This is a genomic window from Achromobacter pulmonis (assembly GCF_902859765.1).
In the GTDB taxonomy this organism is placed as follows: Bacteria; Pseudomonadota; Gammaproteobacteria; order Burkholderiales; family Burkholderiaceae_B; genus Achromobacter; species Achromobacter pulmonis.
In genome coordinates, this window is record NZ_CADIJV010000017.1 from 1 (window position 1) to 107,271 (window position 107,271).

Annotated in this window: 107 protein-coding genes; 52 read left to right on the forward strand and 55 right to left on the reverse strand. The window is 68.5% G+C overall.

Annotated features, from left to right (window positions below):
• Nucleotides 1-1,436: MFS transporter (locus tag HV701_RS15265; protein WP_175133886.1), on the reverse strand; the 1,436-nt coding region annotated here is incomplete at its 3' end.
• Between the two features lie 157 nt (nucleotides 1,437-1,593).
• Here HV701_RS15265 and HV701_RS15270 point away from each other — a divergent pair.
• Nucleotides 1,594-2,253: a TetR/AcrR family transcriptional regulator gene (locus HV701_RS15270; RefSeq protein ID WP_236756255.1), complete on the forward strand. Its 660-nt coding sequence runs from the start codon at nucleotides 1,594-1,596 to the stop codon at nucleotides 2,251-2,253.
• Nucleotides 2,254-2,295: 42 nt separating this feature from the next.
• On the opposite strand, the gene HV701_RS15275 is transcribed toward HV701_RS15270, so the two are convergent.
• Nucleotides 2,296-3,246, reverse strand: coding sequence for an adenosine deaminase (locus tag HV701_RS15275; RefSeq protein WP_175133888.1), 951 nt, complete (start codon nucleotides 3,244-3,246; stop codon nucleotides 2,296-2,298).
• A gap of 343 nt (nucleotides 3,247-3,589) precedes the next feature.
• On the opposite strand from HV701_RS15275, the gene HV701_RS15280 reads away from it, so the two are divergent.
• From HV701_RS15280 to HV701_RS15305, 6 genes are all read left to right on the forward strand, one after another.
• Entirely contained in the window at nucleotides 3,590-4,288 is a 699-nt protein-coding gene (locus HV701_RS15280; RefSeq protein ID WP_175133889.1) for a hypothetical protein, read from the forward strand.
• Entirely contained in the window at nucleotides 4,285-5,649 is a 1,365-nt protein-coding gene (locus HV701_RS15285; RefSeq protein WP_175133890.1) for an MATE family efflux transporter, read from the forward strand. Before HV701_RS15280 ends, HV701_RS15285 begins: the two co-directional genes overlap by 4 nt.
• Nucleotides 5,650-5,755: 106 nt before the next feature.
• Nucleotides 5,756-7,240 carry a lytic murein transglycosylase gene (locus HV701_RS15290; protein ID WP_175133891.1) on the forward strand — a complete coding sequence of 495 codons (1,485 nt, stop codon included), beginning with the start codon at nucleotides 5,756-5,758 and terminating at the stop codon, nucleotides 7,238-7,240.
• Nucleotides 7,237-7,866 (forward strand): class I SAM-dependent methyltransferase, encoded by a 630-nt coding sequence (locus HV701_RS15295; protein ID WP_175133892.1) that lies wholly within the window; start codon nucleotides 7,237-7,239, stop codon nucleotides 7,864-7,866. Before HV701_RS15290 ends, HV701_RS15295 begins: the two co-directional genes overlap by 4 nt.
• 91 nt (nucleotides 7,867-7,957) lie before the next feature.
• Nucleotides 7,958-8,533 carry a GNAT family N-acetyltransferase gene (locus HV701_RS15300; RefSeq protein ID WP_175133893.1) on the forward strand — a complete coding sequence of 192 codons (576 nt, stop codon included), beginning with the start codon at nucleotides 7,958-7,960 and terminating at the stop codon, nucleotides 8,531-8,533.
• Nucleotides 8,530-8,736, forward strand: coding sequence for an oxidoreductase-like domain-containing protein (locus HV701_RS15305; RefSeq protein WP_175133894.1), 207 nt, complete (start codon nucleotides 8,530-8,532; stop codon nucleotides 8,734-8,736). The genes HV701_RS15300 and HV701_RS15305 overlap by 4 nt, the downstream gene beginning before the upstream one ends.
• A 52-nt stretch (nucleotides 8,737-8,788) precedes the next feature.
• Here HV701_RS15305 and HV701_RS15310 read toward each other — a convergent pair whose 3' ends face one another.
• The 3 genes from HV701_RS15310 to HV701_RS15320 form a co-directional block, all read right to left on the reverse strand.
• Complete coding sequence (locus HV701_RS15310) at nucleotides 8,789-11,215, reverse strand: TonB-dependent receptor (protein ID WP_175133895.1); 2,427 nt, start codon at nucleotides 11,213-11,215, stop codon at nucleotides 8,789-8,791.
• A 244-nt stretch (nucleotides 11,216-11,459) separates the two neighbouring features.
• Nucleotides 11,460-12,524: a FecR domain-containing protein gene (locus HV701_RS15315; protein ID WP_236756259.1), complete on the reverse strand. Its 1,065-nt coding sequence runs from the start codon at nucleotides 12,522-12,524 to the stop codon at nucleotides 11,460-11,462.
• Nucleotides 12,517-13,044, reverse strand: a complete 528-nt coding sequence (locus HV701_RS15320) for a sigma-70 family RNA polymerase sigma factor (RefSeq protein WP_175133896.1) — start codon at nucleotides 13,042-13,044, stop codon at nucleotides 12,517-12,519. The genes HV701_RS15315 and HV701_RS15320 overlap by 8 nt, the downstream gene beginning before the upstream one ends.
• A 243-nt stretch (nucleotides 13,045-13,287) precedes the next feature.
• Between HV701_RS15320 and HV701_RS15325 the strand changes: the two genes are divergently transcribed.
• Together HV701_RS15325 and HV701_RS15330 are read left to right on the forward strand one after the other, a co-directional pair.
• Nucleotides 13,288-13,554: a CopG family ribbon-helix-helix protein gene (locus HV701_RS15325; protein WP_175133897.1), complete on the forward strand. Its 267-nt coding sequence runs from the start codon at nucleotides 13,288-13,290 to the stop codon at nucleotides 13,552-13,554.
• Nucleotides 13,555-13,559: 5 nt separating this feature from the next.
• Nucleotides 13,560-13,829: a type II toxin-antitoxin system RelE/ParE family toxin gene (locus HV701_RS15330; protein WP_223203203.1), complete on the forward strand. Its 270-nt coding sequence runs from the start codon at nucleotides 13,560-13,562 to the stop codon at nucleotides 13,827-13,829.
• A gap of 5 nt (nucleotides 13,830-13,834) precedes the next feature.
• Here HV701_RS15330 and HV701_RS15335 read toward each other — a convergent pair whose 3' ends face one another.
• From HV701_RS15335 to HV701_RS15370, 8 genes are all read right to left on the reverse strand, one after another.
• Nucleotides 13,835-14,272 carry an acetyltransferase gene (locus HV701_RS15335; RefSeq protein WP_006385010.1) on the reverse strand — a complete coding sequence of 146 codons (438 nt, stop codon included), beginning with the start codon at nucleotides 14,270-14,272 and terminating at the stop codon, nucleotides 13,835-13,837.
• A 12-nt stretch (nucleotides 14,273-14,284) separates the two neighbouring features.
• Nucleotides 14,285-16,024, reverse strand: a complete 1,740-nt coding sequence (locus HV701_RS15340; protein ID WP_175133898.1) for a M14 family metallopeptidase — start codon at nucleotides 16,022-16,024, stop codon at nucleotides 14,285-14,287.
• Nucleotides 16,025-16,081: 57 nt separating this feature from the next.
• The gene (locus HV701_RS15345; RefSeq protein ID WP_175133899.1) at nucleotides 16,082-16,948 is read right to left on the reverse strand and encodes an ABC transporter permease; all 867 of its coding nucleotides are present in this window, start codon (nucleotides 16,946-16,948) and stop codon (nucleotides 16,082-16,084) included.
• 5 nt (nucleotides 16,949-16,953) lie between these two features.
• The gene (locus HV701_RS15350) at nucleotides 16,954-17,877 is read right to left on the reverse strand and encodes an ABC transporter permease (protein WP_175133900.1); all 924 of its coding nucleotides are present in this window, start codon (nucleotides 17,875-17,877) and stop codon (nucleotides 16,954-16,956) included.
• 175 nt (nucleotides 17,878-18,052) lie between these two features.
• A complete protein-coding gene (locus HV701_RS15355) occupies nucleotides 18,053-19,585 on the reverse strand; it encodes an ABC transporter substrate-binding protein (protein WP_175133901.1) in 1,533 nt (510 codons plus the stop codon).
• Between the two features lie 54 nt (nucleotides 19,586-19,639).
• A complete protein-coding gene (locus tag HV701_RS15360) occupies nucleotides 19,640-21,493 on the reverse strand; it encodes an ABC transporter ATP-binding protein (protein WP_338077768.1) in 1,854 nt (617 codons plus the stop codon).
• Between the two features lie 9 nt (nucleotides 21,494-21,502).
• Nucleotides 21,503-22,015 carry a winged helix DNA-binding protein gene (locus HV701_RS15365; protein WP_175133902.1) on the reverse strand — a complete coding sequence of 171 codons (513 nt, stop codon included), beginning with the start codon at nucleotides 22,013-22,015 and terminating at the stop codon, nucleotides 21,503-21,505.
• Between the two features lie 172 nt (nucleotides 22,016-22,187).
• The gene (locus tag HV701_RS15370) at nucleotides 22,188-22,670 is read right to left on the reverse strand and encodes an Lrp/AsnC family transcriptional regulator (protein ID WP_217467967.1); all 483 of its coding nucleotides are present in this window, start codon (nucleotides 22,668-22,670) and stop codon (nucleotides 22,188-22,190) included.
• A 122-nt stretch (nucleotides 22,671-22,792) separates the two neighbouring features.
• On the opposite strand from HV701_RS15370, the gene HV701_RS15375 reads away from it, so the two are divergent.
• Entirely contained in the window at nucleotides 22,793-24,271 is a 1,479-nt protein-coding gene (locus HV701_RS15375; protein WP_175133903.1) for an aminotransferase class V-fold PLP-dependent enzyme, read from the forward strand.
• A gap of 51 nt (nucleotides 24,272-24,322) precedes the next feature.
• Here the strand turns inward: HV701_RS15375 and HV701_RS15380 are convergent, their stop codons facing one another.
• Nucleotides 24,323-24,688, reverse strand: coding sequence for a hypothetical protein (locus HV701_RS15380; protein WP_175133904.1), 366 nt, complete (start codon nucleotides 24,686-24,688; stop codon nucleotides 24,323-24,325).
• Between the two features lie 129 nt (nucleotides 24,689-24,817).
• Between HV701_RS15380 and HV701_RS15385 the strand changes: the two genes are divergently transcribed.
• From HV701_RS15385 to HV701_RS15395, 3 genes are all read left to right on the forward strand, one after another.
• On the forward strand, nucleotides 24,818-25,426 hold the full coding sequence (locus tag HV701_RS15385; protein ID WP_175133905.1) for a class I SAM-dependent methyltransferase: 609 nt from the start codon (nucleotides 24,818-24,820) through the stop codon (nucleotides 25,424-25,426).
• Between the two features lie 201 nt (nucleotides 25,427-25,627).
• Nucleotides 25,628-26,857: a formamidase gene (gene fmdA / locus HV701_RS15390; protein ID WP_175133906.1), complete on the forward strand. Its 1,230-nt coding sequence runs from the start codon at nucleotides 25,628-25,630 to the stop codon at nucleotides 26,855-26,857.
• 22 nt (nucleotides 26,858-26,879) lie between these two features.
• Nucleotides 26,880-27,212: a zinc ribbon domain-containing protein gene (locus HV701_RS15395; RefSeq protein WP_175133907.1), complete on the forward strand. Its 333-nt coding sequence runs from the start codon at nucleotides 26,880-26,882 to the stop codon at nucleotides 27,210-27,212.
• Between the two features lie 150 nt (nucleotides 27,213-27,362).
• Here HV701_RS15395 and HV701_RS15400 read toward each other — a convergent pair whose 3' ends face one another.
• The 11 genes from HV701_RS15400 to HV701_RS15450 form a co-directional block, all read right to left on the reverse strand.
• Nucleotides 27,363-28,109: an ABC transporter substrate-binding protein gene (locus HV701_RS15400; protein WP_175133908.1), complete on the reverse strand. Its 747-nt coding sequence runs from the start codon at nucleotides 28,107-28,109 to the stop codon at nucleotides 27,363-27,365.
• Between the two features lie 112 nt (nucleotides 28,110-28,221).
• Nucleotides 28,222-28,641, reverse strand: coding sequence for a copper resistance protein NlpE (locus tag HV701_RS15405; protein WP_175133909.1), 420 nt, complete (start codon nucleotides 28,639-28,641; stop codon nucleotides 28,222-28,224).
• A gap of 142 nt (nucleotides 28,642-28,783) precedes the next feature.
• Nucleotides 28,784-29,701: an SMP-30/gluconolactonase/LRE family protein gene (locus HV701_RS15410; RefSeq protein ID WP_175133910.1), complete on the reverse strand. Its 918-nt coding sequence runs from the start codon at nucleotides 29,699-29,701 to the stop codon at nucleotides 28,784-28,786.
• A 16-nt stretch (nucleotides 29,702-29,717) separates the two neighbouring features.
• Nucleotides 29,718-30,716, reverse strand: a complete 999-nt coding sequence (locus HV701_RS15415; protein WP_175133911.1) for a Bug family tripartite tricarboxylate transporter substrate binding protein — start codon at nucleotides 30,714-30,716, stop codon at nucleotides 29,718-29,720.
• 33 nt (nucleotides 30,717-30,749) lie between these two features.
• Complete coding sequence (locus tag HV701_RS15420) at nucleotides 30,750-31,712, reverse strand: Bug family tripartite tricarboxylate transporter substrate binding protein (protein WP_175133912.1); 963 nt, start codon at nucleotides 31,710-31,712, stop codon at nucleotides 30,750-30,752.
• A gap of 316 nt (nucleotides 31,713-32,028) precedes the next feature.
• Nucleotides 32,029-33,099, reverse strand: coding sequence for a cyclase family protein (locus tag HV701_RS15425; protein WP_175133913.1), 1,071 nt, complete (start codon nucleotides 33,097-33,099; stop codon nucleotides 32,029-32,031).
• 11 nt (nucleotides 33,100-33,110) lie between these two features.
• On the reverse strand, nucleotides 33,111-34,058 hold the full coding sequence (locus tag HV701_RS15430; protein ID WP_420867817.1) for an NAD(P)-dependent oxidoreductase: 948 nt from the start codon (nucleotides 34,056-34,058) through the stop codon (nucleotides 33,111-33,113).
• On the reverse strand, nucleotides 34,055-34,738 hold the full coding sequence (locus HV701_RS15435) for an RraA family protein (RefSeq protein WP_175133914.1): 684 nt from the start codon (nucleotides 34,736-34,738) through the stop codon (nucleotides 34,055-34,057). The genes HV701_RS15430 and HV701_RS15435 overlap by 4 nt, the downstream gene beginning before the upstream one ends.
• A 38-nt stretch (nucleotides 34,739-34,776) precedes the next feature.
• The gene (locus HV701_RS15440; protein ID WP_420867818.1) at nucleotides 34,777-35,802 is read right to left on the reverse strand and encodes a Bug family tripartite tricarboxylate transporter substrate binding protein; all 1,026 of its coding nucleotides are present in this window, start codon (nucleotides 35,800-35,802) and stop codon (nucleotides 34,777-34,779) included.
• Nucleotides 35,799-36,665, reverse strand: coding sequence for an amidohydrolase family protein (locus tag HV701_RS15445; RefSeq protein ID WP_175133916.1), 867 nt, complete (start codon nucleotides 36,663-36,665; stop codon nucleotides 35,799-35,801). The genes HV701_RS15440 and HV701_RS15445 overlap by 4 nt, the downstream gene beginning before the upstream one ends.
• A gap of 7 nt (nucleotides 36,666-36,672) precedes the next feature.
• Nucleotides 36,673-37,641 (reverse strand): Bug family tripartite tricarboxylate transporter substrate binding protein, encoded by a 969-nt coding sequence (locus HV701_RS15450; RefSeq protein ID WP_175133917.1) that lies wholly within the window; start codon nucleotides 37,639-37,641, stop codon nucleotides 36,673-36,675.
• 107 nt (nucleotides 37,642-37,748) lie between these two features.
• On the opposite strand from HV701_RS15450, the gene HV701_RS15455 reads away from it, so the two are divergent.
• The 7 genes from HV701_RS15455 to HV701_RS15485 all read left to right on the forward strand — a co-directional run bounded on the left by HV701_RS15455 (nucleotide 37,749) and on the right by HV701_RS15485 (nucleotide 41,679).
• Nucleotides 37,749-38,474, forward strand: a complete 726-nt coding sequence (locus HV701_RS15455; RefSeq protein WP_175133918.1) for an IclR family transcriptional regulator — start codon at nucleotides 37,749-37,751, stop codon at nucleotides 38,472-38,474.
• An 88-nt stretch (nucleotides 38,475-38,562) separates the two neighbouring features.
• The gene (locus HV701_RS15460; RefSeq protein ID WP_175133982.1) at nucleotides 38,563-39,036 is read left to right on the forward strand and encodes an OsmC family protein; all 474 of its coding nucleotides are present in this window, start codon (nucleotides 38,563-38,565) and stop codon (nucleotides 39,034-39,036) included.
• A gap of 24 nt (nucleotides 39,037-39,060) precedes the next feature.
• Complete coding sequence (locus HV701_RS15465; RefSeq protein ID WP_175133919.1) at nucleotides 39,061-39,708, forward strand: glutathione S-transferase family protein; 648 nt, start codon at nucleotides 39,061-39,063, stop codon at nucleotides 39,706-39,708.
• Between the two features lie 75 nt (nucleotides 39,709-39,783).
• Nucleotides 39,784-40,359, forward strand: a complete 576-nt coding sequence (locus HV701_RS15470) for a GNAT family N-acetyltransferase (protein ID WP_175133920.1) — start codon at nucleotides 39,784-39,786, stop codon at nucleotides 40,357-40,359.
• A gap of 61 nt (nucleotides 40,360-40,420) precedes the next feature.
• Entirely contained in the window at nucleotides 40,421-40,966 is a 546-nt protein-coding gene (locus tag HV701_RS15475; RefSeq protein WP_175133921.1) for a cysteine hydrolase family protein, read from the forward strand.
• A 6-nt stretch (nucleotides 40,967-40,972) separates the two neighbouring features.
• Nucleotides 40,973-41,197, forward strand: coding sequence for a DUF3820 family protein (locus HV701_RS15480; protein ID WP_175133922.1), 225 nt, complete (start codon nucleotides 40,973-40,975; stop codon nucleotides 41,195-41,197).
• Between the two features lie 146 nt (nucleotides 41,198-41,343).
• Entirely contained in the window at nucleotides 41,344-41,679 is a 336-nt protein-coding gene (locus tag HV701_RS15485; protein ID WP_175133923.1) for a hypothetical protein, read from the forward strand.
• A gap of 40 nt (nucleotides 41,680-41,719) precedes the next feature.
• On the opposite strand, the gene HV701_RS15490 is transcribed toward HV701_RS15485, so the two are convergent.
• Nucleotides 41,720-42,946 carry an MFS transporter gene (locus HV701_RS15490; RefSeq protein ID WP_175133924.1) on the reverse strand — a complete coding sequence of 409 codons (1,227 nt, stop codon included), beginning with the start codon at nucleotides 42,944-42,946 and terminating at the stop codon, nucleotides 41,720-41,722.
• A 96-nt stretch (nucleotides 42,947-43,042) separates the two neighbouring features.
• On the opposite strand from HV701_RS15490, the gene HV701_RS15495 reads away from it, so the two are divergent.
• From HV701_RS15495 to HV701_RS15535, 9 genes are all read left to right on the forward strand, one after another.
• Nucleotides 43,043-44,008, forward strand: coding sequence for a GlxA family transcriptional regulator (locus HV701_RS15495; RefSeq protein WP_175133925.1), 966 nt, complete (start codon nucleotides 43,043-43,045; stop codon nucleotides 44,006-44,008).
• 66 nt (nucleotides 44,009-44,074) lie between these two features.
• Nucleotides 44,075-44,959 (forward strand): helix-turn-helix transcriptional regulator, encoded by an 885-nt coding sequence (locus tag HV701_RS15500; protein WP_254595181.1) that lies wholly within the window; start codon nucleotides 44,075-44,077, stop codon nucleotides 44,957-44,959.
• Between the two features lie 147 nt (nucleotides 44,960-45,106).
• Nucleotides 45,107-47,242, forward strand: a complete 2,136-nt coding sequence (locus HV701_RS15505) for a TonB-dependent siderophore receptor (protein ID WP_175133926.1) — start codon at nucleotides 45,107-45,109, stop codon at nucleotides 47,240-47,242.
• A gap of 288 nt (nucleotides 47,243-47,530) precedes the next feature.
• Nucleotides 47,531-49,558: a TonB-dependent siderophore receptor gene (locus tag HV701_RS15510; RefSeq protein ID WP_276529851.1), complete on the forward strand. Its 2,028-nt coding sequence runs from the start codon at nucleotides 47,531-47,533 to the stop codon at nucleotides 49,556-49,558.
• A 64-nt stretch (nucleotides 49,559-49,622) separates the two neighbouring features.
• Nucleotides 49,623-50,030, forward strand: coding sequence for a cupin domain-containing protein (locus HV701_RS15515; protein ID WP_254595182.1), 408 nt, complete (start codon nucleotides 49,623-49,625; stop codon nucleotides 50,028-50,030).
• A 44-nt stretch (nucleotides 50,031-50,074) separates the two neighbouring features.
• The gene (locus HV701_RS15520) at nucleotides 50,075-51,247 is read left to right on the forward strand and encodes a RhtX/FptX family siderophore transporter (protein WP_175133985.1); all 1,173 of its coding nucleotides are present in this window, start codon (nucleotides 50,075-50,077) and stop codon (nucleotides 51,245-51,247) included.
• 65 nt (nucleotides 51,248-51,312) lie between these two features.
• Complete coding sequence (locus tag HV701_RS15525) at nucleotides 51,313-52,566, forward strand: Hsp70 family protein (protein ID WP_175133928.1); 1,254 nt, start codon at nucleotides 51,313-51,315, stop codon at nucleotides 52,564-52,566.
• A gap of 151 nt (nucleotides 52,567-52,717) precedes the next feature.
• Nucleotides 52,718-53,305 carry an NUDIX domain-containing protein gene (locus HV701_RS15530; protein ID WP_175133986.1) on the forward strand — a complete coding sequence of 196 codons (588 nt, stop codon included), beginning with the start codon at nucleotides 52,718-52,720 and terminating at the stop codon, nucleotides 53,303-53,305.
• Nucleotides 53,306-53,384: 79 nt separating this feature from the next.
• Nucleotides 53,385-53,720 (forward strand): 2Fe-2S iron-sulfur cluster-binding protein, encoded by a 336-nt coding sequence (locus HV701_RS15535; protein WP_175133929.1) that lies wholly within the window; start codon nucleotides 53,385-53,387, stop codon nucleotides 53,718-53,720.
• 12 nt (nucleotides 53,721-53,732) lie between these two features.
• Here HV701_RS15535 and HV701_RS15540 read toward each other — a convergent pair whose 3' ends face one another.
• The 3 genes from HV701_RS15540 to HV701_RS15550 all read right to left on the reverse strand — a co-directional run bounded on the left by HV701_RS15540 (nucleotide 53,733) and on the right by HV701_RS15550 (nucleotide 56,222).
• Nucleotides 53,733-54,920 carry a hypothetical protein gene (locus HV701_RS15540; RefSeq protein WP_175133930.1) on the reverse strand — a complete coding sequence of 396 codons (1,188 nt, stop codon included), beginning with the start codon at nucleotides 54,918-54,920 and terminating at the stop codon, nucleotides 53,733-53,735.
• A gap of 14 nt (nucleotides 54,921-54,934) precedes the next feature.
• Nucleotides 54,935-55,663 (reverse strand): helix-turn-helix domain-containing protein, encoded by a 729-nt coding sequence (locus tag HV701_RS15545; RefSeq protein WP_175133931.1) that lies wholly within the window; start codon nucleotides 55,661-55,663, stop codon nucleotides 54,935-54,937.
• A gap of 88 nt (nucleotides 55,664-55,751) precedes the next feature.
• Nucleotides 55,752-56,222: a gamma-glutamylcyclotransferase family protein gene (locus HV701_RS15550; protein ID WP_175133932.1), complete on the reverse strand. Its 471-nt coding sequence runs from the start codon at nucleotides 56,220-56,222 to the stop codon at nucleotides 55,752-55,754.
• A 175-nt stretch (nucleotides 56,223-56,397) separates the two neighbouring features.
• Between HV701_RS15550 and clpB the strand changes: the two genes are divergently transcribed.
• On the forward strand, nucleotides 56,398-59,004 hold the full coding sequence (clpB, locus tag HV701_RS15555) for an ATP-dependent chaperone ClpB (RefSeq protein ID WP_175133933.1): 2,607 nt from the start codon (nucleotides 56,398-56,400) through the stop codon (nucleotides 59,002-59,004).
• Between the two features lie 96 nt (nucleotides 59,005-59,100).
• Here clpB and HV701_RS15560 read toward each other — a convergent pair whose 3' ends face one another.
• Nucleotides 59,101-60,738 carry a CehA/McbA family metallohydrolase domain-containing protein gene (locus HV701_RS15560; protein WP_175133934.1) on the reverse strand — a complete coding sequence of 546 codons (1,638 nt, stop codon included), beginning with the start codon at nucleotides 60,736-60,738 and terminating at the stop codon, nucleotides 59,101-59,103.
• A gap of 112 nt (nucleotides 60,739-60,850) precedes the next feature.
• Entirely contained in the window at nucleotides 60,851-61,516 is a 666-nt protein-coding gene (locus tag HV701_RS15565) for a TetR/AcrR family transcriptional regulator (RefSeq protein ID WP_236757022.1), read from the reverse strand.
• A 155-nt stretch (nucleotides 61,517-61,671) separates the two neighbouring features.
• On the opposite strand from HV701_RS15565, the gene HV701_RS15570 reads away from it, so the two are divergent.
• From HV701_RS15570 to HV701_RS15580, 3 genes are read left to right on the forward strand one after another with little or no spacing between them, the layout of a single operon-like run.
• On the forward strand, nucleotides 61,672-62,883 hold the full coding sequence (locus HV701_RS15570) for a Tm-1-like ATP-binding domain-containing protein (protein WP_175133936.1): 1,212 nt from the start codon (nucleotides 61,672-61,674) through the stop codon (nucleotides 62,881-62,883).
• A gap of 11 nt (nucleotides 62,884-62,894) precedes the next feature.
• The gene (locus HV701_RS15575; RefSeq protein WP_175133937.1) at nucleotides 62,895-63,725 is read left to right on the forward strand and encodes a phosphoenolpyruvate hydrolase family protein; all 831 of its coding nucleotides are present in this window, start codon (nucleotides 62,895-62,897) and stop codon (nucleotides 63,723-63,725) included.
• Between the two features lie 12 nt (nucleotides 63,726-63,737).
• Nucleotides 63,738-64,181 carry an SRPBCC family protein gene (locus tag HV701_RS15580; protein ID WP_175133938.1) on the forward strand — a complete coding sequence of 148 codons (444 nt, stop codon included), beginning with the start codon at nucleotides 63,738-63,740 and terminating at the stop codon, nucleotides 64,179-64,181.
• Nucleotides 64,182-64,242: 61 nt separating this feature from the next.
• On the opposite strand, the gene HV701_RS15585 is transcribed toward HV701_RS15580, so the two are convergent.
• Nucleotides 64,243-65,211 carry a LysR family transcriptional regulator gene (locus HV701_RS15585; RefSeq protein ID WP_175133939.1) on the reverse strand — a complete coding sequence of 323 codons (969 nt, stop codon included), beginning with the start codon at nucleotides 65,209-65,211 and terminating at the stop codon, nucleotides 64,243-64,245.
• A gap of 149 nt (nucleotides 65,212-65,360) precedes the next feature.
• Here HV701_RS15585 and HV701_RS15590 point away from each other — a divergent pair, with 149 nt between their 5' ends.
• The 4 genes from HV701_RS15590 (at nucleotide 65,361) to crcB (ending at nucleotide 68,899) form a co-directional block, all read left to right on the forward strand.
• Entirely contained in the window at nucleotides 65,361-66,827 is a 1,467-nt protein-coding gene (locus HV701_RS15590; protein ID WP_175133940.1) for an N-acyl-D-glutamate deacylase, read from the forward strand.
• A 33-nt stretch (nucleotides 66,828-66,860) separates the two neighbouring features.
• On the forward strand, nucleotides 66,861-67,820 hold the full coding sequence (locus HV701_RS15595; protein ID WP_175133941.1) for a tripartite tricarboxylate transporter substrate binding protein BugE: 960 nt from the start codon (nucleotides 66,861-66,863) through the stop codon (nucleotides 67,818-67,820).
• 127 nt (nucleotides 67,821-67,947) lie between these two features.
• The gene (locus tag HV701_RS15600; RefSeq protein WP_175133942.1) at nucleotides 67,948-68,502 is read left to right on the forward strand and encodes an HdeD family acid-resistance protein; all 555 of its coding nucleotides are present in this window, start codon (nucleotides 67,948-67,950) and stop codon (nucleotides 68,500-68,502) included.
• A gap of 4 nt (nucleotides 68,503-68,506) precedes the next feature.
• Nucleotides 68,507-68,899, forward strand: coding sequence for a fluoride efflux transporter CrcB (crcB, locus tag HV701_RS15605; protein ID WP_175133943.1), 393 nt, complete (start codon nucleotides 68,507-68,509; stop codon nucleotides 68,897-68,899).
• 45 nt (nucleotides 68,900-68,944) lie between these two features.
• On the opposite strand, the gene hpnE is transcribed toward crcB, so the two are convergent.
• The 3 genes from hpnE to hpnC are packed head-to-tail and all read right to left on the reverse strand — an operon-like array spanning nucleotide 68,945 to nucleotide 71,980.
• Nucleotides 68,945-70,270, reverse strand: a complete 1,326-nt coding sequence (hpnE, locus tag HV701_RS15610) for a hydroxysqualene dehydroxylase HpnE (RefSeq protein WP_175133987.1) — start codon at nucleotides 70,268-70,270, stop codon at nucleotides 68,945-68,947.
• The gene (hpnD, locus tag HV701_RS15615; RefSeq protein WP_175133944.1) at nucleotides 70,267-71,130 is read right to left on the reverse strand and encodes a presqualene diphosphate synthase HpnD; all 864 of its coding nucleotides are present in this window, start codon (nucleotides 71,128-71,130) and stop codon (nucleotides 70,267-70,269) included. The genes hpnE and hpnD overlap by 4 nt, the downstream gene beginning before the upstream one ends.
• Before the next feature lie 19 nt (nucleotides 71,131-71,149).
• Nucleotides 71,150-71,980, reverse strand: a complete 831-nt coding sequence (gene hpnC / locus HV701_RS15620) for a squalene synthase HpnC (RefSeq protein WP_175133945.1) — start codon at nucleotides 71,978-71,980, stop codon at nucleotides 71,150-71,152.
• A gap of 133 nt (nucleotides 71,981-72,113) precedes the next feature.
• On the opposite strand from hpnC, the gene alr reads away from it, so the two are divergent.
• Nucleotides 72,114-73,244 carry an alanine racemase gene (gene alr / locus HV701_RS15625; protein ID WP_175133946.1) on the forward strand — a complete coding sequence of 377 codons (1,131 nt, stop codon included), beginning with the start codon at nucleotides 72,114-72,116 and terminating at the stop codon, nucleotides 73,242-73,244.
• A 227-nt stretch (nucleotides 73,245-73,471) separates the two neighbouring features.
• Nucleotides 73,472-74,191, forward strand: coding sequence for an SDR family oxidoreductase (locus HV701_RS15630; RefSeq protein WP_175133947.1), 720 nt, complete (start codon nucleotides 73,472-73,474; stop codon nucleotides 74,189-74,191).
• Between the two features lie 100 nt (nucleotides 74,192-74,291).
• Here HV701_RS15630 and hpaI read toward each other — a convergent pair whose 3' ends face one another.
• Genes hpaI through HV701_RS15650 form a run of 4 tightly spaced genes read right to left on the reverse strand, consistent with a single transcriptional unit; the run spans nucleotide 74,292 to nucleotide 77,734 of the window.
• Nucleotides 74,292-75,092 (reverse strand): 4-hydroxy-2-oxoheptanedioate aldolase, encoded by an 801-nt coding sequence (gene hpaI / locus HV701_RS15635; protein ID WP_175133948.1) that lies wholly within the window; start codon nucleotides 75,090-75,092, stop codon nucleotides 74,292-74,294.
• 14 nt (nucleotides 75,093-75,106) lie between these two features.
• A complete protein-coding gene (gene hpaH, locus HV701_RS15640; RefSeq protein ID WP_175133949.1) occupies nucleotides 75,107-75,910 on the reverse strand; it encodes a 2-oxo-hept-4-ene-1,7-dioate hydratase in 804 nt (267 codons plus the stop codon).
• A 25-nt stretch (nucleotides 75,911-75,935) separates the two neighbouring features.
• Nucleotides 75,936-76,685, reverse strand: coding sequence for a fumarylacetoacetate hydrolase family protein (locus tag HV701_RS15645; protein WP_175133950.1), 750 nt, complete (start codon nucleotides 76,683-76,685; stop codon nucleotides 75,936-75,938).
• Between the two features lie 20 nt (nucleotides 76,686-76,705).
• The gene (locus HV701_RS15650) at nucleotides 76,706-77,734 is read right to left on the reverse strand and encodes a fumarylacetoacetate hydrolase family protein (RefSeq protein WP_175133951.1); all 1,029 of its coding nucleotides are present in this window, start codon (nucleotides 77,732-77,734) and stop codon (nucleotides 76,706-76,708) included.
• 224 nt (nucleotides 77,735-77,958) lie between these two features.
• Between HV701_RS15650 and hpaE the strand changes: the two genes are divergently transcribed.
• Both hpaE and hpaD read left to right on the forward strand, forming a co-directional pair.
• Nucleotides 77,959-79,425, forward strand: a complete 1,467-nt coding sequence (gene hpaE, locus HV701_RS15655; protein ID WP_175133952.1) for a 5-carboxymethyl-2-hydroxymuconate semialdehyde dehydrogenase — start codon at nucleotides 77,959-77,961, stop codon at nucleotides 79,423-79,425.
• A 35-nt stretch (nucleotides 79,426-79,460) separates the two neighbouring features.
• Nucleotides 79,461-80,312: a 3,4-dihydroxyphenylacetate 2,3-dioxygenase gene (gene hpaD / locus HV701_RS15660; RefSeq protein WP_175133953.1), complete on the forward strand. Its 852-nt coding sequence runs from the start codon at nucleotides 79,461-79,463 to the stop codon at nucleotides 80,310-80,312.
• Between the two features lies 1 nt (nucleotide 80,313).
• On the opposite strand, the gene hpaR is transcribed toward hpaD, so the two are convergent.
• Together hpaR and HV701_RS15670 are read right to left on the reverse strand one after the other, a co-directional pair.
• A complete protein-coding gene (gene hpaR, locus HV701_RS15665) occupies nucleotides 80,314-80,760 on the reverse strand; it encodes a homoprotocatechuate degradation operon regulator HpaR (protein ID WP_175133954.1) in 447 nt (148 codons plus the stop codon).
• 115 nt (nucleotides 80,761-80,875) lie between these two features.
• Entirely contained in the window at nucleotides 80,876-81,505 is a 630-nt protein-coding gene (locus HV701_RS15670) for a hypothetical protein (protein WP_175133955.1), read from the reverse strand.
• 425 nt (nucleotides 81,506-81,930) lie between these two features.
• Here HV701_RS15670 and radA point away from each other — a divergent pair, with 425 nt between their 5' ends.
• The 3 genes from radA (at nucleotide 81,931) to HV701_RS15685 (ending at nucleotide 84,524) form a co-directional block, all read left to right on the forward strand.
• Nucleotides 81,931-83,295, forward strand: coding sequence for a DNA repair protein RadA (gene radA, locus HV701_RS15675; RefSeq protein WP_175133956.1), 1,365 nt, complete (start codon nucleotides 81,931-81,933; stop codon nucleotides 83,293-83,295).
• A 12-nt stretch (nucleotides 83,296-83,307) separates the two neighbouring features.
• On the forward strand, nucleotides 83,308-84,084 hold the full coding sequence (locus tag HV701_RS15680) for a sulfite exporter TauE/SafE family protein (RefSeq protein ID WP_175133957.1): 777 nt from the start codon (nucleotides 83,308-83,310) through the stop codon (nucleotides 84,082-84,084).
• A gap of 200 nt (nucleotides 84,085-84,284) precedes the next feature.
• Nucleotides 84,285-84,524: a hypothetical protein gene (locus HV701_RS15685; RefSeq protein WP_175133958.1), complete on the forward strand. Its 240-nt coding sequence runs from the start codon at nucleotides 84,285-84,287 to the stop codon at nucleotides 84,522-84,524.
• A gap of 128 nt (nucleotides 84,525-84,652) precedes the next feature.
• On the opposite strand, the gene HV701_RS15690 is transcribed toward HV701_RS15685, so the two are convergent.
• The 3 genes from HV701_RS15690 to HV701_RS15700 all read right to left on the reverse strand — a co-directional run bounded on the left by HV701_RS15690 (nucleotide 84,653) and on the right by HV701_RS15700 (nucleotide 87,758).
• Nucleotides 84,653-85,609, reverse strand: a complete 957-nt coding sequence (locus HV701_RS15690; protein ID WP_175133959.1) for a 2-hydroxyacid dehydrogenase — start codon at nucleotides 85,607-85,609, stop codon at nucleotides 84,653-84,655.
• Nucleotides 85,610-85,711: 102 nt separating this feature from the next.
• Nucleotides 85,712-86,683 carry a Bug family tripartite tricarboxylate transporter substrate binding protein gene (locus tag HV701_RS15695; protein WP_175133960.1) on the reverse strand — a complete coding sequence of 324 codons (972 nt, stop codon included), beginning with the start codon at nucleotides 86,681-86,683 and terminating at the stop codon, nucleotides 85,712-85,714.
• A gap of 73 nt (nucleotides 86,684-86,756) precedes the next feature.
• The gene (locus HV701_RS15700) at nucleotides 86,757-87,758 is read right to left on the reverse strand and encodes a tripartite tricarboxylate transporter substrate binding protein (RefSeq protein ID WP_175133961.1); all 1,002 of its coding nucleotides are present in this window, start codon (nucleotides 87,756-87,758) and stop codon (nucleotides 86,757-86,759) included.
• Between the two features lie 233 nt (nucleotides 87,759-87,991).
• Here HV701_RS15700 and HV701_RS15705 point away from each other — a divergent pair, with 233 nt between their 5' ends.
• The 5 genes from HV701_RS15705 to garL all read left to right on the forward strand — a co-directional run bounded on the left by HV701_RS15705 (nucleotide 87,992) and on the right by garL (nucleotide 92,863).
• Nucleotides 87,992-88,921, forward strand: a complete 930-nt coding sequence (locus HV701_RS15705) for a dihydrodipicolinate synthase family protein (protein ID WP_175133962.1) — start codon at nucleotides 87,992-87,994, stop codon at nucleotides 88,919-88,921.
• Nucleotides 88,922-89,041: 120 nt separating this feature from the next.
• The gene (locus HV701_RS15710; RefSeq protein WP_175133988.1) at nucleotides 89,042-89,755 is read left to right on the forward strand and encodes a FadR/GntR family transcriptional regulator; all 714 of its coding nucleotides are present in this window, start codon (nucleotides 89,042-89,044) and stop codon (nucleotides 89,753-89,755) included.
• 53 nt (nucleotides 89,756-89,808) lie between these two features.
• Nucleotides 89,809-90,915 carry an Ldh family oxidoreductase gene (locus HV701_RS15715; protein ID WP_217467968.1) on the forward strand — a complete coding sequence of 369 codons (1,107 nt, stop codon included), beginning with the start codon at nucleotides 89,809-89,811 and terminating at the stop codon, nucleotides 90,913-90,915.
• 115 nt (nucleotides 90,916-91,030) lie between these two features.
• Nucleotides 91,031-92,026 (forward strand): Bug family tripartite tricarboxylate transporter substrate binding protein, encoded by a 996-nt coding sequence (locus HV701_RS15720; protein ID WP_175133963.1) that lies wholly within the window; start codon nucleotides 91,031-91,033, stop codon nucleotides 92,024-92,026.
• A 69-nt stretch (nucleotides 92,027-92,095) separates the two neighbouring features.
• The gene (gene garL / locus HV701_RS15725; protein WP_175133964.1) at nucleotides 92,096-92,863 is read left to right on the forward strand and encodes a 2-dehydro-3-deoxyglucarate aldolase; all 768 of its coding nucleotides are present in this window, start codon (nucleotides 92,096-92,098) and stop codon (nucleotides 92,861-92,863) included.
• A gap of 51 nt (nucleotides 92,864-92,914) precedes the next feature.
• On the opposite strand, the gene lysA is transcribed toward garL, so the two are convergent.
• Entirely contained in the window at nucleotides 92,915-94,144 is a 1,230-nt protein-coding gene (gene lysA / locus HV701_RS15730) for a diaminopimelate decarboxylase (RefSeq protein WP_175133965.1), read from the reverse strand.
• Nucleotides 94,145-94,271: 127 nt separating this feature from the next.
• Between lysA and HV701_RS15735 the strand changes: the two genes are divergently transcribed.
• Complete coding sequence (locus HV701_RS15735) at nucleotides 94,272-95,186, forward strand: LysR family transcriptional regulator (RefSeq protein ID WP_175133966.1); 915 nt, start codon at nucleotides 94,272-94,274, stop codon at nucleotides 95,184-95,186.
• Between the two features lie 137 nt (nucleotides 95,187-95,323).
• On the opposite strand, the gene rpsT is transcribed toward HV701_RS15735, so the two are convergent.
• The 7 genes from rpsT to HV701_RS15770 form a co-directional block, all read right to left on the reverse strand.
• Nucleotides 95,324-95,587: a 30S ribosomal protein S20 gene (gene rpsT, locus HV701_RS15740; protein WP_006396042.1), complete on the reverse strand. Its 264-nt coding sequence runs from the start codon at nucleotides 95,585-95,587 to the stop codon at nucleotides 95,324-95,326.
• Between the two features lie 327 nt (nucleotides 95,588-95,914).
• Entirely contained in the window at nucleotides 95,915-96,886 is a 972-nt protein-coding gene (locus HV701_RS15745) for a FecR domain-containing protein (protein ID WP_175133967.1), read from the reverse strand.
• Between the two features lie 197 nt (nucleotides 96,887-97,083).
• Nucleotides 97,084-98,643 (reverse strand): murein biosynthesis integral membrane protein MurJ, encoded by a 1,560-nt coding sequence (gene murJ / locus HV701_RS15750; RefSeq protein ID WP_175133968.1) that lies wholly within the window; start codon nucleotides 98,641-98,643, stop codon nucleotides 97,084-97,086.
• A gap of 111 nt (nucleotides 98,644-98,754) precedes the next feature.
• On the reverse strand, nucleotides 98,755-99,513 hold the full coding sequence (locus tag HV701_RS15755) for a 3-hydroxyacyl-CoA dehydrogenase (RefSeq protein ID WP_175133969.1): 759 nt from the start codon (nucleotides 99,511-99,513) through the stop codon (nucleotides 98,755-98,757).
• A 133-nt stretch (nucleotides 99,514-99,646) separates the two neighbouring features.
• Nucleotides 99,647-100,303 carry an adenylate kinase gene (gene adk, locus HV701_RS15760; protein ID WP_175133970.1) on the reverse strand — a complete coding sequence of 219 codons (657 nt, stop codon included), beginning with the start codon at nucleotides 100,301-100,303 and terminating at the stop codon, nucleotides 99,647-99,649.
• Between the two features lie 92 nt (nucleotides 100,304-100,395).
• Nucleotides 100,396-101,160, reverse strand: coding sequence for a 3-deoxy-manno-octulosonate cytidylyltransferase (kdsB, locus tag HV701_RS15765; RefSeq protein WP_175133971.1), 765 nt, complete (start codon nucleotides 101,158-101,160; stop codon nucleotides 100,396-100,398).
• An 11-nt stretch (nucleotides 101,161-101,171) separates the two neighbouring features.
• Nucleotides 101,172-101,360, reverse strand: coding sequence for a Trm112 family protein (locus tag HV701_RS15770; protein WP_175133972.1), 189 nt, complete (start codon nucleotides 101,358-101,360; stop codon nucleotides 101,172-101,174).
• 210 nt (nucleotides 101,361-101,570) lie between these two features.
• Between HV701_RS15770 and HV701_RS15775 the strand changes: the two genes are divergently transcribed.
• Nucleotides 101,571-103,817, forward strand: a complete 2,247-nt coding sequence (locus HV701_RS15775) for an IgaA/UmoB family intracellular growth attenuator (RefSeq protein ID WP_175133973.1) — start codon at nucleotides 101,571-101,573, stop codon at nucleotides 103,815-103,817.
• On the opposite strand, the gene lpxK is transcribed toward HV701_RS15775, so the two are convergent.
• Genes lpxK through HV701_RS15790 form a run of 3 tightly spaced genes read right to left on the reverse strand, consistent with a single transcriptional unit; the run spans nucleotide 103,814 to nucleotide 105,881 of the window.
• The gene (gene lpxK / locus HV701_RS15780; protein ID WP_175133974.1) at nucleotides 103,814-104,857 is read right to left on the reverse strand and encodes a tetraacyldisaccharide 4'-kinase; all 1,044 of its coding nucleotides are present in this window, start codon (nucleotides 104,855-104,857) and stop codon (nucleotides 103,814-103,816) included. The genes HV701_RS15775 and lpxK overlap by 4 nt on opposite strands.
• Entirely contained in the window at nucleotides 104,854-105,267 is a 414-nt protein-coding gene (locus tag HV701_RS15785; protein WP_175133975.1) for an ExbD/TolR family protein, read from the reverse strand. Before HV701_RS15785 ends, lpxK begins: the two co-directional genes overlap by 4 nt.
• Nucleotides 105,264-105,881 (reverse strand): MotA/TolQ/ExbB proton channel family protein, encoded by a 618-nt coding sequence (locus HV701_RS15790; RefSeq protein WP_175133976.1) that lies wholly within the window; start codon nucleotides 105,879-105,881, stop codon nucleotides 105,264-105,266. The genes HV701_RS15785 and HV701_RS15790 overlap by 4 nt, the downstream gene beginning before the upstream one ends.
• A 343-nt stretch (nucleotides 105,882-106,224) precedes the next feature.
• Between HV701_RS15790 and xseA the strand changes: the two genes are divergently transcribed.
• Nucleotides 106,225-107,271 (forward strand): exodeoxyribonuclease VII large subunit (gene xseA, locus HV701_RS15795; RefSeq protein ID WP_175133977.1); only part of this gene is annotated, 1,047 nt, incomplete at its 3' end.

Consider the following 107,271-nt stretch of genomic DNA (forward strand, 5'->3'; position numbering starts at 1 on the left):
GCCAGCAGCGAGGCCACGCCGGCGCCGGCCATGGCGGCGTGGAAGCCGTCGGCCAGCGCGGCGGCGAACAACGCCGCCACGCCGTCGGGTTGCGCCGGCAGCACGTGCCGGGTCACCGCGACGCGCGCCACCGCCTGCGCATCCGCCTGGCCCAACCGCGTCAGCGCCGCGGCCAGGTGGTCGACGGCGCGGCTGCTCATCAGCGCGCCCAACAGCGCGATGCCGATGGTCATGCCGGTCTGGCGCAGCGCGTTCATGGTGGCCGAAGCCATGCCCGAGCGCTCGCGCGGCACGGTCGCCATCACCGCCATGCTGGTGGCCGGCACCGCCAGCCCCATGCCCAGGCCCAGCAGCACCATCAGTGATCCGGACAGGGCATAGGGCGTGTGCGCATCGAAGCTCAGCATGCCCAGCATGGCTACGCCGACCATGCCGTAGCCGGCGATCATCAGCCGCGGCAGGCCGAAGCGCGGGTTCAGGCGGCCGAACACCGTCGACACGACGCCGGTGGCCACGAATTGCGGCGCCAGTTGCCAGCCGGCTTCCAGCGGCGACAGACCGCGCACGTGCTGCAGGTAGAGCGAGAAGAAGAACAGGCTGCTGTAGGCGCCGAAGCCCATCACGAACGAAGCGAAGTTGGTGCTGGCGAAGCCCGGGTCGCGGAACAGGCCCAGCGGCAGGATAGGGCGCGCCACGGTGCGCTCGACCCACAGGAAGGCGAGCAGCCCGATGGCGGCCACGGCCAGCGCGGCGAGGGCGGCCGGCGCGTGCCAGCCATGCTCGCCGGCGGTGATCAGGCCATAAGTCAGCGCGCCCAGCCAGATCACGCTCAGGGCCTGGCCGGCCGGATCGAACGCCGCATGTTCGGGATGCGCGCTTTCCTGGATGCCCCAGGCGCCCAGCGCGAGCGCCAGCGCGCCCACCGGCAGGTTGATCAGGAAAATGCTCTGCCAGCTGAAGTGCGCCACCAGCAAGCCCCCCAGCATCGGCCCCACGATCAGCGAGATGGCATTGCACGAGGCCCACAGGCCGATGGCGCGGGCGCGCTCGGCCGGATCGGGAAAGGCCTGCGTCAGCAACGACATGGCGCCGGGGATCAGCAGCGCGCCAGCCACGCCCTGCACCGCGCGGCCGGCCAGCAGCAGCGGCAGGTTGTCGGCCAGCCCGCAGAAGGCCGACCCCAGCGTGAACAGCGCCACGCCCGCGAGCCACGAGCGCTTGCGGCCATAGCGGTCCCCCAGCGGCCCGGCCGAGAGCATGAAGGCCGACAGGAACAGCGCGTAGGCGTCCACCACCCATTGCAGGCCGGCCATGTCGATGCGCAGCGCGGCCTGCATGGTGGGCAGGGCGACGTTGACGATGCTGATATCCAGGATGGTGATGAAGCTGCCCAGGTTGACGGCGAACACCAGGGCGCGGCGGCGGGAGGCATGCATGCGAAAGGGCCGGGAAGCAAATGTGAAACCGTATTCTAGTAATCGACTGACCGTCGGTCAATATATAAAAAGACGCATTCCCAATGGCTTCCGGACGCTGCGCCGGGCGCCTCCTCTACACTGGGAATCATTGAGAATGATGGAACCCCCGCTCGCGATGGCCCCCGTTTCCGCCAAGTCCGCCGCCCGATCCTCAGCCCGGCCCGACCCGCAGGCCTGCGCCGCCCCGCCACCGCGTACCAAGCCGGCGCCGGTGCGCCTGGACGAACTCATGGCCGCCGCCGAAGACCTGTTCGTGCGCCAGGGCGTCGAAGCCACCACCATCGACCAGATCGTGGCGCAGGCCGGCGTGGCCAAGGGCACCTTCTATCACTACTTCTCGTCCAAGGCGGAGGTGCTGGCGGCGCTGCGCGCCAAGTTCTCGCAGGGCTTCCTGGACCGCATCGACGCGGCCATGGCGGCCTGCGCGCCGGACGACGGCGTGGCGCGGCTGCGGGCCTGGACGCATGCCGGCGTGCAGGCTTATTTCGACGGTTATGCGCTGCACGATGTGGTGTTCCACGACGTCAACCACCCCCATCGCGGCGCCGCCGAGCGCGCGGCGGTGCTGGCACAGGCCGAGGCGATGTTGCGCGCCGGCCAGCAGGCCGGCTGCTGGCAACTGGCGCAGCCGGCGTTGACCGCGATCCTGCTGTACCACGGCATGCACGGCGCGGTCGATGACGCCATCGCGCGCGGCGCGGCCGACGCCGACGCGCTGGCCGCCAGCCTGATCCCGCCGTTCCTGCGCTTGGTGGGCGCGCCCGGCGCGGCCTGATTCCCAGTTTCTCGATGAGCGGACCCGGCGCGCCCGGCCGGCCTACTTCAGGATGCGCGCATCCATGCTGTTGTCGGCCAGCGCCTGCGCCTGGGCCTGGGTCATGCCCAGGTGCTCGTACAGCGCGTGGAAGTTCTCGGTGACGTAGCCGCCGAAATAGGCCGGGTCGTCGGAATTGACCGTGACCTTCACGCCGGCGTCCAGCAGCGACAGAATGTTGTGCTGCGACATGTGCTCGAATACCCGCAGGCGCGTGTTCGACAGCGGACAGACGGTCAACGGGATCTGCTCATCGATCAGGCGCGCCATCAGGCGCGGGTCCTCGGCGGCGCGCACGCCGTGGTCGATGCGCCGCACCTTGAGCAGGTCCAGCGCTTCCCAGATGTACTCGGGCGGGCCTTCCTCGCCGGCATGGGCCACGGCCGGCAGGCCCTCGGCGCGGGCGCGGTCGAAGACGCGCTGGAACAGGCGCGGCGGAAAGCCTTTTTCGCTGCTGTCCAGGCCGACGGCGATGAAGGCGTCGCGGTAGGGCAGCGCCTCGTCCAGCGTGCGCATGGCCTGTTCCTCGGGCAGATGGCGCAGGAAGCTGAGGATCAGGCCGCTGCTGATGCCGAGCTTCTCGCGGCCGTCCGCCAGCGCCTGGCTGATGCCGTCCAGCACCACCTTGAACGGCACGCCGCGGTCGGTGTGGGTCTGGGGATCGAAAAACGGCTCGGTGTGCACCACGTTCTGCTCGTGGCATTTGACCAGGTAGTCCCAGGTCAGGTCGTAGAAGTCCTGCTCGGTGCGCAGCACGTCGGCGCCGCGGTAGTACAGGTCGAGGAATTCCTGCAGGTTGTTGTAGTCGTAGGCGGCGCGCAGGGCATCCATGTCGGGCCACGGCAGCGCCACGCCGTTGCGGTGGGCCAGCCGGAACAGCAGCTCGGGTTCGAGCGTGCCTTCCAGGTGCAGGTGCAGTTCCGCCTTGGGCAAGGTGTTGAGCCAGTCGTACATGGGCGCTCCTAAGTAGGGGTATTGATGGCCTGCGCCAGCCTGGCGGCGAATGCCCGGCGGCCTCCACAGGCTGGGTCCGGCCGTCAGCATTCCGCGGCCGAATGCCTGCGGCAGGGCGCCGATCATATCCGGAATCGGCGGACCCTCGCGTCGCCGTGGCATTTCCCGTTCACCACGGAAGCGGCTGCCTTTGCCGGTGCCGGATGCGGCATTTTCCTCTGAAGGGCGCCATGGCGGGCGCGGCAGCGGCGATGCGCCGATTATTGTCCCGCGCCGGGCCCTTGGCAACGCGCATCGGGGTTTCGGTATAGTTCGTCGCCAGGGAGGCGGGCGTGCGATGCGCATGAGGACAACACAGCAGGGCGGGGGGGCGGTGGCCGCGCGACGGTGGGCATTGGCGGGGCTGCTGCTGGCGGCGCTGGCCGGCTGCGGCGTGTCCACCGTGGACGAGGTGCGCGTGACCTGGCCGCCGTTCAAGGACGGCACGGCGCTGGTGCTGCCATCCGATCCGGCGCAATGCCCGGACCTGGCCGGCACCTATCGCGTCGCCGGCCAGGCGCGCGCGGGCGAGGCCGCCGCCGGCGTGGCTGATCTGCGCCGCTTCCTGGCCTACACCCTGGACCTGCCGGACCTGCGGGATACGGCGCAACTTGCCTGGCGCCCCACGCCGGCCGCCCGCGTCACCTTCAAGGCCGCGCCGCAGGGTTGGCAGGTCCTGGCCGATGACGGACAGGGCGGCCGCTTTACCGGCCTGTTGCCGCTGCGCGACGTCACGGCCGGCTCGGTCCGTCCAGCGCATGGACCGCTGGCCGACATCCAGCACTTCGGCGGCTGCACCCAGGGCCGCTATTGGATCAGCGCCCGGCGTGACTGGCGCCAGTACGAATCCATGGGCGTGTTCCGCACCGTGGCGCTGCTGCGGCCCCAGGCGGGCGGGCTGCTGGTGAGCGTGCAGCGCGAGTCGCACAGCATCGGCCTGCTGCCATGGTATTCGTCGGATGAAACGCGGTCGCAGTTCTGGTTCGGGCCGGCCGGGCCATGACGGCCGTTGCCGCGGTGCCCGCCCGTTTCGTCTCCGGGCCGTTGCGAAGCCATGTGCTTGAAATGGTGTTGACGGGCTGGGCCAGCATGCTGGCCGTGTTCGCCATCGAATTCCTGACGCTGCTTTACCTGGGCACGCTGCGCGACGAGGCCGTGCTGGCGGCGGTGGGATTCGGTTCAATGGCGCTCTTCACGGTCACGTCGATCTGCATCGGCGTGACCGTCGGCGGCGCGGCGCAGGTGTCACGTGCGCTGGGGCAGGGGGATGCGCCGCGCGCACGGCGGCTGGCGGCGGCCTCGCTGCTCCTGATGATGGCGGCCGCGTTGTTGTCCGCCGCGGGGTTCCTGCTGGCGATCGGGCCGTTCACCCGGATGATTGGGTTGGCGCCGGACGTGCGGGCGCTGGTGCTGTCCTATGTCGCCATTACCGCGCCGTTCTCGGTGGTGATGGGCGTGGGCATGATGCTGTCGAACCTGCTGCGCGCCGCCGGTCAGGGCCGCCAGTCGATGTGGGTGCTGTTGGCCGGCACCGCCACGGTGGCGATTCTGGATCCGCTGGTCATCTTCGTGTTCGACGGGGGCATGCAGGGTGTGGCGTGGGCCGGCGGGGCGGGGCGGTTGGCAACGGTCATGCTCGGGGCCTGGCTGGTATTCGGGCGCTACCGGTTGGTGGCGCGGCCGGTGCGATCGGAGCTGTGCGCGGATCTGGCCGCGGTCGGCGCCATTGCCCTGCCGGCCGCGTTGAGCGCCCTGGCAACGCCTGCGGCGGTGGTTTTCACTGCCTCCGTTTATGCCGGGTTCGGCCCCAGCATCATGGCGGGCGCGACCGTGGTGGACCGGGTGCTTCAGCTGTCGTATTCCTTGTTCTTCGTGTTGCCAGGCGCCATCGGCCCGATCCTGGGTCAGAACCTCGGCGCGGGCCAGTGGGAGCGGGTCCGGCGGACCGTGCGCATCACCGCCGGCCTGGCCCTGGCGTATGGGGTCGGCGTGGCGGTGTTGCTGGCCTTGCTGGCGCCCTGGATTGCCGATCTTTTCCGGGTTACCGGCCCCGGGCGCGAGCTGGTCTTGGCCTTCTGCCGTTACGCCAGCTTCATGTGGGCGCTGAACAGCCTTTTCTTCGTCTCGGTGGCGGTATTCAACAACCTGGGCCATGCCACCTATGCGACCGCGGTCGGCTGGTTGCGCGCGACCGTGGGCACGCTGCCGTTCGTCTGGCTGGGCGCCCGGTATGGCGGAGCCGAAGGCGTGTTGCTGGGGCAGACCCTGGGCTTTGCCTTGTCGAGCCTGATGGCGCTCGCGCTTTGCCTGCGCGTGTTGCGGCGCCCGCCGCCACGGCTTGCGGCGGCAGGCGCCGCAGCGTGAGGCTTGGCCGCGGCCGGACAGCCGGCTGCGGGCAGCGCGCCGTCGGTTCGATTTCGGCGCCCGCTCGCGGTACGATCCGGGCTGACCTCGATTTTTCAGGATTACCATGCGACAGAACGCGCTTCGCACCCGAATCGATCCCCTGGCGCGCGCGGTCCTGGCCGCTGCGCTGAGCCTCGCCGCCTTGGGCGCCGCCCAGGCCCAGTCGCCGGCTTCCGCCACCGGCACGCGCAATTCCGGGGCCCAGCCTGCCTCGTCCGGGCCGGTGTTGACGCCCAAGCGCAGCTTCGACGAACTTGCCACGCCCGCCGCCGCCCCTGCGCCTGCCGCTGCCCCAGCGGCGGCGCCGGCCGCTGCGCCCGTGGCGGCGCCGGCCCAGGCTCCCGCGGCGACCGCGGCCCCCGCTGCGCCCACGGTCATCGTCCCGACCGAACTCGACACCAAGGCGTGTATCGCCAAGCTGCGCAAGGGCGCCACCGCCAATGGCCTGACCGTGGCCGACTGGGACAAGTACACCGCCAAGGCCAAGCTGCTGCCCACCACCGTCGCGTCCGCCCAGGGCCAGCCCGAGGGCCGCGAAACCTGGTGGGACTACATCGCCAAGACCGTCGACGACGAGCGCGTCGCCGACGGCCGCGCGGTGATGGCCAAGTACGGCCCGCAACTCGATGCCATCGGCCAGCAGTACCAGGTGGACCCGGCCACACTGGTTGCCATCTTCGGCATCGAGACCAACTATGGCCGTCAGGTCGGCAAGACCGACGTGCTTAATGCCTGGCTGACCCGCGCCTGCACCGAGAACAAGACGCTGTGGGAAAAGAACGCCTACGCCTCGGTGCGCCTGCTGCGCGACGGCGTGGTGCCGGCCGACAATTTCGTCGGTTCCTGGAGCGGCGCCTTTGGCATGACGCAGTTCATTCCCACCTCGTTCTACGAGTTGGCGGCGGACGGCGACGGCGATGGCAAGATCGACCTGTACAACTCGCTGCCGGACGCGCTGGCCTCGACCGCCAACCACCTGCGCAAGCGCCGCGCCAAATGGACTCACGGCCTGCCGGCGGTGGTGGAAGTGCGCGTGCCGGCCGACGTGGCCGCCGCCATCCCGCCCGCGCCCGACGCCGAGTATGTCGGCTCGCAGGACCGCCGCAGCATCGCGCAATGGGCCCAGGCCGGCCTCAAGCAGGCGGATGGTTCGGCGCTCAAGCTGGCCTCCGGCAATGACCAGCAGGCCTACCTGTTCGCGCCCACTGGCGCCAAGGGGCCGGTGTTCCTGGCCACCGTCAATTTCGACGCGATCCTGCACTACAACCAGTCGCGCCGCTACGGGCTGGCGGTGTCGCTGTTGCTGAACCGCCTGCAGGGCGGCCCGGCGCTGGCCACGCCCTGGCCGACGGACGACCCCGGCCTGTCGCGCGCGCAGATCAAGCAAGTGCAGGAGATGCTCAACGCCCGCGGCTACGACGTCGGCACCGCCGACGGCATTCCCGGCGCCAAGACCCGCGACGCGGTGCGCGCCGAACAGGAAAAGCGCAACCTGCCGCAGGATGGCCGCGTCGGCAAGCGCATCTACGACGCGCTCAAGGCCAAATGAGCGCGGACGCGCTTGCGCCCGGGACGGGCGCGGTGGTGGTGCCGGGCACCCAGGGCTACGGCGAAAACGCCGCGGCCCTGGCCGAGCAGTACGAAAGCATCGCCTTTGCCGACGTGCATCGCGACGTGGCGCACCTGATCCCGGCCACGCCCGCGCGCATCGCCGACATCGGCGCCGGCTCGGGCCGCGATGCCGCCGCGCTGGCGCGCATGGGCCACCAGGTGGTGGCGGCCGAGCCCACGCCCGAATTGCGGCGCGAGGGCCAGCGCCGCCACGCGCTGCCCAACCTGGAATGGGTCGATGACGCCTTGCCTGAACTTGCGGGCCTGCAAGGGCGCGAGTTCGATGTGATCATGCTGACCGCCGTCTGGATGCACCTGGACGCGGACGAGCGCGCCCGCGGCATGGCGGCGCTGGCGGCCCTGCTGGCGCCCGGCGGACAACTCCTGATGTCGCTGCGCCACGGCCCCGTGCCGCCTGGCCGCCGCATGTTCGACGTCTCGGCCGAAGAAACCATCGCGCTGGCGGCAAGGCATGGCCTGTCGGGGCATCACCTCGTCACGCGCGAGGACATGCTGGATCGCGCCGACGTGCACTGGAGCTTTCTGGGCTTGCGGCGCGGCTAGCAGGGTGTGTCCACGGTGCGAAAGTGCGATGGCATGCAGGGGCGGGCATGGATATGATGCAAGGCACCGTGTGTGTCCATGCTTCGAGATCATGCCGTCCGCCCCGCTGCCCGAATCCTTCGTCACCCGGCGCCTGCGCGCCGAGCGCATGTCGTCGACCCATCTGCCCTTCATCACCGCGATGCACGCCGACGCTGCCCTGATGGCCACCATGGGCGGCACGCGCGACGCCACCGCGAGCCGGCGCTACGTCGAGCACAACATGCTGCATTGGGCCGAACATGGCTACGGCATGTATGTGCTGAGCGAGCGCGATAGCGGCGCGCTGGCCGGCCGCGCCGGCCTCAAGCTGGCGCTGTCGGGCAAGATCGAGCGGGTCGAGATCGCCTACGCGTTCATGCCCACCTGTTGGGGCCGGGGCTACGCCTCGGAAATCACCCGCGCCCTGCTGGCGCTGGGATTCGAACGCCTGCCGGTGGACGCGCTGAGCGCCGTGGCCATACAGGCCAACGCCGCGTCCCTGCGCGTCATGGAAAAATGCGGGATGCGCTGGATCGAGACCACTGGCGAAGGGGAGGCGCGCAAGCTGCGCTACGAGATCCGGCGCCAGCAATGGCGGGCGCTGGCGGACGAAGCGGCGCCGATCGGCGCTAACATGCGGCCATGAGTCCCGCGAATACCCCCGATACCCCGAACACCGCTCCGCCCGTCGACGACGATCCGCCGCCCGTGCCGCCCGAGGCCCCCGCGCCCGAGGAATGCTGCAACAGCGGCTGTATCCCCTGCGTCTACGATACCTACAACGAAGCCATGGACGAATACCGCGCCGCGCTCAAGGCGTGGCGGGTGCGGCACGGCGAGGCGGGGTAGGGGGCAAGGGCTGCCTGAGTGCGCAGTCGCATGTCATGCGATGGGCCGCAAGTCAGAAATCCACGCTGACCGCCAGCTTGACCGTGCGTGGCGCGCCGACGGAGGAGAAGCCGTTCCACGCGCCTGACCAATAGCGCTGATTGAAGGCATTCTCCACGCTCGCACGGAAAGCGACAGGGTGCGCCGCCAGCCGGGTGACGTAACGGGCGCCCAGATCGACCCGAGTCCAGGCCGGCAATTTCTGCGTATTGGCGTTGTCGGCATATTGCCGGCCTGTGTGGATGGCTGCGGCCCGCAGCGTCAGGCCGGGTAACCACGGGGGATCCCATTCGGCGCCCAGGTTGACCAACCAGGTGGGAACGCCCATGGCCGTCCTTCCGTCCAGCAGCCCGGCGCGGGTCCGTGTGTTGATCGCCTTGAGATAAGTCGCTCCGCCCAGCAAGCGCAATCCCGGTGTCACCGCGCCGGCGATGTTCCATTCAAGGCCACGATTGCGCTGTTCTCCGTCGGGCGCATATCTGTTGCTGCCGTTGTCCTTGATGAGACTCGGACGAGTGATCTGGAATACGGCAAGGGTATTCAGTAGATTGCCTGCATCCCACTTTGCCCCCAGTTCCATCTGCTTGCTTTTGTACGGCGGGAAGACCTCGCCAAAGTTGGCGGCAGTGGTATCCGTGACTCTGTCGCCCTGCGAGAGTCCTTCGATATAGTTGGCGTAAATGGAGACGGGTGTGGTCCATGGCTTGACGACGAAGCCAACGGCGGGCGTCAGCGCTTGTTCATCATATCGGGTAGTCACGGCGCCCGATGGCGCATAGTTCTTCGTTCGGACGCGCTGCTGCCGCGCGCCCAGCGTCAGCAGGTACTTGTCCTGCGAGAACGAAAGCGTGTCGCTGAGGGCAATACTGCTGAAGGTGGAGTCGGACGATTTTGGCACCATGGCCGGGCCGACCGTCAGCGTAGGTTGGCTTGGCCTGTAGATGTTCGACGCCCACATCGTCACCGGGCCTTGGACGGCGCCGCCGGCTTGTTGGATGGCATTGCCGCTGAAGGTGATCTCGTGTCCGACGGGGCCCGTGCTCAGACGTCCGCGAATGCCGGTATTGGCGGAGTTGACGTTGGAGAAGCTTCTCGTATTCTTGGCCATGCCCATGTAGTCGCCTGAGGCTTGCGCATTCATGCCCAGCGCGTTGTTCATATAGCCGGAACTGCTTTGATGCTTGGTGCCGATGGCCGCGAATCCGGTCCAATGCTCATTGAAATCGAATTCGAGCGAGCCGATGAGCGCCTTGCTGCGCTCGGAGGAATACGCCCCCGGCATGGTGTTGGTCGTGGGATCGGGAGCCGCAGGAACGTGTTCGTTGGCGAAAGTGGTGAAGAGCGGCATGGCGCCGCGCTTCTTGCCATCGATGCTGTAGGCATCCAGCGCGATGCGCAGCCGCTCTGCGCGAAAGTCGAGTGCCACCGCGGCCATTTCCCGCTTCTCTCTCTGGCCGTCCAATGCGGTGTTGCCATTGGATGTGGCGGTATTGACCCGGATGCCGAATCCATTCTCCTGTCCGAATCGTCGCCCCATGTCCAAGTGGGCGCCCAGCTCCGAATCCGAGGCATACCTGGTAGTCAGGCGGGTCAACGGCTTGTCGCCAGCGCGTTTGGGCACCAAGTTGATGACCCCGCCCACGGAACCGGCCGGAGTCATGCCATACAACAGAGCGCCCGGGCCTTTCAGCACTTCCACCCGTTCAAGGAACTCCGTGGCGACGCGAAAGCCCGGCGTCAGACCGAAAAGGCCATTCCAGGCGAAATCCGTGCTTGGCATGTGGAAGCCCCGCACATTGAAGAATTCTGTCGGACCCGATTCGGGGAACGTCTCTCTTACCGATGAGTCCGCGCGCAACACCTCCGCCACCGTATCGGCCTGCCAATCCTCGATCATGCGCGAGGTATAGCTGCTCGTGCTGAACGGCGTTTCCATGACATCCTTGTTGCCCAGCAAGCCCAGGCGGCCACCCCGGGCCACGTGGCCGCCGGCATAGGGCTCGGGCAGTGCCGATGGCGCGGACGGCGCGGCCGTTACGCGCACGGCCGGCAAGGTCACGGCACTGCTATCTGGCGTGGACTGATGCAAGACATAGCTACCATCAGCCAGGCGTATTGCCTGCAATCCTTGGCCCTGAAGCAGCCGGGCGAAGCCCTGTTCGACCGTCGCCGAGCCGGACAGTCCAGGCCCGTACCTGCCTTGTGTCAGGGTGCCTGGCGCGGATAACAATATCCCTGCCTCTTCTGCGTAGCGGTTCAAGGTCGTGTTGAGCGGGCCGGCGGGAATGTCATAACGGCGTGCCGGTGCGGCGGCGGTCTGCGCCTGTGCGGCGGGCGTCGCGCCCATGGCGGCGAGCAGCGAGCCCGCCATGGCCAGGTTCAGTGCCAACGCCAACGGACGCAGCGCGGGGCCGCGCGGGCGGATAATGGGAAGCGGCATCAATTGATCACTCCGGAAGTCACTTGGATGGAGAGACGACCATCGATGGCAGGCACGGTTTTCCGTCGCATTCCGTGGGCGGGCCGGATCGGGACGAAAGGCCCGCGTTCCTCCGATCGTCGTCTCTTATGCACTAAACCGAACTGGACGGAAAAAGGGGAACTGCCTTTGGTCCTATTGAGGAGGCGAGGCCGGTACGATGCGTGCGGATCAAGGAAGACGATCGACGCGGGCGTGATGCCTTTCAACTCGGGGCGTTTGGGCGACCTTCGACCGTCGTCCACCACGGCAGGCGACGGCGTACCCGGATGGGCAGGGTCTGCTCCAGCATGGCCAGCGCCCGGTCCGTATCGTCGGTCGGGAAGACGCCCATGACGCGAATGTCCGCCACTTCCGGGGCGACGCCGAGATGGCCGTGGCGATAGCGGCCCAGTTCGGCCAGCAAATCCGCCAGGCGGATGTTGTCCGCCGGCACCACGCCGTGAACCCAGGCTTCACGCATCGGATCGGCGCCCGCCAGCGCGCGGATTTGCTGGGTGTCGAACGCGGCGGCCTGTCCGTTGTGAACCCGCAGTGTCCGTCCCGCGGTCGTGCGGATTTCCACCGAGCCCTCGAATACGTCGACGCGCGTCGATGCGCAGTCCAGGAGCACCGAGTAGCGGGTGCCCAGGGCTTGCAGCCGGCCATGCACCGTATCCACGTAGAACGGGCGCCGCAGCTTGTCTTGCGCGGTCTGGACCAGGATTTCACCGTCCAGAACGATGAGGCGCCGTTCCTGGCGCCGGTAGTCCACGTCCAGCGCGCTGCGGGTGTTGAGCCATACGCGCGAACCGTCCGTCAACACCAGGCGCTGCCGCTTGCCGGTGCCGGTGTGGTGGTCGGCGCGCAGCGCCGCCATCATCTCGGGCAGCGGCGTGTAGCGCCAACCCAGGGCGAACAGGCCCAGGCCCATGACGCCGGGAATGACTTTCAGGGCCTGTCGTCGGGCGTTCACCGTGCGTCGCGCCGCCTCGCCGCTGGCGACCGCGGCCGTCGTGCCGGGTGGGCCATAGCCGCGCAACGGGTCGAACTTGCGGCTGACCTTGTCGATACAGGCCCAGGCGGCCTGATGCTCCGGCGCCTGCAGCCAGGCCTGCCAGGCGACCCGATCCGCGTCGGTGGCGCGCTCGTCGCGCAGTCTGGCGTACCACTGCGCCGCCTGCTCCAGGCTCTGGATACCGGGCTTGGTTCGCGCCGCGGCAGGCGCGGTTGCCGCGGCCCGTTGGCTCCGCGGGGGGCGCTTCGCTTCGGCGGGCGCGGGATCAGTCACCCCGGCCGGCCTCGATCAAGGCGCATTGCAGCATGGCCTGGGCGATGTACTTCTTGACCATGCGTTCGGAGACGGACAACTGCGCCGCGATGGCGTGATAGGGCATCCCGTCCACCTGCGCCATGATGAAAGCGCTCGCCGCCTTTTGCGACAGGCGGCCGAGCATCGCGCCGATTTGCAGCAGGGCCTCGACGACGAGCGCCTGATCCTCGGGCGACGGCGCCAGCGGCTCGGGCTGGGCGGCCAGGGTTTGCAGCCAGACGCGTTCGATTTCGCGGCGACGCCACAGGTCCACGCACAGCCCGTTGGCGGCGGTGCGCAGCCAGGCGCGAGCCTGGAGAAAGCCGTGGAACTCGCGGCCCACCGGTTTGGCCAACAAGCGCAGGAAGGCGTCGTGCGCCAGATCCGCGGCATCGGAATCGTTGCCCAGGCGGTGTTGCAACCAGCTCCGTAACCAGCCGTGATGATCGTGGTAGAGGGTTTCCAGCGAGGGAGGGGAGGGATAGGCGGGGGCGCTCATGCACAAGTCACCATGCCGGGGTGACCGAAGGATCATGGTTTGTCTATTGCAAGGGAATGATTTTTATTATCGTATGGCTATCAAGCGTCCGAACCGGGCGATTGTCTGAAACCGTCTTGTCTTGTGCGGGGACGTCTGGCTTCTGACCTGCCAACCGCATCTGATGATCTTCTTTGATTGAAAATTAATCACTTCGATTAAAATAGGCTGCCCATGCTGACAGTACCCCTCTGGAGATACAAGATGAATCCCGCAACCAAGGTGCTGACCGCACATGTGCCGCTTCCGTTGGCCGAGAAGGTCGATCAGATGGCTGCGCGTCTGGACCGATCTCGCGGCTGGATCGTGAAGCAGGCACTGTCCGCTTGGATTGCCCAAGAGGAGGAACGTGACAAGCTCACCCAGCAAGCGCTTGCTGACGTGGATGCTGGTCGGGTTGTGGATGACCAAGCCGTGCAAGCCTGGGCGGAGAGCCTGGGCTCTGCCCAGCCATTGCCGCTGCCGCGATGATGGAAATGAAGTGGACCAGCAAGGCGCTTTCCGATCTGGCGCGCTTGCATGAATTCCTGGCGGCGGTGAATAGGCCCGCAGCCGTACGGGCTGTGCAAGCGCTGGTCAAGGCTTCAAGTGTTTTGCCGACCAACTCCCGCATTGGAGAGCAGCTATTTCAGTTCGAACCGCGCGAGGTACGCAGGATATTGGTCGGGGAGTACGAAATACGTTACGAGATCCGGGATTCGATCATCTACGTATTGCGACTGTGGCACACCCGGGAGAACCGCTGACGGCCTCAGCCCGCCAGCTTCATATGAATGATCGGCCGTGGCCGTCCCGCGTCGTCGGTTTCCGAACGGCCCACGTCCTCGAAGCCATAGTGCTTGTAGAACCCATGCGCCTGCGGGTTCTGCTCGTTGACGTCAACCCGCAGGCTGCCGTGCAGCGACAGCGCGAAATTCAGCAGGCGCCGCCCGGCGCCCTTGCCGCGCTTGTTGGCGTCCACGAACAGCATCTCGACCTTGTTGCCGTTCAGGCCCATGAAGCCGGCGACCTCGCCGGCATCGTCCTCGCAGACCCAGACGCGCACCGACGGCAGGTGGGTGTTGAGCACCTGCGGGTACATGGCCTGGATTTCCTTTTCGGACAGGAACGTATGCGTGGCGCGCACCGACCGGAGCCAGATGTCCACCAGGGCGAGGTCGTCGCCGTGGTTGCGTTCTCGGATGTTCATGTCGAGCGATGACTAATGTCCGGAGCGGTGGATGTCGGTCGCTGCCAGGACGGTTTCCATTTGCACAGTATGCGCGAAAACGAAGCGGTCCCCGTACACGGTTTCATCCGGAAACTCCGAGATCAGCGCCATGGGCAGCGCTTCGCGGTCGGTTTCCGTGACCTGCACGGGGATGCCGTTCAGCACATCGAATCCGGTTTCGAGCGCGTGCGCGTGGAATAGTTCAAGCTGGCGCGCATTGAATTCGACCAGGCCGGGCACTTTGCGGGCCAGCCGCGCCGTGACGCCCTCGATCAGGCGGCGGGCGCGTTCGCTCCAGCCCGGGTGGTGGCGCAACACCAGGAAAAAGCCCTTGGGAATGGTCCACAGCTCGAAATTGCGCGGCAGGTAGCCCGACAGGGGCCGCGTCCATTCGTGCGCCGGATAGCCGTGCAGGTTGATGTGCAGTTGCGCGCCGCTGATGGCGTGCGCCTGGTGGCGGCCCTCGCGCTCGAAGAACGGCGCGTGCTCGCGGTAGGCGATGTCGTCGCCCAGCGCGCTGTAGCGCGAGGCGTGCAGCATGTGGCGCGGATGCTGTTCGCGCAGGCGGTTGAAGAGCGCATAGCCGTCCGGGTTCTCGGCCGCGATCAGGGCGAAGTGGGCATCGCCGCGGGCCTTGAGCGCCTGCGCCGCGCGCAGCGCGCCCACCACGCCCGAGGTTTCATTGGCATGCTGCGCGCCCGAGATGAAGACCGCCGGGCCGGGGCCGCGCAGGTAGGTGCCGAGCACCGGGCGGCCCTGGCGCGAGATAGCCTGGAAGCTGTCGCCGCCCAGCGCCGCCATGCAGCCGGCGATCTGCGCCGCCGCCAGCGGCTCGCGCAGTCCGGCCAGCGGTTCGGCCGGCGCCACGGGCGTTACCGCCACGGGCGGCGCGAACGGCTCCAGCGTGACTAGCACGCGCGCCGCGCCATCATGGCGGCGGATATCGGGAATGATCTGGCCCGGTTGCAGGCCGCGGTCGCCCGAAGGGCGGCCGGAATGGTGCTGGAAGTGCTCCAGCAACGTGAAGTACAGATCTTCGTGCAGCGCTTCGAAGGTGCTGACGATTTCCTCGTCCACCGGCAGGGCGAAGTCCATGCCCGGCAGGTCGACGCGGATTTCCAGGCGGTCGAAATACGGTTCGTGCGCGCCCCAGGGGTGATTGCGCACGGTGTCGACGATGCTGCGGAAGGCCTGCTGGTATTCGGTGGTCTGGGCGGCGTCGGTCTGCAGTGTGCCCCCGGCATCGCGCACGCGCAGCCAGCCGGTGGGCGATAGCTCGGGGGTGCCGTCCTGTGCCTGGCCGAGCTGGTTGGGCGCGAACACGCGCGCCTCGCGGCGCGTGCCGTCGGCGTAGGCCAGGACGACGTCGTAGTGCAGGTCCGAGGCGCCGGGCTTCATCGTCACGCGTACGCCCTGCAGCAGCGCCACCAGCGGGTAGGCTTCCAGCGTGAAACGCTTGGCCTGGGCATGCTCGTGCAGCGGGTAGCCCAGCTCGACCGCCGTCAAGCCGTCGCGCTCGACCTCTTCCAGGAAGTAGTGCAGCAGCGGCTTGTAGGCGCTGCGAAAGCGCGCCGTCACGCCGGCCTGCGCCAGCCGCGCCTCGGCCTCGCGGCGCGCCTCGACGCCCTCGAACAGCCAGCCTTCCACCGCCGCGCCGCGCCAGGCGGGAGCCTTGTAGGCGTGGATCCAGGCGTCCAGGGTGCGGTCGAATGTCTTTTCCAGCAATGCCATCGTCAGTCATCCTCAATTGCCCCGGCCGCGCGTCTGCCGCGCCGCCCGGGCGGACATTTATACCTTGCCGGTCGGGTCCAGACGGTCGCGCAGCCAATCGCCCAGCAGATTCAGCCCCAGCACCGTCAGCATGATCGCCAGGCCGGGAAACACGCTCACCCACCACGCCGTCTGCATGTAGGTGCGGCCATCGGCCAGCATGCCGCCCCAGCTCGGGATCATGGGGTCCACGCCCAAGCCCAGGAAGGTCAGGCTGCTTTCCAGCAGGATATTGTTGGCGACGTTCAGCGTCATTAGGATCACCAGCGGGCCCAGCAGGTTGGGCACGATGTGGTGGCGGATCATGGCCAGGTCGCGCACGCCGAAGGCGCGCGCCGCCAGCACGAATTCGCGTTCGCGCAGCGCCAGCACCTGGGCCCGCACCAGGCGCGCGTACTGCACCCACTGCGAGACGATCATGAAGAAGATCACGTTGAACAGGCCGCCGCCCAGGATCGCGATGAAGGTGATGGCCACCAGGATGAACGGCAGCGCCAGCTGCACGTCGGCGAAGCGCATCACCACCATGTCCCAGAAGCCGCGGTAATAGCCGGCGATCAGGCCCATGATGACCCCCAGCAAGGCGCCGCCCAGCACCGAGGCGAAACCCACCATCAGCGAGATCTTGCCGCCGACGATGACGCGGGCCAGCACGTCGCGGCCCAGCGGATCGGTGCCGAAGACGTGGGCGGCGGTGGTGAAGGGAGCGGTCAGGCGGGCGGCCAGGTCCATGGTTTCGCCGCCGTCGGGAAACAGCCAGCCCGAGGCCAGCACCAGGGCGACCATGATGCCGGTCAGCGCGGCGCCCAGCACGAATTCCAGCGAACGGTAGCGGCTGCGCGGCTTGGTGGCCTTGGGGGCGGCGGTGGAAGTAGTGGTCTGCATGGCGTTCACCGCGTGCGGATACGGGGATCGACGATGCCATAGGCGATGTCGACGATCAGGTTGACCAGGACAATGACGGCCGCCAGCACGGTGACCGTGCCTTGCAGCACCGGGTAGTCGCGGCCGGAGATGGCATCGAACGCCAGCGTGCCCAGGCCGGGCCAGTTGAACACCATCTCGATGACCACGATGCCGCCGATCAGGCCGCCGAATTGCAGCCCCAGGTAAGTGATGAGCGGAATGGCGCAATTGCGCAGCGCGTGCTTGTACAGCACGATGCGTTCTTTCAGGCCCTTGCTGCGCGCCACCATGATGTACTGCGCCGACAGCGTCTCCAGCATGGTGGTGCGCACCAGGCGGATGTTGGTGGCCGACAGGATGATGGCCATGGTCAGCGACGGCAGCACCAGGCTGGCCGGACCGCTCCAGCCCGATGGCGGCAGCAGCGGGAAGGTGATCGACAGCAGCAGCACCAGCATCAGCGCCAGCCAGAAATTGGGAAACGACAGCCCCACCAGCGACAGGATGCGGATGGCCTGGTCGGTGGGCTTGCCGCGCTTGATGGCGGCCTGGATGCCCAGCGGCAGTGAAATCAGGATCGAGGCGATCAGCGAGGTGAACGCCAGCATCAGCGTGGCCGGCAACGCGTCGCCGATCAGCTTGGCGACCGAGGTGCCGCCCATGAAGCTGCGGCCGAAATCGCCGTGCAGCAGGCCCTGCATGTAACCCAGGTACTGCTCGTGGAACGGCCGGTTCAGGCCCAGCGCCTGGCGGATGTTGGCCAGGTCCTGCTCGGTGATGCTGCCCGAGCCCTGGCTGAGCATCAGGGCGGGGTCGCCGGTCAGGCGCACGGCATACGAGACGAGCAGCGTCACGGCCACGATCACGAAGACCGCCTGCAACACGCGTTTAATCAGAAATCCGGTCATGAGGCTCCGCCAGGCCTTTCGCCCCGGCGAATCAGTAGGGTTAATGCGTCAAGTGGTTCACAGACATCGCGACGCCCAATCAGGCATCGCCCCCCTAGCGGGATGCCGCGGATCCGGCTCCGCCGGTCCGCAGGCATGCCCCTGGGGGAAGGCGCGCAGCGCCTCGGGGGGGACTCTACTCCACCGCCGTATCGAGGAACCGGAAGCGGATGTCGCCCGGCACTTCCAGGTTCTTCACGCGCTTGTTCACGCCGACAATGGTGTTCAGGCTGTACAGCGGCATTTCCAGCGCCTGGTCGGCTACGTAGGCGGCGATCTCATGCAGCATGGCTTCGCGCTTCTTCACGTCATAGACGGTGCGCTGCGCCTCCAGCATGGCGTTGAGCTTGGGATCGTTGTCGTACGGGTTCCACTTCTGGCCCGAGTGGTACATCAGGTAGGCGGTGTTGTCGTAGTCGTAGGTCCAGCCGCCCCATTGGTTCTGCCACATCTCGCCGGTCTTGCCGCCGGGGATGATGTCGTTGAGCAGCACGCCGGTTTCATACGGCTTGATGGTGGCGCGCACGCCCACCGCCTGCAGGTAGCCGGACACCGCCTGGGCCACTTCGCGGAAGTTCGAATCGCTGCCGCGCACGTCGATCTGCACCGTCGCGCCCGGCTTGATGCCGGCGCCGGCCAGCAGCTTCTTGGCTTCGGCGGGGTTGAAGGGCAGGGGCTTCTGCTCGGGGTTGTAGCCGAAAGACTGCGGGCCCTGGAAGCTGGCGATGGTCTTGGCCTGGCCCAGCAGCAGCTGCTTGACGATGGTGTCGCGGTCCACCGCCATGATCAGCGCACGGCGCACGTCGCGGTGCTGGGTGATGCCGTTCTTGGTGTTGTAGCGCAGCGCGAAGGCGACCGGACCGCCGGTCGAGATGACATCGGCCTTGCCCGACTTCTTGACCGTCTCGATCAGGCCCAGCGGGATCAGCGTGGCAATGTCGACGCGGCCGGCCTGCAGCTCGGCAACCTGGGTGCCGGGCTCGCTGATGAAGCGGTACACCACCTTGTCCAGCTTGGGCTTGCCGCCCCAGTAGTCGTCATTGCGCGCCAGGGTCACGTTGACCTTGGGCTGGTAGCTTTCGAACTTGAACGGGCCGGTGCCGACCGGATGGGTGTTGAAGTTCTCTTCGCCCTTTTCCTGGATGTACTTGGGCGGCACGATCATGGCGCCGTAGCCGGCCAGCTTGGTCAGCAGCACGGGATCGGGGTGCTTGAGGATGAAGTCGACGGTGTATTCATCCACCACCTTGACCTCGCCGATCGAGTCGTAGTTCGACTTCTGCGGGCCCTTGGCGCCTTCCGCGCCCAGCAGGCGATCGAAGGTGAATTTGACGGCTTCGGCGTTGAACGGCTCGCCATTGTGGAACTTGACGCCCTGGCGCAGCGTGAAGCGCAGGCGCTTGTTGTCGTCCAGGTATTCCCACTTGGTGGCCAGGCCCGGTTGCAGCTTCAGGTCGGCGCCGCGCATGGTCAGGCCGTCGTACAGGTTGCTGCCGACCGAACCCCAGAAGGTCACGAAGGTGTCGATCGGATCCCAGCTGCCCGGGTCCTGGTTGATGGCTACATTGAGCGTGCCGGCGGCCTGGGCGGTCGACAGGACCGCGGGCAGGGCGCCGCCCAGCGCCAGGGCCAGGGCGGTGGCGGTGAAGGTTTTGCGTAGGGAGAGCATGTTCAACTCCAGGGACGGGAAATCGGCCGGGCCGACGTGTAGAAAACGGAAGGTTCAGGCGGCGCGGGCCACGCGGTGGCCGGGCGCGCATTCAACCAGGGGAATGATCGCCGGCTCGTCGCCCACGCGCCGCACCGGGCTGGGAATCTCGCCCTCGATCAGCGAGGTGTCGATGTGGCGGCCGGGCTCGGCCACGGGCACGGCGGCCAGCAGCTTGCGGGTGTAGGCGTGCTGCGGCGACTCGAAGATCTGGCGGCGCGTGCCCAGCTCGACGATCTGGCCCAGGTACAGCACCGCCACGCGGTGGCTGACCTTCTCCACCACCGCCATGTCGTGGGTGATGAACAGGTACGACAGGCCGCGGTCCTGCTGCAGGTCCATCAGCAGGTTCAGGATCTGCGCCTGGATCGAGACGTCCAGCGCCGACACCGATTCGTCGGCGATGATCAGCTTGGGGTCGCTGGCCAGGGCGCGGGCGATGCAGACGCGCTGGCGCTGGCCGCCTGAGAATTCATGCGGATAGCGGCGCGCGTGCTCGGGCTTGAGGCCCACCTGTTCCAGCAGTTCGCCGACGCGGCGCGCGATGGCGGCCTCGTCGCTCAGCAGGCGGTGGGTGCGGATCGGCTCGGCGATGCTGAAGGCCACGGTCTTGCGCGGGTCCAGCGAGGCATACGGATCCTGGAAGATGTACTGGATCTCCTGCCGCAGGCGCTGGCGGCCGGCGGCGTCCATCGAGAAGATGTCCTGGCCGTTGTAGCGCACCGCGCCCGAGGTCGGCGCCACCAGTTGCTGCAGGGTCTTGCCGATGGTCGACTTGCCGCTGCCCGATTCGCCCACCAGCGCCAGCGTCTCGCCGGGGTAGACGTCGAAGCTCACTTCCTCGACCGCGTGCACGCGGTGGGTGACGCGGCCGAACAGGTTGTGGCCGACGTCAAAGCGCGTGGTCAATTTCTCCACGCGCAGCACCGGTTCGTCGTAGCGCGCCGTGTCCTGCTCGCGGGTCTGGCCCACTTCGCGCAGCGTGTCGCCTTCCAGCACCGTCTGCGGCGTGCGCAGCGGCAGGTCGCGGCCGGTCAGGCTGCCCAGGCGCGGCACGGCGGCCAGCAGGGCGCGGGTGTAGGGGTGCTTGGGGGCGCGGAAGATCTCTTCCACCGGCCCCTGCTCGACCTTTTTGCCGCGCAGCATCACCACCACGTCGTCGGCCATCTCGGCCACCACGCCCATGTCGTGCGTGATGAAGATGACGGCCGTGCCCAGGTCGCGCTGCAATTGGCGGATGGTGTTCAGGATCTGCGCCTGGATGGTCACGTCCAGCGCGGTGGTCGGCTCGTCGGCGATCAGCAGGCGCGGCTGGCACGACAGCGCCATGGCGATCATCACGCGCTGGCGCATGCCGCCCGACAACTGGTGCGGATAGCGGTCCAGCAATTGCTCGGCATCCGGCAGGCGCACCTTTTCCAGCAGCGCGCGCGCCGCCTTGCGGGCGGCCGAGCGCGACAACTGCTGGTGCAGCATGATGGCCTCGATGATCTGGTCGCCGATGGTGAACACCGGGTTCAGCGAGGTCATCGGCTCCTGGAAGATCATGGCGATGTCGTTGCCGCGGATCGCGCGTATCTGTTCGTCGGACGCGGCGGTCAGGTCGATCTCGCGGTCGTCGCCATCGCGCAGCAGGATCTGGCCGGTGGCGATGCGACCGTTGTTGTAGTCCGTCAGCCGCATGATGGCCATGGACGTCACCGACTTGCCCGAGCCGGACTCGCCGACGATGGCCAGCGTCTTGCCGGGCCGCACGTCGAAGTCCAGGTTCTCGACGGCGCGGAACACACCGTTGTCGGTATTGAAGTCCACCGAGACGCCGCGCACGGACAGCAGCGGCTGGGCGGAAGGGGCGGGAATGCTAGACAACGTGGATTCTCACAGCGAGGTGGCGGCGCGGGCGGCCTGGTCGTACAGGCCCGACAGGGCGCGCAGGGTATTGGCCAACTGGTGGCTGGCATCGTCCGCGGCGGGGGAGTCGATGAAGGGTTGCACCAGGCATTGCTCGCGCACTTCGGCGTAGCGCTGGATAGCGGCCGCGCCGGCATCGGTGGTGGTGTAGATCACTTCCTTGCCGGTTTTGGCGCTTTGCACCACGCCCAGCCGCTCCAGCTTCTTGAGCGAATAGTTCACCAGATGGGTGTCTTCGACATTGAGCGTGAAGCAGATGTCCGCCAGTTTCTTGCCGCGGCCGCGATGGAACACGTGGTTCAGCACCAGAATGTCCAGCGAGGTCAGCTCGGGCAGGCCGGCGCAGGCCATGCAGCGGACCATCCAGCGGTTGAAGGCGTGCGAGGCGATGATCAGGCCGAACTCCACCTCGGACAACTCCGGGGCGGACGAGGCGAGATGAGAGGAGGAAACAATGGCGTCCCTGACGGAGACAGGCATGAGCAGATGGGGACGGATCGACAATAAAACGTTGGCGAATTATTGACGATTTGTCTATATGCAGGCATCCGGGATAACCCGTGGATATAAGGCGGCGGGCGACTCATGGGCAGGGGGCGCCTGGCGCCAGTCCCGGTCCGTGGCGCGCGGCGCCGGGCCGGCGTCCGTCGGGCTAGGCGGCGGCATCATGCAGCAACCCCAGGTCGGGTGGCCGGTTTTCGATGATGGCTTCCATGCTGAAGAACCCCGTCACCGTGGACAGTTCGAAATCGGTGATCAGCTTCTGATAGAAGCGGTCGTACCCGGCAATGCCGCGGCAGACCACCTGGATCAGGTAATCCCAGTCGCCGCCGATGCGGTAGAAGCCGGTCACTTCGGGCAAGCGCTCGACGTGTTTGCGAAAGCCGTCGGCCCATGCCTTGGCGTGGTGGCTGGTGCGGATCATCACGAACACCGTCAGGTCCAGCCCGAGTTCCGCCAGGTTCACCTCGGCGCGGGTGCCGCGAATGATGCCGCAGGCGTTCAACCGTTGCAGCCGGCGCCAGCAGGCGTTCTGTGACAACCCGACCCGGTCGGCCAGCTCGCGCTGCGACAGCGAGCCTTCGCGTTGCAGGCAGGAAATGATATTCAGATCAAACTTGTCAATTTTTTCCATAATCCAGTTCAAGCGATCTATTTTTGAGGGTTTTAAGGAAAATTTAGGTGAGGTTTCAAAATTCCTTCCATCGTATGATATTCCGATAACTTTCCCGCCAGCCGTTTCTTCGAATCCTCATCATGTCTACCCCCGCGACCCCGGCCGCCACAGGGCCGTTGCGCCAGTTCCAGCTCTCCCTGCAATCCTCCGACATCGTCGCCAGCCTCGCCGACGGGCTGATCGGCAAGGACGCCGTCATTGAAGGCCCGTTCGGCCTCAAGCCTCTGGTCTACGCCGATTACGTGGCCTCCGGCCGCGCGCTCATGCAGGTCGAACGCTTCGTGCTCGAGCACGTGCTGCCGTACTACGCCAATTCGCACACCGAAGCCTCCTTCTGCGGCGGCTTCATCACGCGCCTGCGGCGCGAGGCGCGCGCCGTGGTCGGCCGCTGCTGCGGCGCCGGCGACGAACACGCCGTGATCTTCTCCGGCTCGGGCGCCACCCAGGGCATCAACCGCCTGGTGCACCTGTTCGGTGTGCCGGCCGCGCTGGCCGCCGGCCGCAAGGTGCGCGTGGTCATAGGGCCATACGAACACCATTCCAACATCCTGCCGTGGCGCGAATGCGGCGCCGACATCGTCGTGCTGGCGGAAAGCCCGCAGGGCGGCCCGGACCTGGGCGAGCTGGACGCCGCGCTGCAGGCGCCGGACGGCACGCTGGTCATCTGCGCGCTGTCGGCCGCCTCCAACGTCACCGGCATCGTCGCCGACGTCCCGGCCATCACCCGCCGCGTCAAGCGCGCCGGCGCCCGGATGATCTGGGACTACGCCGGCGGCGCGCCGTACCTGGACATCCGCATGACGCCCGCGGCCGATGCGCCGATCGACGCCATCGTGTTCTCGCCGCACAAGTTCATCGGCGGTCCCGGCGCCTCCGGCATCCTGATCGTGCGCCGCGATGCCGTGGTCGCCGCCACGCCCACCTTCCCGGGCGGCGGCACCGTCAAGTTCGTCTCGCCTACGGCCCACGACTACAGCGCCAGCCTCGAGGCGCGCGAAGAGGCCGGCACGCCCAATGTGGTGGGCGACATCCGCGCCGCGCTGGTGCTGCTGGTCAAGGAGGCGCTTGGCGCCGACCTGATGGCGCGGCGCAATGCCGCCTTCGTGCAGCGCGCGCTGGCCCGCTGGCAGGACGATCCCCGCCTCGAACTGCTGGGGTCATTGCGCGCGCCGCGCCTGCCGATCTTCTCGTTCCGCGTGCGCAACGGCCAGGGCGGCTACGTGCACCAGCAACTGGTCACGCGCATGCTGAGCGACCGCTTCGGCATCCAGGCGCGCGGCGGCTGCGCTTGCGCCGGCCCGTATGTGCATCAGCTGCTGGCGATCGACGAGGCCGAATCGGCGCGCATGCGCCAGGCCATCCTGGATGGCCGCGAGATCGAAAAGCCGGGCTTCGTCCGCCTGAACTTCAGTGTGCTGCTGTCCGACGCCAAGGCTGATTTCATTCTCGACTCGGTGCTGGCGCTGGCCGCCGACGCCACCGACTTCGAAAGCCGCTACGACTTCGATCCGGCCCGCGCGATCTTCTTTCCGCGGGCCGAACCGGCGGCGGTCGCCTGACGCGGCCACGATGCATCGCGGGGGCCTGGCCCCCGCTGCCAGACCGCCCCGCTATGGTTTCATGTAGGGACCGCAGGTATTGATCCACGCGGTCTTGCGCGCGGCCAGGTTGTCAGACTGGCCCGTCATCGCGCGCACGGTGTCTGCGGGAAATTCCCCGCCATCGCGCACGCATTGCTCATAGTCGTCGACCTGTTCGAACGCCATGTCCAACAGGTCCAGCCGGCCCTGGCACAGCGGCGCGTTCAGCTCTTGCCAGTTGGCCGTCTCGCGGCCTTTCTGCACCGCCACGGCGTCCTGGTAGCGGGCGGCGCTGGCGTCGAACCGCGCCACGCATTCCGCGGCCGCCTGGGCGGCGCCCAGGGGCAGGGCACAGGTGAGCAGGAGCAACGCGGGCAGGGGGCGGGAAAGGGACATGGTCAAAGTATTTCGTTGCGGCCGGAGCGCGCGTGTTCTGGGTACCGGTGTGAAAATATCGGATCATTCCCATAGTCACGCCAGCTTGTGTAACGCATATTGCTCTCCCTCGAAGCAAGAGGGACTGTGATGCGCAAATTGAAATATATCGCCAAGCGGGCGTTGTTCAGGCTGTCGCCTGTTCTGGCCGAACGCTGTGGGGCCCACTTCAGGCTGGACACCCCGAGCCGCGCGTTTCTCGAAGCGTCTATTTTCGGATATCTGAACCGGCTGGCAGCCGCCGGGCCCGAACCACAGCAACTGCTGTTCCTCGGCGTGGACAAGCACAATTGGCACTATCCCCGCTTGCTGCGGGCAGACTTCCATTCGCTCGACATCTCGCCGCGCAACGCGGTCTACGGACGCCCGGGGCGGCATTGGACCGGCGATGCGCTCGAGATGGCGGCGCATTACTGCCCGGACGTCTTCGATGTGGTGGTCGCCAACGGCCTGCTCGGCTTCGGCATCGACGGTGAGGCCGCCCTGCGTCGCCTGCTGGCGCAATGCCACCAGGTGCTCAAGCCCGGCGGCGTGCTGGTGCTGGGCTACAACGATCTGCCCGAGCGCACGCCGTTTCCGGTCGTGGTGGACGACGGGTTGGAGGAGTTCGTGCCCGCCATCGACGGCATGACCGCCTCGCGCCACATGGTGGACGACTGCTACCGGCACGTCTATTGCTTCTGCCGCAAGCGCGGCTGACGGCGCGGTCCGGGCCAGGGGGCGCCGGCCCGCGGCGATGGCGTCACTGTGAAAAAACCCAGTTTACCGTTGCCTGAATCTGGCCTACCGTGCATGACGCATCAATGGTCGCCGACGCCCACGCGAACGCGTCAGGCCGGTCGGCAGGCCAAGGATGGCAAGTTCTGTTTTATCAACACGTTGCGTTGGAGATGAAAGAGAATGACCGACACCCTCATCCAGGTTGACCTGACCCAGTCCCCCTACGAGAACGAGAAGATTCACAACCGCTGGCATCCGGATATCCCGATGGCCGTCTGGGTCAAACCCGGCGACGACTTCATCCTGGAGACCTACGACTGGACCGGCGGCGCCATCAAGAACGACGACAGCGCCGACGATGTGCGCGATGTCGACCTGTCCACCGTGCACTTCCTGTCCGGCCCGGTCGGCGTCGAAGGCGCCGAGCCTGGCGACCTGCTGGTGGTGGACCTGCTGGACATCGGCGCCAAGCCCGACAGCCTGTGGGGCTTCAACGGCTTCTTCAGCCGCAACAACGGCGGCGGCTTTCTTACCGACCACTTCCCGCATGCGCAGAAGTCCATCTGGGATTTCCACGGCATGTTCACGTCGTCGCGCCACATCCCGGGCGTCAGCTTCGCCGGCCTGATCCATCCCGGTCTGATCGGATGCCTGCCCGACAAGAAGCTGCTGGATACCTGGAACCAGCGCGAGCAGGCGCTGATCGACACCGACCCCAACCGCGTGCCGCCGCTGGCCAACCCGCCGGCGCCCAAGACGGCGCACATGGGCGCGCTGCAAGGGGCCGAGCGCGACCGCGCGGCGGCCGAGGGCGCGCGCACCGTGCCGCCGCGCGAGCACGGCGGCAACTGCGACATCAAGGACCTGTCGCGCGGCGCGCGGGTGTTCTTCCCGGTCTACGTCAAAGGCGGCGGGCTGTCGGTGGGCGACCTGCATTTCTCGCAGGGGGATGGCGAGATCACGTTCTGTGGCGCCATCGAGATGGCCGGCTGGGTGCACATGCGCGTTACGCTGATCAAGGGCGGCATGGACAAGTACGCCATCCGCAATCCGATCTTCAAGCCCAGCCCGATCACGCCGGCCTACAAGGACTTCCTGATCTTCGAAGGCATCTCGGTGGACGAGGGCGGCAAGCAGCACTACCTGGACGTGAACGTGGCCTATCGCCAGGCCTGCCTGAACGCCATCGAATACCTGAAGAAATTCGGCTACTCGGGGGCGCAGGCCTATTCGCTCCTGGGCTGCGCGCCGGTGCAGGGGCACATCAGCGGGGTGGTGGACATTCCCAACTCCTGCGCCACGCTGTGGCTGCCGACCGAGATCTTCGACTTCGACATCCAACCGTCGGCGTCGGGACCGGTCCAGCACATCAAGGGCGGCGTCGACATGCCCCTGTCGCGCGACCGCTGAGCCCCGCGCGAAGGAGACCGACATGCCCATGTATGACTACGCCTGTGCCGACTGCGGCGAGTTCGCGGCCTTGCGGCCGCTCGCGCAATGGCGCGATCCGGCCGACTGCCCGCGCTGCGGCGCCGCTTCGAGCCGCATCGTCGGCGGCGCGCCCGCGATCTCGGCGCTGTCCTCGGCCGTCAACCGCGCCCATGCCGCCAACGAGCGCAGCGCCAACGAACCGCGCAGCTCGCGTTCGGGCCACGGCTTGAACTGCGGCTGTTGTGCGGGCGCACGCAAGTCCGGCAAGACGCGCACCGCGGCCGATGGCGCCAAGTCCTTTGCCGGCGCCCGGCCCTGGATGATCAGCCACTGAGGCGCGCGGGTTGCCGCCGATGGCGCCCGGTTTGCCGGGCCGTCATCGGCGGATTGCGCCGGCCGGCGCGCGGCCGGCCGACAGGGCCGCGCGCGACACGACCCGGGTGGCATCCAGGCCAGAGGGCCGCTGGCGTGGCCCGGCATCCCTTTATTGCGGCGCCGCGTCCAGCGGCGCCACCGCGGCGCCCTGGATTTTGTGGCGCGCCAGGGCCTCGGCGACGAAGCCGCTTTTCTTCATGGCTTCGACAAAGGCGGCCAGGTAGGCGCTGGCCTTGGCGCCGCGGCGCTTGGGCACGCCCATGGCCTGGCGGATCAGCATGAAATGGCCGTCCAGCAGGCGCAGGCCGCCCAGGCGTTGCGCATCGGCCTGCAACTGCTGCCTGACCCCGGCCGCCACTTCCATGTTTTCCTTGACGAAGGTGTCGACCACGGCGGGCGAGGTGGGCGCGCGGAACAACTCGGCGTGCTTGATCTCGCGCGTCAGGTACAGGTCATAGGCGCTGCCCTTGCCGACCACCACGCGCTGGCCGGCGCGGTCCACCTCTTCCATGCGGGTGATGGGGGAATCATCGCGCACCAGGTAGGCGCCTTCGATCACCACGTACGGCGCGGTGAAGGCGATCTGTTCGCCGCGCAGCGGATCGATCGCGAAAAAGCCCACGTCGGCCTGCTCGGCGGCGACCGCGTTGACCGATTCGCCGGCGGACTTGAACACCACCAGCTCCAGCTTCACGTCCAGCCGGCGGGCCAGTTCGGTGGCCAGGTCGACCGACACGCCGCCGGGCGCGCCGGTTTCCGGGTGGGTATTGGCGAGGATGGGGTTGCCCAGGTTGATGGAGGCGCGCAGCACGCCGGTCGGGGCAAAGGCGTCGAGCAGTTCGTGATCGGTCTTCATGGCTTCCTTTGTTGGAGGCGCGGCGCCCATGGCGGGGCGGGCGGCGCGGCGGGTGCTGCGGCAGAGAATAGCCGGAAGCGGGAGGCTTGCGGGCGGCCGGCGCGGCGGCGCGCTAGTGCGCGCGCCGCAGGATGTAGTGCGGCGCCAGCGGCCCGGTGGGGCGGGTGCCGTCGCGGTACAGCATGATCACCTGGTTTTCGGCGATGAAGTAACGCTGGCTGTCACCCGAGGCGTCCAGGCGGATGGTGCTGCCGTCGGACTCCCAGCTGAAGGTGCCGGCCACCGCTTCGGGTTGCGGCTGACGGTCCAGGTACTGCGTGGTGCGCTCGTAGCGGCCATCCTTCATCAGCGTCAGGCGGGTGCGGATGCCGGGGCAGTCGGCGCAGGGCAGGGTGCCTTCGTAGCTGCCGGGCCAGTCGAGCGAATCGCGCGCGGTGTGGCTGTCCACGGGCACGGCGGACGTGTGGCGGGAGGGGGCGCAGCCGGCAAGCAGGGCGACGGTCAGGGTGCAGGTCAGGGTGGTTTTCATCATGGCGAGCTCCTGTGTTGCTGTGCGTCCACGATACGGACGCAAGCCCATCCTTGCTGAAACGGGATGTAAGGGCACGCGCGGCGGGCGCCCCAGGCCCGCCGCGCTTGTCCCCCGTTCGAACTGGCCCGGCGCCGCGACCGTTTCAGCGCGGAGCGCGGGCCAGCAGACCGGGGTGTGGCGCGCGCGCGGTCAGGATCGTGCCCGACACCGATTCGGTACAGAACAGCGTGCGGCCGTCCTCACCGCCAAAGGCGAGGTTGGTGGTCGACATGCCCTCGGGACTGCGCCAGACGATCTCCGGCTCGGCGCGGTGGTTGAGCAGCCACACGTAGCCCAGGCCGGGATTGCACACCAGCAGATTGCCGGCGCGGTCCACCGCCAGGCCGTCCGGGCCGCTGGGACCGTACGAGGTGAAGAACTGGCTCACCTTGCTGACGCCGCCGTCCGCCATCAGCGGCACGCGCCAGACGCAATTGCCGCGCGTCACCGCGAGGTACAGGACCTTGCCGTCAGGCGACAGCGCCACGCCATTGGGGCTGGGCACGTTGTCGAGCAGGCAATCGAGCTGGCCACCCGGGCGCAGACGGTACAGCCGGCCGCTGGGATCGTGCAGGCCGCTCTGGCCCTGGTCGGTGAAATAGATATTGCCCTGCGCGTCGAGGATCAGATCGTTCACGCCCTTGAAGCGCTCGCTGTTGCGGCGGGCCAGGTAGGGTGCGACCTGCCCGCTAGCCACGTCCAGGACCATCAGGCCGTTCTTGTAGTCGGTGATCAGCAGGCGTTGCTCGTCCAGGAACTTCATGCCGTTGGGCTCGCCGTCGTATTCGACCACCAGCGACCACTGGCGATCGGGCCCGATGCGGAACACCCGCCCCCAGGGGATGTCGGTGACGTACAGGTTGCCATGGCGATCGAACACCGGGCCTTCCAGGAACGAATCGACCGGCGCCCCGCCGCGGTTCGCGTCGGCCCAGTCGCTGCGCTGGTGGCGGCGGAAGCGGTCGGGCATGGCGGTCCATGCGTCCAGTTGCGCCACTTGGGGCGGTTGCAGGAAAAACATGCGGTCTCCTCGGCGTCTACTTGGCGTCGTAGCCAATGCTGCGGGCCACGTTGCCCCACATTGTGCTGCTGTCGGCCAGGATGCGGGCGAATTGCGCCGCGTCGACGGCGCGCGGCTCGGCGCCCATCTTGGTGGCGAAGGTCTGCATTTCCTGCGATGCCATGGCCTTGGCCACCTCGCGCTGCAGGCGTTCGGTGACCGCCGGCGGGGTGCCCTTGGGCGCCCACAAACCGGTCCAGTTGATCACGCCAAAATCCTTCACGCCGGCCTGCGCGAAAGTCGGCACATCGGGAAGCACCGGCAGCCGCTTGGTGCCGCTCACCGCCAGCAGGCGCAATTGCCCGCCCTGAGCCGGCCCCATCAGGCCGGTGGTCGAAGCGAATTGGAAGTCGATCACCTTGCCCAGCACCGCCTGGGTGGCTTCGGCGGCGCCCTTGAAGGGCACGTGCATGAACTTCACGCCGGTCGCCAGCGCCAGCCCTTCGGCGGCGAAGTGGGGCGTAGTGCCGGGGCCGCCCGAGCCATACGTGACGGTGTCGGGCTTGGCGCGCGCCCGCGCTATCAGATCATCGAGGGTGCGATACGGGCCATCGGCCGCCACCGCCAGCGCCATGGGCGCGAAGATGAAGGCCGACACGGGCTGCAAGTCCTTTGCCGGATCAAAGGGCAGTTGCTTGAAGATGTGCGGCAACAGCGAATAGGTGGTGTCGTTGGCCACCAGCGTGTAGCCATCGGCCGGCGCGCGGGCCACCTGGCTGACGCCGATGGTGCCGGTCGCGCCCGGCTTGTTCTCCACGACGAAACTCTGGCCGGTCTGCGTCGACAGCAACTGCGCAACCTTGCGCGTGGCCACGTCGACCGCGCCGCCCGGGCCGTAGGGCACCACGATCCGCACCGGGCGGCTGGGCCAGGGGTCGGCGGCGCGGGCGATGCCGCAAGCCAGCAGCGGCAGGGTGGCCGCGACGAGCAGCGCGGCGCGTCGACGGCAGGAGCGGGTTCGGGGATGGTGAGTCATCTGTCTTCCTCTGCTTATGGTGGTGCGGGAGCGTTATTCGGCTTTGAGTCCCAGCTCGCCGGCCAGGTTACGGTACGTATCGACTTCATGGGCCAACTGCGTGCTGAAGGCCTCGCCGCAGGTCTGGCGCGGCTGCATGCCCAGGGCGTCCAGGCTCTTGATCGTGGCGTCGGCCCGCGAGAACTCGCTCGCCACCTGCTCCAGCTTGGCGCGCACGTCCTGCGCCAGGCCAGCGGGGGCCAGCAGGCCATACCAGGCGTCGGCGCGGTAGCCCGGCACGCCGGCCTCGTCGAACGTCGGCACTTGCGGCAGTTGCGCCAGGCGCCGGGGCGCGGCCACGGCCAGGGCCGAGAGCTTGCCGGACTGGATCTGCGGCAGTACCGAGCCGAGCGTCGCCAGAGAGCTGTCGACCTGGCCGCCCATCAGATCGGAGACCGCCTGCGCCGCGCCCTTGTACGGGATGTGATTCATCTGGATGCCGGTCTGGCGCAGGAACTGCGCCGTGGCGAAGTGGCCGGAACTGCCGGTGCCGGGCGTCGCATAGGTCAAGCGGCCCGGCTCGGCGCGGGCGCGCGCCAGGAACGCGTCCAGCGTCTTCACCTTCAGGGCGGGACCGGTGACCAGCACGGTCGGGCTGACGGCCACCGCGCATAGCGGCGTGAAGGATTTCAGCGCATCGAAACGGACCCGGTCGGCGTAGAGCGCCGGAATCATGGTGTGGTTGGTGGCGCCGAACAACAGCGTGTAGCCATCGGGCGCGGACTTGGCGACGGCCTCCGCGGCCAGGATGGTGTTGGCGCCCGGGCGGTTCTCGACCACGAAGGTCTGGCCCAGCGCCTGCGAGGCATACGAGGCGAAGGCGCGGGCCACCACGTCGGTGGGGCCGCCGGGCGAGAAGCCGACGACGACGCGCACGGGACGGTCGGGATAGGCGGCTTGGGCGGCGCCGGCTGCAAGCAGCAGCGATGCCGCCAGGGCGGACAGCTTGAATTTCATGGCAGGTCTCCGTTTGCCTTGGGGTCGCGGCAGGGCGCCGCGTTATTCGTTGTGGATGCCGGCGTTGGCCAGGGTGCGGGCCGCGCGTTCCGTCTGCGGGTCAGTCAATGGCCGCGCGGAATTCGGCGGCGCCGCGGACAGCGTGGGTGCGCCGCCCGCTTGAGCGGACGGTCGGGCGATTGCGTGGCCACGATGCTGGCGCAGAACGCTGGCGCCAGCGGCAAAAGGCGGATCGGTTTCACGAGATGTCTCCTCGGGGGGGGGGCTGGGCGCGCTGCCTGTGCCGGCGGCTGCGCCCATGGGGAATTTGGGGGATTCAGACCGTGGCGATGGGCGTGGCCGGTGAGCCGGCCGCGCCCGGCAGGCGTAGCGGGGGCGCGGTCAAGAGGAAGCGGTGGCGCCCATTGGCGCGCAGCCAGCGCGCCAGCGGCGTCAGCCACCACAACTCGCCCAGGTGGATGCCATTCTTGAACAGGCAGTGCTCATGCAGCGGCAGGCGCGGGCGGCGCAGCGGCGTCGCCGGGCCGCCCAGGCTGACCGGCCGCACCAGTTCGACGGCGGGGTTGTCGGCAATCAGGCATGCCAGGCGCGAGTCGACGATCCATTGCAGCAGCCGCGCATCGTCGCCGTCCAGACCGCTGCCGGTGGCATGCAGGTGCGCGACGTCGGGCTGGCGGTTCATCGACATCAGCGTGTCGCCGAATCCGGTGTGCAGGCACACCATGTCGCCCGCTTCGATGGTCACGCCGTCGGCCTCCAGAATGCGCATCAGCGCGTCATAGCCCACGGCGGCGCGGGTGCGGCCGACATGGGCTTCCAGGTCGATCAGCACCGCGCGGCCCTGCACGCCGTGCTCGGCCAGTTGCTCGATGCCGAGCGCGTCGGCGCGGGGCCCGGGAAAGCGGGCCCAGTCCGCCACGGCCCCCGGGTCCTCCGAGGCCGCCAGGACCTCGGCGCCGGCCCGGAAGCCGTTGTAGAACACCGCCTCGGCCTGGCCGTCGCCGTCGGCGTCGAACCGGCTGCCCATGTGCGCCAGGCTGTCCCATTGCGTCGAGTACTGTGTATTCATCAGCAGTACGTCGTCGCACACCACGTCGGTGAGCAACGGGTCTTCCGTCGCGTAGGACCAGCAAAAGCCCTGGGCCCCGGCGCTCTTGCCGTCGCGCAGCGTGGCAAAGCGTTGCGGCGGCAGGCGGCGCGGGTTCAGCGCCATGCCGCCCGGCACGTCCAGCGGCAGCGACAGGCAGAATGTCAGGCCCTCGCGGACTTCCGCGATGCCCTGCAGTACCTTGGCGCGATCCACCAGGTTCATGCGGCCGCGTTGGTCGTCGGGGCCGAATTCGCCCCAGTTGCTGCCCGGCGGCGCGTGCTTCCAGCGTTGCGGCATGGCGTGGCTCCTCAGGCGGGCGAGGCTGCGCGGGCCAGCACATCCAGCACATTGCGCGCCGCGGCCACGCCCATGTTGACGTAGGCCGCGCTGGTCACGCCGCCGATGTGCGGGCTGAGAATGATGCGCGGCTCCTGCTGGAAGGGGTGGCCGGCCGTCATGGGCTCGACGGCGAAACTGTCCAGGCCGGCGGCGCGCACCTGGCCCGAGCGGACCGCCTGCAACAGCGCGTCTTCGTCGACCAGGCCGCCGCGCGCGGTGTTGACCAACACCACGCGGGGCTTGCACTGCGCCAGCGTCGCGGCATTGATCATGCCGCGGTTCCCGTCGGTCAGCGGACAGTGCAGCGACACCACGTCGGCCTCGCGCCAGATCGCTTCGAGCGGCGCCTGGGTGATGTAGCCGGGCAGGTCGCCGGCGTACGGGTCGAAGCCGATCACGCGCATGTTCAGGCCGTGCGCCATGGCGGCCATGCGCCGGCCGATGGCGCCCAGGCCCACCAGGCCGATGGTCTTGCCGTCCAGTTCCAGGCTCTTGTGCGTCGATTTGTCCCAATGGCCCGCGCGCATGCGCGCATCCAGGGCCACGACCGATTTGGCGCACGCCAGCAGCAGCGCCAGCGCATGCTCGGCCACGGCGGCGGCATTCACGCCCACCGCGGCCACGACCTGGACGCCGCGCTGGGCGGCGGCGGCCTTGTCGATGGTGTCGGTGCCGCTGCCGTGCTTGGAAATCACGCGCAGCGCGGGCGCCGCATCCATGGCGGCGGCGCCGACCTTGCTGTAGCGCACGATGATGGCAACCGGGTTGTGCTGACGGCACAACGCCACGATGTCGTCTTCGGTGGGCGTCTTGCCGGCGAACACCAGGTTGAAATCCTGGAGCAGCGCGACCGCTTCCGGGGCCAGGTCGGCCGCGGTCACGACAATGGCGGCCTTGCCTGCGGCGATCGGATTCACAGCGACTCTCCTTCCTTCAGCACGCCCGCGGCGCGCAAGGCGGCGGTCAGCCATTTGGCCTCGGTGTCGCCGGCCTGGATCGCGGCGATGCGCGCGGCCTCGTCGCGGACTTTCTTTTCGGCGGCGGGCAGCAGGCCTTCGATTTTCTCGCGCTCGACCACCACCACGCCGTCGGCATCCCCGATGATGAAGTCGCCGGGGTGGACGGTCACGCCGCCGACCGACACCGGATGGCCGATGCGGCCGGGCACGTTCTTGGTCGGGCCGTTCGGATTGGTGCCCGCGGCGAATACCGGGTAGTCCATTTCGATGATCTCAACCGCGTCGCGCGCCGCGCCATCCATCACTACGCCGGCGATGCCCAGCTTGCGGCAGGCGTTCATCATGATGGTGCCCATAAGCGCCGAGCTGAGGTCGCCCTTGCCGTCGATCACCAGCACGTCGCCGGGCCTGGCCAGCGAAATGGCGGCATGGATCATGAGGTTGTCGCCGGGCCGCACTTCCACCGTCAGCGCCGTGCCGGCCAGCTTCATGCCAGGATGTAGCGGGCGGATGCGGCCGCTCAGCGCGCCGCGGCGGCCGGCCACATCGGCCAGGATGGCCGGTTGCAGCGCGGCGGCGCGGCTCACGATGTCTGCGCCGACGCGCGGGAAGTCCTTGATAATGTCCTGGTTGGCCATGAATGTTCCTGTGGAAGGTAAGTGTCTTGAAGGCAGGGTCAGGCCGGCTTGATGCCCGCCTCGCGGATGACCTTGCCCCATTTGTCGAAGTCCGCTTTGCGGACGGCATCGAGATCCTGCGGTGTGCCGCCGGCCAGCGTGATGCCGAGCTGATCGGCCAGCGTCGTCAGCGCCGGGCTTTGCAGGGCGCGCCCGATTTCGGCGTTGAGCCGGGCGATGATGGGAGCGGGCGTGGCGGCCGGGGCGAACACGGCCTGCCATTGCTCCACCACGAAATCGTTGAATCCGGCCTCGGCCATGGTCGGCACCTGCGGCAAGGCAGGCAGCCGCCGCGCCGACGTGGCGGCGAGCGCGCGCAGCGCGCCGGTCTGCACATGCGGCAGCGCGGCCGCCGCGGGAATGAACGCGAACTGCACCTGCCCGGCGAGCGTGTCCTGCAGCGCGGGCGTGTCGCCCTTGTACGGCACGTGCAGGAACCGCGCGCCGCTCTTTTGCTGCAGCAGTTCCCCCTGCATATGCAGGATCGTGCCGGTGCCGCCGGAGGCGTATGCCAGGCTTTCGGGCGCCTTTTTCGCGGCCGCGATCAGTTCGGCCACCGTGCGGAAGGGCTGTTCCTTGCCCACCACCAGCAGATGCGGAATGGTGCCGACCTCGATGATGGGCGCGAAATCCGCCACCGGGTCGTAGGTCAGCTTGCCCAGTATGTGCGGCGCAATCGCCTGCGGCCCGATCGAGGTGCCCAGCAGCGTCAGGCCGTCCGGCTCGGCGCGGGCCACGCGGGCGGCGCCGATGGTGCCGGTGGCGCCGGGGCGGTTGTCGACGATCACGCGCGTGGCCATCTGCGCGTCCAGTTGTTGCGCGATGGCGCGGCCCAATACGTCGGTGCTGCCGCCGGCCGGGTAGGGCACGACCCAGGTGATGGTCTTGCCGGCCGGCCAATCCTGCGCGGCGCGCGCGCCGAAGGCGGCGCTCGCGGCCAGGGCCGCGCCAACGGCGATGAAGCGCCGGCGAGAGAGGGTGAAGGGTGCATGCATGGGGTGTCTCCTCGGTGTTTTGGTATTCATGCCGGAAAGCCGTACAAGGCCGCCGGGTTGTGCACCAGGACTTGGCGCAACCCGGCGCTGCCGGTCCATTCGGCCAATCTGTCGAACTGGCGCGCGTCGTCGGGCATGGGCTGCATGCCGGCCGACGCCGATGCGTGGGGCCAATCGCTGCCCCAGACGATGCGTTCGGGGTTGGCATCGAGATAACTGCGGGCCAGGGCGTCGAGCGCCGGGTCCTCGACGCAGTGGCGGGGGCTGACGATGTAGCCGCCCGACAGCTTGAGCCAGGCGCGGCCTTGGCCCAGCAGGCGCAGCACCAGGGCATGGGCGGGATGCGCGCCGGCCTGCTGCGGACCGATACGGGCCATGTGGTCGAACACGACCGGCGCCGGCAATGCCGACAGCAGGCCATCCAGTTCCGCCAGCCGATCGGGCGGCATCAGCAACTGGACATGCCATCCCAGCGGGGCCACCCGCGCCGCCAGCGGCAGGATCTGGTCGACCGAGCCGGTCACCCCCAGCGAAAGGTTGAGCCGGATGCCGCGCACGCCGGCGCTGTGCAAGGCTTCCAATTGCGCGTCACTTTCGTTGCCGTCGATCACGGCCACCCCGCGCGCCTGTTCGCCCATTTGGGCCAGCGCATCGAGCATGGCGCGGTTGTCGGCGCCGTAGGTGGACGGCGTGACCAGCACCGCGCGCTGGGTGCCGAGGCGGGCCTGGACGGCGCGGTACTGCGTCATCGACGCGTCCGGCGGCAGCAGCCTGGCGCCGCTCGCCGCCGGATAGCGGCGGTCATAGGCGTGGATGTGGCAGTCGCACGCCCCGGGCGGAGCCGCGGTGGCCGGCCGGGCGTCACCGCTGGAGTAGGCATCGTCGGCAGCCACGGCAGGATCACTCCACCTTCGCGCCCGAATCCATGACGATCTTGCGCCACCGGATGCGGTCGTCGTGGATCAGCTTGGCGAATGCCTCCGGCGTGCCGGTGAGCACGCGCGCCCCCTGTTCCTGGTACTTGACGCGCAGATCCTGGGTCTGGAGCGCTTTGTTGAACTCGGCGTTCAGGCGCTGCACGACGTCCTTCGGCGTGCCGGCGGGGGCGGCCAGGCCGAACCAGGTGACGGCCTCGAAGCCGGGAAAGCCGCGTTCGGCGATAGTGGGCACGTCGGGCATGTCCGGTACGCGCTGCGCTGAAGTCACCGCCAGCGCCCGCATCTTGCCGCTGCGCACGTGGCCGATAAGGGTGGGAACCGACGACAGATACATGTCGATCTGCCCGCCGATCAGGTCGTTGGAGGCCTGCGCCGCGCCCTTGTAGGGGATGTGCGTGAGCTTGATGCCCGCGGCATTCTGCAACTGCACCGCCGCCAGGTGAGCCACCGTGCCATTGCCGGAGCTGGCGAAGTTCAGCGACCCCGGCTTGGCCTTGGCCGCCGCGAGCATGTCCTCGAAGGTCTTGAACGGCGAGTTGGCCGGCACCACGATGACCAGCGGCGCGTCGGCCACCAGGCCGATGGCGGTGAGGTCTTTCTCGGGGTCGTAGGGCAGCTTGGCGTACAGGGTGGGGTTGATCGCCAGATTGCTGGTCTGTCCCAGTACCAGGGTGTACCCATCCGGCGCCGATTTGGCGACCGCGTCCACGCCGATGTTGCCGCCCGAGCCTGGCCGGTTTTCCGTGACGATGTTCCAGCCGGTGTTGCCGGCCACCTTCATTGCCGCTTCCCGGGCCAGCACGTCGGTGCCGCCGCCGGGCGGGAACGGCACGATCAGGCGGATGGGTTTGTCGGGATATCCCTGGGCGGCACTCAGGCTGCTCATGCACACCAGGGCCAGGCCCGACAGCAAGCGCGCGAACGGCTTCATGTTTTGTCTCCGATGTTTGTTTTTGGTGGACGAATTGTCGAAGAGTGTTCCGTCCAATACAATACGAGTTCGTACAGTGAAACGTGTTGCGTATGGCGAACCATGATATGAATCCGGAATCTGGTGTGGACTCGGCCGAAGAGGGCGTGGTGGCCGTGCGCCGCGCGATGCGCATCCTCGAAGCGTTTGGCGTGGAGGACGCGCATTTGTCGCTGGCGGAACTGAGCCGGCGCACCGGCTGCCACCGTTCCACCGTATTGCGGCTGGCCCGCACCCTGGCGCTGGACGACTACCTGGCGCAGCGGCCCGACGGCACCTGGCGCCTGGCGCGCGCCGCGGGTTGGCTGGGCGCGTGTTACCAGGCCACCTTCAACATCGCGGAGGTGGTCCAGCCGATCCTGCGCGAGCTGTCGGCGGCGACCGGCGAAAGCGCGACGTTCTACGTGCGCGAGGGCAAGCAGCGCATCTGCATGGCGCGCGTCGAAGGCCCGAAGTCGATCCGGCACCACGTGCGCGTCGGCGCGGCCTTGCCTCTGGAGCTGGGAAGCCCGGGCCGCGTGCTGCTCGCTTTTTCCGGTGAAGCGGGCGAACCCTATGAATCGGTGCGCCGCGCCGGCTACATGGTGTCGTTGGGCGAACGCGAGGCCGAGGTGTCCAGCATCTCCGCGCCGGTCTATGGCATCAATTGGACGCTGCTGGGGGCGGTGTGCATTTCGGGACCGATCTCGCGCCTGAGCGAGAGCGTGCTGCTTGAATTGAAGGAACCCATCCTCGCCGCGGCCAGCCGCCTGTCGCGCTCGCTGATGGGCGCGCGACAAGGGAACAAGCCCTAGCGCCGCGGCAGCGTCCGGCGTGGCGCTCGCGCTTGCGCTACGCTACCCGTCTTTGCGCGCCATTGGCGCGAACACCGAGGATGCCGCGATGAATGGCGAACACCACTATGACGTCAGCGTGACCTGGACCGGCAACACCGGCAAGGGCACCGCCAGCTACACCGCGTATGCGCGCGACCACCTGATCCAGGCGCCGGGCAAGCCCGACATCGCCGGCTCGGCCGACCCGGCGTTCCGCGGCGACGCGGCACGCTGGAATCCCGAAGATCTGCTGGTGGCCTCGCTGTCGGCCTGCCACAAGCTCTGGTACCTGCACCTGTGCGCGGTCGAGAACATCACCGTGACGGCCTACCGCGACGATGCGCACGGCGTCATGCGCGAAGATTCCCAGCGTGGCGGCGCCTTCGCCTCGGTCACGCTGCGCCCCGAGGTCACCATCGCCGCCGGTGGCGACGCCGGTCTGGCCGAGGCCCTGCACGCCCGCGCCCATCACTTCTGCTATATCGCCAACTCGATGAACTTCCCCGTGCACTGCGAACCGCGCATCGTCGTGGCCGCGTGACCGGACCGGACAAAGGTGACCGCCATGCCGACAATCTGGGGCCGGCGCAGTTCATTCAACGTGCAGAAAGTGCTGTGGCTGGCCGGTGAACTCGGCCTGGCCTACGAACACATTCCCGCCGGCGGCCGATTCGGCCTGCTGGACACGCCCGAATTCCTGCGGATGAACCCGCATGGGCGGGTGCCGCTGCTGCGCGACGGCGACACCGTGGTGTGGGAATCGCACGCCATCCTGCGCTACCTCGCCGCGCGCCATGGCGCCGGGGCCTTCTGGCCGGCCGACCCGGCGCGCCGCGTGCGCGCCGACGGCTGGATGGACTGGGCCCAGACGGCGCTGCAGCCGGCCTTCCTGTCCGGCGTGTTCTGGGGCTACTACCGCACCCCCGAGGCCCAGCGCGATCCGTCCGCCATCGCGCGCAGCCTGGACGCCACCCATGCCTGCCTGCGCCAGCTCGATGCGGTGCTGGCCGCGCAACCCTATCTGGGCGGCCAGGCGCTGACGCTGGCCGACATTCCCGCCGCCACCACGCTGTACCGCTACTACGAACTGGACATCGCCCACGAGCCCCTGGCGCACGTGCGGGCCTGGTACGAACGCCTGCGCGAACGTCCGGCCTACCGCGAACACGTCATGGTGCCGTTCGGCGAATTGAAGGGGCGGCTGGATTTCTGACGGTCGCGGGGCTGTTAAGCTTTCCCTGGCCGGTGCGAACGCATGCCGGCAGGCTTCTTTCTTGCGACATACCCCATGCTCCTGCCTCTTGCCGACTGGCCGCAATGCGCGCCCGAACTGGATATTTTCGGCTTGCGCCTGCGTCCGCTACGCCAGACCGATGCGGCCGACTGGTATGCCTACCTGCGTGACGACAACGTGACCCGCCACACCAGTTGGCAGATCGACGGCGCGCAGGCGCTGGCCGATCTGATCCAGGACTATGCCGACCCGGTGGCCAGTCATTGCATGCGCCTGGCGATCGTCGAGACCAACGACCGCTTGGTCGGAACCATCGGGTTCAACGAGATCGCGCCCGGCGCGCGCCGCGCCGAAATCGCTTATGACCTTTCTCCTTCGCACTGGCGTCGCGGGATTGCCTCGCGGGCCTGCGAGACCGTCACTGCGTGGGCCTTTCAGACGCTGGGCTTGGCCCGGGTCCAGGCCACGGTGCTGGATACCAATACCGCGTCGGCCGGCGTGCTGGAACGCTGCCATTTCGACCGCGAAGGGCTGCTGCATCATTACCGTCAGGTACGCGGCGAGCCGCGCCATTTCTGGATGTATGCGCGCATCTGGCCGCCCGCGCTGGTTGGCGCCGAATGTGGCTAGGCCTGCCTTCCATTCCCGCGCGCCCGGCCTTGCCAAGCCGCCATTTCCTTCCGAGAGAACCATGAAGTCCGCTTTGATTGTGATCGATGTGCAACGCGCCCTGTTCGAAACCACACCCGAGCCCGCCGAGGCCGGCGCCGTGCTGGCGCGCATCGACGAGCTTACCGAACGTGCCCGCGCCGCCGGCGTGCCGGTGATCTATGTGCAGCATGAATCGCCCGGCAGCAAGCTGGCTCATGGCGAGCCGGGCTGGCAGATCGACACGCGGCTGCATCCTGCCGACGGCGATATTCGCGTTCGCAAGACCACGCCCGATTCCTTCCTGCGCACCGACCTGGACGACGCGCTGTCGCGGGTGGGTGCCACGCACCTGGTGGTGTGCGGCTACGCGAGCGAGTTCTGCGTCGACACCACCGTGCGCCGCGCCTCGGCGCTGGGCTATCCGGTGACGCTGGCGGCCGATGCCCACACCACCCAGGACAAGCCGCATGCGTCGGGCGCCCAGATCCGCGCGCACCACAACGCCACGCTGTCGTCGATTGTCAGCTTCGGCGTAAAAATCGCCGCCGTGCCGGCCGCCGACATTCGCTTCGGCGAGGCAGGATAAGCGGCCATGGATCCGGAACTGTTGCAATTGCTGGTGACGCGCAGCATGCCTTTCGGCAAGTACCAGGGACGCCTGATCGCCGACCTGCCGGGGCCGTACCTGGCCTGGTTCGCGCGCAAGGGCTTTCCGCCGGGAGAACTGGGGCGTCTGCTGGCCTTGATGCACGAACTCGACCACAACGGCCTGTCGTCCCTGCTGGCGCCGTTGCGCCAGCCGCCGGCGGCGCGCTGAGTCCGCACGGGAAACCGCAAGAAACAAATCTTGCTGCCGGCGTAGCGTCTTGGCACGCCCCATGGCCGCGCGCGGGGCTACGATAGACCGGCGCGTCACCGGGCCGGGCATCTGGCGCGGGCGCGTTCAACGAAGAGAGGTCGCTCATGAAGAAACTCCCGTTCACCGCTGTCCTGCTGGCTCTGGCCTGCCTCGGCGGCGTGGCCCAGGCGCAGACTGCGGCGCCGGTCACACAGGAATTCCAATATCCCAGCCAGCGCTCCAAGGATGGCAGCCTGTCGCCCCCGTCCACCTTGCGCATGACCGTCACGCCCGACCCGAATGCGGCCGCCCCGGCCGTGATCCGCGACACGCCCGCGAGTCAGGCCGAATACGCGCGTTGCCGCGAGGTCTCAGACCGCGCCGCGGTGTCCAATGCCCAGATGCAGGCCGGCGTCGCCCAGTGCCTGCGCGAACTGGAACAGCGCCGCCGGCAGCAATGAGCGCAGACGCGCGCCGCGTCCGCCCGTGGCCGCGCCGACGTCAGGCCGCGCCGGCCGCAGTGGCGTTGCGGGCCGACCCGCGCGCCCAGTGCCAGGTCATCAGGCCGGCCGCCAGCACCACCGGCAGCATGGCGGCATTCAGCGCTTCCCAGCCGAACGCGTCCAGGGCCGGTCCGGCCGCCAGCGTCGCTACGGCGGTCGCCGCATAACGCAACATCTCGGCCGCGCCCTGGGCGCGCGCCCGTTCGGACGGGCGGTACGACTGCGCCAGCAGCGTGGTGCCGCCGACGAACATGAAATTCCACCCCACCCCCAGGCAGAACAGCGCGGCGTAGAACGCCGGCAGCGACGGCGATGACATCGCGATCAGCGCGCAGGCCACGTTCAACAGCATGCCCGCGCCCAGCACCTTGGGCAGGCCGAAGCGCTGGATCAGCGCGCCGGCGAAGAAGGCCGGCGCATACATGCCGACCAGGTGCCACTGCATGATGTTGGCGCCGTCGCCGATGCTGTGGCTGCAGGCCACCGCCGCCAGTGGCGCGGCGGTCATGATGAACATCATCGACACCGACCCCACCACGTTGTTGGCCAGCGCGGCGATGAACACCGGCTGGCGCGCCACGGTGCGCAGTGGGCGCGGCGGCAGGCCGGCCTGGATCTCGCCGGCCGCCACCGGCGCGTCGGCATCGCGATAGAAGCCGAACAGCAGGGCGGCCGACAACAGCGCCAGCAGCGCCACCATCAGGTAGGCGCCGGCGAACGTCACCGGCGCGAACAGGTCGCGGCTCCAGGCCGCCAGCGCCGGCCCGGCGATCGCGGCGATGACGCCGCCGGTCATCACCACCGAGATCGCGCGGCTCTTGGCCGCCGGCGGCACCGCGTCCGCCGCCGCCAGCCGGTAGTACTGCGCAAAGGCCTGGAACACGCCCACCAGCGCGGTGCCGGCGCAGAAGGCCCAGAAATCGGCGTGGAACACCGCCCACACCGAAATGCCGCCCCCGGCCGCGCCTGCCAGGGCGCCCAGCGCGAAGCCGTTGCGCCGGCCGATGCGCTGCATCAGCAGCGAGGCGAACCAGGTGACCACGGCGCCGGCCACCGTGATCAGCGCGAACGGCAGCGTCGACAGCGCCTTGTCGGGCGCCAGCATGTGGCCCGTCAGCGCAGTCAAGGTCAGGTCGATGGAAATGGCCGCGATGAACAGGCCCTGGCACACGGCCAGGATGCGGGCGTTGCGGCGGCCGGTGGCGGGCGGGGGCGTGAGGGACATGAGGTAGCAGGAGGAGGGCGGGTTTGACAGGCCTCAATGTAACGACGCACACTATGGCGTAAATGACATAAATCCCTTAAAAAACGCCAAGCCGCCATGACTCACCACGTCGCCTTCCTGCTGGTGCCCGATTTCCAGCTGCTGGACCTGTCCGGCCCCGCCGCCGTGTTCCAGACCGCGGGCCGCTTCGCGCAGACCGCCGCCGGCCCGGCGTATGCGGTGCACGTCGTATCCGAGCACGGGGGCCTGGTGCGCAGTTCCTGCGGCATCGGCGTGCAGACATCGCCCTGGCGCGGCATGCCCGCCGATACGCTGGTGGTGCCCGGCGGCGAGGGCGCACGCGCCACTGCCATCACGCCCGCGTTGCGCGCCCGGCTGCTGGCGCAGCGCCGGGCGGGCCGGCGCCTGGCCAGTGTCTGTACCGGCGCCCTGGTACTGGCGGGCGCGGGCCTGCTCGACGGCCGCCGCGCGACCACCCATTGGCGCCATGCCGCGATGCTGGCGCGCGATTACCCGGCGGTGCGTGTCGAACCCGACCGCATCTACATCCGCGACGGCGACACCTGGACCTCGGCAGGCATTACCGCCGGCATCGACCTGGCGTTGGCGATGGTCGAGGCCGACCTGGGCGCCGAACTGGCGGCCGTCACCGCGCGCGAGATGGTGGTGTACCACCGCCGCTCCGGCGGCCAGTCGCAGTTCTCGGCGCTGCAGGACCTGGCGCCCGACAGCGAACGCATGCGCGCGGTGCTGGAACACATCCGCGCCAACCTGGGCGCGGCCCTGACGGTGGAGCATCTGGCCGAAGTGGCGTGCGTCAGCCCACGCCAATTGCTGCGCAGCTTCAAGGCCGAAACCGGCGAGACCCCCGCCAAGGCGGTCGAGCGCATCCGCGCCGAGGCGGCCCGGGCGCGCATCGAGGCGGGCGACGGCAGCATCGACAGCGTGGCGCGTCGCGTCGGCTTCATGGACAGCGAACGCATGCGGCGCGCCTTCCTGCGGGTCTACGGCCAGCCGCCGCAGGCCCTGCGCCGCGCCGCGCGCAACGCCGCGTTGGCATGAGAGAGGCCAAAACGGTAATAATAGTCACTCTCATTAAACTATCGACTCCTGCCCGGGCCCGCCACCGTGACTGCTTCGCCCCTTGAACTCGATTGGGCCGTTCCGGCCGTCATGCCCGCCATGTCGCTGGCTGGCGGTACGCTGCGTTTCGAGCGCGGCGAGCGGATGCAGGAAGACTTGGCGCCAGGCCTGAAGCTGGTGCTGGTGCTCGAAGGCGAGCTGCGCTACCGCGTGCCGGGCGCGCCGGCCGCGCCGGCCGCGCAGGTCAGCGGGCCGCTGCTGCACCTGAGCCTGTGCCGCGACCCGCTGCGCATGGAACACGAATTCGGCGCGCGCCGCGCGTTGCGCTTCGTGTCACTGCGCACCTCGTTGGCGCATCTGCGCGAATCCCTGTCGCTCGAACCCATCGACATCGCGCGGCTGCTGCGCGCGCCGCGCGACGGTGCGCCCTACGCCGATGCCAACTTGCGCCTGGCGGCGCCGCTACAGGCCCTGGGCCGGCAGATGCTGGCCTGCCCGATGCAGGGGGCGCTCAAGCGCATGTACCTGTCGGCCAAGGCCCTGGAACTGACTGCGCTGGCGCTGGGCGCCCTGCAACCGGCGCCGGCGGCGACCTCGGCCGGCCTGTCGTGCGCCGATACCGAGTGCCTGCATCACGCGCGCGACCTGCTGGCGGCGGATCTTCAGCATCCGCCCACTTTGCCCGAGCTGGCGCGCCGGGTTGGCATCAACGTCAACAAACTCACCACAGGCTTTCGCCAACTGTTCGGATGCAGCGTCTATGCTTTCGTGCGCGAACAGCGCATGGCACGGGCACACGCGCTGCTGGCCGCCGGCGCGATGGGCGTGTCCGAAGCCGCCTATGCCTGCGGTTATACCGATTCGCACTTCACCAAGGCTTTCCAGCGTCGCTACGGCGTGCTGCCAAGCGCGTTGATCGCCGGCCGCTGAACGCGCCCCGGGGCGCTTGCGCGCGTCGCCGCGCGCGGCCGAGTTCGCGATCACCATAGCAATGGTCTTACAAACGCGTAGACGTTGCGGTTTCTTCCCGAAATTGTATGAGAATAATTCTCAATGTCAAAAGAGGGAGAAGTACTCATGCGTTTACGGTTCAGGAACAAGGCGCGCCGCGCGCGGGCGGCACGCCATTGGCCACTGTGGCTGGCGCTGGCGGCGGGGCCGGCGCTGGCCGATCGCACCCAGGAAGCGGCCACGCTGCCGGCGGTCACGGTCAGCGGCGAACGCCAGGCCGGCGCCGCGTTGCAACCGACACTGGGCAAGCTGCCCCTGAGCGTGCGCGAGACACCGCAGTCAATCTCGGTGATCGGTCCGCAACAGATGCAGCAGCAGAACCTGCAGAGCCTGGACGACGTCATGCGGCACGCCACCGGCATTACGGTACAGCCGCACAATCGACTCACGACGGGTTACTACTCGCGCGGCTTCAAGATCGACTCGTTCGAGCAGGACGGCGTGCCGAGCATGATGGGTAACGTTGCCGCGGGCCCCGAAGACATCGCCGTCTTTGAACGCATCGAGATCCTGCGCGGCGCCAACGGTCTGTTGCATGGCGCTGGCAATCCGGCGGCCACGGTGAACCTGGTGCGCAAGCGTCCGCAACGCGAATTCACTTTCGGCGGCGAAGTCAGCGCCGGCAGTTGGGACCGCTACCGCGGCATGGCGGACCTGGGCGGTCCGCTCAACGACAGCGGCAGCGTGCGTGGTCGCATCGTCGGCGTCCTGGAGGACCGCGGATTCTTCTATCAGGCCGCGAACCAGAAGACTGGGCTGTTCTATGGCGTCGGCGAGGTCGACCTTGGGGCCGCCACGGTCTTGTCGGCTGGCCTGCAATACCAGCGTGTGCGTTCCAATCCGCCACCCAGCATGGGCGGCGTGCCGCGCTACAAGGATGGCAGTCCGCTCGGCCTGAAGCGCTCGACCAACCTGGAATCCATCGACAGCCATTCCAACTGGAACACCACGCGCGTGTTTGCCGACCTGGAACACCGCATCGGCCATGGCTGGAATGCCAGGATCAGCTTCAATCACCTGAAGTCCGATTCCGAAATGAAGTATCTCACCGGCATGGGCGGCGTCGATCCGAAGACGGGCACCGGCACGACGCTGTACGGCCAGGGAATCCGCTACGAGAATAGCCAGACCAGCGTCGACGCCTATGTCAGCGGACCGGTCGAATTGTTCGGCCGGCGCCACGAGTTGCTGTTCGGCGCCAATTCGCTGCGCACTACCTGGGAGAACGCCAACGCGGTCGCGCTCGGCACCGTGCACGGCACGCCCATCGACGTGTTCAACTGGAATCCCCACGATGTCCCCAGCTACGACGTCGGCCCCTACGAATCCACAGGCAAGAACCCGGAGCGCGAACAGGGTATCTACGGCATGGGCCGTTTCTCGCTGGCCGATCCCGTCACCTTGGTGCTGGGCGGTCGTTTCGACTGGAGCCGCTTGGCATCGCCGACCGTCGAGAAGCGTGTCAACGCCAAATTCACACCCTATGGCGGGTTGATCGTCGACCTGAACCGCCGCTGGTCGCTGTATGGCAGCTATGCACAGGTGTTCAAACCGCAGGGGGATAAGAATAGTGCCGGCGAGATGCTCGACCCGATGACCGGCGCCAACTACGAAGCCGGCGTCAAGGGTGAACTGGCGGACGCGTTGAATATTTCACTGGCGATGTTCCAGATCGACCAGAAAGACCGCGCGCAGGCCGAGCCTTCGCCGGTGCCCTGCCGAGGCAGGAACTGCCCCTCCATCTCGGGCGGAAAAGTGCGAAGCCGTGGTTTCGAGGTCGAGGTTGCTGGTGACATTACTCCCTATTGGAACTTGGTGGCGGGGTACACCTTCAACACCACCCGTTACCTGGCAGACACCCGTGCCGCGGGCCAACCTCTCGCCAGCTTCGCTCCCAAGCACATTTTCCGCCTTTGGACCGAGTACGCCTTGCCGGCACTGGAGCGGCGCCTGAGCGTGGGTGGGGGCGTGCAGGTGCAGTCGGGCTTCTACAACGTGGCCGGCCCCATCACCGTGAGCCAGGGAGGCTATGCCTTGGCCGACCTGCGCGTGGCCTACCGCATCGACAAGCACGTGACCGTGGCGCTCAACGCCAACAACCTGTTCGACCGCGTCTACTACCAGCGCCTGAGCGACGCCAACTGGACCAACTACTACGGTGAGCCGCGCAACTTCATGCTGACGGTGCGCGCCGACTACTGACCGTCGCCATCGTCGCGCCGGCCATCGCGCGTTGCACGACGCGCCTTGGCCGGCGCTTGCCGGTCCGGCCGGCAAAAACTTCCGCAATCGCCAGCGAGACTTCCGCAATCGCCAGTGGCTCATGCGGCTGCTCTCTAGAATGGTTTGAGAATAATTCTCAGTAACCAGGAAAGAGGAACGGCGGTGCAATCAAGGTTCAGGAACAGGGCGGCACAGCCGCGCAAGGGCGCGGCGCGCCATTGGCCGGTCTGGCTGGCTTTGACAGCGGCGGGGCCGGTGGCGGCGCAAGTGGCCGATAGTGCAGCGACCTTGCCGGCGGTCACCGTCAGCGGCGAGCGCGATGCGACCGCGCAGACGCCCACGTTGGGCAAGCTGCCGTTGACGGTGCGCGAGACCCCGCAATCGATCACTGTGATCGGCCAGGAACAGATGCGGCAGCAGAACCTGCAGAGCCTGGACGACGTCATGCAGCACGCCACTGGCATTACGGTGCAGCCGTACCAGTTGCTGACCACGGCCTACTATTCCCGCGGCTTCAAGGTCGACTCCTACGAGCAGGACGGCGTGCCCGTGCTGATGGGCAACATGGCTGCCTCGCCGCAGGACATGGCGGTGTACGAACGCGTCGAGATCCTGCGCGGCGCCAATGGCCTGCTGCACGGCGCTGGCAACCCGGCCGCCACCGTCAACCTGGTGCGCAAGCGCCCGCCGCGCGAGTTCGCCTTCAGCGGCGGAGTCAGTGCCGGCAGTTGGGACCGCTACCGCGCCGAGGCCGACCTGGGCGGCCCGCTCAATGCCAGCGGCAGCGTGCGCGGGCGCCTCGTCACGGCGTTCGAGGATCGCGGCTATTTCTACGACGTGGCCGACCAGAAGTCTGCGCTGTTCTACGGCATCGGCGAGGTCGACCTGGGCCCGGATACGGTGCTGTCGGCCGGGCTGCAATACCAGCGTATCCGCTCCACCACCAACATGGCGGGTGTGCCGCGCTACAAGGATGGCGGCGACATCGGCCTGAAGCGCTCGACCTACCTGGACGCCGCGTGGGATCGCTTCAACTGGAACACCACGCGCGTGTTCGCCGACCTGGAACACCGCTTCGGTCAGGGCTGGCGCGCCAAGGTCAGCGCCAACTATCTCACCGCCGACAGCAACCTGAAGTACGCCGGCGCCTACGGCGCGATCGACCGCCAGACCGGCCAGGGCTCGGCACTGATGGGCGGCGCCTACAAGTTCGACAACACCCAGGCCAGCGTCGATGCCTACGTCAGCGGCCCGGTGGAACTGTTCGGCCGCCGCCACGAGCTGCTATTCGGCGGCAATGCCCAGCGCACCACGACCGAGCAGTACACCGGCCAACTGACGCCGGCGCTGCGCGTGCCGGTCAACGTATTCGACTGGGATCCGCGCAGCGTGCCAGAGCCCGGCGTCGGCCCCTACACTTCGCCGGGCCAGACGCGCGCTCGCCAGCAGGGCGTCTACGGCATGGGCCGCTTTTCGCTGGCTGATCCGCTGACGCTGGTGTTGGGCGGACGCATGAGCAGGTGGAACCAGGACGCCCCCGGTTCACGCCAGCGCATCAACCCCGAATTCACGCCCTACGGCGGCCTGATCGTCGACCTGGACCGCCAGTGGTCGTTGTACGGCAGCTATGCCGAGGTGTTCCAGCCGCAGACGCAGCTGACGCGCGAGGGGCAGGGGCTGGATCCGGTCACCGGCGCCAACTACGAGGCCGGCATCAAGGGCGAGCTGATGGACGGCGCGCTGAACGTGTCGCTGGCGGTGTTCCAGATCCGCCAGAAGAACCGCGCGCAGCAGGATCCGGCCTGGCCCTGCGTCGGCCAGACCTGCTACTACGTGGCTGGCGGCGAGGTGCGCAGCCGGGGCTTCGAGGCCGAGGCCAGCGGCGACATCACGCCGTACTGGACGGTGGCCGCGGGCTACACCTTCAACACCAGCAAGTACCTGACCGACACCCAGGCTGGCGGCCAGCCGTTCGCCAGTTTCACGCCCAGGCACATCTTCCGGCTGTGGATGAACTATGCGCTGCCGACGATGCAGCGGCGCCTGAGCGTGGGCGGCGGGCTGCAGGTGCAATCGGGCTACTCGACCGTGTCGGGCCCGGTCACGCTGCGCCAGGGCGGCTACGCGCTGGTCGACCTGCGCTTGGCCTATCGCTTCGACAAGCACCTGAGCGCCGCGCTGAACGTCAACAACGTGTTCGACCGCGGCTACTACCAGAGCCTGTCCGGCACCGCCTGGAACAACCGCTACGGCGAGCCCCGCAACGTCATGCTGACCCTGCGCGCCGAGTATTGAACGGCGCGCGCCACACGGGCGGCGCGGGCGCGCCGTCCGTCCATCGTTCGAAGGAGAAAACGGATTGGCCACGCTCATCCCCCCGCCAGTGTTCGACTGGCTCGACCATTTCATGGCGCTGGGCGCCGACGGCGCCATGCGCGATCTCGGCAGGCTGCGGCGCCTGGCGCCACACGAGGGTTGGCTGGTCGGCGTCAAGGCCGCGGCCTGCGACGCTGATGTGCATGGCGACGTCTGGGAACGCCACCCGGCGGGCGAGGAAATGCTCTGTGTGCTGGAAGGCCGCGTGGTGCTGACACTGATGGACGAGGGCGGCGCCGAGACCGACGTGCTGCTGGACGCGCGGCGTAGCGTGGTGGTGCCGCGCGGGGTCTGGCACCGCCTGCACGTGGCCTGTCCGGCCCGCATCCTGTTCGTCACGCCCGGGCACGGCAGTGAACATCGCCGCGCCGGCGCGGCCTCGCAAGTTTGAAGGAAGCCGACGTGAAGCTTACTGCCAACGCGCGCCTGTTCGTCATGATCGGCGCGCTCTATTTTTCCCAGGGCATTCCGCTGGGCGTGGCCATGGAGGCATTGCCCACGCTGCTGCGGCGCGATGGCGCGCCCCTGCATGCGCTGGCCTGGCTGCCGCTGGTGGGGCTGCCCTGGGTGCTGAAATTCCTGTGGGCGCCGCGGGTCGACAACCGTTGGCACGCCACGCTCGGCCGGCGCCGCAGCTGGATCCTGCCAATGCAGGCCGTGGTGCTGGCCTGCCTGGCGGCGGTGGCCGTGACCGGCATCGCCGCCACCAGCGCGCCCTGGGTGGTGGGCCTGATGGCGCTGGCCTCGCTGGCCAGTGCCACGCAGGACATCGCCACCGATGGCCTGACCGCCGAGCGTTTCTCGGGCCAGGCGCTGGCGCGCGCCAACGCCGTGCAGGTGGGCGGCACCATGGTCGGCTTTTTCGCCGGCGGGCCAGGCTGCCTGGTGCTGGCGGGCTGGCTGGGGCAGGGCGGCGCGCTGGCGCTGCTGGCCGCGGTGGTGGCGTTCAGCCTGCTGCTGGCGCTGGGGTGGCGTGAAACCGCCTTGCCCGCGCCGGCCGGCGCTCCACGGCGCGCCACGCTGGCCGGCTTCGCGCGCCGCCCCGGCGCCTGGGCGCTGGTGCTGGCGGCTTTTCTGTCGGCTATGACGGCGGTGGCGGGCTATGGGCTGTCCAAGCTGTTCCTGGTCGATGCGGGCTGGCCGGTGGACGCGGTGGGGCGGTTGGGCATGGCCGGCGGCGTGGTGACGGTGCTGCTGGGCTGCGGCGGCGGAGCCTGGCTGGTCGGGCGATTGGGCGCGCGCGGCGCCCTGGCCCTGGGGTTGGCTACCTCGGGCGCGGCCGCGGTGGCCTGGCTGGCGCAGGCGCAGGGCTGGGCCGCGCAGGCCGCGCCGATGGCCTACGTGGCCCAGACGCTGGGTTCGTTCGGTGCCGGCGCGGCCTCGGTGGCGTTGATGACGCTGGCGATGCGCTTTGCCGCCCGCGGCGCGCAGGCCGGCACCGACATGACGGCGGTGCAGAGCGCGCGCGACCTGGGCGAGATCCTGACCTCGTCGCTCATCACCGGGCTGGCCGCCACGCTCGGCTATGCCGCCGGCTTCGGCGGGGGACTGCTGGAGGCCGTGGTCACGCTGGCTTTCGTGGCGCTGGCGCTACGCCGTCCGGGGTGACATGGCGTTTCGGGCGGTTGCGGCTACACTTGTGCGCCGTTTTGCTTTCAAGCCCCCGAAATTCCATGATTTCCACCGCATGCGGCGTCGACTTCGGCACGTCGAACTCCACCGTCGGCTGGAGCCGCCCCGACCAGCGCGCGCTCCTGGCCCTTGAAGACGGCAAGACCACCTTGCCCTCGGCCATCTTCTTTCACGACGAGGATGCCGAGGTCAGCTATGGCCGGGCGGCCATCTCCGACTACCTGGCGGGCTACGACGGGCGCCTGATGCGCTCGATGAAAAGCCTGCTGGGCAGCTCGCTGATTGACGGCTCCACAGAAGTCCAGGGCCGCTCGATCCCGTTCCGCGTGCTGCTCACGCGCTTCATCGCCGAGCTCAAGCGCCGCGCCGAGACCGCCGCCGGCCGCGACTTCACCCGCGCCGTGCTGGGCCGGCCGGTGTTCTTCGTGGACGACAACCCCGCTGCCGACCAGACCGCTCAGGACACGCTGGGCGAGATCGCGCGCAGCGTCGGCTTCACCGACATCGAATTCCAGTTCGAGCCGCTGGCCGCGGCCTTCGACTACGAGTCGCAGATCGAGCGCGAGGAACTGGTGCTGGTCATCGACATCGGCGGCGGCACTTCGGACTTCTCGCTGATCCGCCTGGGGCCGGGCCGCGCCGCCAAGCCGGACCGGCGCGACGATATCCTGGCGTACGGCGGCGTGCACATCGGCGGCGTGGACTTCGACAAGCAGCTCAGCCTGGCGCACGTCATGCCGTTGCTGGGCCTGGGCAGCCAGCTGCGCAGCGGCAAGGACGTGCCGTCCACGCAGTACGGCAACCTGGCCTGCTGGCACACCATCAACCAGGCCTACTCCCGCAAGGCCGCCGAGCATTTCGCCTACATCCGCGCCGAGGCCGGCGAGCGCGACAAGATCGACCTGCTGCTGAATCTGGTCAAACAGCGCGCCGGCCACTGGGTAGCGGTGCAGGTGGAAGAAGCCAAGATCGCGCTGTCGGAGGCGCCGGCGGCGCGCATCGACCTGGCGCGTATCGCGCCCGAGCTGGGCGTGGACGTCACGCGGCCGTCGTTCGACGCCAGCGTGGCGCGGCTGATCGAGAAGATCGAGCAGACCGTCGGCGCCCTGCTGCGCGACGCGGGCGTGGCGCCCGCCGATGTGGACACCGTGTTCTTCACCGGCGGTTCGAGCCGCGTGCCGCGGCTGCGCGACTGCGTTTCGGCGCTGGTGCCGCAGGCGCGCAGCGTGGAAGGCGACCTGTTCGGCAGCATCGGCGCCGGCCTGGCGCTGGACGCTCGCCGCAAGTTCGACTGACGCACATGCTGGCCGGGCGGCCGCCACCGGCTGTCGCGGCGAGGGCGCCTGCGCCCTGCCGCGCGGCGCAACGGCCGCGGGCGCGATGGTAAGCTGCAAGCTCTTCGCGCCGCGCCCCGCGGGGCCGCGCTTGACCCCCCTCACGCCCGCCATGACCGACAAGCCCGATTCCCACCTGTTCGAAGAACGCGTCTCCAGCGAGGCCGCCTACGACGGCCGTTTCCTCAAGGTCCGCAACGACACCGTGCGACTGCCCAACGGCAACACTTCCACGCGCGAATACGTGGTGCATCCGGGCGCGGTGGTGGTGATCCCGCTGCTCGACGATGGCCGCGTGCTGCTCGAACGCCAGTACCGCTATCCGATCGGCCGCGTCATGACGGAATTCCCGGCCGGCAAGCTCGATCCGGGCGAAGATCCGCTGGCCTGCGGCAAGCGCGAACTGCTGGAAGAAACCGGCTATACCGCCACGCAGTGGGCCCGCGCCGGCGCCTTGCACCTGGCCATCGCCTATTCCACCGAGATCATCCACATCTATTTCGCGCGCGGCCTGCGTGCCGGCCCCCGGCAACTGGACCAGGATGAGTTCCTCGACGTTTTCAGCGCGCGGCCGGAAGACCTGTACGCGGCCTGCGCCAAGGGCGAGGTCACTGACGCCAAGACCCTGACCTGCACGCTGTGGCTGCAGAACGTGCTGTCCGGCGCCTGGCCGCTCGACTGGCAGGATCATTGCGCTTGATGGCCCCCGCCGCATCGCGCCGGCGCCTGGCAACCGATATGCCCTGGCGCCGTGCCAAACCCGATTGATTCCGCCAGCCATGCCCGCTTTTCCTGTCCTGGTGCAACCCGCAGGCCTGCGCTTCGAGGCCGACGCCGACACGACGCTTCTGGCGGCCGCGCAAGCCGCCGGCATCAAGCTGCCCAGTTCCTGCCGCAATGGCACCTGCCGCGCCTGCATGTGCCTGCTGCTGGCAGGCCAGGTCGCTTACCGCATCGAATGGCCCGGCCTGTCGCGCGACGAGAAGGACGAGGGCTGGATCCTGCCCTGTGTGGCTCAGGCCCGGTCGGCGCTGGCGCTCCAGTCGTTGCAGGCCGCGCCGATCGAACCCGCGCCGCCGGCGCCAGCCCGGCCGCTGACCGGGGCGCGGCGCTGACCGGCGCGCGGGCTATTTCCGTGGGGGCGCGATGACGTCGCAGGGGGCGGCGCCGGCTGGCGCCTGGGCCTGGTCGCCCAGCAGCGCGCGCGCGCCGCAGACCGAGCCGAACATGCGTTTGCTGTCGTGGCCGACGCCAGTCACTTCGAAGCCGGCGCGGTGCAGCGGCACCGGCCGGTTGCCGCGCGCGGCGACGATGCGCTCGTATTGCAGGTATGCGGTGCCGCGCGCCAGCCGCGTCGCTCCCTGGGCCTCGGCGCCGCAGGTCTTGTCGAGCAGGCGGTGCTCGGGGTTGTTGTCGGCCCCGCCAAGCAGGTAGGTCACGTCGCGCGCCGCGTAGCGGATGAACAGGCGCGTATCGTCGGTTTCCTGGGCGTACGCGGGCAGCTTGTCGGTGCCGTATTTGTACTGGTTGTAGGTCGGGCAGATACCGCGTTCATAGGGCGCATAGCCCTTGCCGTCGGGACGCGGCCGCTCCCGGGTCAGGTACAGGTACGACGAGGGATTGGCCACCACATAGCGCACGGCGATGCCATCGCGCCGCAGCGGCCCGTCGAGCGCGTTCAGCACGGCATAGCGCTGCACCAACTGGCCGCCGCCGGAATGGCCGGCCAGCACGATGCCGGCCAGGAACGGCAGGCGCTTGCGGTCATCCAGGGTGCGCAGCAGGTCGTCGATCACCTGGAACGAACTGACCGGGGCGGGACGGCCGCTGGCCTGCACGCTGTCCTCGCCGTCCTCCCAGCTGGCTTTGCGCCAGGCGGCCATGCCGGCAAAACCCGAGTCGATCACGCCGACAAAGCGCGGCGCCAGGATCAGCGTGTCATCGGCGCGCGCCGGATTGGCGGCCAGCACCGTGGCGACGGTTTCGTAATAGGCGTCGGCATTGCGCCGAACGCCATGGAACACGATCACGATTTGCTTGATATCGCGCAGGTCGCCGCGCGCCAGGTTCCGGTTAGCATAGACCGGTATCTTGTAGCGGTGGCCGGGCCTGCCCAGTTCGAGCGTCTGCCAGGGCGGCACCACCGCCCGCTTGGGCGCGGGCAGGGGTTCGTCGTAATCGTAGGGGTCAGGGAGCGGCGTCTGCGCATGCCCCGTCAGGGGCAACAGGGCCGCCAGCGCCGCCGCGCCCAGGATCCGGCGCGCGCGCGACGGGCGCGGTGCCGGATGCGGCGGTACGGCAGGCGCAAGGCGCATGGCGCGGGCGGGCGTCAGCAGCCCTCGTGGCCCAGCAATTGCTTGAGCGCGGGCAGGTCGAGGATGCGCACCTCGCGCTGGTTGATGCGGATCAGGCCGTCGCGCGCGAAGCGCGAGAACAGCCGGCTGACCGTCTCCAGCGTCAGGCCCAGGAAGTTGCCGATTTCCTCGCGGCTCATGCGCAGCACGAACTCGGTGGACGAATAGCCCAGCGAGGCATAGCGTTGCGACAGGTTCAGCAGGAACGCGGCCAGGCGCTGTTCGGACCGCATCGAGCCGAGCGAGGCCAGCATCTGGTGCGAACGCGTGATCTCGCGGCTCATCAGGCGGCGGAACTGCTGCTGCAGCGAGGGCAGGTGGGCGGCCACGCGGTCGACTTCGTTCAGGCGGATCACGCACACCTCGGAGTCTTCCAGCGCCACGGCGGCCGAGACGTGCTTGCCATCGAGCATGCCGTCCATGCCGACGATTTCGCCGGGCAGGTGGAAACCGGTGATCTGGATCTGGCCGGTGGCATCCTCAAGCTGCGTCTTGAGGCTGCCGAAGCGCACGCCGTAGACGGCATCCAGGGGGTGGTCGAGCGAATACAGCGTCTTGCCTTTTTCGAGGCGTACACGCTCTTTCACCAACTCGTCCAGCTTCTCGACTTCGGCGGCTGCCATCCCGACGGGGACGCACACGTGGCCCAGCATGCATGTGGAACAGTGGGCGGCATCAGGGGCAACGGGAACCCGTTTTTGCATACGATGACCTTTTCAGTGCCCGGGCCTGGCCGGGTGGCCGGGGTGGGCTTAAAGCGTGAAGACAGGTACCCATTGTAGTCCGTTGTTACTACGGGTGTCTTACGAGGGGGTTTGTAGGGATATCTTGCGCCGCCGAAGGGGCGCGGCGGGCCCGGCGGTACGCGATCCAGTCGTCGCCGTTGACGTCGGGCGCGGCGCCGCGCCAGGCCGGATCGATGGGGTAATACTGGCAGGCCAGCGGGGCCGCACCGGCTGGCGGCAGCGGCCTGGCCAGTACCGGCCGGCGCACGAAACAACCGGGCCGGCCCGGCACGTATTCCTCGATTTCGTCCATCAGGCCGAGCAGGGCCGGCGTCACCGCGTAGATGTCGCCCAACACCCGGCGGCCGTCCCGCACCGGGAGCAGGCCGGGCCAGTCGCCGAAATCGACCAGGGCGCCGGGCACGGTGGCGGCGCCGACGTGGCGTGGCGGCGGCAGGCCGCGGCGGCGCGCGGCTTGCGCCAGATCATTGATTTCGCCCGCGCGTAGCGTGCCGTAGACAAAAACGTATATGCTCATGGTTCGGATTGTTGCTGCACGCGGATCACGGACAAGGACGACGCGCCTTGACGATACACCCTAAACCATGAGGCCGGCGGGGTATTGAAATTCCCGTATCTGGCCGCATATTCAGGTCATCGAGCCCGCCGGCGCGTATCGGTCAGGCTCACCAACGAAGCCTTCAACGACCATTATGCGATTCGACAAACTGACCACCAAATTCCAGCAAGCCCTGGCCGACGCCCAGAGTCTGGCCGCCCGCAACGATCATCCTTATATCGAGCCCGTCCACGTGCTGGCGGCGCTGCTGTCCGACCCCGACAGCGGCGCCGGCAGCCTGCTGGCGCGCGCCGGCGTGGCCGTCAACCGGCTGCAGCCGGCCTTGGATGCCGCGCTCAAGGCGCTGCCCCAGGTGCAGGGTGACGACAACGTCCAGGTCGGGCGCGACCTGCAGGGCGTGCTGACCCGCACCGACAAGGAAGCCGCGCGCCGCGGCGACACCTACATCGCCAGCGAACTGTTCCTGCTGGCGCTGGCCGACGACAAGGGCGAGGCCGGCCGCATCCTGCGCGAGGCGGGCCTGCAGAAAAAGGCCCTCGAAGCCGCTATCGACGCCGTGCGCGGCGGTGAAAACGTATCCGGCGCCGAAGGCGAATCCAACCGCGAGGCGCTGTCCAAGTACACCCTCGACCTGACCGAGCGCGCCCGCCAGGGCAAGCTCGATCCGGTGATCGGCCGCGACGACGAGATCCGCCGCACCATCCAGATCCTGCAGCGCCGCACCAAGAACAACCCGGTCCTGATCGGCGAACCCGGCGTGGGCAAGACCGCCATCGTCGAAGGCCTGGCGCAACGCATCGTCAACGACGAAGTGCCCGAAACCCTGCGCGGCAAGCGCGTGCTGTCGCTCGACCTGGCCGCGCTGCTGGCCGGCGCCAAGTTCCGCGGCGAATTCGAAGAGCGCCTGAAGGCCGTGCTCAAGGAACTGTCGCAGGACGACGGCAGCAACATCGTCTTCATCGACGAGCTGCACACCATGGTCGGCGCTGGCAAGGCCGAGGGCGCGATGGACGCGGGCAACATGCTCAAGCCGGCGCTGGCGCGCGGCGAACTGCATTGCATCGGCGCCACCACGCTCGACGAATACCGCAAGTACATCGAAAAGGACGCCGCGCTCGAACGCCGCTTCCAGAAGGTGCTGGTCGACGAGCCCGATGTCGAGTCCACCATCGCCATTCTGCGCGGCCTGCAGGAACGCTACGAAATCCACCACGGCGTCGAGATCACCGACCCGGCCATCGTGGCCGCGGCCGAGCTGTCGCACCGCTATATCACCGACCGCTTCCTGCCCGACAAGGCCATCGACCTGATCGACGAGGCCGGCGCCCGCATCCGCATGGAAATCGATTCCAAGCCGGAAGTGATGGACAAGCTCGACCGCCGCATCATCCAGCTCAAGATCGAGCGCGAGGCCGTCAAGAAGGAAACCGACGACGCCTCCAAGCGCCGCCTGGGCGTGATCGAGGACGAACTCGAAAAGCTGCAACGCGAATACAACGACTTCGAGGAAATCTGGAAGGCCGAGAAGGCCGCGGTGCAGGGCACCCAGGCCATCAAGGAAGAGATCGACAACGTCCGCGCCGAAATGGCCGAGTTGCAGCGCAAGGGCCAGTTCGACAAGCTGGCCGAGCTGCAATACGGCAAGCTGCCCGACCTGGAAGCGCGCCTGAAGGCGGCCGAGGTGGGCGCGGCCGAGGCGGCCGAGGATGCCGAGGGCGGCGAGGGCCGTCCGCGCCTGTTGCGAACCCGTGTCGGCGCCGAGGAAATCGCCGAGGTCGTGTCGCGCGCCACCGGTATTCCGGTATCCAAGATGATGCAGGGCGAACGCGAGAAGCTGCTGCACATGGAGGAATACCTGCACAAGCGCGTGGTCGGTCAGGACGAGGCCGTGCGCCTGGTGTCCGATGCCATCCGCCGTTCGCGCGCGGGCCTGGCGGACCCGTCGCGCCCGTATGGTTCGTTCCTGTTCCTGGGCCCCACCGGGGTGGGCAAGACCGAGCTGACGCGCGCGCTGGCCGAGTTCCTGTTCGATTCCGAAGAGCACATGATCCGCATCGACATGAGCGAATTCATGGAGAAGCATTCGGTGGCGCGGCTGATCGGCGCGCCGCCCGGATACGTGGGCTACGAAGAGGGCGGCTACCTGACCGAAGCCGTGCGCCGCAAGCCGTACAGCGTGGTGCTGCTCGATGAAGTCGAAAAGGCCCACCCGGACGTCTTCAACGTGCTGCTGCAGGTGCTGGACGACGGCCGCCTGACCGACGGCCAGGGCCGCACCGTGGACTTCCGCAACACCGTCATCGTGATGACGTCCAACCTGGGGTCGCAGCACATCCAGACGCTGGCCGGCCAGCCGTACGACGTGGTCAAGGAAGTGGTCTGGGGCGAACTCAAGCAGACGCTGCGGCCCGAGTTCCTGAACCGCATCGACGAAGTGGTGGTGTTCCACGGCCTGGAAGCGCAGCACATCGAGTCCATCGCCCGCATCCAGCTGCGCCGCCTGGCCGAGCGCCTGGAAAAGCAGGAGATGCGCCTGGAAGTGACCGAACCCGCGCTGGCGGAACTGGCCCGCGATGGTTTCGATCCGGTGTTCGGCGCGCGCCCGCTCAAGCGCACCATCCAGCAGCAGATCGAGAACCCGGTCGCCCGGCTGATCCTGGAAGGCCAGTTCGGTCCGCGCGACGTGGTGCCGGTGGATTGGCGCGACGGCAAGTTCGTCTTCACGCGCACCTTGCAGTAAGCGCGGACGCGCCGTCCCTCCCGCAGCGTGCAAAGAGAGCCCCGCAGGCAATGGCCTGCGGGGCTTTTTACCTGGTCCGCGCGGGGGCGCTTCGTGTTACTGCTTGACCGTCACGAACACTGGGTTCGAGTAGAACCACAGGTCGTTGTAGTTGCGCGCGTTGATGGCGTTAAAGCGCGCCGTGTTGTCGGCCAGGTCGACCTTGGCGTCGGGCAGGGGTTCGCCGTCGGCGGTCTCGCCGGCCACGTCCGGCGCCAGGTTGGTGCCGCGCAGGCGCAGGTATTGGCTCTTGTCGGCGCTCAGCTTGACCTTGATGACGTTGTAGCCGTCCGCGTCCACGGTCCAGTCCTTGCTCGTATAGCGGCCCAGCACCCGGGTGCTGGGATGGGTGGCGTTGTCGTAGTCCGGCGTGCCGACGGCCGCGCGCGGGCCGACGTCGCCGACGATCAGGTCGACATGGTGCACGGTCGGCTTGACGTAGGTGGGGTTGCCGCTCTCGATCGGGTACTCGTAGTGGTTGCTGTCGGGGCTGTGGAAGCGGATAGTCACTTCCACTTGTTCGCCCTTGGCCGCTACCAGTTCGCCGCCCATATGCGCGGTGCCCGAGGCGCCCTGCGCCTGGAATTCGAGCGCGTCGATCAGGTCGCCGAAAACGCCGAACATGCGGCCGCTCTTGAGGCCCGCGACCACCGCCGCCATGTCCTTGCCATCCTTCCAGACATAGGTCTTGGCGTATTCGCCGGGCGCGTAGCCGCTGCTGTACTGGCCGGTGCTATTGATGCGGAAGTGGAAATCCGAATCGGCCACGGTCCAGATATGGCGGCCTTCGCCCAGCAGCGCATCCCAGGTGCCGCCGAGCTTGGCCACCAGGTAATCGACGCCGCCGTAGGTGCGGTTGGGCAGCTTGTCGGCCGTGTAGGCCTCGGCATAGCCGCCGCGGTCGGGCTCCATCTGGTTGCCGACCATGCCTTCGATGGCGAAGAAGATCGACGGCGCCAGGTCATGCATTTCGCGCAACTGGCCGATGGTGTACTTGCCGGCGTAGCGCGACGGGTGGTTCAGCAGCATGTAGCTGTCGGGATGCCGGTCGCGCAGCCAGCGCAGCGCCGTCAGCGAATCGGCATGGGTGGTGTAGGCGCGCGGCTGGCCGGCCAGGTCGGCCACCAACTGCGCGTCGAACAGGTTGTCGGCCTTGTTGGTGTACAGGTATTCGAACTCCGCCACGGCGCGTAGCGACTTCTCCGACAGCGGGTCGTGGGTGCCAATGCCGATATTGACGTGGTCGTGCGTGGGCATGTCCCATTCGAACGACGAGAAGATGATCTTGCCGGCATAGCGGCCGACGGCCTGGGCCTGCTTGATGAACGGCACTTCATAGCGCGCCATGCCGGCCGAGAACGGGATCGAGCCGCCGGGGATGTTGGCGCCGGTGTTGTCACGCGCGGACATGCGCAGGTGGTTCGAAAGCGCGGCCCAATCCAGCTTGTAGCGATCGAAGGCCTGATCCAGCACGCTTTCCAGCGTGGTCTGGGCGTCATCGGACTGGATCGTGTGCACGTGCAGGTCGCCGGCGCTCCAGGCGCCGGTCTTCACGGGGGGCGACGGCTCGGTCACGGCTGGTGGCGCGGCCGTGTCGTCCTCGTCATCGCTGCCGCCGCAGGCGCTCAACAGGGTGACGCAAGCCAGCGACAAGGGCATCATGGCCCGCCGCAGGCGGGTTGCTTCGAACTGCATTCCAAACTCCAGTGTCATGGCGGCCCGCAAAGCGCGGCGCCGCGAAGGCCCGCACTATGCTTGGCGTGAGTGACGTGGGAATTACAGTCCGCGGCCGGCGGCCGCGCGGGGCCTAGCGCTTGCCGCGCGCGGGAGCCGGTGTTTCGGCGGCCTCGGCCAGGGCCTGGCGGATGATGGCCTGGGCCGTCCAGCGCGCCACTTCGGTGACCGCCGGCAGCTCCAGGCCCCAGATGTCCTTGAGCACCAGGAATACCTCGGTGCCGTAGACCAGCGACAGCGCCTGCGCCACGCGTTCCCGCTGTGCCGGCGGCAGCGTGTCCGCCAGCGGCGCGATGGCGCGCTTGAGGATGTCGACGCGATGGCCGCGCACCAGCCGCGGCTCGTTGCCGGCGCGGCCTGCGCTGGCTTCGGCATGCTGCTGCAGCGACACCTGGATGGCCGCGCGCAGCGGCGCCTCATGCGCCTCCAGGCGCGGATAGGCAAAGCGCAGCAGTTCGTCGACCCGGGTGGCGGCGTCTGGCGCGGCCGAGTCCCAGGCCAGGATCGGACCCAGGCTCTCGTCGACCACGGCCGCGATCAGCGCGCTCTGGCTGGGGAAGTAACGGTAGGCGGTGGCGCGTGACACCTGGGCATGGCCGGCCAGTTCTGCCACCGAGGGCGTGATGCCCTGCGCCATCAGGCGCTGCGCGGTATCCAGCAGGATCTTGCGCATGCGCGCGCGCGGCCCATGCGGAGGCTCGCCGCTGGCGGCGGCCTGGCGGCTGGCGGGCGCGATCAGGCGCGTGGGCGGCCGGTTGCGCGGGGCGTCGCGGGTTTGACGTGAGACAGGTGTCTCAGTATGATTCTTTCGTCTCATTTCTTGATTCTACAGGGGCTCGCGCCCCGGAACACATATCGAGGCGCGCACCGAGTGTAGCCGCCCGCGGAGGAGTCATGACGCATTCGAACCGGCGGGTTTACGTGGCCGCCACTTACGACACCAAGGGCCACGAGGCCGAATACGTGGTCGATCTGCTCAAGCGCGATGGCCTGGACGTGGTCTCGGTCGACGTGTCCACCACCGGGGCCGCCAGCGCGGCGCGGGTGCAGGCCCGTGACGTGGCCCGCAGCCACCCGCAGGGCGAGCAGGCCGTGTTCACCGGCGACCGCGGCAGCGCCATCGCCGCCATGGCGCTGGCGTTCGAACGCTATGCCGCCGCCAACCCCGACATCGGCGCCTTGCTCGGCCTGGGCGGTTCGGGCGGCACCGCGCTGATCACCCCGGCCATGCGCGCGCTGCCCATCGGCGTGCCCAAGCTGATGGTCTCGACCATGGCATCCGGCAACGTCGCGCCCTATGTCGGGCCGTCGGACATCGCCATGATGTATTCCGTGACCGACGTGGCCGGCCTGAACCGCATTTCGCGCCGGGTACTGGCCAACGCCGCCGGCGCCATCGGCGGCGCCTTCCGCCAGGCTGGCGACAAGGGGGGCGATGACAGCCAGCCGGCCGTGGGCATCACCATGTTCGGCGTCACCACCGCCTGCGTGCAGCAGGTCACGCCGCTGCTCGAATCGCGCTATGACTGCCTGGTGTTCCACGCTACCGGGACCGGCGGCCAGTCGATGGAAAAGCTGCTCGACAGCCATCTGCTGTCCGGCGTGCTGGACCTGACCACCACCGAGGTCTGCGATTTCCTGTTCGGCGGCGTGCTGGCCTGCACCGAGGACCGCTTCGGCGCCGTGGCCCGTACCCGCGCCCCGTATGTCGGCTCCTGCGGCGCGCTCGACATGGTCAATTTCGGCGCCATGGACAGCGTGCCCGAACGCTATCGCGGCCGCACGTTCTACCCCCACAACCCGCAGGTCACGCTGATGCGCACCACCGCGGAAGAAAACCGCCGCCAGGGCGAATGGATCGCCGAACGGCTCAACCGCTGCGACGGGCCGGTGCGCTTCCTGATTCCCGAAGGCGGCGTGTCGGCGCTGGACGCGCCCGGCCAGGCGTTCTGGGATCCCGCGGCCGATGCCGCGCTGTTCGAGGCGCTTGAAACCCATCTGGAGCAGACCGCCGATCGCCGCCTGGTGCGCGTGCCGTGCCACATCAACGACCCGTTGTTCGCCCGCGCCGCGGTCGAACAGTTTCTCGACATCGCCACACACTGAGGATTGCCGCCATGCCGCGCTTTGACCGCAACCAACTCCTGGACAAGTTCCGCGCCATGGTGCGCGACCGCACCCCCATCGTGGGCGGCGGCGCCGGCACCGGACTGTCGGCCAAGTGCGAGGAAGCGGGCGGCATCGACCTGATCGTGATCTACAACTCGGGGCGTTACCGCATGGCCGGGCGCGGCTCGCTGGCTGGCCTGCTGGCCTACGGCAACGCCAACGAGATCGTGGTCGACATGGGCCGCGAGGTGCTGCCCGTGGTCAAGCGCACGCCGGTGCTGGCCGGGGTCAACGGCACTGATCCGTTCTGCGACTTCGACGTGTTCCTGGACGACCTCAAGCGCCAGGGTTTCGCCGGCGTGCAGAACTTTCCCACCGTGGGCCTGATCGACGGCACCTTCCGCGCCAACCTGGAAGAGACCGGCATGGGGTATGCGCTGGAAGTGGACATGATCCGCCTGGCCCATGAAAAAGGCATGCTGACCACGCCCTACGTGTTCAACGAGGACGATGCCGTGGCCATGACGCGGGCCGGCGCCGACATCATCGTGGCCCACATGGGCCTGACCACGGGCGGCTCGATCGGCGCCGAGACCGCCCTGACGCTGGATGACTGTGTCGCCGCCATCGACCGCATCGCGGCGGCCGCGCTGGCCGTGCGTCCGGACGTGATCGTGCTGTGCCACGGCGGCCCCATCGCCACGCCCGCGGACGCCGCCCACATCCTGCGCCATTGCCAGCATTGCCATGGCTTCTACGGCGCCAGCTCGATGGAACGCCTGCCCACCGAACAGGCGCTGACCGCAGCCACCCGCGAGTTCAAGCAACTGACCTTCTGAGAGGGAGTCCGCATGCCGCATACCGTCTACACCAGCGCCATCGTCCAGGCGCCGCTGGCCAAGGTCTGGCCGCTGTTTCGTGATTTCAACGGCCTGGCGGGCTGGCATCCCGGCATCGCGCAAAGCCGCCTGGAGGAAGGCGGCCGCCACGACGCGGTCGGCTCGGTACGGTACCTGACGCTCAAGCCTTCGGGCTTCGTGCGCGAGCAGTTGCTGATGCTGGACGACCCCGGCACCGCGCTGCGCTATTCCATCATCGAAACCGACCTGCCGATGCGCGACTACGTTGCTGGCGTGACGCTGCGCGCCGTCACCGAGAGCGGCGCCACGCTGGTCGAATGGTGGGCCGATTTCCGCGTCGAGGACGGCACCGATCTGCAGGCGGTGGCGACGGCGGTCGGGCAGGGCGTGTTCGCCGCCGGCCTGACGGCGCTGGACGAGAAGCTGCGCGCCTGAGCGGCGCCCGTCGTCCGGGGCGCGATGCCCGCCCGCATCGCCGCGCGGATGCCGATCCGCCTCAGGCGCGCCGGCGCATCGCGCCCGCCGCCAGCTTGCAGCCGGCCGGCAGCGCCGCCTCACGCAGATAGTCGCGAATCGCGAGCATCAATGCGGCGGCGGCCGGGCTCGGCGCGTATTCCTTGTGGCGGATGATGCACAGGGTGCGCACCACGGTCGGCCGCGCCAGCAGCGCGTAGTCCAGCCCGGGTTCCAGCACCCGCTGCGCCGCCAGCGCGGGCAGCAGCGCCACACCCATGCCGGCCTTCACCAGCGCCGCCTGCGAGGTGGTGCTGGAGGCTTCATAGAAAGGCGCGGCGGCCTCGATCGGCAGATCGGCCCGGGCCCGCAGCAGCGCCATGATGCCGGTCTCGTCCACTACCCCCACCAGCTTGCGGCCCGCCAGGTCGGACCAACGCATGGCGCCGTCGCGGCCCGGCCGCAGACGGGTGTCATCGCGTCGGTACAGCACGCCGAAGCGGTCCTCCAGCAGCGCGTCGAATTGCAGGCCGGGAGCGTCGGCCCAGCGGCTGGTCAGCCCGAAATCGACCTCGCGCGTAGCCACCTTGCGCTGGATGCGGCCGGAGTTGTCATCGCTCAGGTACAGGCGGATGGCGGGATACTGCGCGGCGAATACGGCCGCCGCCGGCGCGATCAGCTGGGTGATGGCCGAGGGCGCCGCGGCCACGCCGACACGGCCGCGTTCCAGCGCGCCGAAGCGCACCACGTCTTCGATCGCGCCATCGAAATCGGCCAGCAGGCGCATCACGCGCGGCAGGAATTCCTCGCCCGCCGCGGTCAGCAGCACGCGCCGGCTGGTGCGCGCGAACAGTTGCGTGGCCAGCGCGTCTTCCAGCTGACGCACCAGGCTGGTCACCGACGACTGGGTCTGGAACAGGCGCTTGGCCGCATGCGTGAAGCTGGACTCCTGCGCCACCGCGACGAACGCGGTCAGGTGCTTGAGCGTGACGTGCTTGGGCAGGCGATACATTTCAAATACCGATAGATGGATCAATAAAAACAATTTTTCCAGATTGATCCCGCGGACGATACTAGGGGCTTCATCAGGCAGCGGGGCCGTCCATGGATGGCCCGCAAGCGGCCGGGGCCAAAGCCCGGCCTCATCGAGGCGGAAGTTGCATGCAGGAAAATCTGGATCTGGTTATCGAAGGCGGCTGGGTGATCGACGGGACGGGCGCCGCGCGCTGCCGCGCCGACATCGGCATCCGTGGCGAGCGCATCGCCGCCATCGGCGATCTGTCGGCCAGGGCGGCCGGCCGGCGCCTGGATGTCGGCGGCAAGATCGTCGCGCCCGGTTTCATCGACACCCACGGCCACGATGACCTGATGTTCGTGGAAAAGCCCGGCCTGGAATGGAAGACCAGCCAGGGCATCACTTCGGTGGTGGTCGGCAACTGCGGCATCAGCGGCGCGCCGGCGCCGCTACCGGGCAACACCGCCGCCGCGCTGGCCTTGCTGGGCGACTCCCCCTTGTTCGCGGACATGGCCACGTATTTCGACACGCTGCAAGCGCAGCGGCCGATGATCAACGTGGCCGCCCTGGTGGGCCATGCCAACCTGCGCCTGGCCGCGATGCGCGAGCCGGCGGCCCAGCCCAGCGCGCAGGAGCAGCAGGCGATGGAACGCATGTTGGCGGCGGCGCTGGAGGCCGGCGCGGTCGGCTTCAGCACGGGCCTGGCCTATCAGCCCGGCGGCGCCGCCGAAGCGGCCGAACTGGACGGCCTGGCGCGCGTCGCGGCGGCGCATGATGCGCTGCATACCAGCCACATCCGCAATGAAGGCGATGCGGTCGAGGCTGCCGTCGACGAAGTGCTGGCGGTCGGCCACCGCACCGGTTGCGCCACGGTGCTGTCGCACCACAAGTGCATGATGCCGGTCAACTGGGGCAAGAGCGCCGCCACCCTGGGCAGCATCGACCGCGCCCGCGCCGCAGGCGTCGAGGTGGCGCTGGACATCTATCCCTATCCGGGCAGTTCCACCATCCTGATCCCGGAGCGCGCCGACCAGATCGACGATATCCGCATCACCTGGTCGACCCCGCATCCCGAATGCGGCGGCCAATCGCTGGCCGAGATCGCCGCGCGCTGGGGTTGCGACACGGTCACGGCGGCGCGCCGACTGTGCCCGGCGGGCGCGATCTATTTCGCCATGGACGAAAACGAAGTGCGCCGCATTTTCCAGCACCCGTGCTGCATGGTCGGCTCCGACGGCCTGCCCAATGACGTCCATCCGCACCCGCGCCTGTGGGGCAGCTTCACGCGGGTGCTGGGCCGGTATGTGCGCGAGGCCGAGCTGCTGACGCTGGAGGCCGCGGTGGCCAAGATGACGGCGTTGCCGGCGCGCGTGTTCGGCCTGGCCGATCGTGGCCGGTTGGCCGTGGGCGCCTGGGCCGACGTGGTGGTGTTCGATGCCGACACGGTGTGCGACCGCGCCACCTGGGACGCGCCGACGCTGGCCTCGGCCGGCATCGAGCACGTGCTGGTCAATGGCTGCCCGGTATTTCCGGCGGTACCCGGGCAGCGACGCCCGGGCAGGATCCTGCGCCGTGATGCCAAGAGCGCAGGCGCGCCCGGTTTTTCCCGATAACAAGCAGAGCCCATCCTCACAGGAGATCCACCCATGATCCGCAAGACTTGCGCCGCGCTGGCGCTGGCCGCCATGCTGCCGGCGGCCCACGCCGAGTTTCCCGACCACCCCATCACCCTGATCGTGCCGTTCCCGGCCGGCGGCCCCACGGACATCGTCGGCCGCCTGGCCGCGGCCAAGGCCGGCGAGATCCTGGGGCAGCAGATCGTGGTGGAGAACCGCACCGGCGCCTCTGGCACCATCGGCATGACCGCGACCGCGCGCGCCAAGCCGGGCGGCTATACCGTGGGCCTGGCCACCGTCAGCACCCACGGCACGGCGCCGCACCTGTTTCCCAAGCTGGCCTACGATCCGGTCAAGGATTTCACGCCCATCAGCAACCTGGTGACCAGCCCCAACATCCTCAGCGTCAACCCGCAATACCCGGCCAGGGACCTGGCGCAGTTCGTGACCTACGTGCGCGCCAATCCGGGCAAGGATGGCTATGCCAATGCCGGCGCGGGCGGCGTCAACGACCTGGGCATGATCTGGTTCCTGCAGATCATTGGCGGCAAGATGAACAGCATCTCGTACCGCGGCTCGGCCCCGGCCCTGACCGATACGGTCGGCGGCGTGGTGCCGGTGATTTTCGACAACTTCCCATCATCGTTGCCCTACATCAAGAGCAACCACCTGCGCGCGCTGGCCATCACGGGCAAGACGCGCAATCCGCGCCTGCCGGACGTGCCGACCTTCGCCGAGCAGGGCTACAAGGATTACGACGTCACTGCCTGGTATGGCGTGGTGGGCCCGGCCGGCATGCCGGCGGATGTGCGCGACAAGCTGGCGCAGGCCTTTGCCAAGGCGGTGCGCGATCCGGCCACCGCGGCCAAGATGGAAGAGACGGGCGCGTTCCCGCTGGGCAACTCGCCGGCCGAGTTCGGCGCGCAGATCCGCGCCGAGCGCGAACGCTGGAAGTCGGTCATCGAGCAGGCGCAGATCAAGCTGCAGTAATGAGGGTGGCCGCCGGCCCTGCCGCGGGCCGGCGCCGCCGCTGTCTGACGAGACCTCGCGGCGGTGGCCCGCGAACGGGAAATATCAAATAAGATAGGCCACCCGTTACGTGTTACCGGAGGTCGTCATGCTTGACTCGCAAGTTGTGGATCAGATCGGTCGTCACTGGGGTTGGGTGGCGTTGCGCGGCGTCGTCGCCATCCTGTTCGGCCTGATGGCCATGTTCATGCCGGCCATCACCCTGTCGGCGCTGGTGCTGGTGTGGGGCGCGTTCGCGCTGGCCGACGGCGTGCTGGCGCTGATCGCCGGCATTCGCATCCGCGACCAGGGCAAGCCCTTGTGGGCCCTGATCGTCGTCGGGCTGCTGGGCGTGGCGGCCGGGATCGTCACCTTCCTGTGGCCGGGCCTGACGGCGCTGATCCTGCTCTACATCATCGCCATCTGGGCGCTGGTGGCCGGCGTGTTCCAGATCGTCGCCGCGATCCGCTTCCGCAAGGAAATCCGCAACGAATGGTTCCTGGGGCTGTCGGGGCTGGTGTCGGTGCTGTTCGGCGCCATGCTGGTCATGCAGCCGGGCGCGGGCGCGCTGGCGCTGGTCTGGGTGATCGGCATCTACGCCGTGTTCTTTGGCATACTGCTGCTGGTTTTTTCCTTCCGCCTCAAGCAGCACCGCGCGCCCTGAACCCATGTCCGTCTACCAGACCCTGATTCCCCTGCATTTCCTGGCCGTGGGCCTGGGCGCCATGGTTGGCGCGTGGGCCCGCTGGCTCGTCAGCCTCTGGTTCAATACCGAGTCATGGCCGTGGGGCACGCTGACGGTCAATCTGGCGGGCGGGTATTTGGTGGGGCTGGCGCTGGCGCTGGTGGCAGGCCATCCGGAATGGCCGGCCTGGGTGCGGCTCGGGGTCATCACCGGCTTCATGGGCGGCTTGACCACGTTTTCGACCTTCTCGGCCGAAACCGTTGCCATGCTCGAGCGTGGCGCCTACGCCGGCGCGCTGGGCTACGCCGGCTTGAGCCTGACCGGTTCGCTGCTGCTGACCGGTCTGGGCCTGGCCACCGCCAACCTGCTGCGCTGAATCGCGGCGGCGATCGCGGCCGGCGGGAACGCCGCGCGCGGGCTGTCAGTCGCCGGCGCGCGGGTTCAGCACCCGCGCCGCCTCCAGGCCGCTGCGCACGGCGCCTTCCAGCACCCCGGGATAACCGGTGTCGGTCCAGTCGCCGGCCAACGCCAGCGTCGGCCAGGGCGTGGTGTTGAGCGGCCGCGTCAGGCCTGGCACCGCCGCGAAGGTGGCGCGTTTCTCGATGAACAACTCCGCCGCGACGACGTCCGGCATCGGCGGCAGCCGCTGCGGGTGGCTGGCGGCCTGCTCGGCCACCTGGTCGATCAGTGCCTCGATGGCCTGCCGCCGGTTGCGCTCGGCCAGCGTGGTGGCCGCGCTGGCCACGACGGCCAGTTCGCCGGCCAGGGCGTCGCCGGCCAGTTGCGCGCGGTCGAACAGCCATTGGCCGACGTGGCCACGGGCCGGTTCCTCGCGCAGCATCATCATCGGTTCGGGCAGGCGCCAGGGGCCTGCCAGCCGCAGATTGAGCGTGGCGATCGGCAGGTAATCGAAGGCGCGCAGCGCGTCCAGCAGGCCGGTGGCGCCGGCGGCCCGCAGCGGCGCTTCCAGCAGCCGCGCGGCGAAGGTCGGCGGCACGGCCAGCACGGCGGCGTCGAAGCGTTCCTGGTTGATGTCGATGCCGTCCGCTGCCGGCTGCAACTGGCGCACCGTGCTGCCATAGCGCATGGTGACCTGGCGCGCGGCGGCATCGGGCCATAGCGCCGACAGGTCGGTGCAGGGCAGCAGCAGGTCGCTGTCTTCGCGGCGGCCGGCCAGGCTGTCGCGCAACACACGGGCAAACAGCCCCGCGCTGGCGCGCGCCACGGGCGTGTTCAGGGCGGCCAGGCACAGCGGTTCCCAGAGCTGGCGGATCAGGGCGTCGGATTGCGCGTGATAGTGCAGCAGCTGCTGCACGGTCCAGTCGCGCGGCGGCGTCCAGGACATGGCGCGCAGGCCGCGCATCAGGCGCAGCGTGGCGAAGCGGTCGGCCCATGACAAGCCGCGCGCGCCCAGGATCGCCACCGCCATGTGCAGGGGCGCGGGCAGGCGCGGCGCCGCCAGCCGGAAGCGGCCGTCCAGGCTGGCCAGCCGCAGCGGGCGGCGCATCAGCAGCGCATCAGGATTGCGGCCGACCCGGCGCATCAGCGCCAGCGTGTGCCTGTAGGCGCCGCTCAGCAGGTGCTGGCCGTTATCCAGCGGCGACTCGAAGCCGTCGTGGAACACCCGGCGGGCGCGGCCGCCGGGTGTGTGGCCGGCTTCGAACACGGTGACCTTGGCGCCGGCTTCGCGCAGGGCCACGCTGGCCGCCAGACCCGCCCAGCCAGCGCCGATGACCGCCGCCTTCACCGTGCCAACCGGCGGACCAGCCCGCGCCCGCCGCCCACCCAGGTCTTCCATGCCAGCCACAGTTTGCGCAGCGGCGTCAGCGAGATGCGCTGGTGCAGCACCTGCCAGTTGTCGCGCTCGATCTCGTCGAGCAGCGCGTGATAGATCGCCGCCATCATCAGGCCGGGACGCTGCGCGCGCCGGTCGGCCTCGGGCAGGCTGCGCATCGCCTCGCGGTACAGCTCGCGGGCGCGGTCGGCCTGGAACTTCATCAGGGCCGAGAAGCGCTCGGAATACTCGCCATTCAGGATGTCCGAGGCCTTGACCTCGAACTGCTGCATGTCGTTGACCGGAATGTAGATGCGGCCGCGGCGGGCGTCGTCGCCCACGTCGCGGATGATGTTGGTCATCTGGAACGCCAGGCCGAGCTTCTCGGCGTACACCAGGGTGGCCGGATCGTTGTAGCCGAAGATGCCGGCCGAGAGTTCGCCGACCACGCCGGCGGCGTGCCAGCAGTACTTGCGCAGGCCGGGCCAGTCCAGGTAGCGGGTCTGGTCCAAGTCCATTTCCATGCCGTCGACCACCGCCAGCAGGCGCTCGCGGGTGATCGCACAGCTCTGCAGGTGCGGCTGCAGCGCGCGCGTCACGGGATGGTCGGGCTTGCCGTCGAACATCTGGTCGACCTGGGTGCGCCACCAGGCCAGCTTGATGCGCGCCAGCGACGGGTCGGAGCATTCGTCGACCACGTCGTCGACCTCGCGGCAATAGGCGTACAGCGCCGTGATGGCGCGGCGCCGCTCGGGCGGCAGGAACAGGAAGGAATAGTAGAAGCTGGAACCGCTTTTGGCGGCTTTCTCCTGGCAGTACTCGTCAGGCGTCATAGTTGGCAGGGCCGTTTGCTTACTTGATGGAGCGCCAGAGCATGATGGCCCAGTCCTTGGCGCCCAATTCGGGTCGGTTCATGAATACATCGTAGCCGCTCGCCTCGATCCGCTCCAGCACGCGCAGCCCGCCTTGCACCACCAGGCGCAGCTCCAGGCCGATGCGGCCCGGCAGGCGGCGCGCCAGTGGAGCGCCGAAGTGTAGCAGCGCGCGGGTGCGTTCCACCTGGAACGCCATCAGGGCGCGCCAGCCCGGGGTCAGGCGCGCGGCCGCCAGGTCTTCTTCCGAGACGCCGAAGCGGCGCAGGTCCTCCTGCGGCAGGTAGACGCGGTGCTTGTGCCAGTCTACCCGCACATCCTGCCAGAAATTCACCAATTGCAGCCCGGTGCAGATGGCATCCGACTGTTCCATGTTGCGCGGATCGGCCGCCTGGAACAGGCACAGCATCAGCCGCCCGACCGGGTTGGCCGAGCGGGCGCAGTAATCGGCCAGCGTGGCGTAGTCGTCGTAGCGCTTGACGCTGATGTCCTGTTCGAAGGCCGACAGCAGGTCGTAGAAAGGTGTGATCGGCAGCTGATGGCGGGCGATGGTGGCCGCCAGCGGCACGAAAATGCCGGCCAGTTCGGGCGCGCCGGGCGCGGGCACGGCGCCCGGTTCGGCGCCGATGCGGTGCAGTTCGGCGCGAAACGCCGCCAACTGGGCCAGCCGCTCCGGGTCGCTGGCGGCGCCTTCGTCGGCGATGTCGTCCGCGGCGCGGGCGAACCGGTAGAGATCGGTCACCGCGCCACGCAGCCGGCGCGGCAGCAGCAGCGAGGCGACAGGAAAATTCTCGTAGTGATCGATGGGCATGGTCGGGTCCTGCGTTCTGCCTGCGGTCGGGCCGCAGGGGGGAGCCGGCCCATTTTAGAGTACACGCGTATCCCCGGCCGCGCGCCGCAGGCAAGCCGATCAGTTAGACTTGAGCGCCACAGGATCCCATATCATGCCCCGCCCGATTTCAGCCACTGTTTCCGTTTCCGCCCTGGCCCACAACCTGGCCGCCGTGCGCCGCCATCTCGACCAGACCGCCGCCGCCGCGTCCGGCGTGGCGCCGTCGATCTGGGCAGTGATCAAGGCCAACGCCTATGGCCACGGCATCGAACAGGCCGTGGCCGGCTTTTCCAAGGCCCAGGGCCTGGCCATGCTCGACCTGGACGAGGCCGTGCGTTGCCGCGAGGCCGGTTGGGGCGGGCCGATCCTGTTGCTCGAAGGTTTCTTCAATCCGTCCGATCTGGAAATCGTCGACCGCTACCACCTGAGCGTCACGGTGCACCAGCGCGAACAGCTCGACATGCTGGCCCGGGCCCGCCTGTCGCGCCGGGTCGACATCATGCTCAAGCTCAATAGCGGCATGAACCGGCTCGGTTTTTCACCGGCCGCCTATCCCGCCGCCTACGAGCGCGCGCTGTTGCTGCAACAGCAGGGCGTGGTCGGCTCGGTCGGCAGGATGACCCATTTCGCCTGCGCCGATGGCCCCCAGGGCATCACCGAGCAGATGGCCGTGTTCAATTCGGTGACGCATCGGCTCGGCAGTGGCCCCATCAGCGTTTGCAACTCGGCGGCGACCCTGCGTTTTGCCGGCGTGGCGGTCGGCTCCGAGACCCAGGCTCACTGGGTGCGTCCGGGCATCTGCCTGTACGGCGCCTCGCCTTTCGCTGACGCCGAGGCCAGCACGTTCGGCCTCAAACCGGCCATGTCGCTGCGTTCCGAGATCATCGCGGTGCAGGAACTCAAGGCGGGCGACTCGGTCGGCTACGGCGCCTTGTTCCGGGCCGACCGCGCCATGCGCGTGGGCATCGTCGCCTGCGGCTATGCCGACGGCTATCCGCGCCATGCCGCCACCGGCACGCCTGCGGTGGTGGCCGGCATCCGTACCCGGTTGGTGGGACGCGTCTCCATGGACATGCTGATCGTCGACCTGGACCCGGTTCCCGCGGCCGGCGTCGGCGCACCGGTTTCGCTGTGGGGCGAAGAGGGGCCTTCCGTGGACGAGGTGGCGCTGGCGGCGGGCACCATCGGCTACGAGCTGCTCTGCGCCCTGGCGCCGCGCGTGCCCGTCACGCGGGACGCCTGATCCCGCCGGGCCTGGCCGGGCACGTTCCCGGCCGCGGCAGGCCGTGGGCCTGGCGGCGTCCGATTTTCTGCCGGGACGTGCCGCGGTCTCCCCGGGGCGGCGGGTGTCCGGCATGCAAGAATTGCTACGCAATTTACAAGACAGGTGGCGCCGGATGGTGTCTACTTGAACGAGCGGGCGCGCAGGCGCCCGCTTTTGCCCAGTAACGAACGACGAGGTCTCGATCCATGAAGGACAAATGCGTGCTCATCACGGGTGCCACCAAAGGCATCGGCTGGGCCCTGACTCAGCGGCTGTCCGACATGGGATGTCATGTGGTCGGTATCGCGCGCAATACCAGCGATGTCGATTTCCCCGGCTACCTGTACGCCTGTGACCTGGCCGACGCCGGCCGCACCGAGGAAGTGCTGCGCGAGATCCGCGAGAAATTCCCGGTCGATGCGGTCGTCAACAACGTCGGCATCGCCTCGCCGCAACCGCTGGGCGAGATCGACCTGGCCACCCTGTACAACGTGTTGGACCTGAACGTGCGCGTCGCCGTGCAGGTGACGCAGGCCTTCATCGAATCGATGAAGGTGCGCCGCGCCGGCCGCATCGTCAACGTCTGCAGCCGCGCCATCCACGGCGGGCTGGAACGCACCGCCTATTCGGCCGCCAAGAGCGCGCTGGTGGGCTGCACCCGCACCTGGGCGCTGGAACTGGCCGAATATGGCGTGACCGCCAACGCGGTGGCGCCCGGACCCATCGAAACCGAATTGTTCCGCGCCACCCGCCCGGCAGGCAGCGAGGGCGAAAAGCGCGCCCTGGCCTCGGTGCCCATGAAGCGCCTGGGCACGCCGGCCGAAGTGGCGGCGGCCATTGCCTTCCTGCTGTCCGATGACGCCGGCTTCATCACCGGCCAGGTGCTGGGCGTGGATGGCGGCGGCAGCCTGGGCGGGCGTTCCTGATCCTGCCCCCGTGGGCTGGCCCCGGCTGACGCGGCCGTCGGCTGCCCGGATGAAGCCGAACGGCGCCCACGGGCGCCGTTGTCGTTTCCGCCGGCCGGTTTCAGTACGGTCCGCCGGTCTGGCCAGCCGGCTTGATGTCCTTGAATTCGCCCGCCAGCTTTTCGGCCGCGCGCGCCAGCAGCACCGCGTCCACCCCCACCGCCACGAACGTCGCGCCCAGCGACAGGTAATGCCGGGCCTGGGCCACGCCGCCATGCAGGATGCCGGCGGCCTTGCCCGACTTGACGATGCGGCCGATGGCCGCGTCGATCGTGCGGGCGACCTCGGGGTGCTCGGGCTGGCCCAGGTAGCCCATGCTGGCCGACAGGTCGGCCGGGCCGATGAAGGCGCCGTCGACGCCCTCCACGGCCAGGATTTCTTCCAGCGCATCCACGCCGCGCGGGGTTTCGATCTGCACCAGCACGCACATCTCGTCGTTGGCGCGCTCCAGGTAGTTGGGGATGCGGTTCCAGCGCGATGAGCGCGCCAGCGCGCTGCCCACGCCACGGATGCCGGCGGGCGGATAACGCACCGCGGCCACCGCCGCCGCGGCCTCTTCGGCCGACTGCACCATCGGCACCAGCAGCGTCTGCGCGCCGGTGTCGAGGATCTGCTTGATCTGTACCGGATCGTTCCAGGCCGGGCGCACTACCGGCGCCACCGGATAGGCGGCCACCGATTGCAGCTGCGCCAGCGTGGTTTGCAGCGTGTTGGGGGCGTGCTCGCCGTCGATCAGCAGCCAGTCGAAGCCGGCGCCGGCGATGATCTCGGAGGTATAGGCGCTGGCCAGGCCGGCCCACAGGCCGATCTGGGGCGTGCCGGCGCGCAGCGCGCGTTTGAACTGATTGGTCAGGATATCCATGGGCCGCGTTGAGGTCAGATGAAGTGGCAGTTGACGGAGCCGAGCACGCCGTAGTCGACGTTGAAGGTGTCGCCGGGGCGCGCGGCCACCGGACGGGTGAAGGAGCCCGACAGGATGATCTCGCCCGCCTCCAGCGCCACCTCATGCGCGGCCAGCTTGTTCGCCAGCCATACTACGCCATTGGCGGGATGGTTCAAGACACCGGCGGCCACGCCGGTCTCCTCGACCACCGCATTGCGCGACAGGATCGCGCCGATCCAGCGCAGGTCCAGCTCGCCGATCTTCACCGGCCGCCCGCCCATCACCACGCCGGCATTGGCGGCGTTGTCGGCGATGGTGTCGAACACCTTGCGCGGGCGCTTGCTGTCGGGGTCGATGCCGTGCGAGCGGGCGTCGATGATCTCCAGCGCCGGGATCACGTAGTCGACCGCGTCGTACACCTGGAACAGGGTCACGTCCGGGCCTTGCAGGCGCTTGCCCAGCACGAAGGCCAGTTCCACTTCCAGCCGCGGCAGGATGAAGCGGCCGGCGGGAATGTCGCCGCCGTCCTCGAAGAACATGTCGTCCAGCAGCATGCCGAAATCGGGTTCGTCGATCTGCGACGACAACTGCATGGCGCGCGAAGTCAGGCCGATCTTGTGGCCGCGCTTGACGCGGCCCTCGCCCAGCTTGATGTCCATCCAGGCGCGCTGGATGGCGTAGGCATCGGCGAGGGTGATGTCGGGATGCTCCAGCGATATCTGGCGGATCTGCCGGCGGCTGCGTTCAGCGTCGTGCAGGCGCGCGGCCAGCGCGCGCACGGTGGTGGTGTCAAGCATGCGAAGGGTATCCAGGCAAGGGAAATCAGGTGGGGCAGGGCGCCAGCGTGTTGACCAGCCGGCCGATGCCGTCGATCTCGGTCACGACTTCGTCGCCCGGCTGCACGTTGACGATGCCGTCGGGGGTGCCGGTCAGGATCAGGTCGCCGGGCGACAGCGTCATGAAGCCGCTGAAGTACGCGATCAGGGCGGGGATGTCGAACACCATGTCGCGGGTGTTGCCGCGCTGGGTCTGGACGCCGTTGACGGTGGTGCGCAGGTCCAGGTTCATCGGATCGGGCACGTCGTCGCGGTCCACCAGCCACGGCCCCAGCGGGGTGCAGGTGTCGCGGCTCTTGACGCGCAGGTTGGGGCGATACCAGTTCTCCAGATAGTCGCGCAGCGCGTAGTCGTTGGCCACGGTATAGCCGGCCACGTAGTCGTAGGCCTGCTCGCGCGCGATGTTGCGGGCGGTCTTGCCGATCACCACTGCCAGCTCGCATTCATAGTGCATGAAGCCCACGTCCGCCGGCCGCAGCGTCTGCGCGCGATGGCCGACGAAGGTGTTGGCCGCCTTCAGGAAGCCCAGCGGTTCGGCCGGCGCCTTGAACGCCAGTTCCCTGGCGTGGTCGGCGTAGTTGATGGCCAGGGTGAAGGTGGTGCGCGGTTCGATCGGCGGCAGCCAGGTCACCGCGTCTTCGGCCAGCAGGCGGCCGTCGGCCAGGCGGATCATGCCATTGCCGGCATCGGTGGCGGCGTGGAGGGCGCCTTGGTAGGCGATGCGTGCGTGTCTCATGGCGGGTTCCGTGGGGCGCTTCAGGCGCTGGCGATAAGCATGTTGCCGAGCGTGCCGACCCCGGCGATGCGGATCTCGTAGCGTTGGCCGGCGCGTGCCAGCGGCGCGTCGGCGCGCGCCCCGGCCAGCAGGATGTCGCCCGGCTCGAAGCGCATGAACGCGGTGACGTCGGCGATCAGCCGGGCCACCGGCCGTACCAGGTCGGCGGTGCTGGCGCGCTGCGCCAGTGCGCCGTCGATCCAGGTCTCGATGGCGAGCGCGTCCGGCTCGGGCACCGCCGCGACGGGCGCCAGTTCGCGGCCGATCGGGCAGAAGCCGTCGCGGCACTGCTGCTTGAGCGCGGGACGGAAATAGCTGTCGTGCGGCGCCGACAGGTCGGCCACCACGCGATAGCCGGCCACATGGCTCAGCGCCTCGGCTTCGCTGACGCGGCTGGCGCGCCGGCCGAACACGATGCCCAGGGTGGCGCCGATGCGCACCTCGGGCACGTCGGCCGGTAGCGTGATGGCATCGCCGTCGGCGGCATAGGTATTGGCCGGCTTGATGTAGAGCACGGGCGCGCGCGGCGCGGCCTGGTAGGGCGGTGCGTTGACGGCTTCGCCCAGCGCGGCCAGCGCCTGGCGTGTATTGAGCGCGGCGCCCGCCACCGTGCGCGGCAACGCGGCGGCGCGCGCCGCCAGGTAGTCGCGGTAGTTGCTGTGCTTGTAGTTGAGCACCGGGTCGGCTTGCTCGACCTGCAGCGACAGGCCCAGCGGCCGGCGCGCCATTTCCTGCGCCAGCGCGTCGCGCAGGGCCTGGAAGGTGCGCTCTCCCAATGCCGCCTGCTGCGCGGCGCTGCGGCCGTGGCCGATGCGCAGCAGCACGTGCACGAAGGCGTTGTCGGGATGGCCGTCGGCGATCAGGTAGTCGTCCACCCGCACGGCGCGGGTGCGCGCGCCGGCCAGCGGATACAGGCTGCCATCGCCGACAGCGGCGTCCTGCACCGCGCGCATCAGGGCGCGGGTGTCCAGGTCCAGGTTGGCGGAGTACTCAATCCAGATATGTGGCATGACAGACGCGCGACCCGCGCTTCTCCGCATATTGTTAGCATGTTAAGTATCATAGTGAAAAAGCCAGCCCGCGGCAATCGCTGGCGTGTCCCGCGTGACCGCGTGACAGGGGTTGTCCGCCGTTGACAGCGTTGCCGTCGACGCATAAAGTTAACAGGTTAACTAAATTGTCAGGCCGCCCGCCGCATCGGCGTCGGCCGTCCGCCAACGGCGAGGAGACGCACGTGAGCATCAAGCACTGGATCAACGGCAAACAGGTCGACAGCGCCGACCGCTTCACCACCTTCAACCCGGCCACCGGCGAGGCCATCGACGAAGTGGCCGCCGGCGGCCAGGCCGAGATCGACGCCGCCGTGGCCGCCGCGGCCGCGGCCTTCCCCGGCTGGGCCGGCACGCCCGCCAAGGAACGCGCGCGGCTGATGCGCCGCCTGGGCGAACTGATCGACCGCAACGTGCCGCAGCTGGCCGAACTGGAAACCCGCGACACCGGCCTGCCGATCTCGCAGACGCGCAAGCAGCTGATCCCGCGCGCCGCCGAGAACTTCACCTTCTTCGCCGAAGTCTGCACCCGCATGAATGGCCACACCTACCCGGTGGACGACCAGATGCTGAACTACACGCTGTACCAGCCGGTCGGCGTGTGCGCCCTGGTGTCGCCGTGGAACGTGCCCTTCATGACCGCGACCTGGAAGACCGCGCCCTGCCTGGCGCTGGGCAACACCGCCGTGCTGAAGATGTCGGAACTGTCGCCGCTGACGGCCGACCAGCTCGGCCTGCTGGCGCTGGAGGCGGGTATTCCGCCCGGCGTGCTCAACGTGGTGCAAGGCTACGGCGGCACCGCCGGCGACGCGCTGGTGCGCCATCCCGGCGTGCGCGCGATCTCGTTCACGGGCGGCACCGTCACCGGCAAGAAGATCATGGCGAACGCGGGCGGCATCAAGAAGTTCTCGATGGAACTGGGCGGCAAGTCGCCGGTGCTGGTGTTCGACGACGCCGACGTCGAGCGTGCGCTGGACGCGGCGTTGTTCACCATCTTCTCGCTCAACGGCGAGCGCTGCACCGCGGGTTCGCGCATCTTCGTGCAGGAATCGATCTACGATGATTTCGTGCGCCGCTTCGCCGAGCGCGCCAATCGCCTGGCGGTGGGCGACCCGGCCGACGCGGCGACCCATGTGGGCGCGATGATCACGCGCCAGCACTGGGAGAAGGTCACCGGCTACATCCGCCTGGCCGGGGAAGAGGGCGCGCGCATCCTGGCGGGCGGCGCCGACGCGCCGCAAGGCCTGCCGGCGCACCTGGCCGGCGGCAACTTCGTGCGGCCCACGGTGCTGGCCGACGTCGATAACCGCATGCGCTGCGCCCAGGAAGAGATCTTCGGCCCGGTCGCCTGCCTGATTCCGTTCAAGGACGAGGCCCACGGGCTGGCGCTGGCCAACGACGTCAAGTACGGCCTGGCTTCCTACATTTGGACCCGCGATATCGGCCGCGCCCACCGGCTGGCGCGCGGCATCGAGGCCGGTATGGTATTCATCAATAGCCAGAACGTGCGCGACCTGCGCCAGCCGTTCGGCGGCACCAAGGAATCCGGTACCGGCCGCGAGGGCGGCGAGTACAGCTACGAGGTGTTCGCCGAGATCAAGAACGTCTGCGTCTCGATGGGCAGCCACCCCATTCCGAAGTGGGGCGCCTGAACGCGGTCCGGCACGACAACAAGGAGATACGCATCATGGGCAAGCTCGCGCTGGCGGCCAAGGTAACGCATGTGCCGTCCATGTACCTATCCGAAATGCCGGGCCGCCATCATGGCTGCCGCGAGGCCGCGATCCAGGGCCATCGCGTCATCGGCCAGCGCTGCCGCGACCTGGACGTGGACACGCTGGTGGTGCTGGACGTGCACTGGCTGGTGAACGCCGGCTATCACGTCAACTGCCATGAACGCTTCGCCGGCCGCTACACCAGCAACGAGCTGCCGCACTTCATCAAGGATATGGACTATGCCTATCGCGGCGATCCGGCGCTGGGCCGGCGCATCGCCGAATGCGCCAGCGCCGCTGGCGTGGCCACGCGCGCGCACGAAATCGCCAGCCTGGAACTGGAGTACGGCACCCTGGTGCCGATGCGCTACATGAATGGCGACGACCGCTTCAAGGTGGTGTCGGTGGCGGCCTGGTGCGCCTGGCACGCGCTGGATGACAGCCGCCGCTTCGGCGCGGCGCTGCGCCAGGCCATCGAGCAGAGCGACCGCCGCGTCGCGGTGCTGGCCAGTGGTTCGCTGTCGCACCGCTTCAACGACAACGGCAGTCCGGAGGCCGCCATGCACCGGATCAGCCGCGAGTTCTACCGCCAGGTCGACCTGCGGGTGGTGGACCTGTGGCGCCAGGGCGACTGGAAGACCTTCTGCGCCATGCTGCCGGAATACGCCGACCTGTGCGTGGGCGAGGGCGGCATGCACGACACCGCGATGCTGTTGGGGCTGCTGGGTTGGGACGCCTACGACCGGCCGGCCGAGATCGTCACGGACTACTTCACCAGTTCGGGCACGGGGCAGATCAACGCGATCCTGCCCGTGCCGGACTGATTCATTCGGTCGCGGCTTCGCGCTTGATCAGGTCGACCATGGTGTCGACATCGGTGTACAGGCGATCGAGCAATTCCTTGCCGATGCGGTCTTGGATTTCCTGGTACTTGGCGTCCACCTGGGGGCGCATGCGGTCGATCAGCTTATTGCTCTTGGGCGTCAGGGAAATCTCCTGGCGGCGCTGGTCGGCGTTCGACCGCGCCCGCTTGATCAGGCCCTGTTCTTCCATGCCGGCCAGCATGCGCGTCAGGCTGGGGCTGAGGATCTGGCAGCTGCGGGCGATCTGGTTGGGCTCCATAGCGCCCACTTCGCTCAATGTGCGCAATACGCGCCATTGCTGCTCGGTGACGCCGGCGGCGTGCAGGATCGGCCGGAAATGCGCCATCAGGGTTTCGCGCGCGTAAAGCAGCAGATGGGGAAGATTGCGGTGGTGGAAGCTCGGACTCATGGCGGCTATGTTAGCAAGAAGCCGTTCTATTTCTGTTGAATGCCCAGGGATACGAAGGTCCAGGCCCGCGACGGGCGCGGGCCTGGCGGCGAACGGAACGGAAGAGAAAAAGGGGTCAGGAAGCCGGGTTCTGCTGCGCCAGTTCCTGCAGGTCGTCGGGCAGCGCCAGGTCGGGCGCGCCCTGCTGCAGTTCGCGCAGCGCGGCCACGGCGTCTTCCTGCTGGTCGTCCTGCATCAAGGCGCGGATGTGCGCGATGCGGGCCTCGATGTCCTGCTCGCCGAAGGCGACGGGTTCGGTGCTGGCTTGTTCGGCCGGGGCGCCTTGCGCCGCCGCGTCGGAGGCCTGCTGCGCGGCGGGAAGGCCGGCCGGAATGGCGCCGGTGACGTCGGCGGCCCTTTGCACTGTCGCTGGCGTCGACCGCGGCGCGGGCGCTTCGGTCGGCGCGGGGCGCGGCGCCGGGCCGCGTTCGATGTGGATGACGGGCGCTTCCTGGGACACCGTCAGTTGCGGCGTGATGTCGGCCATCTCGGCGTTTTCGCGCATGTTGGTCCAGGCGAACAGCCCGGCCACCAACGCCGCGCAGGCGGCGGCGGCCCAGCCCGGGTGCCAACTGTGGCCGGGGTGCCAGGTGCGGCGCACGGCCGCGTCCAGTTCGGGGCTGCCGCCGGCCCTGGGCTTGCGATACAAGGCGCGCAAATCCAGTTCGTCGTCTTCGTCGAAGGGGGGGCGATAGGCAATGCTCATGCGCGTACTCCTCACGCATACGCCTGGTGGCAAGGCGTATCCGCGTTTGACCCGGGCCTGTGCCGCGCCGGTGGTCCGGCGGTCTCGTGCAGGATCGGATCGTGTTCCGGTTCAGGTGGCCACAGGTGGCCCAAGCGTCTTGCAATGTGCCGCGATTCCCGGCCGCCCGCCCTGGCGCGCCGCGCCAGACAGGACACCCGGGACCGTAGGCCCGGCATGACGCATCACGCGATGATTATGCGCGTATTGCAGAAATCCGCCAGCGAATTTCTTATGTCTGCAGGGGGGGATTGCGAGACGTCCCTGTTTACGCAAGGGGATTGAAAGCAAAGCGCACCAGGACGGGGCAACGTGTGTCCGCGCCGACGCGCCGTGCAGACGTCCGGCGGCCCCGCGGCCTGGCTTGTGCCGGTAAACTTGCGCCCATGGCCAAGACCCGAACCGTATACGTGTGCGCTGACTGCGGCGGCACCACCCCGAAGTGGCAAGGCAAGTGTCCGCACTGCAATGCCTGGAACACCCTCGAAGAAACCATTGAATCGGCCACGCCGGCCGCGGCGGCCTCGCACCGCTACGCGCCGCTGGCCTCCAGCAGCCCGGTGCGCAGCCTGTCGGAGATCGAGGCGCGCGAAACCCCTCGCACGCCCACCGGACTGGATGAATTCGATCGCGTGCTGGGCGGTGGCCTGGTGGCCGGCGCCGTGGTGCTGATCGGCGGCGATCCGGGAATCGGCAAGTCGACCCTGCTGTTGCAGGCGCTGGCGTCCTTGTCGGAAAGCACCAACGTCCTGTATGTCACCGGCGAAGAGTCGGCCGAGCAGGTCGCGCTGCGCGCGCGCCGGCTGGGCCTGCAGACCGGCAACGTCAACCTGCTGGCGGAAATCCGCCTGGAGGCGATCCAGGCGGCGGTGTCCGAGCAGAAGCCCAGCGTGGCCGTGATCGACTCGATCCAGACCCTCTATAGCGGCGAGCTGACCGCCGCGCCCGGCTCGGTGTCGCAGGTGCGCGAATGCGCCGCGCAGCTGACGCGGCTGGCCAAGCAGACCGGCATCGCCATCGTCATGATCGGCCACGTCACCAAGGACGGCGCGCTGGCCGGCCCGCGCGTGCTCGAACACATCGTCGACACGGTGCTGTATTTCGAAGGCGACACGCACTCGTCGTTCCGCCTGGTGCGCGCGTTCAAGAACCGTTTTGGCGCGGTCAACGAGCTGGGCGTGTTCGCCATGACCGACCGCGGCCTGCGCGGCGTGGCCAACCCCTCGGCGCTGTTCCTGTCGCAGCATGAGCAGCAGGTGGCCGGCTCCTGCGTGATGGCCACCCAGGAGGGCACGCGCCCGCTGCTGGTCGAGATCCAGGCGCTGGTGGACAGCTCGCACGCGCCCAACCCGCGCCGCCTGACGGTCGGCCTGGAGGGCAACCGCCTGGCGATGCTGCTGGCGGTGCTGCACCGCCACGCCGGTGTCTCGACCTTCGACCAGGACGTGTTCGTCAACGCCGTGGGCGGGGTGCGCATCACCGAACCGGCGGCCGACCTGCCGGTGCTGCTGGCCATCATGTCCTCGTTGCGCGACCGGCCCCTGCCGCGCGGCCTGATCGCCTTCGGCGAAGTCGGCCTGGCGGGCGAGATCCGGCCCGCGCCGCGCGGCCAGGAGCGCCTGCGCGAAGCCGCCAAGCTGGGGTTCTCGATCGCGCTGATTCCCAAGGCCAACGCGCCGCGCCAGCCCATCGAAGGGCTGGAGATCTGGGCGGTGGACCGGCTCGATGCCGCCCTCGACAAGCTGCGCTGAAGGACGCGCCACATGAGTCTGTTGCTGATTGGCCTGTGCCTGGGCGCGGGGTGCCTCATTGGCTTCATGGGGGGCGTGCTGGGCATCGGTGGCGGCCTGATCGCGATTCCGGCGCTGGTGCTGTTGATGGGCATGTCGCAGCAGCTGGCGCAGGGGACCGCCCTGATCATGGTGCTGCCCACCATCATGATGGCGGTGCGCAAGTACAACCAGCAGACCCGTATCGACCGCCGTGTCGCGCTGGCCGGGGCGGCCGGCGCCGTGGTGTTCACCTGGGTCGGCGCGCGCCTGGCGCTGGGCATCGATTCCGGCGTGCTGCGCCTGAGCTTCGCCGTCTTCCTGTTTTTCATCGCGCTGTTCTATGCCTGGCAGACCTGGCGTGCCGGGCGGGCGCGGCATGCGGCCAGGCCGGCAGACCGCGCCGCGCCGGTGTTCACGCCGCGTCGCGCGACCCTGCTCGGGGTGCTGTGCGGCACGCTGGGCGGCTTTTTCGGCGTGGGCGGCGCGGTGCTGGCGGTGCCCATCATCACCTCGGTATTCAGGCTGCCGCAGACCAGCGCGCAGGCGCTGGCGCTGTGCATGGTGATTCCGGGCTCGGCGGTGGCGCTGGTGACGTACAGCTGGGCCGGGCAGGCCGCCTGGTTGGTGGGGCTGCCGCTGGCCGCGGGCAGCCTGCTGTTCGTGCCGGTGGGGGTGCGCCTGGCTTACCGCCTGCCTGAACGCAAGCTGAGAGCGTGCTTCGCGGCGATGCTGTTCGCCACCGTGGCGCTGCTGATATTCGAAAGCTGAACGTTGCCGCCCGCGCGGCGATTGTCACGATTTCATGACGAAGCGTTAACGCTGGAAAGGGCGCGAAAATTCCGCGTCTGGCGCTGAACCTTCAGCGGTCACGGGGTTCCAACGGAGTACGGGTTTTGCGGCGATGTTGCCGCCCCGTGTCGGCAAGGCCAGGGGGCGACCCCCGGTCTTCACCATTAGGAGTACATGCAATGACGACTCACTCCCGTATCGCTGCGTTCCTGTCCACTTCGGCCTTGTGCCTCGGTCTGGCTGCCGCGCCGTCGGCGTTCGCGGCGGGCGCCGATGCCACGACCAAGTCGGGCGAGAGCAAGGCCCAGGCCCAGCACAAGCATCACAAGTCCGACAAGATGTCCGCCAAGCACGGCACCGAGAAATCGGGCGCCGCCAAGATGGGCAAATCGGGTACCGCCACGGCGCCCGCGAAGTAAGGCAGTTCACGCGGTACCGGATCGCAAGATCCCGCAGTTCCTTTGCACGGCGGACGGGTCTTCGGGCCTGGAAGTCGAAAGCCTCTCGGTATGGGCGCCGAGAGGCTTTTTCGTTGGTGCCGTCCGTGTCACGCCACCGGCGTGATCACGCGGCCGGTGTCGAAATACGCCGCCAGGTTCTCCAGCATCAGGTCTTCCATGGCCTGGCGTGTTTCCAGCGTGGCGCTGCCGATGTGCGGCAGCAGCACCGCCTGGTCGCTCTTGATCAGGGCCTCGGGCACCTTGGGTTCGTGTTCGAACACGTCGAGCGCGGCGCAGCCGAGCTTGCCGGCCTCGAGCGCGGCCACCAGCGCGGCCTCGTCGATGACCGGGCCGCGCGCGATGTTGACGATGATGCCGCGCGGACCGAGCGCTTCCAGCACCTCGCGGTTGACCAGGTGGCGCGTGGCCGGCCCGCCCACGGTGGCCACGACCAGGAAATCGGCCCAGGCCGCCAGGTCGGTCAGCGCGGCCTCGTAGCCGTAGTCGACATCGTCGCGCCGGCGGCGGTTGTGATAGCGCACCTGCATGTCGAAGCCGATGCCGCGGCGGGCGATGGCTTCGCCGATACGGCCCAGGCCGACGATGCCGAGCTTCTTGCCGCTGACGCGCTGGCCCAGCGGAATGCTGCCATGCACCTGGCCCCACTGGCCGGCGCGCACGAAGCGTTCGCCCTGGCCCATGCGGCGGGCGCCGGCGATCATCAGGCCCCAGGCCAGGTCCGCCACGCAATCGGTCAGTACATCCGGCGTGTTGCTGACCTGCACGCCGCGCGCCTGCGCCGCCTGCACGTCGATGGTCTCGTAGCCCACGCCCCAGCTGCAGATGGCCTTCAGGTCGGGCAGGGCGTTGATCAGTTCGGCGTTGGCGCCGAAGTTGGCCGAGGTGACGATGGCGGTGACGCCCTTGCCGAGTTCGGCCAGGGCGGCCTTGCGGTCCGGCTGCTTCCACAGCTCGATGACGTCGTAGCGCTCCGCGAGGCGCTGGTTGGCGGAGGGCGAGCCGGCCAGCGAGCCGACCTGGATGATGCGATGCTTGGTGGTCATGTTGTCGTACAGGTGGGTGGCGAAACCTTCATGCTACTTGATCCGGCCTTGAATCCGGCTGAGCGGGGCGCGGCCAACCGCGGGCCGCGCCGCCGCGTGGGCTCATTCCAGCTGGATGTTGGCTTTCTGGATCACATCCTTCCAGCGTTTGACCTCGGCCTGCTGGAACGCGGTGAATTGCTGCGGCGTATTGGCCACCACCTCGAAGCCCAGCCCCTGCAGCGTCTTCTCGGTGCGCGGCTCGCGCAAGGCGGCCTGCAATGCCTTGGCCAGCTTCTGCGCCACCTCCGGCGGCGTGCCCTTGGGCACCGCGAAGCCCTGCCATGAATACACCACCATGTCCTTGATGCCGGCCTCGGCCAGCGTGGGCACGTCCGGCAGGTCCGGCGCGCGCTTGTCGCCGGTGATGGCCAGGGCCTTGAGCTTGCCGGCCTTGATGTGGGTCTGCACCGCGCCCAGGTTCTGGAACGACACATTGACCTGGCCGCCGATCAGATCGGCGATGGCGGCGCCGCCACCCCGATAGGGCACGTCCACGCCCGTGGTCCGGGTGCGCTGGCGGAACAGCACGGCCGACAGGTGGTCGGACGAGCCCGTGCCGGATGAGGCGTACGACACCTTGCCGGGGTTCTTCCTGGCATAGTCGACCAGTTCGGCCACGGTGGTGGCAGGGAACCCAGGCGAGGCCACCAGCACGTTGGGGTTGCGCACCGCCTGGGTCAGGTATTCGAAGTCCTTGCTGGGGTTGTACGAAAGGTTCTTGTACAGCGCTTCGTTGATGGCGAAGGTGCCGATCGAGCCGACCATCATGGTGTAGCCGTCGGCGGTGGCGCGGGCCAGTGCCTGCGCGCCGATGGCGCTGTTGGCGCCCGGTTTGTTCTCGACCACGAAGGTCTGGCCCAGGGCCGCGGTCAGCCCGGGCGTGACGCTGCGCGCGGTGATGTCGGACGAGCCGCCCGGCACGAACGGCACGATCAGGGTAACGGGTTTGGCGGGATAGCCGGCGGCGTGTGCCGCCGGTCCGGCAAGCAGCGCGACGGCGGCCAGCGCGAGCGCGCGTAGCGATGGGTTCATGGTGTCTCCTGGTTCGCGTGATGATGAAGAACCCGGTGTCCACGCGTGACGGCCGGGTCCTGGCCGGCGCCGGTCAGTCGACCTTGGCGCCCGATTGCTTCACGACCGCGGCCCATTTGACGGTTTCCCGCGCCATGAACTGGGTGAACTGTGCCGGCGTATTGCCTGACGGCGTCGCGCCCTGGGCCTGCAATTGCGCGCGCACGGGCGCCTGCCGCAGCGCCGCAGCGACATCACGCTGGATCTTGTCGACGATCTCCTGCGACGTGCCGGCCGGCGCCAGCAGGCCGAACCAGCTGGAAGCCTCGTAGCCTTGCACGCCGGCCTCGGCCATCGTCGGCACGTCCGGCAGCGCCGGCGAGCGCGCGGTGGTGGTGACCGCCAGCGGCCGCAGCTTGCCGCCCTTGATGAAGCCCATCGACGACGGCAGGTTGTCGAAGATCAGGTCGGCCGAGCCCGCCATCACGTCGGTCAGCGCCGGGCTGCTGCCCTTGTAGGGCACGTGCGTCATGCGGGTGCCGGTCATGGTCTGGAACAGCTCGCCCGACAGATGCGTCGAGGTGCCGTTGCCGGTCGAGGCCATATTGACGCTGCCGGGGTTGGCCTTCAGGTACTTGATCAGGTCCGCCACGTTGCGGATGCCGTGTTTGTCGGCGAAGGCGGGATTCAGTTCCAGCACGTTCGGCACCGGGATCACCAGCGTCACCGGCGTGAAGTCCTTGACCGGATCGTAGGGCAGCTTGGCGTAGACGGATGGGTTGATGGCGTGGGTGCTGACGGTGCCCATGAGCAGGGTGTAGCCGTCGGGCTTGGCGCGCGCCGCTTCGGCGGTGCCGACGTTGCCGCCTGCGCCCGCCTTGTTGTCCACCACGACCGCCTTGCCCCAGGCCTTGCCCAGCTCGGCCGCCACCACGCGCGCGGCGATATCGGCGGTGCCGCCGGCGGGGAACGGCACGATGATCTTGACGTCGCGCGCCGGGTAGCCGGCGCCGGCCTGGGCCGCGGCCGGCAGCAGGGCCGCGGCGGCCAGACAGGCGGCAAGGGCCAGACGGCCGCGAAAAGGGGCTGCAAGCATGGAAGTCGTCTCCTCGTGTGCGCGTGGCCGCGCATCGTTTGTGGGGTGTTCCCGCCGGGCCCGAGGCCCGGGACTGAATGCTGCCGGCGTCTGTCGCGCCTTGCCGTCGTGATGCCGATGACTTGTGAAACGAATATAGGTATTGAGGGACTACTTGTCAACCAAGTATACTTTTTACAAGCTACTCATCTAACAACTGGATTTCCGCCCGGGAATCCGCCAGGAGCCCCGCCATGAAAACCTCCCCGGTCACCGTCCAGGACCTGCAGCGTTCCGTCATCGCGGTGCCCCCGCTGGCGCGCCATGCCGACCTGTCGCTGAACGAAGCCGCCAACCAGGCCCTGCTGCGGCACCTGGAAGCGGGCGGGGTGCGCAACGTGATGTACGGCGGCAATGCCAACTTCTACAACGTCGGCGTGGGCGAGTACGCGCGCATCGTCGACTTGCTGGCATCGCTGGCCGGGCCGGACACCTGGGTCCTGCCTTCGGTCGGCCCGGATTTCGGCAAGATGATGGACCAGGCAGCGCTGCTGCGCAGCCGCGCGTTTCCAACGGCCATGCTGTTGCCGATGTCGTTTCCCTGCACCGACGCCGGCCTGGCCGAGGGCGTGCGCCGCTTTACCGACGCGCTGGGCAAGCCCGCGGTGGTCTACATCAAGTCGGCCGATTACCTGGCACCGGCCACCGCGGCGCGGCTGGTCGAGGAAGGCCGCATCGTCGCGTTCAAGTACGCCGTGGTGCGCGAGGAGCCGGCGCGCGATGCCTACCTGGCGGCGTTGCTGCAAAGCGTGGATGCCAATCGCGTGGTCAGCGGCATCGGCGAACGCCCGGCCATCGTCCACTACCGCGATTTCGGCCTGAAGAGCTTCACCTCCGGCTCGGTCTGCGTGGCCCCGCGCGGCTCGATGCAACTGCTGCAATGGCTCAAGGAAGGCCGCTACGACGAGGCCGAGGCGGTGCGCGCGCATTACCTGGGCCTGGAGGATTGCCGTGACGCGATCAGCCCGATTCGCGTGCTGCACGACGCCGTCACCCTGTCCGGCGTGGCCGACATGGGACCGATGCTGCCGCTGTTGACAGGCCTCTCCAGCGCCGAGCGCGAGCGCGTGGCGCCGGTCGCGCGCGCCCTGGCGGCCTGGGATCGCGAAGCCGTCGCGGCCTGATGGCCGCGCGCGCGGCATTGACGGTACGATGAGCGCTGCCGATACGTCCCAGGAGAATTCGTGGCCCGACCCAAAGCATCGCCTCCGTCCGCGCCAGCCGCGTCCGCCGAGCCGGACGCCATGGGCGCGCTGGTGCTGGAGCGCGGCCACCGTGTGCGGCTGGCCGACCAGTTGTACGGTCAGATCTTCGAGCAGATCGTCGCCGGCAAGCTCAACGTCGGCGACAAGCTGCCTTCCGAGAACGAGATTTGCGAACGCTTCGGCGTGTCGCGGCCGGTGGTGCGCGAAGCGCTGCTGCGGCTGCGCGCCGATGGCCTCATCACCGCGCACCAGGGCCTGGGCACCTTCGTCAGCCACCAGCCGGCGCCGCGCCTGACCGCCTTCAGCGACGTCGGCAACGTCGGCGCCTACCTGCGCGCGCAGGAACTGCGCGTGGCGCTGGAAGGCGACGCCGCGCGGCTGGCGGCGCTGCGCCGCACCGATGAGCAACTGCACAAGATCGAGGCCGCGCACGCCGCGTTCGCCGACAGCCTGGCGCGCGGCCAGATGTCGGCCGAGGCCGACCTGGCGTTCCACGCCAGCATCACCGAGGCCACCGGCAACGACTTCTATCTCGGGGTGTTGGAAAGCATCCACGAGTCCATCCACGGCTTCATGCGCCTGACGCTCAACCTGACCCGCACCGGGTCGCGCCAGCGCGCCCAGCGCGTCCTGGACGAGCATGCCACCATTCTCGACGCGATCCGCGCGCAGGATGGCGAGCGCGCCCGGGTCGCCATGCAATTCCACCTGGGGCAGGCGCGCCACCGGCTGGTCGACCGCGAACGCGATTGACCGGCCCGCGCAGCGCCCACGGATGACACACCGACAACAGCAGGAGACAGCGCGTGCAAGGCAAGGGTTTGGCAGGGACAGCGGCATCGGCGGGGCAGGTGCGTGAGCAGATTCTGATCGTGTTGCAGGCCTGGGGCATGGCGCCCGACCTGGCGGCCGTCACCGCCGGCCTGATGGCCGAGACGGACCTGCTGGGCATCGATTCGCACGGCATCTCGATGCTGCCGTCGTACGAGGAAAAACTGCGCGCCGGCACGCTCAGGCTCGACGCGCGGCCGCGCCTGGTGCGCGACGGCGGCGCCAGCGCGTTGCTGGATGGCATGGGCGGACTGGGCTATCCGGTAGCGGCGCAGGCCATGAACCTGGCCGTCGACAAGGCGCTGGAGCATGGCGTGGGCGCGGTGTCGGTCTGCAATTCGCATCACTTCGGCGCGGCCGGCGTTTATGCGCGCATCGCGGTCGAGCGCGGCGTGGTCGGGCTGGTGACCAGCAGCGCCAACGGCGTCATCATGGTGCCCACGCGCGGGGCCATGCCCATGCTCGGCACCAATCCGATTGCCTTCGGCGCGCCGGCCGCGCACAACGAGCCGTTCGTGCTCGACATGGCCACCACCACCGTGGCGGCCAACAAGGTCAAGGTCTACGACTTCCTTGGCAAGCCGCTGCCGCCGGGCTGGGCGGTGGACGGGCAGGGCGAACCGGTCACCGCGGCCGATGCCGCCATGCAGTACATCTTCAAGCATCCCGAGGGTGGCCTGACGCCGCTGGGCGGCACGGTGGCGATGAGCAGCCACAAGGGTTATGGCTTGGCGATGATGGCGCAGATCCTGGGCGGCACGCTCAGCGGCAGCGCGCTGGCGGCGCGGCGCAACGTCACGCGGCGGCCGGGCGAGCCGGACGATGTCGGCCATTTCTTCCTGGCGCTGAACCCCGATGCGTTCCGCGCCAGCGGTTCGTTCGAGTCGGACATGGACGACCTGATCGACACTTTGCACGACACGCCGCCAGCGCGGCCCGACGAGCCGGTGCTGGTGGCCGGCGAGCCCGAGGCCGCCGAGCGGGCGCGGCGCCGCATCGACGGCATCCCGATTCCTGCCGCCCTGGCTTCCCGCCTGCGCGAAATCTGCCAGCGCGCGGAGGTGCCGTATCTGCTGGATTGAGCGCGCCGCCAGGCGGCAATGAGGTTTTCCCCGCCGGGCGGCGCAAGCCGCGCGGTCATCCACCGACCCGGTCACCGGGCGGCAAGCATTAGAAAAACACGACAAGGAGACAACCATGCAACACAAGACATCGCCGGCGCGCCGCCGGCTGGGACTGGCCGCGATCGCACTGGGCGCGGCCGCCGCAGTGGCCCCGGGGCTGCTGCTGGCCCAGGACTGGCCGACGCGGCCGGTCAAGCTGGTCGTGCCGTTCCCGGCCGGCGGCAGCACCGACGCGGTCGGGCGCCTTTTGGCTGCCGAACTGTCCAAGGAGCTGGGCCAGAGCGTGGTGGTGGAGAACAAGGGCGGCGCCAATGGCAACATCGGTTCCGACGTGGTGGCCAAGGCCGAGCCCGATGGCTATACGCTGTTGCTCTCGGGCGTGGGGTCTAACGCCATCAGCTATTCGCTCTACCAGAGCATGCCGTACCGCGACAGCGACTTCGCCCACATCTCGCTGCTGGCCACCGGCCCCAACGTGTTGGTGGCCAACATGGACTTCCCGGCCACCAACTTCGCCGACTTCATCAAGCTGGTGCGCGCCAATCCCGGCAAGTACACCCATGCCAGTTCGGGCAACGGCTCGTCCGGTCACCTGGCCATGGAGATGCTCGAGCAGGCCGCCAAGATCGATCTGGTGCACGTGCCCTACAAGGGCGGCGCGGCGGCCATTACCGACATGATCGGCGGGCGCGTGTCGGTGATGTTCCTGAACCAGGATACGCTGCTGCCGCAGGTCAAGTCCGGCAAGCTGCGGGCCCTGGCGGTAGCCAGCGCCAAGCGCAATCCGGCCTATCCGGACACGCCCACGGTGGCGGAGTCCGGCTATCCGGGCTTCGCCGCCGAATCCTGGTTCGGCCTGTCCGCGCCCGCCAAGACGCCGCCGGCCATCATCCAGCGGCTGAACCAGGCCACCGTCAAGGCCCTGGCCTCACCGGATATCCGCCAGAAGCTGGAAAGCGTAGGCTTCGTGGTGGTCGGCAACGACCCCAAGGCGTTCGCGGCCTTCGTCCAATCCGAAATCAGCAAGTGGGGCGGGGCGGTCAAGGCCTCAGGCGCCCGCATGGACTGACCACGGAGTGGCAACACACCCCGCGCGCCGGGCGGCGCCGGGGCTTCATCAGATGGGAAACACGCAGCAATGACTTCACCCTTGCCCAACCGCTTTCGCCAACGCATCCTGGCGCGCGAACGCCTGATCGGTTTCTGGATGTGCATGTCTAGCCACATCACCGCCGAACTGGCGGGCCTGGCCGACTTTGACTGGCTGCTGCTGGATGGCGAGCATTCGCCCAACACCGTGCCGATGTTCCTGCAGCAACTGCAGGCCCTGCAGGGCAGCGCCAGCGCCGCCATCGGCCGGCCGACCTGGAATGATCCGGTCGAGATCAAGCGCCTGCTCGATATCGGTTTCTACAACCTGCTGATCCCTTTCATCGAATCCGAGGACGACGCGCGCCGCGCCGTGGCCGCGACGCGCTATCCGCCGCAGGGCATGCGCGGCGTGGCCGGCATGCAGCGCAGCAACCGCTACGGCACGGTGCCGGACTACCTCAAGACCATCAACGACAATATTTGCGTGCTGCTGCAGATCGAGAGCCGCGCGGGTATCGAGGCGGTCGATGAGATCGCGGCGGTCGAGGGCGTGGACGGGGTTTTCATCGGTCCGTCGGACCTGGCCGCGGCCCTGGGCCATCTGGGCAATCCCGGGCATCCGGAAGTGCAGGAAGCGATCCGGCACCTCTACCAGCGCGTCAGCGCGCAGGGCAAGGCGGTGGGCATCCTGGCGCCGGTGCCGACGGACGCGCGGCGCTACCTGGACATGGGCATGCACTTCGTCGCGGTCGGCACCGACCTGGGCGTGTTCAAGCAGGCCACCTTCGCTTTGCGCGAGGCCTTTCCCACCTGAGTCCGTGGTGATGGCTCGGCCACGACCCGCGCCGCGGCCGAGCGCCGCGCCTTATTGCTCCAGCGCCAGCAGGTCGGCCACCGTCTGGCGGCGGCGGATCAGGCGGGCCGCGTTGCCGTCCAGCAGCACCTCGGCCGCCAGCGGCCGGGTGTTGTAGTTCGAGGACATCGACGCGCCATAAGCGCCGGCGTTATGCAAGACCAGGAAGTCGCCGATGCGCGGCCGCGGCAGCGGCTGGTCGGAGACCACGCCGCCGGCATCCTGCGTGAACACATCCCCCGATTCGCACAACGGACCGGCCACCGCGATGCGGGCCGTGGCCGTCGGCGGCGTGGCGCCGTCCGGCGCATGCACCGAGATGCGGTGATAGCTGCCGTACATGGCCGGTCGCATCAGGTCGTTGAAGCCGGCGTCGACCAGCGCGAAGTCGCGCTCGGGGCGGCGGTTGATCGCATGCACTTCGGCCACCAGCGCGCCGGCCTCGGCCACCAGGAAGCGGCCGGGTTCGATTTCGAGCCGCACGGCATGGCCCAGGCGCTGTTCGATGCGCTTGCGGGCCGCGTCCCATTGCTCGAAGTAGTGGTCGCAGTCGATGCGCGGCTCGCCCTCGCGGTACGGAATCGACAGGCCGCCGCCCGCCGAGATCGCCTCGATGTCATGGTCCAGCGAGGCGACCACATCGACCATCGCATCGCACACGCTGGACAGGTGGCCATAGTCCACGCCCGAACCGATGTGCATGTGGATGCCGACCAGCTTCAGGCCATGGCGGCGCACGATGGCGATGGCCTCGGCGACGTCGTCGATCCAGATGCCGTGCTTGCTTTGCGGGCCGCCGGTATTGGTCTTGTTGCTGTGGCCGTGACCGAAGCCCGGGTTGATGCGCAGCCATACGCGGTGGCCCGGCGCCTGCTGGCCGACCCGTTCGAGCATGTCGAGCGAACCGGCATTGACGGTGATGCCGTGCTTGATCACCAGGGCCATCGTGGCGTGGTCGATCAGGTCGGCGGTGAACACCACGCCGGCCGGCTCGCCCGCGGGCTCGAAGCCGGCTGCCAGGCTGCGCTCGATCTCGCCCTGCGACACCGCGTCCACCATCACGCCCTCGGCGCGCATCAGGCGCAGGATGTGCAGGTTGGAGCAGGCTTTCTGCGCGTAGCGGATCACGTCGAAACGGCGCAGCTGCGCGATGCGCTCGCGGATCACGGCGGCATCGTAGACCCACAGCGGGGTGCCGTGCTCGGCGGCGAGTTGGGTGAGCTGGCGCGGATCGAAAGCCATCTGAACGAAACCTTATGGGGCAAGCGGGTGGAAAAAATGGAAATCAGGCCGCGATCATGCCCCAATCATGTCATCCAGTAAAATGCCTGGATTTTCGACATCTATTCATTGCTGATATGGATTTGGCATGTTGACCCACCGGCATATCGAGGTCTTCCGCGCGCTGATGATCACCGGCAGCGTCACCAAGGCCGCCGAACTGCTGTTCACCTCGCAGCCCACGGTCAGCCGTGAACTGGCGCGCATGGAACAGGCTATCGGCTTTGACCTGTTCGAACGCGTGCGCGGCCGCTTGCGGCCCACCATGCCTGCCCTGGCGCTGTATGACGAAGTGCGGCAGTCGTATGCCGGGCTGGAGCGGGTCGCGTCCACGGCGGCCCGCTTGCGCGCCTTTCAGGGCGGCCAGTTGGCCGTGATTGCGTTGCCTGCGTTCTCGCATTCGCTGCTGCCGGGCGCGTTCCGCCGGTTCAGCCAGGCGCACCCGGGCGTGAGTCTGGCATTGGAGGCGCAGGAATCGCCGTTCCTGGAGGAGTGGCTCACGGCCCAGCGCTATGACCTGGGGCTGACCGAACACGAGCTGGCGCCGGCCGGCACCCGGCTGGCATTGCTGATCGAAGTGGACGAAGTTGCCGTGCTGCCCGATGGCCACCCGCTGCTGGCGCGGCAGGCGCTCGACCTGGCGGATTTCTCCGGCGAGCCGTTCGTCAGCCTGTCGCCCAGCGATCCCTACCGTATCCAGATCGACGAGGCGTTCGCGGCGCAGGGGGTGTTGCGGCGTTCCATCATCGAAACGCCGACGGCGGTGTCGGTGTGCGCGTTCGTGCGCCAGGGGCTGGGCCTGGCCATCGTCAATCCGCTGACCGCGCTCGACTTCAGCGGCCGGGGCCTGCATCTGCGGCCGTTGCGGCGTTCATTTCCGTTCCGCGTCAATCTGGTGTTCCCCGAGCATCGCCCCAGAAACCCGCTGGTCGATCCCTTTACCGCCACCCTGCGCGACGAGGCGGCACAACTGCTGGCCCGGCTCGCGGCGCGGCAGGATTGAAAGCGGCCGCGCACAGGGAAAACACGGCGCAGGCAAAACACGGGTAAAAAAACGCGAGCAAAAAAAAGGATGCCCTTGGGCATCCTTCTTCATTTGCCGTATTCATGACGCCCCGTGTGGCGGGGCGGCAGAATGGCTTAGGCCAGCGCCTTGATGGCGGCGGCCAGGCGGCTCTTGTGGCGAGCGGCCTTATTCTTGTGGATGATGTTCTTGTCGGCCACGCGATCGATCACGCTGCTGGCCTTTTGGAACACTTCGCCAGCCGCAGCCTTGTCGCCAGCGGCGATGGATTGGCGAACGCGCTTGATGGCGGTGCGCAGCATCGAGCGCAGGCTGGAATTATGCTTGTTGCGCTCAACGGATTGGCGAGCGCGCTTGCGGGCTTGGGCGGTATTGGCCATGTTGCTATATAAGTTGAATTCGGCAAAGTCGAACATTTTAGCAAGTCCCCTGGGGATTGCAAGCTTTAAATGCCGTGTCTGCCGATGGAGCGCCCGTCAACCGGGCGGGGGGCGCTGCGGGGAAACCGTTGGGGCTGCGGGAGCTGCGCAAGCGGTTCCGCAGGGAGCGGGGTAACCAGGCCGGAACCTTGTGGCATCGAGGAAACAACGCCAGGTTGCGACCCAGTGGCGTTCCTGCTGCGCCTACTGGATAAAAATACGGTGCTCAGTATACAACGAAGCCGCTATTCGTTACAGCGCCGCGCCGTAAATAGGAAGCTGGCGTGGTCAGGTCGCGACGTTGATCGAGACGAACCACGGGGTGTAGCGCCGCACCTGGATCGGCATGCTGTCCTGCAGCGCTTCGAGGGCGGCGTCGGTGTCGTCCAGCGGAAAATGGCCGGATACCGGCAGGCCGCCGGCGGCCATGGAGACGCGCAGGGTGCCACTGCGGTAAGGGCGCAGGGCGGCGACGATTTCCGCCAGGGGGCGGCCGCGGGCGTCGACCCAGCCGGACTCCCAGGCGGCCTCGGCCATCAGCTCGGCGCGCGGGGTGTCGATACGCGAGGCATCGAAGCGCGCGCCGGTGCCGGCGCGCACGATCCCATGGGCACCGGCCATGGTTTCCACCACGACCTCGTGTTCATGCACCACCACGACCGTGCGCTGGGCCTGCTGGCGCACCATGTAGCGGGTGCCCAGGGCGCGCACGGTGCCTTCGGCGGTCTGCACCAGGAACGGCCGGCGGGCATCGGGCGCCACCGACACCGTGACGGCGCCGTCCAGCAGCCGCACCTGGCGGTAGGCCGGCGTGAAGTCCAGATTGACGCGGCTGCGCGCGTCCAGCAGCAATTGGCTGCCGTCCGACAGGATGTAGCGGCGGCGTTCGCCGGTGGCGGTGGCGGCATCGGCCGCGACGTTGCTCAGGGGGTAAAAGGCATTGCCCACGTACGCGGCGCAGGCGCCGGCGCTGGCGAGCGCCAGCGAGCCGGCCAGGAAACGCCGGCGCGGCGGCGCGCCGACGGCCGAGGCGGCTGGCGGCGAGGGAATCTGCGGAGGCGGCGCCGTCGTGGCATAGCCGGCCGGATAGGCATCGCCCAACCGGCCGAAATTCGATCCCGCCAGTGTGCCCGTCAATTGCTGCCAGGCGTTTTCATGGAGAGGATCGGCTGCGCGCCACGCCAGGAAATCGTTGTAGTCCTGTGCTGTCGCTTTACCGGAGCGCAGCAGCAGCAACCAATTGATCACTTGGTCCGCCATGGGTTGTCCTTGGGCGTACTTCACTTCATCACGCCGCCTGGCTAACCAGGCGGGAGTCCTTTCGTTGGCAATTTGTAAATAATAAAGGTTTTTTACCAAAGATTACCGGCTGCTTGTCAATTCTTGACGAATCAAATGCAAAAAAAGCCGGCGGGTAGCCGGCTTTTCTTCGGAGATTGGGGCGTGAACGCCCCACATCAGGCGGCCGAGCGACGTCCGAAGTCCCGGGGACGGAACCCAAATAGTAACAACATGCCGAAGTAGACCACGCCGCTGGCCGCCAGCACACCGCCGAGCCACAGCGCGCGCAGGCCCGAGTGGGCCTGCAGCCCGATCCAGTCGATGCGGCCATCGGCGTAGACCAACAGGGCCGCCAGCGCCGCCAGGGCCGGAATCAGCCGCAGCGCGAAGCGGCCCCAGCCGCTGCCGGGCAGATAGATGCCACGGCGGCGCAAGCCGATCAGCAGGGCCAGTGCGTTCAGGCAGGCGCCCAGTCCGATCGCCAGTGCGAGGCCGGCATGCGCCAGTAACGGCACCAGCATCAGGTTCATCAATTGGGTCAGGATCAGCACGCCGATGGCGATTTTCACGGGGGTGCGGATGTCCTGCCGGGCGTAAAAGCCGGGCGCCAGGATCTTCACTGCCAGCAGGCCGATCAGCCCAGCCGAATAGGAAATCACGGCCAGCCGCGTTTGCAGCACATCCTGCGCCGAGAACGCGCCGTAATGGAATAGCGTGGCCACCAGGCCGTCCGACAGCAGCGCCATGCCCACCGCCGCCGGCAGACCCAGCAGCAGTACCAGCCGCAGGCCCCAATCCAGCAGCGCGCTGTAGCCGCCGCGATCGTCGCGGGCGTGGGCCGCCGAGAGGCTGGGCAGCAGCACCGTGCCCAGGGCCACGCCCAGCAGCGCGGTCGGGAATTCCATCAGGCGGTCGGCGAAAGACAGCCAGGTGACGCTGCCGGGCGTGAGCCAGGTGGCGATGTTGGTGTTGATCAGCAGCGAGATCTGCGCCACCGACACGCCCAGCGTGGCCGGCGCCATCTGTCTGAGGATGCGCTGCACGGTCGGGTCGGCCCAGGCCGCGCGCAGGCCGAGCGAGAAGCGCGGCGTCAGGCCCAGCCGCGCCAGCGCCACCCATTGCACCGCCAATTGCGCCACGCCGCCGGCCATCACCCCGATCGCCAGCGCGTATACCGGCACCTCCATGCGCGGCGCCAGCCAGAGGCAGGCGGCGATCATGGACAGGTTCAGCAGCACCGGCGTGAACGCCGGCACCGCGAAGCGCCGCCAGGTGTTGAGCACGCCCGAGGCGAACGCGATCAGGGACATGCAGAAGATGTAGGGAAACATCACCCGCGTCATCCAGACGGCGGCGCCGAATTCAGTATCGCGCGCCGCGCCGCGCAGGCCGCTGGCCATGGCCGACACCACCCAGGGCGCGGCGATGATGCCGACCAGCGTGACCGCCATCAGGGCCGCGGTCAGCAGCAGCGCCACCCGGTCAAGCAGGGTGCGGACCTCGGCTTCGGAACGGCTGTTGCGGGCATGGCCCAGGATCGGCACGAAGGCCTGCGCGAAGGCGCCCTCGGCGAACAGCCGCCGCAACAGGTTGGGAATGCGGAAGGCGACCCAGAAGGCGTCGGTGATGGGGCCGGCGCCGAAAGCGCGCGCCACCAGGATGTCGCGGATCAGCCCGGAAATACGGGACAGCAGGGTGAAGCTGCTGACGGTGGCGGCCGAACGGAACAGGCTCATGGGGTGACTGCGAAAGAAAACGGGCGGGCCTGCCCGGGGTATTGCAAGGGAGGGGCGCCGGCAGGCCGGCGCCCAAAGCATCGCCCCCTCCGGGGAGGGGGCGTCGGGCGATTACTTCGGCGGCATGCGGATGGCGCCGTCCAGGCGGATAGTTTCGCCGTTCAGCATGTCATTGGTGATGATGCTGTGCACCAGCTTGGCGTAGTCCTCCGGGCGGCCCAGGCGGGCGGGGAAGGGGATGCTGGCGGCCAGCGAGTCCTGCACTTCCTGCGGCATGCCGAAGATCATCGGGGTGCCGAAGATGCCGGGGGCGATGGTCATGCAGCGGATGCCGGTCTTGGCCAGGTCGCGGGCGATCGGCAGGGTCATGCCGGCAACGCCGGCCTTGGAGGCGGCGTAGGCGGCCTGGCCGATCTGGCCGTCGAACGCGGCGACCGACGCGGTGTTGATCATCACGCCGCGCTCGCCGGTGGGCTCGGGCGTGTTGCCGCTCATGGCCTCGGCGGCCAGGCGCATCATGTTGAAGCTGCCGATCAGGTTGATCGACACGACCTTCTGGAACAGGTCCAGCGGATGCGCGCCGTTCTTGCCGACGATCTTGGCGGCGGGCGCCACGCCGGCGCAGTTGACCAGGCCGAACAGCGGGCCGAGTTCCTTGGCCGCGGCCACGACACGCTGGCCATCGGCCTCTTGCGTCACGTCGCAGTGCACGTAGCGCTGGCCCAATTCCTTGGCCAGTTCCTCGCCCGGGCCGTCCTGCAGGTCGGCGATGACCACCTTGGCGCCGTTGGCCACCAGCATGCGCGCGGTGCCGGCGCCCAGGCCGGATGCGCCACCGGTAACGATGAATACCTTGTTCGCGATTTCCATGTCTCTACCACCAGATCAATTCAAAGGATGAAAACGGCGCGGCGGGCGCCGGATGCGACAAGGCCTTCGGGCCGGGGCCGGAACGCTGTGCGTCCGGCCGGCGCCGAAGGCCCCGGGGCCTGCGCAGCGCCAATCAGCTATTGACGGCGTCGAACAGGCGCGACTTGATTTCCTCGACCGCGCCGACGCCGGAGATCTTGCGATACTTCGGCGCGTCGGCCGGGCTCTGCTGGGCCCACGACGAGTAATAGTCGACCAGCGGACGGGTCTGCTGGCGGTATACGTTCAGGCGGTTGCGCACCGTTTCCTCGCGATCGTCGTCGCGCTGGATCAGGTCTTCGCCGGTGACGTCGTCCTTGCCTTCGACCTTGGGCGGGTTGAAGCGCACGTGGTAGCTGCGGCCGCTGGGCTGGTGCACGCGGCGGCCGCTCATGCGTTCGATGATGTCTTCCTCGGGGACTTCGATCTCGACCACGTAGTCCAGCTTGACGCCGGCGCTCTTGAGGGCGTCGGCCTGCGGGATGGTGCGCGGGAAGCCGTCGAACAGGTAGCCGTTGGCACAGTCGGGCTGCTTCAGGCGGTCCTGCACCAGGCCGATGATGATCTCATCCGAGACCAGGCCGCCAGCATCCATGACCTTCTTGGCTTCGATGCCCAGGGGCGTGCCGGCCTTGACCGCCGCGCGCAGCATGTCGCCGGTGGAAATCTGGGGAATGCCGAAGTGCTGGGTGAGAAACGCGGCCTGAGTGCCTTTGCCGGCGCCGGGCGGTCCGAGCAAGATGAGACGCATGAGTGCTCCTGAATGGGGTTTAATTTTTGTGATCCGAGCGATTATGCCGCAATGCAACAGCCTCTGCGGGGCCGCGCCATGCGAAATAACCCTTATATACGATTGCGGTAGATCAAGCGAACGCGTTCCAGATCGTCCGGGGTATCTACGCCGGCGGCCGGAGGATGCGGAGCCTGATGGACGACGATGACGTGGCCATGCTCCATGGCGCGCAACTGTTCCAGCGACTCGAACCGTTCCAGCACGCCCTGCGGCAGGGTCGGGAAGCGGCGCAGGAACGACACGCGGTAGGCATACAGGCCGATGTGGTGCCAGGCGGGCAGGCCCTCGGCCAGCACGCGCGCGCCGCCGGCCAGCGCATCGCGCGCCCATGGGATCGGCGCGCGCGAGAAATACAGCGCGCGGCCGTCGTTGGCGCAGACCAGCTTGACCACGTTGGGATTGAACAGCGCCTCGGCGTCCGCCAGCGGACAGGCACAGGTGGCGATGTCCGCCTGCGGGCTGTCGACCAGGCGCGCGGCCACCGCGTCGATGAGTTCCGGTTCGATCAGGGGTTCGTCGCCCTGCACGTTGACCACGATGGCGTCGTCCGGCAGGCCCAGCTGTTCGACGGCCTCGGCCAGCCGGTCGGTGCCGGTGGGGTGGTCGCCACGGGTCATCAGGGCATGCAGGCCATGGGCCCGCGCCGCCTCCTGGACCCGGGCGTCATCGGTGGCGATGTAGACCCGGGCTGCGCCGGATTGCAGCGCGCGTTCGGCGGTGCGCACCACCATCGGCTTGCCGGCGATGTCGGCCAGCGGCTTGTCGGGCAGGCGGGTGGAGGCGGTACGCGCCGGAATCAGGGCGATGAAGCTCACGATGGCGCGGGTCAGGCGGCGGCGGGGGCGGGGGCGTCGTCCAGCGAGCGCGCCTCCGATTCGAGCATGACGGGGATGCCGTCGCGCAGCGGGAAGGCCAGGCGGTCGGCGCGGCAGACCAGTTCGGCCCGGGTCCGGTCGTGTTCGAGGCGGCCCTTGCACAGGGGGCAGACGAGGATGTCGAGAAGGCGGGATTCCATGATCGCGATTCTAAAACAGTTTGGACCGTCACAGCCCGCGTCCGGTCTCGGTATGCGCCGCAAAGCGGGCGGCATCCGGTCCGCGCGGGGGGGAGGCTGAAGTATTCGCTCTGTTAAGTATTGTTATATTTTGACGCGGCCGTTAGAAATTTCGGGACGGATGGTGGCTATGATGCGCCGCAACACGAGGAAAGAGGAAAAAACAGGACAATGGATTCCAACAGCATACGCATCGGGTTGATGCTCATCATCCTGGTCTGGTCGGTCATCAGCGCCATCACCTACATGATGCGCCGCAGTGACAACAAGGGGGCGTTGCGCCAGCTCAAGCAGAATGGCCAGCCCCTGCGCCGTTTGAGCGCCGAGGAACAGGCCCTGCTGCAGCCGTTCCTGGTGCAACCGGCCAAGCCCACCCAAAGCGTGGCGCTGGTGAGCGATGGGGTGTTCCCGCTGCGTGGCGCCTTTGTGCGCCACGGGCTGGAATCGAGCCACGGCGGCACCACCATGCACAACACGCTGGGTGACGTCGATGTGGTGCTGCCCTACGACGCGCTCGATTACCTGCGCGAGGACAACCAGGCCGAAGTGGTGGTGACGGAGAAATTCGCCATCGTGGTCGGGCTGAATGGCGAATTCGACCTGGCGGGCGGGCGCGAGCGCGAAGCGCGGCGGCAGAAGCAGAACCAGCAATGGAACAGCGGCAAGCTGGGCGACATGCAGAATGTGGTCGACGCCGGCGAGGCCGTCGACACGGATCGCGGCGCCCCGGCGGGCCAGGCCGAGCGCGAGTTCGAGCAGGCCATGCGTGTCGAGATCCTGAGCCAGCGCGACGAAACGCCTGCCGAGATCGCGGCGCGGCGCTCCGTCGGCATCGCTTTCTGGCCCGCGATGCTGTGGTTGGCGGCTTTCGGCTGCCTGGGCGTGGCCGCGGCTGGCGGCGGCTGGCCCTGGCTGGCCGGCGCGGCGCCGTGGGCGTTGCTGGCGCTGTGGTTGACCTGGCGCCGCCGCCCGCTGGGCGCGCCGCAGAAGGTCAATCGCGCGCGCGGCGAGCTCAACGCCATTGTGCTGACCAACCCGGCCAACGCGCAGGCGGTGTCGACCCAGCTGTTCCTGGGAGACAAGATCCCGGTATCGCTGCCGGACCATTGGCGCCAAGGGCTGGAATTGCCGGAGGACAGGCGCGTCGACGTCGATCTGCGGGTCGAGGATTACGCCGTGTTGCGGCTCGGGCAGCGTTATTCGGTGGACGAGGAACAGCGCCGGTTCCCGCAAGTGTTCTGGGGCCGCCATGTCACGCTGGCGCTGGCCGGTCTGATCGCCGGCGCCGCGCTGGGCCTGGGGTCTGGCGATCAATTGCCCGGCGATCTCGCGCTGACCACCGCCTGGGCGCGCGGCGCGCCGTTGCGCACCTACGAATCGGCCGCGGCGTTGGCGCAGGATCCGCCCGCGCCGGGCGATATGATCGCGCTCAAGGGCGCCGGGCGCTGCCAGTTCCAGCCGGATGCCGATCGGCCCGGCGAAGTGCATATCGACTGCGCGCGCGTACGCTGGCAGGGCGATGCGCTTGCGGCCAGCGATCTGGGCCTGGCGCCGGCGGTGCTGCAACTGTATTCGGGCGGCTTTCTCAAGACCCGTCCCAACCCGATGATGGATCTGCTGGTGCGCACCCAGGTCTATCGCGGCGCGGCCGCCAACCCGCTGGCCGGCTACAACGCCCGCAATATCTCGGCGCTGACGGTGAGCCGGGTGACCGATCTGATCCTGACCACGGAGCTGGCGTGCGATGCGGCGACCGGCGAGGCCATCGCCGAGTGCGATCGCTTGAAGTCCGGCCTGGTCGATAAGCTGCTGCTGGCGCGCGACGAGCCTGTCAACTGGCTGGAACTGCTGCGGCTGGCGCAGGCCGGCGCCTTCAAGCAGAAGGACAATTCCGACGATGCAGTGATCATTTCGCGCAATGCCGACGAGGTGCGCAACCAGGCCAGGGCCAGCATGGCGCTGGTGGTGCGCCACGCGGTGGCGCGGGCCAGCCAGGATCTGGCCGAGCGCCAGCGCGGCGGCGTGGTGTTGAACGTGGCGCCCGGCCCTTATGCTGAGCTGCCGCAATTGCCGCAGCCGCGCCACAACCGTGCCGGCGATTTCGACCCGCTGCAGGCCTGGAACCAGCGGGCCGCGATGATGGCGGCGGATGGCGCCCTGCCATTCCAGGTCGCCGGCTTCGTTACTGCGGTCGGCAAAGAGGCCTCGGGCGCCACCGTGGTCGACATCGATGCGCAGCGCGCGCTGCGCGACCCCTGGCCGTCGCTGGCGCGCGTGCTGTGGCTCGCGCTGGCGGCATTGCTGCTGTTGGTTCACTTGCCGCTGGCGCTGTTGCGCCTGCGCGCGGCATCTGCCCGCAAGCGTGCCCTGGCGGAATACGCCAAGCGTCCGGCCCCGGCGCGGGCGGCGTTCTTCTAGGCTGGGCGTGGCTGGCGCAGGCGCTGCGCCAGCCAGTCGAACAACAGGGGGTCGGAAAAGCCGGCCCGCACAGGCACTTCCCACAGGCGCGCGTCGTGCAGCGCCGCGCACTTGATGGCGTCCTTGGACGTCACCAGGATGGTCGTGGCCGCCAGGCCCGCGAAGGGCGAACGGGCGTAATCGTGATGATCCGGCAGCGCCAGCGTCGCGGCCAGCGTGATGCCCTGCGACCGCAAGGTGGTGAAAAAGCGTTCGGGATTGCCGATGCCGGCGGCCGCGGCCACGCCTGGCTGGCCGGCGAAGTCCGCCAGCGGTCGCCGGGCGCCATCCTCGATGCGGCGCGCGTCGGCCGGCTCCAGCCACATCGCCACCTGGCGCGGACCCGTCGCCTGCGGCGGCGCGGCGCGGCCGTCGGGCACGCCGATATTGGTCACCACCGCATCCACTTCGCGCAGCCGGCTGGCCGGTTCGCGCAGCGGGCCGGCGGGCAGCAGACGGCCATTGCCGATGCCGCGCGGGTCCTGCACCACGATCTCGACGTCGCGCGCCAGCGCCAGGTGTTGCAGGCCATCATCGGACACGATCACGTTCACCTGCGGATGCTCGCGCAGCAGTGCCTGGGCGGCCAGCGCGCGGCGCGGATGCACCGCCACGGGCGCGCCGGTGGTGCGCGCGATCAGCGCCGGCTCGTCGCCGAACCGCGCCGCTTCCAGTTCTCCCCGGCCGACGCGCGCCTGCGGTCCCAGCTTCACGCCATAGCCGCGGCTGACCACGCCGGGCGTGTAGCCGCGCGCGCGCAGGCCCTCGACGGTGGCGATCACCATGGGGGTCTTGCCGGTGCCGCCGACGTAGATATTGCCGATCACCACCACCGGCACGGGGGCGCGGTACGCCGGCCTGCGGCCATCGCGATAGCCGGCGCGCTTGCGCGCCACCACGCGCGCGGTCAGTGCCGCCAGCGGCCGCAGCAGGGTGGAAAGCCAGCCGCCATGCTGCCATTGGCGCGCCAGCAGCGAGGCCTTGGGGGAAGGCGTGTTCACCGGGCGGTCTGGGCGGCGAAGTTGACGCGGCCGATGCCGGCCAGGCGGGCCGCTTCCATCACGTTGATCACGGACTGGTGGGTGGCCTGGGCGTCGGCGTTGATGACCACCAGCGGTTCGGTCTTGCCGGCCGCCGCCTGGCGCAGCACCTCGGCGATCTCGGGCGGCGTGGACACGTCGATCAAGGTGCCGTTGAGCGCATAGCGCCCGTCCTGGCTGATCGCCACTTCCAGCGCCGGCGGGGTTTCCTGTTCGGCCGAGGCCTGTGGCAGCGTGACCTTCAACTGCGTGAAGCGGGCGAAGGAGGTGGTGGCCGCGAGGAAGATGAGGATGACCAACAGGACGTCGATGAGCGGGATCAGGTTGATGTCCAGCTCGTCACGGTCGCCCCGCGAACCCCGGAAATTCATGAACGGTCCTCGCGCGAGCCGGGCGCGACGGCGCGCGCCAGGCGCGCGGCCGAGATTTCCATGGCGTTCAGATAGCCATCGACCCGGCTGCGCAGGTAGCGGTGGGCGATCATGGCGGGAATGGCGATGAGGATGCCGAAGCCGGTGTTGTACAGCGCGATCGAGATGCCGCGGGCCAACTGGGCCGGATCGCCACCGCCGGGCGTGTACGAACCGAAGATCTCGATCATGCCGACCACGGTGCCGAACAGGCCCATCAGCGGCGCCACCACCGCGATGGTGCCGATGGCGGGGATGTAGCGGCTGAGATCGTGGGCGACGGCGCGGCCGGTGTCCTCGACCACGCTGCGCAGTTCCTCGCGCGGCAGGTGGCGGTGGCGCATGACCTCGGCCAGCACGCGGCCCAGCGGGGAATTGCGTTCGAGGCGGTTCAGGGCCTCGGGGCTGTCCTGGCGGTTGCGCAGCATGTCGGCCACCTGTTCGTTCAGGCCGCGCGGCAGGATCTGGCTGCGGCGCAGCGACAGGAAGCGCTCGAAGATCAGCGCCAGGCCCAGCACGGAAGTCGCCAGCAGGGGCCAGATCGGCCAGCCGGCCTCGCGCAAGATGGAAAGCAAAACAGTCGACTCCAGGGGAGGGGCCGGGCGGCGCGCCGGCAACTGATCAAGCCGAAACTGTAACGGCGCGGCGCGGATGTGGCAAGGGTGGCCACCCTCCCAAACTATCCACAGAATTTGTGGATAATTCTGTGTAAAACTTCGCCGGAACGCTTGCGGGCACAGGGCTTGCGCTTGGTTGCTCTCATTTCGAGCAGCTGCGCTTGGCTAAAAATTCCATATAAATCATGGATTTGAGTCGAATTTGCTGGCTTTCGGGCCGGTGGCGGCAAAAATGTCCGGACGCGGTATCATTGCGGCCCGCTGCGTATGTCCTGTGGACAGCTAAGCGTCGGAAAGCCCTATGACAATTGAACTTGCGGTCACAAACAACGTATTTGCGCGGGATATCCTCACAGTTGCCCAGCTGAACCAAGCCGTGGGGCAATTGTTGGAGCGCAGCATTCCGGCGCTGTGGGTGCGCGGCGAGATTTCCAACTTCACGCAGGCGGCTTCCGGGCATTGGTACTTCACGCTCAAGGACAGCCGCGCCGCGGTGCGGGCCGTCATGTTCCGGGGCCGCGCCAGCGCAGTGGGGTTCGTGCCGCGCGCCGGCGACCAGGTCGAAATCAGGGCCAGGGTGTCACTGTACGAGCCGCGCGGCGATTATCAACTGCAGGCCGACGCCATGCGCCGCGCGGGTATCGGCAACCTCTACGAGGCTTTCCTGCGCTTGAAGGAACAACTGGCCGCCGAGGGCCTGTTCGATCCGGCGCGCAAGCGCGAGCCGGTGCCGCTGCCGCGCGCCATCGGCGTGATTACGTCGCTGCACGCGGCCGCGTTGCGTGATGTGCTGTCGGCGTTGGCGCGGCGCGCGCCGCAAGTGCCCGTCATCATCTATCCGGCGCCGGTGCAGGGCGCGGACGCGGCTGGCCGGCTGGCCGCGCAGATCCGCCTGGCCAATGCGCGGGGCGAGGTCGACACGCTGCTGCTGGTGCGCGGCGGCGGCAGCATCGAGGATCTCTGGAGCTTCAACGACGAGGACCTGGCGCGCGCCATCGACGCCAGCGCCATCACCACCATCAGCGGGGTCGGCCATGAAACCGACTTCACCATCGCCGATTTCGTTGCCGACGTGCGCGCGCCCACCCCGACCGCGGCCGCGGAGCTGGCGTGCGTGCCGCGTTCGGACCTGCTCGGCCGCGTGATGTATGCGGCCGAAACGCTGGCGCGCGGCCAGCAACGCCGACTGGAGCGCGCCGCGCAGCGGCTGGACCGCGCCACCGCGCAACTGGTGTCGCCGGCGCAGCGCCTGGAGCACCAGCGTGAGCGCCTGAGCAGCCTGGGCTACCGCCTGGCGGCGGCCTGGGCCGGCCCGCAGGCCCGGCGCGGCGCCCGCGTCAATCTGCTG

What these genes read in the sequence shown, in the direction of transcription:
- HV701_RS15680 (WP_175133957.1), top strand. Translation starts at nt 83,308, where the DNA reads ATGAGTCTGTTGCTGATTGGCCTGTGCCTGGGCGCGGGGTGCCTCATT.
- HV701_RS15650 (WP_175133951.1), bottom strand. Translation starts at nt 77,734, where the DNA reads ATGCCACATATCTGGATTGAGTACTCCGCCAACCTGGACCTGGACACC.
- HV701_RS15425 (WP_175133913.1), bottom strand. Translation starts at nt 33,099, where the DNA reads ATGCCGCAACGCTGGAAGCACGCGCCGCCGGGCAGCAACTGGGGCGAA.
- HV701_RS15545 (WP_175133931.1), bottom strand. Translation starts at nt 55,663, where the DNA reads ATGCAAAAACGGGTTCCCGTTGCCCCTGATGCCGCCCACTGTTCCACA.
- HV701_RS15380 (WP_175133904.1), bottom strand. Translation starts at nt 24,688, where the DNA reads ATGTCCCTTTCCCGCCCCCTGCCCGCGTTGCTCCTGCTCACCTGTGCC.
- HV701_RS15505 (WP_175133926.1), top strand. Translation starts at nt 45,107, where the DNA reads ATGCGTTTACGGTTCAGGAACAAGGCGCGCCGCGCGCGGGCGGCACGC.
- HV701_RS15320 (WP_175133896.1), bottom strand. Translation starts at nt 13,044, where the DNA reads ATGAGCGCCCCCGCCTATCCCTCCCCTCCCTCGCTGGAAACCCTCTAC.
- HV701_RS15355 (WP_175133901.1), bottom strand. Translation starts at nt 19,585, where the DNA reads ATGCTCTCCCTACGCAAAACCTTCACCGCCACCGCCCTGGCCCTGGCG.
- HV701_RS15385 (WP_175133905.1), top strand. Translation starts at nt 24,818, where the DNA reads ATGCGCAAATTGAAATATATCGCCAAGCGGGCGTTGTTCAGGCTGTCG.
- murJ (WP_175133968.1), bottom strand. Translation starts at nt 98,643, where the DNA reads ATGAGCCTGTTCCGTTCGGCCGCCACCGTCAGCAGCTTCACCCTGCTG.
- hpaI (WP_175133948.1), bottom strand. Translation starts at nt 75,092, where the DNA reads ATGGATATCCTGACCAATCAGTTCAAACGCGCGCTGCGCGCCGGCACG.
- HV701_RS15475 (WP_175133921.1), top strand. Translation starts at nt 40,421, where the DNA reads ATGAAGTCCGCTTTGATTGTGATCGATGTGCAACGCGCCCTGTTCGAA.
- HV701_RS15335 (WP_006385010.1), bottom strand. Translation starts at nt 14,272, where the DNA reads ATGAACATCCGAGAACGCAACCACGGCGACGACCTCGCCCTGGTGGAC.
- adk (WP_175133970.1), bottom strand. Translation starts at nt 100,303, where the DNA reads ATGCGTCTCATCTTGCTCGGACCGCCCGGCGCCGGCAAAGGCACTCAG.
- HV701_RS15350 (WP_175133900.1), bottom strand. Translation starts at nt 17,877, where the DNA reads ATGACCGGATTTCTGATTAAACGCGTGTTGCAGGCGGTCTTCGTGATC.
- HV701_RS15560 (WP_175133934.1), bottom strand. Translation starts at nt 60,738, where the DNA reads ATGCAGTTCGAAGCAACCCGCCTGCGGCGGGCCATGATGCCCTTGTCG.
- HV701_RS15595 (WP_175133941.1), top strand. Translation starts at nt 66,861, where the DNA reads ATGATCCGCAAGACTTGCGCCGCGCTGGCGCTGGCCGCCATGCTGCCG.
- fmdA (WP_175133906.1), top strand. Translation starts at nt 25,628, where the DNA reads ATGACCGACACCCTCATCCAGGTTGACCTGACCCAGTCCCCCTACGAG.
- HV701_RS15490 (WP_175133924.1), bottom strand. Translation starts at nt 42,946, where the DNA reads ATGTCCCTCACGCCCCCGCCCGCCACCGGCCGCCGCAACGCCCGCATC.
- HV701_RS15525 (WP_175133928.1), top strand. Translation starts at nt 51,313, where the DNA reads ATGATTTCCACCGCATGCGGCGTCGACTTCGGCACGTCGAACTCCACC.
- rpsT (WP_006396042.1), bottom strand. Translation starts at nt 95,587, where the DNA reads ATGGCCAATACCGCCCAAGCCCGCAAGCGCGCTCGCCAATCCGTTGAG.
- HV701_RS15785 (WP_175133975.1), bottom strand. Translation starts at nt 105,267, where the DNA reads ATGAATTTCCGGGGTTCGCGGGGCGACCGTGACGAGCTGGACATCAAC.
- HV701_RS15735 (WP_175133966.1), top strand. Translation starts at nt 94,272, where the DNA reads ATGTTGACCCACCGGCATATCGAGGTCTTCCGCGCGCTGATGATCACC.
- HV701_RS15580 (WP_175133938.1), top strand. Translation starts at nt 63,738, where the DNA reads ATGCCGCATACCGTCTACACCAGCGCCATCGTCCAGGCGCCGCTGGCC.
- HV701_RS15285 (WP_175133890.1), top strand. Translation starts at nt 4,285, where the DNA reads ATGACGGCCGTTGCCGCGGTGCCCGCCCGTTTCGTCTCCGGGCCGTTG.
- HV701_RS15340 (WP_175133898.1), bottom strand. Translation starts at nt 16,024, where the DNA reads ATGGCATTGCTGGAAAAGACATTCGACCGCACCCTGGACGCCTGGATC.
- HV701_RS15690 (WP_175133959.1), bottom strand. Translation starts at nt 85,609, where the DNA reads ATGACCACCAAGCATCGCATCATCCAGGTCGGCTCGCTGGCCGGCTCG.
- HV701_RS15575 (WP_175133937.1), top strand. Translation starts at nt 62,895, where the DNA reads ATGCCGCGCTTTGACCGCAACCAACTCCTGGACAAGTTCCGCGCCATG.
- alr (WP_175133946.1), top strand. Translation starts at nt 72,114, where the DNA reads ATGCCCCGCCCGATTTCAGCCACTGTTTCCGTTTCCGCCCTGGCCCAC.
- HV701_RS15495 (WP_175133925.1), top strand. Translation starts at nt 43,043, where the DNA reads ATGACTCACCACGTCGCCTTCCTGCTGGTGCCCGATTTCCAGCTGCTG.
- HV701_RS15480 (WP_175133922.1), top strand. Translation starts at nt 40,973, where the DNA reads ATGGATCCGGAACTGTTGCAATTGCTGGTGACGCGCAGCATGCCTTTC.
- HV701_RS15590 (WP_175133940.1), top strand. Translation starts at nt 65,361, where the DNA reads ATGCAGGAAAATCTGGATCTGGTTATCGAAGGCGGCTGGGTGATCGAC.
- HV701_RS15550 (WP_175133932.1), bottom strand. Translation starts at nt 56,222, where the DNA reads ATGAGCATATACGTTTTTGTCTACGGCACGCTACGCGCGGGCGAAATC.
- HV701_RS15275 (WP_175133888.1), bottom strand. Translation starts at nt 3,246, where the DNA reads ATGTACGACTGGCTCAACACCTTGCCCAAGGCGGAACTGCACCTGCAC.
- HV701_RS15630 (WP_175133947.1), top strand. Translation starts at nt 73,472, where the DNA reads ATGAAGGACAAATGCGTGCTCATCACGGGTGCCACCAAAGGCATCGGC.
- HV701_RS15305 (WP_175133894.1), top strand. Translation starts at nt 8,530, where the DNA reads ATGAGTCCCGCGAATACCCCCGATACCCCGAACACCGCTCCGCCCGTC.
- HV701_RS15460 (WP_175133982.1), top strand. Translation starts at nt 38,563, where the DNA reads ATGAATGGCGAACACCACTATGACGTCAGCGTGACCTGGACCGGCAAC.
- HV701_RS15755 (WP_175133969.1), bottom strand. Translation starts at nt 99,513, where the DNA reads ATGGAAATCGCGAACAAGGTATTCATCGTTACCGGTGGCGCATCCGGC.
- HV701_RS15695 (WP_175133960.1), bottom strand. Translation starts at nt 86,683, where the DNA reads ATGAACCCATCGCTACGCGCGCTCGCGCTGGCCGCCGTCGCGCTGCTT.
- lysA (WP_175133965.1), bottom strand. Translation starts at nt 94,144, where the DNA reads ATGGCTTTCGATCCGCGCCAGCTCACCCAACTCGCCGCCGAGCACGGC.
- HV701_RS15465 (WP_175133919.1), top strand. Translation starts at nt 39,061, where the DNA reads ATGCCGACAATCTGGGGCCGGCGCAGTTCATTCAACGTGCAGAAAGTG.
- HV701_RS15720 (WP_175133963.1), top strand. Translation starts at nt 91,031, where the DNA reads ATGCAACACAAGACATCGCCGGCGCGCCGCCGGCTGGGACTGGCCGCG.
- HV701_RS15670 (WP_175133955.1), bottom strand. Translation starts at nt 81,505, where the DNA reads ATGAGCATTGCCTATCGCCCCCCCTTCGACGAAGACGACGAACTGGAT.
- HV701_RS15520 (WP_175133985.1), top strand. Translation starts at nt 50,075, where the DNA reads ATGATCGGCGCGCTCTATTTTTCCCAGGGCATTCCGCTGGGCGTGGCC.
- HV701_RS15585 (WP_175133939.1), bottom strand. Translation starts at nt 65,211, where the DNA reads ATGTATCGCCTGCCCAAGCACGTCACGCTCAAGCACCTGACCGCGTTC.
- HV701_RS15745 (WP_175133967.1), bottom strand. Translation starts at nt 96,886, where the DNA reads ATGGCGGACCAAGTGATCAATTGGTTGCTGCTGCTGCGCTCCGGTAAA.
- clpB (WP_175133933.1), top strand. Translation starts at nt 56,398, where the DNA reads ATGCGATTCGACAAACTGACCACCAAATTCCAGCAAGCCCTGGCCGAC.
- HV701_RS15570 (WP_175133936.1), top strand. Translation starts at nt 61,672, where the DNA reads ATGACGCATTCGAACCGGCGGGTTTACGTGGCCGCCACTTACGACACC.
- HV701_RS15395 (WP_175133907.1), top strand. Translation starts at nt 26,880, where the DNA reads ATGCCCATGTATGACTACGCCTGTGCCGACTGCGGCGAGTTCGCGGCC.
- HV701_RS15345 (WP_175133899.1), bottom strand. Translation starts at nt 16,948, where the DNA reads ATGCAGACCACTACTTCCACCGCCGCCCCCAAGGCCACCAAGCCGCGC.
- HV701_RS15645 (WP_175133950.1), bottom strand. Translation starts at nt 76,685, where the DNA reads ATGAGACACGCACGCATCGCCTACCAAGGCGCCCTCCACGCCGCCACC.
- HV701_RS15270 (WP_236756255.1), top strand. Translation starts at nt 1,594, where the DNA reads ATGGCCCCCGTTTCCGCCAAGTCCGCCGCCCGATCCTCAGCCCGGCCC.
- HV701_RS15455 (WP_175133918.1), top strand. Translation starts at nt 37,749, where the DNA reads ATGAATCCGGAATCTGGTGTGGACTCGGCCGAAGAGGGCGTGGTGGCC.
- HV701_RS15370 (WP_217467967.1), bottom strand. Translation starts at nt 22,670, where the DNA reads ATGGAAAAAATTGACAAGTTTGATCTGAATATCATTTCCTGCCTGCAA.
- HV701_RS15530 (WP_175133986.1), top strand. Translation starts at nt 52,718, where the DNA reads ATGACCGACAAGCCCGATTCCCACCTGTTCGAAGAACGCGTCTCCAGC.
- crcB (WP_175133943.1), top strand. Translation starts at nt 68,507, where the DNA reads ATGTCCGTCTACCAGACCCTGATTCCCCTGCATTTCCTGGCCGTGGGC.
- HV701_RS15420 (WP_175133912.1), bottom strand. Translation starts at nt 31,712, where the DNA reads ATGAAATTCAAGCTGTCCGCCCTGGCGGCATCGCTGCTGCTTGCAGCC.
- HV701_RS15310 (WP_175133895.1), bottom strand. Translation starts at nt 11,215, where the DNA reads ATGCCGCTTCCCATTATCCGCCCGCGCGGCCCCGCGCTGCGTCCGTTG.
- HV701_RS15435 (WP_175133914.1), bottom strand. Translation starts at nt 34,738, where the DNA reads ATGGCCAACCAGGACATTATCAAGGACTTCCCGCGCGTCGGCGCAGAC.
- HV701_RS15450 (WP_175133917.1), bottom strand. Translation starts at nt 37,641, where the DNA reads ATGAAGCCGTTCGCGCGCTTGCTGTCGGGCCTGGCCCTGGTGTGCATG.
- HV701_RS15535 (WP_175133929.1), top strand. Translation starts at nt 53,385, where the DNA reads ATGCCCGCTTTTCCTGTCCTGGTGCAACCCGCAGGCCTGCGCTTCGAG.
- hpnC (WP_175133945.1), bottom strand. Translation starts at nt 71,980, where the DNA reads ATGCCCATCGATCACTACGAGAATTTTCCTGTCGCCTCGCTGCTGCTG.
- HV701_RS15705 (WP_175133962.1), top strand. Translation starts at nt 87,992, where the DNA reads ATGAAAACCTCCCCGGTCACCGTCCAGGACCTGCAGCGTTCCGTCATC.
- hpaD (WP_175133953.1), top strand. Translation starts at nt 79,461, where the DNA reads ATGGGCAAGCTCGCGCTGGCGGCCAAGGTAACGCATGTGCCGTCCATG.
- hpaR (WP_175133954.1), bottom strand. Translation starts at nt 80,760, where the DNA reads ATGAGTCCGAGCTTCCACCACCGCAATCTTCCCCATCTGCTGCTTTAC.
- HV701_RS15290 (WP_175133891.1), top strand. Translation starts at nt 5,756, where the DNA reads ATGCGACAGAACGCGCTTCGCACCCGAATCGATCCCCTGGCGCGCGCG.
- HV701_RS15770 (WP_175133972.1), bottom strand. Translation starts at nt 101,360, where the DNA reads ATGGAATCCCGCCTTCTCGACATCCTCGTCTGCCCCCTGTGCAAGGGC.
- HV701_RS15415 (WP_175133911.1), bottom strand. Translation starts at nt 30,716, where the DNA reads ATGACTCACCATCCCCGAACCCGCTCCTGCCGTCGACGCGCCGCGCTG.
- HV701_RS15485 (WP_175133923.1), top strand. Translation starts at nt 41,344, where the DNA reads ATGAAGAAACTCCCGTTCACCGCTGTCCTGCTGGCTCTGGCCTGCCTC.
- HV701_RS15300 (WP_175133893.1), top strand. Translation starts at nt 7,958, where the DNA reads ATGCCGTCCGCCCCGCTGCCCGAATCCTTCGTCACCCGGCGCCTGCGC.
- HV701_RS15710 (WP_175133988.1), top strand. Translation starts at nt 89,042, where the DNA reads ATGGGCGCGCTGGTGCTGGAGCGCGGCCACCGTGTGCGGCTGGCCGAC.
- HV701_RS15325 (WP_175133897.1), top strand. Translation starts at nt 13,288, where the DNA reads ATGAATCCCGCAACCAAGGTGCTGACCGCACATGTGCCGCTTCCGTTG.
- HV701_RS15470 (WP_175133920.1), top strand. Translation starts at nt 39,784, where the DNA reads ATGCTCCTGCCTCTTGCCGACTGGCCGCAATGCGCGCCCGAACTGGAT.
- HV701_RS15600 (WP_175133942.1), top strand. Translation starts at nt 67,948, where the DNA reads ATGCTTGACTCGCAAGTTGTGGATCAGATCGGTCGTCACTGGGGTTGG.
- HV701_RS15540 (WP_175133930.1), bottom strand. Translation starts at nt 54,920, where the DNA reads ATGCGCCTTGCGCCTGCCGTACCGCCGCATCCGGCACCGCGCCCGTCG.
- HV701_RS15685 (WP_175133958.1), top strand. Translation starts at nt 84,285, where the DNA reads ATGACGACTCACTCCCGTATCGCTGCGTTCCTGTCCACTTCGGCCTTG.
- garL (WP_175133964.1), top strand. Translation starts at nt 92,096, where the DNA reads ATGACTTCACCCTTGCCCAACCGCTTTCGCCAACGCATCCTGGCGCGC.
- hpaH (WP_175133949.1), bottom strand. Translation starts at nt 75,910, where the DNA reads ATGCTTGACACCACCACCGTGCGCGCGCTGGCCGCGCGCCTGCACGAC.
- HV701_RS15295 (WP_175133892.1), top strand. Translation starts at nt 7,237, where the DNA reads ATGAGCGCGGACGCGCTTGCGCCCGGGACGGGCGCGGTGGTGGTGCCG.
- HV701_RS15330 (WP_223203203.1), top strand. Translation starts at nt 13,560, where the DNA reads ATGAAGTGGACCAGCAAGGCGCTTTCCGATCTGGCGCGCTTGCATGAA.
- HV701_RS15400 (WP_175133908.1), bottom strand. Translation starts at nt 28,109, where the DNA reads ATGAAGACCGATCACGAACTGCTCGACGCCTTTGCCCCGACCGGCGTG.
- HV701_RS15410 (WP_175133910.1), bottom strand. Translation starts at nt 29,701, where the DNA reads ATGTTTTTCCTGCAACCGCCCCAAGTGGCGCAACTGGACGCATGGACC.
- HV701_RS15280 (WP_175133889.1), top strand. Translation starts at nt 3,590, where the DNA reads ATGAGGACAACACAGCAGGGCGGGGGGGCGGTGGCCGCGCGACGGTGG.
- HV701_RS15405 (WP_175133909.1), bottom strand. Translation starts at nt 28,641, where the DNA reads ATGATGAAAACCACCCTGACCTGCACCCTGACCGTCGCCCTGCTTGCC.
- HV701_RS15375 (WP_175133903.1), top strand. Translation starts at nt 22,793, where the DNA reads ATGTCTACCCCCGCGACCCCGGCCGCCACAGGGCCGTTGCGCCAGTTC.
- HV701_RS15365 (WP_175133902.1), bottom strand. Translation starts at nt 22,015, where the DNA reads ATGCCTGTCTCCGTCAGGGACGCCATTGTTTCCTCCTCTCATCTCGCC.
- HV701_RS15440 (WP_420867818.1), bottom strand. Translation starts at nt 35,802, where the DNA reads ATGAATACCAAAACACCGAGGAGACACCCCATGCATGCACCCTTCACC.
- HV701_RS15775 (WP_175133973.1), top strand. Translation starts at nt 101,571, where the DNA reads ATGGATTCCAACAGCATACGCATCGGGTTGATGCTCATCATCCTGGTC.
- HV701_RS15700 (WP_175133961.1), bottom strand. Translation starts at nt 87,758, where the DNA reads ATGCTTGCAGCCCCTTTTCGCGGCCGTCTGGCCCTTGCCGCCTGTCTG.
- radA (WP_175133956.1), top strand. Translation starts at nt 81,931, where the DNA reads ATGGCCAAGACCCGAACCGTATACGTGTGCGCTGACTGCGGCGGCACC.
- hpnD (WP_175133944.1), bottom strand. Translation starts at nt 71,130, where the DNA reads ATGACGCCTGACGAGTACTGCCAGGAGAAAGCCGCCAAAAGCGGTTCC.